The organism is Streptomyces sp. NPDC052012, from assembly GCF_040689265.1.
In the GTDB taxonomy this organism is placed as follows: domain Bacteria; phylum Actinomycetota; class Actinomycetes; order Streptomycetales; family Streptomycetaceae; genus Streptomyces.
Genome location: NZ_JBFAXA010000022.1, coordinates 1 through 114,109 on the forward strand (window position 1 = coordinate 1; position 114,109 = coordinate 114,109).

Annotated in this window: 103 protein-coding genes and 1 riboswitch; of the genes, 26 read left to right on the forward strand and 77 right to left on the reverse strand. The window is 71.8% G+C overall.

All coding sequences use genetic code 11. The annotated features are described in order from the left end of the window. From AB0412_RS27860 to AB0412_RS27870, 3 genes are all read right to left on the reverse strand, one after another. A partial coding sequence (locus AB0412_RS27860) for a carboxyl transferase domain-containing protein (protein ID WP_366405337.1) occupies positions 1-296 on the reverse strand: 296 nt, incomplete at its 3' end. 154 nt (positions 297-450) lie between these two features. Then, the gene (locus AB0412_RS27865) at positions 451-2,724 is read right to left on the reverse strand and encodes a polysaccharide lyase 8 family protein (RefSeq protein WP_366405442.1); all 2,274 of its coding nucleotides are present in this window, start codon (positions 2,722-2,724) and stop codon (positions 451-453) included. Between the two features lie 190 nt (positions 2,725-2,914). Beyond that, a complete protein-coding gene (locus AB0412_RS27870) occupies positions 2,915-3,760 on the reverse strand; it encodes an SDR family NAD(P)-dependent oxidoreductase (protein WP_366405338.1) in 846 nt (281 codons plus the stop codon). A 310-nt stretch (positions 3,761-4,070) separates the two neighbouring features. On the opposite strand from AB0412_RS27870, the gene hpnR reads away from it, so the two are divergent. Together hpnR and AB0412_RS27880 are read left to right on the forward strand one after the other, a co-directional pair. After that, a complete protein-coding gene (hpnR, locus tag AB0412_RS27875; protein ID WP_366405339.1) occupies positions 4,071-5,570 on the forward strand; it encodes a hopanoid C-3 methylase HpnR in 1,500 nt (499 codons plus the stop codon). Positions 5,571-5,595: 25 nt separating this feature from the next. Next, positions 5,596-6,459 (forward strand): DMT family transporter, encoded by an 864-nt coding sequence (locus AB0412_RS27880; protein WP_366405340.1) that lies wholly within the window; start codon positions 5,596-5,598, stop codon positions 6,457-6,459. A gap of 69 nt (positions 6,460-6,528) precedes the next feature. On the opposite strand, the gene AB0412_RS27885 is transcribed toward AB0412_RS27880, so the two are convergent. Then, entirely contained in the window at positions 6,529-7,818 is a 1,290-nt protein-coding gene (locus tag AB0412_RS27885; protein ID WP_366405341.1) for a glycosyltransferase, read from the reverse strand. A 154-nt stretch (positions 7,819-7,972) separates the two neighbouring features. On the opposite strand from AB0412_RS27885, the gene AB0412_RS27890 reads away from it, so the two are divergent. Then, positions 7,973-8,575 carry a YceI family protein gene (locus AB0412_RS27890; protein WP_366405342.1) on the forward strand — a complete coding sequence of 201 codons (603 nt, stop codon included), beginning with the start codon at positions 7,973-7,975 and terminating at the stop codon, positions 8,573-8,575. A 97-nt stretch (positions 8,576-8,672) separates the two neighbouring features. Here AB0412_RS27890 and AB0412_RS27895 read toward each other — a convergent pair whose 3' ends face one another. From AB0412_RS27895 to ureA, 8 genes are all read right to left on the reverse strand, one after another. Beyond that, positions 8,673-9,245, reverse strand: coding sequence for a YdeI/OmpD-associated family protein (locus tag AB0412_RS27895; RefSeq protein ID WP_366405343.1), 573 nt, complete (start codon positions 9,243-9,245; stop codon positions 8,673-8,675). A gap of 93 nt (positions 9,246-9,338) precedes the next feature. Next, positions 9,339-10,688 (reverse strand): hypothetical protein, encoded by a 1,350-nt coding sequence (locus AB0412_RS27900; protein WP_366405344.1) that lies wholly within the window; start codon positions 10,686-10,688, stop codon positions 9,339-9,341. A gap of 94 nt (positions 10,689-10,782) precedes the next feature. Then, the gene (gene cimA, locus AB0412_RS27905) at positions 10,783-12,387 is read right to left on the reverse strand and encodes a citramalate synthase (RefSeq protein WP_366405345.1); all 1,605 of its coding nucleotides are present in this window, start codon (positions 12,385-12,387) and stop codon (positions 10,783-10,785) included. Positions 12,388-12,693: 306 nt separating this feature from the next. Beyond that, complete coding sequence (locus AB0412_RS27910) at positions 12,694-13,968, reverse strand: hypothetical protein (protein WP_366405346.1); 1,275 nt, start codon at positions 13,966-13,968, stop codon at positions 12,694-12,696. Positions 13,969-14,101: 133 nt separating this feature from the next. Next, positions 14,102-14,701, reverse strand: a complete 600-nt coding sequence (locus AB0412_RS27915) for a TetR/AcrR family transcriptional regulator (protein ID WP_366405347.1) — start codon at positions 14,699-14,701, stop codon at positions 14,102-14,104. An 18-nt stretch (positions 14,702-14,719) separates the two neighbouring features. Next, a complete protein-coding gene (locus AB0412_RS27920) occupies positions 14,720-15,757 on the reverse strand; it encodes an agmatine deiminase family protein (protein WP_366405348.1) in 1,038 nt (345 codons plus the stop codon). 10 nt (positions 15,758-15,767) lie between these two features. After that, complete coding sequence (locus AB0412_RS27925; RefSeq protein ID WP_366405349.1) at positions 15,768-17,477, reverse strand: urease subunit alpha; 1,710 nt, start codon at positions 17,475-17,477, stop codon at positions 15,768-15,770. Next, complete coding sequence (ureA, locus tag AB0412_RS27930; RefSeq protein ID WP_366405350.1) at positions 17,474-18,169, reverse strand: urease subunit gamma; 696 nt, start codon at positions 18,167-18,169, stop codon at positions 17,474-17,476. Before ureA ends, AB0412_RS27925 begins: the two co-directional genes overlap by 4 nt. A 146-nt stretch (positions 18,170-18,315) precedes the next feature. Here ureA and AB0412_RS27935 point away from each other — a divergent pair, with 146 nt between their 5' ends. Next, the gene (locus AB0412_RS27935) at positions 18,316-19,758 is read left to right on the forward strand and encodes a cytosine permease (RefSeq protein ID WP_366405351.1); all 1,443 of its coding nucleotides are present in this window, start codon (positions 18,316-18,318) and stop codon (positions 19,756-19,758) included. 63 nt (positions 19,759-19,821) lie between these two features. Here AB0412_RS27935 and AB0412_RS27940 read toward each other — a convergent pair whose 3' ends face one another. From AB0412_RS27940 to AB0412_RS27965, 6 genes are all read right to left on the reverse strand, one after another. Next, positions 19,822-20,910: a branched-chain amino acid aminotransferase gene (locus AB0412_RS27940; protein ID WP_366405352.1), complete on the reverse strand. Its 1,089-nt coding sequence runs from the start codon at positions 20,908-20,910 to the stop codon at positions 19,822-19,824. Positions 20,911-21,157: 247 nt separating this feature from the next. After that, on the reverse strand, positions 21,158-22,201 hold the full coding sequence (locus tag AB0412_RS27945) for a 3-isopropylmalate dehydrogenase (protein ID WP_366405353.1): 1,044 nt from the start codon (positions 22,199-22,201) through the stop codon (positions 21,158-21,160). A 64-nt stretch (positions 22,202-22,265) separates the two neighbouring features. Continuing rightward, positions 22,266-22,397 carry a hypothetical protein gene (locus tag AB0412_RS27950; protein ID WP_366405354.1) on the reverse strand — a complete coding sequence of 44 codons (132 nt, stop codon included), beginning with the start codon at positions 22,395-22,397 and terminating at the stop codon, positions 22,266-22,268. 267 nt (positions 22,398-22,664) lie between these two features. Continuing rightward, on the reverse strand, positions 22,665-23,189 hold the full coding sequence (locus tag AB0412_RS27955) for a GNAT family N-acetyltransferase (RefSeq protein ID WP_366405355.1): 525 nt from the start codon (positions 23,187-23,189) through the stop codon (positions 22,665-22,667). Positions 23,190-23,261: 72 nt separating this feature from the next. Next, positions 23,262-24,893 carry an L-glutamate gamma-semialdehyde dehydrogenase gene (pruA, locus tag AB0412_RS27960; protein ID WP_366405356.1) on the reverse strand — a complete coding sequence of 544 codons (1,632 nt, stop codon included), beginning with the start codon at positions 24,891-24,893 and terminating at the stop codon, positions 23,262-23,264. A gap of 39 nt (positions 24,894-24,932) precedes the next feature. Then, positions 24,933-25,859 carry a proline dehydrogenase family protein gene (locus AB0412_RS27965; protein WP_366405357.1) on the reverse strand — a complete coding sequence of 309 codons (927 nt, stop codon included), beginning with the start codon at positions 25,857-25,859 and terminating at the stop codon, positions 24,933-24,935. Positions 25,860-26,018: 159 nt separating this feature from the next. Here AB0412_RS27965 and AB0412_RS27970 point away from each other — a divergent pair, with 159 nt between their 5' ends. Beyond that, on the forward strand, positions 26,019-27,230 hold the full coding sequence (locus AB0412_RS27970) for a helix-turn-helix domain-containing protein (RefSeq protein ID WP_366405358.1): 1,212 nt from the start codon (positions 26,019-26,021) through the stop codon (positions 27,228-27,230). Here the strand turns inward: AB0412_RS27970 and AB0412_RS27975 are convergent. Then, complete coding sequence (locus tag AB0412_RS27975; protein WP_366405359.1) at positions 27,211-27,798, reverse strand: TetR/AcrR family transcriptional regulator; 588 nt, start codon at positions 27,796-27,798, stop codon at positions 27,211-27,213. The genes AB0412_RS27970 and AB0412_RS27975 overlap by 20 nt on opposite strands. A gap of 83 nt (positions 27,799-27,881) precedes the next feature. Here AB0412_RS27975 and AB0412_RS27980 point away from each other — a divergent pair, with 83 nt between their 5' ends. Beyond that, on the forward strand, positions 27,882-29,429 hold the full coding sequence (locus AB0412_RS27980; RefSeq protein WP_366405360.1) for an MFS transporter: 1,548 nt from the start codon (positions 27,882-27,884) through the stop codon (positions 29,427-29,429). A 98-nt stretch (positions 29,430-29,527) separates the two neighbouring features. Here the strand turns inward: AB0412_RS27980 and serA are convergent, their stop codons facing one another. The 6 genes from serA to AB0412_RS28010 form a co-directional block, all read right to left on the reverse strand. Continuing rightward, entirely contained in the window at positions 29,528-31,117 is a 1,590-nt protein-coding gene (serA, locus tag AB0412_RS27985; RefSeq protein WP_366405361.1) for a phosphoglycerate dehydrogenase, read from the reverse strand. A gap of 252 nt (positions 31,118-31,369) precedes the next feature. Beyond that, on the reverse strand, positions 31,370-32,368 hold the full coding sequence (ilvC, locus tag AB0412_RS27990; RefSeq protein WP_366405362.1) for a ketol-acid reductoisomerase: 999 nt from the start codon (positions 32,366-32,368) through the stop codon (positions 31,370-31,372). 120 nt (positions 32,369-32,488) lie between these two features. Further along, positions 32,489-33,013, reverse strand: a complete 525-nt coding sequence (ilvN, locus tag AB0412_RS27995; protein WP_030614411.1) for an acetolactate synthase small subunit — start codon at positions 33,011-33,013, stop codon at positions 32,489-32,491. Positions 33,014-33,034: 21 nt separating this feature from the next. Next, positions 33,035-34,885: an acetolactate synthase large subunit gene (locus AB0412_RS28000; RefSeq protein WP_366405363.1), complete on the reverse strand. Its 1,851-nt coding sequence runs from the start codon at positions 34,883-34,885 to the stop codon at positions 33,035-33,037. A 230-nt stretch (positions 34,886-35,115) separates the two neighbouring features. Continuing rightward, positions 35,116-38,115, reverse strand: coding sequence for an EAL domain-containing protein (locus AB0412_RS28005; protein ID WP_366405364.1), 3,000 nt, complete (start codon positions 38,113-38,115; stop codon positions 35,116-35,118). Between the two features lie 406 nt (positions 38,116-38,521). Next, the gene (locus AB0412_RS28010) at positions 38,522-39,472 is read right to left on the reverse strand and encodes a 2-hydroxyacid dehydrogenase (RefSeq protein ID WP_366405365.1); all 951 of its coding nucleotides are present in this window, start codon (positions 39,470-39,472) and stop codon (positions 38,522-38,524) included. Between the two features lie 74 nt (positions 39,473-39,546). On the opposite strand from AB0412_RS28010, the gene AB0412_RS28015 reads away from it, so the two are divergent. Beyond that, a complete protein-coding gene (locus tag AB0412_RS28015) occupies positions 39,547-40,545 on the forward strand; it encodes an aldo/keto reductase (protein WP_366405366.1) in 999 nt (332 codons plus the stop codon). A 140-nt stretch (positions 40,546-40,685) separates the two neighbouring features. Further along, positions 40,686-41,849, forward strand: coding sequence for a PQQ-dependent sugar dehydrogenase (locus AB0412_RS28020; protein WP_366405367.1), 1,164 nt, complete (start codon positions 40,686-40,688; stop codon positions 41,847-41,849). Between the two features lie 3 nt (positions 41,850-41,852). On the opposite strand, the gene AB0412_RS28025 is transcribed toward AB0412_RS28020, so the two are convergent. From AB0412_RS28025 to AB0412_RS28055, 7 genes are all read right to left on the reverse strand, one after another. Next, the gene (locus tag AB0412_RS28025) at positions 41,853-42,047 is read right to left on the reverse strand and encodes a DUF6191 domain-containing protein (RefSeq protein WP_366405368.1); all 195 of its coding nucleotides are present in this window, start codon (positions 42,045-42,047) and stop codon (positions 41,853-41,855) included. Between the two features lie 60 nt (positions 42,048-42,107). Beyond that, positions 42,108-45,170, reverse strand: coding sequence for an AAA family ATPase (locus AB0412_RS28030; protein ID WP_366405369.1), 3,063 nt, complete (start codon positions 45,168-45,170; stop codon positions 42,108-42,110). A gap of 209 nt (positions 45,171-45,379) precedes the next feature. Next, the gene (locus AB0412_RS28035; RefSeq protein ID WP_366405370.1) at positions 45,380-45,565 is read right to left on the reverse strand and encodes a hypothetical protein; all 186 of its coding nucleotides are present in this window, start codon (positions 45,563-45,565) and stop codon (positions 45,380-45,382) included. 202 nt (positions 45,566-45,767) lie between these two features. Next, positions 45,768-46,325, reverse strand: a complete 558-nt coding sequence (locus AB0412_RS28040) for a hypothetical protein (RefSeq protein WP_366405371.1) — start codon at positions 46,323-46,325, stop codon at positions 45,768-45,770. A gap of 34 nt (positions 46,326-46,359) precedes the next feature. Next, positions 46,360-46,947: a GNAT family protein gene (locus AB0412_RS28045; RefSeq protein ID WP_366405372.1), complete on the reverse strand. Its 588-nt coding sequence runs from the start codon at positions 46,945-46,947 to the stop codon at positions 46,360-46,362. Continuing rightward, on the reverse strand, positions 46,925-49,171 hold the full coding sequence (locus AB0412_RS28050; protein ID WP_366405373.1) for an MMPL family transporter: 2,247 nt from the start codon (positions 49,169-49,171) through the stop codon (positions 46,925-46,927). The genes AB0412_RS28045 and AB0412_RS28050 overlap by 23 nt, the downstream gene beginning before the upstream one ends. 216 nt (positions 49,172-49,387) lie before the next feature. After that, positions 49,388-49,759 (reverse strand): hypothetical protein, encoded by a 372-nt coding sequence (locus AB0412_RS28055; RefSeq protein WP_366405374.1) that lies wholly within the window; start codon positions 49,757-49,759, stop codon positions 49,388-49,390. Between the two features lie 73 nt (positions 49,760-49,832). Here AB0412_RS28055 and AB0412_RS28060 point away from each other — a divergent pair, with 73 nt between their 5' ends. Continuing rightward, positions 49,833-50,609: a methyltransferase domain-containing protein gene (locus AB0412_RS28060; protein WP_366405375.1), complete on the forward strand. Its 777-nt coding sequence runs from the start codon at positions 49,833-49,835 to the stop codon at positions 50,607-50,609. Between the two features lie 154 nt (positions 50,610-50,763). Here the strand turns inward: AB0412_RS28060 and gatB are convergent, their stop codons facing one another. The 10 genes from gatB to AB0412_RS28110 all read right to left on the reverse strand — a co-directional run bounded on the left by gatB (position 50,764) and on the right by AB0412_RS28110 (position 62,730). Further along, positions 50,764-52,278 carry an Asp-tRNA(Asn)/Glu-tRNA(Gln) amidotransferase subunit GatB gene (gatB, locus tag AB0412_RS28065; protein WP_366405376.1) on the reverse strand — a complete coding sequence of 505 codons (1,515 nt, stop codon included), beginning with the start codon at positions 52,276-52,278 and terminating at the stop codon, positions 50,764-50,766. Positions 52,279-52,293: 15 nt separating this feature from the next. Beyond that, positions 52,294-52,533 carry a hypothetical protein gene (locus tag AB0412_RS28070; protein ID WP_260829575.1) on the reverse strand — a complete coding sequence of 80 codons (240 nt, stop codon included), beginning with the start codon at positions 52,531-52,533 and terminating at the stop codon, positions 52,294-52,296. Continuing rightward, positions 52,530-54,023, reverse strand: coding sequence for an Asp-tRNA(Asn)/Glu-tRNA(Gln) amidotransferase subunit GatA (gene gatA, locus AB0412_RS28075; protein ID WP_366405377.1), 1,494 nt, complete (start codon positions 54,021-54,023; stop codon positions 52,530-52,532). Before gatA ends, AB0412_RS28070 begins: the two co-directional genes overlap by 4 nt. Before the next feature lie 6 nt (positions 54,024-54,029). After that, positions 54,030-54,326, reverse strand: a complete 297-nt coding sequence (gene gatC, locus AB0412_RS28080; protein WP_031117542.1) for an Asp-tRNA(Asn)/Glu-tRNA(Gln) amidotransferase subunit GatC — start codon at positions 54,324-54,326, stop codon at positions 54,030-54,032. Between the two features lie 195 nt (positions 54,327-54,521). Further along, positions 54,522-57,059: an EAL domain-containing protein gene (locus AB0412_RS28085; protein ID WP_366405378.1), complete on the reverse strand. Its 2,538-nt coding sequence runs from the start codon at positions 57,057-57,059 to the stop codon at positions 54,522-54,524. A gap of 260 nt (positions 57,060-57,319) precedes the next feature. Next, positions 57,320-59,515 (reverse strand): NAD-dependent DNA ligase LigA, encoded by a 2,196-nt coding sequence (gene ligA / locus AB0412_RS28090; protein ID WP_366405379.1) that lies wholly within the window; start codon positions 59,513-59,515, stop codon positions 57,320-57,322. Between the two features lie 14 nt (positions 59,516-59,529). Beyond that, a complete protein-coding gene (locus AB0412_RS28095) occupies positions 59,530-60,537 on the reverse strand; it encodes a methionine synthase (protein ID WP_366405380.1) in 1,008 nt (335 codons plus the stop codon). Positions 60,538-60,664: 127 nt separating this feature from the next. Beyond that, positions 60,665-61,363 carry an SDR family oxidoreductase gene (locus AB0412_RS28100; RefSeq protein ID WP_366405381.1) on the reverse strand — a complete coding sequence of 233 codons (699 nt, stop codon included), beginning with the start codon at positions 61,361-61,363 and terminating at the stop codon, positions 60,665-60,667. Between the two features lie 18 nt (positions 61,364-61,381). Then, on the reverse strand, positions 61,382-61,921 hold the full coding sequence (locus tag AB0412_RS28105; protein WP_366405382.1) for a TIGR00730 family Rossman fold protein: 540 nt from the start codon (positions 61,919-61,921) through the stop codon (positions 61,382-61,384). Further along, entirely contained in the window at positions 61,918-62,730 is an 813-nt protein-coding gene (locus AB0412_RS28110) for a class I SAM-dependent methyltransferase (protein WP_366405383.1), read from the reverse strand. Before AB0412_RS28110 ends, AB0412_RS28105 begins: the two co-directional genes overlap by 4 nt. Positions 62,731-62,805: 75 nt before the next feature. Between AB0412_RS28110 and AB0412_RS28115 the strand changes: the two genes are divergently transcribed. Together AB0412_RS28115 and AB0412_RS28120 are read left to right on the forward strand one after the other, a co-directional pair. Next, positions 62,806-63,129, forward strand: a complete 324-nt coding sequence (locus AB0412_RS28115; RefSeq protein WP_366405384.1) for a DUF427 domain-containing protein — start codon at positions 62,806-62,808, stop codon at positions 63,127-63,129. 62 nt (positions 63,130-63,191) lie between these two features. Further along, positions 63,192-63,971 (forward strand): alpha/beta hydrolase, encoded by a 780-nt coding sequence (locus tag AB0412_RS28120; RefSeq protein ID WP_366405385.1) that lies wholly within the window; start codon positions 63,192-63,194, stop codon positions 63,969-63,971. 34 nt (positions 63,972-64,005) lie between these two features. Here the strand turns inward: AB0412_RS28120 and mnmA are convergent, their stop codons facing one another. Continuing rightward, positions 64,006-65,136, reverse strand: coding sequence for a tRNA 2-thiouridine(34) synthase MnmA (gene mnmA / locus AB0412_RS28125; protein WP_366405386.1), 1,131 nt, complete (start codon positions 65,134-65,136; stop codon positions 64,006-64,008). A gap of 60 nt (positions 65,137-65,196) precedes the next feature. Here mnmA and AB0412_RS28130 point away from each other — a divergent pair, with 60 nt between their 5' ends. Continuing rightward, entirely contained in the window at positions 65,197-65,871 is a 675-nt protein-coding gene (locus AB0412_RS28130) for an N-acetylmuramoyl-L-alanine amidase (RefSeq protein WP_366405387.1), read from the forward strand. A 1-nt stretch (position 65,872) separates the two neighbouring features. On the opposite strand, the gene AB0412_RS28135 is transcribed toward AB0412_RS28130, so the two are convergent. The 4 genes from AB0412_RS28135 to AB0412_RS28150 form a co-directional block, all read right to left on the reverse strand. Beyond that, a complete protein-coding gene (locus AB0412_RS28135; protein ID WP_366405388.1) occupies positions 65,873-66,250 on the reverse strand; it encodes a DUF1304 family protein in 378 nt (125 codons plus the stop codon). A gap of 122 nt (positions 66,251-66,372) precedes the next feature. Beyond that, positions 66,373-67,542, reverse strand: a complete 1,170-nt coding sequence (locus AB0412_RS28140; protein ID WP_366405389.1) for a cysteine desulfurase family protein — start codon at positions 67,540-67,542, stop codon at positions 66,373-66,375. A gap of 68 nt (positions 67,543-67,610) precedes the next feature. Next, entirely contained in the window at positions 67,611-67,877 is a 267-nt protein-coding gene (locus AB0412_RS28145; protein WP_366405390.1) for a DUF4190 domain-containing protein, read from the reverse strand. Between the two features lie 54 nt (positions 67,878-67,931). After that, positions 67,932-68,099: a hypothetical protein gene (locus AB0412_RS28150; RefSeq protein ID WP_366405391.1), complete on the reverse strand. Its 168-nt coding sequence runs from the start codon at positions 68,097-68,099 to the stop codon at positions 67,932-67,934. Positions 68,100-68,215: 116 nt separating this feature from the next. Here AB0412_RS28150 and AB0412_RS28155 point away from each other — a divergent pair, with 116 nt between their 5' ends. After that, positions 68,216-68,881, forward strand: coding sequence for a TetR family transcriptional regulator (locus AB0412_RS28155; protein WP_366405392.1), 666 nt, complete (start codon positions 68,216-68,218; stop codon positions 68,879-68,881). A 49-nt stretch (positions 68,882-68,930) separates the two neighbouring features. On the opposite strand, the gene AB0412_RS28160 is transcribed toward AB0412_RS28155, so the two are convergent. Then, positions 68,931-69,791 (reverse strand): thioesterase family protein, encoded by an 861-nt coding sequence (locus AB0412_RS28160; RefSeq protein WP_366405393.1) that lies wholly within the window; start codon positions 69,789-69,791, stop codon positions 68,931-68,933. 114 nt (positions 69,792-69,905) lie between these two features. Between AB0412_RS28160 and AB0412_RS28165 the strand changes: the two genes are divergently transcribed. Next, on the forward strand, positions 69,906-71,144 hold the full coding sequence (locus AB0412_RS28165; protein WP_366405443.1) for an alpha/beta hydrolase-fold protein: 1,239 nt from the start codon (positions 69,906-69,908) through the stop codon (positions 71,142-71,144). Here AB0412_RS28165 and AB0412_RS28170 read toward each other — a convergent pair. From AB0412_RS28170 to AB0412_RS28210, 9 genes are all read right to left on the reverse strand, one after another. Beyond that, a complete protein-coding gene (locus tag AB0412_RS28170; RefSeq protein WP_366405394.1) occupies positions 71,053-71,709 on the reverse strand; it encodes a trimeric intracellular cation channel family protein in 657 nt (218 codons plus the stop codon). The genes AB0412_RS28165 and AB0412_RS28170 overlap by 92 nt on opposite strands. A 63-nt stretch (positions 71,710-71,772) precedes the next feature. Next, a complete protein-coding gene (locus tag AB0412_RS28175) occupies positions 71,773-72,900 on the reverse strand; it encodes a dipeptide ABC transporter ATP-binding protein (protein ID WP_366405395.1) in 1,128 nt (375 codons plus the stop codon). A gap of 14 nt (positions 72,901-72,914) precedes the next feature. Then, entirely contained in the window at positions 72,915-73,997 is a 1,083-nt protein-coding gene (locus AB0412_RS28180; protein WP_366405396.1) for an ABC transporter ATP-binding protein, read from the reverse strand. Beyond that, entirely contained in the window at positions 73,994-75,004 is a 1,011-nt protein-coding gene (locus AB0412_RS28185) for an ABC transporter permease (protein WP_366405397.1), read from the reverse strand. Before AB0412_RS28185 ends, AB0412_RS28180 begins: the two co-directional genes overlap by 4 nt. A gap of 90 nt (positions 75,005-75,094) precedes the next feature. After that, positions 75,095-76,849: an ABC transporter substrate-binding protein gene (locus AB0412_RS28190; protein WP_366405398.1), complete on the reverse strand. Its 1,755-nt coding sequence runs from the start codon at positions 76,847-76,849 to the stop codon at positions 75,095-75,097. A gap of 26 nt (positions 76,850-76,875) precedes the next feature. Continuing rightward, a complete protein-coding gene (locus AB0412_RS28195) occupies positions 76,876-77,874 on the reverse strand; it encodes an ABC transporter permease (RefSeq protein WP_366405399.1) in 999 nt (332 codons plus the stop codon). Between the two features lie 318 nt (positions 77,875-78,192). Beyond that, positions 78,193-79,011 carry an enhanced serine sensitivity protein SseB C-terminal domain-containing protein gene (locus tag AB0412_RS28200; protein WP_366405400.1) on the reverse strand — a complete coding sequence of 273 codons (819 nt, stop codon included), beginning with the start codon at positions 79,009-79,011 and terminating at the stop codon, positions 78,193-78,195. A 160-nt stretch (positions 79,012-79,171) separates the two neighbouring features. Next, on the reverse strand, positions 79,172-79,963 hold the full coding sequence (locus tag AB0412_RS28205) for an enhanced serine sensitivity protein SseB (RefSeq protein ID WP_366405401.1): 792 nt from the start codon (positions 79,961-79,963) through the stop codon (positions 79,172-79,174). 69 nt (positions 79,964-80,032) lie between these two features. Beyond that, a complete protein-coding gene (locus tag AB0412_RS28210) occupies positions 80,033-80,695 on the reverse strand; it encodes an AAA family ATPase (protein WP_366405402.1) in 663 nt (220 codons plus the stop codon). A gap of 222 nt (positions 80,696-80,917) precedes the next feature. Further along, a riboswitch (glycine riboswitch) is annotated at positions 80,918-81,016 on the forward strand. Positions 81,017-81,175: 159 nt separating this feature from the next. Between AB0412_RS28210 and gcvT the strand changes: the two genes are divergently transcribed. From gcvT to AB0412_RS28230, 4 genes are all read left to right on the forward strand, one after another. Further along, positions 81,176-82,309, forward strand: coding sequence for a glycine cleavage system aminomethyltransferase GcvT (gene gcvT / locus AB0412_RS28215; protein ID WP_366405403.1), 1,134 nt, complete (start codon positions 81,176-81,178; stop codon positions 82,307-82,309). A 122-nt stretch (positions 82,310-82,431) separates the two neighbouring features. After that, positions 82,432-82,809 (forward strand): glycine cleavage system protein GcvH, encoded by a 378-nt coding sequence (gene gcvH / locus AB0412_RS28220; RefSeq protein WP_260826394.1) that lies wholly within the window; start codon positions 82,432-82,434, stop codon positions 82,807-82,809. A 14-nt stretch (positions 82,810-82,823) separates the two neighbouring features. After that, positions 82,824-84,101: a serine hydroxymethyltransferase gene (glyA, locus tag AB0412_RS28225; RefSeq protein WP_366405404.1), complete on the forward strand. Its 1,278-nt coding sequence runs from the start codon at positions 82,824-82,826 to the stop codon at positions 84,099-84,101. Between the two features lie 83 nt (positions 84,102-84,184). After that, on the forward strand, positions 84,185-85,552 hold the full coding sequence (locus AB0412_RS28230; RefSeq protein WP_366405405.1) for an L-serine ammonia-lyase: 1,368 nt from the start codon (positions 84,185-84,187) through the stop codon (positions 85,550-85,552). On the opposite strand, the gene AB0412_RS28235 is transcribed toward AB0412_RS28230, so the two are convergent. The 10 genes from AB0412_RS28235 to mftA all read right to left on the reverse strand — a co-directional run bounded on the left by AB0412_RS28235 (position 85,539) and on the right by mftA (position 94,782). Further along, a complete protein-coding gene (locus tag AB0412_RS28235; protein ID WP_366405406.1) occupies positions 85,539-86,105 on the reverse strand; it encodes an adenylate kinase in 567 nt (188 codons plus the stop codon). The genes AB0412_RS28230 and AB0412_RS28235 overlap by 14 nt on opposite strands. A gap of 36 nt (positions 86,106-86,141) precedes the next feature. Continuing rightward, complete coding sequence (locus tag AB0412_RS28240) at positions 86,142-86,666, reverse strand: SDR family oxidoreductase (protein WP_366405407.1); 525 nt, start codon at positions 86,664-86,666, stop codon at positions 86,142-86,144. Between the two features lie 164 nt (positions 86,667-86,830). After that, positions 86,831-88,723: an acetate--CoA ligase gene (acs, locus tag AB0412_RS28245; protein WP_366405408.1), complete on the reverse strand. Its 1,893-nt coding sequence runs from the start codon at positions 88,721-88,723 to the stop codon at positions 86,831-86,833. 65 nt (positions 88,724-88,788) lie between these two features. Beyond that, complete coding sequence (mftF, locus tag AB0412_RS28250) at positions 88,789-90,357, reverse strand: mycofactocin biosynthesis glycosyltransferase MftF (RefSeq protein ID WP_366405409.1); 1,569 nt, start codon at positions 90,355-90,357, stop codon at positions 88,789-88,791. After that, on the reverse strand, positions 90,354-91,139 hold the full coding sequence (locus AB0412_RS28255; protein ID WP_366405410.1) for a mycofactocin-coupled SDR family oxidoreductase: 786 nt from the start codon (positions 91,137-91,139) through the stop codon (positions 90,354-90,356). Before AB0412_RS28255 ends, mftF begins: the two co-directional genes overlap by 4 nt. Then, a complete protein-coding gene (gene mftE / locus AB0412_RS28260; protein WP_366405411.1) occupies positions 91,136-91,909 on the reverse strand; it encodes a mycofactocin biosynthesis peptidyl-dipeptidase MftE in 774 nt (257 codons plus the stop codon). Before mftE ends, AB0412_RS28255 begins: the two co-directional genes overlap by 4 nt. Before the next feature lie 6 nt (positions 91,910-91,915). Next, complete coding sequence (gene mftD / locus AB0412_RS28265) at positions 91,916-93,106, reverse strand: pre-mycofactocin synthase MftD (RefSeq protein ID WP_366405412.1); 1,191 nt, start codon at positions 93,104-93,106, stop codon at positions 91,916-91,918. Continuing rightward, positions 93,103-94,356, reverse strand: coding sequence for a mycofactocin radical SAM maturase (gene mftC, locus AB0412_RS28270; protein WP_366405413.1), 1,254 nt, complete (start codon positions 94,354-94,356; stop codon positions 93,103-93,105). Before mftC ends, mftD begins: the two co-directional genes overlap by 4 nt. Further along, complete coding sequence (mftB, locus tag AB0412_RS28275) at positions 94,353-94,640, reverse strand: mycofactocin biosynthesis chaperone MftB (RefSeq protein WP_366405414.1); 288 nt, start codon at positions 94,638-94,640, stop codon at positions 94,353-94,355. The genes mftC and mftB overlap by 4 nt, the downstream gene beginning before the upstream one ends. Positions 94,641-94,650: 10 nt before the next feature. Beyond that, positions 94,651-94,782, reverse strand: a complete 132-nt coding sequence (gene mftA / locus AB0412_RS28280) for a mycofactocin precursor MftA (protein ID WP_366405415.1) — start codon at positions 94,780-94,782, stop codon at positions 94,651-94,653. A 375-nt stretch (positions 94,783-95,157) separates the two neighbouring features. Here mftA and mdo point away from each other — a divergent pair, with 375 nt between their 5' ends. From mdo to mftM, 4 genes are all read left to right on the forward strand, one after another. Beyond that, entirely contained in the window at positions 95,158-96,450 is a 1,293-nt protein-coding gene (gene mdo, locus AB0412_RS28285; RefSeq protein WP_366405416.1) for an NDMA-dependent methanol dehydrogenase, read from the forward strand. Positions 96,451-96,556: 106 nt separating this feature from the next. Next, complete coding sequence (locus tag AB0412_RS28290) at positions 96,557-97,774, forward strand: MoxR family ATPase (RefSeq protein ID WP_366405417.1); 1,218 nt, start codon at positions 96,557-96,559, stop codon at positions 97,772-97,774. Positions 97,775-97,799: 25 nt separating this feature from the next. Next, on the forward strand, positions 97,800-99,311 hold the full coding sequence (locus AB0412_RS28295; RefSeq protein ID WP_366405418.1) for a VWA domain-containing protein: 1,512 nt from the start codon (positions 97,800-97,802) through the stop codon (positions 99,309-99,311). 34 nt (positions 99,312-99,345) lie between these two features. Next, the gene (gene mftM, locus AB0412_RS28300; RefSeq protein ID WP_366405419.1) at positions 99,346-100,269 is read left to right on the forward strand and encodes a mycofactocin oligosaccharide methyltransferase MftM; all 924 of its coding nucleotides are present in this window, start codon (positions 99,346-99,348) and stop codon (positions 100,267-100,269) included. 11 nt (positions 100,270-100,280) lie between these two features. Here the strand turns inward: mftM and AB0412_RS28305 are convergent, their stop codons facing one another. From AB0412_RS28305 to AB0412_RS28315, 3 genes are read right to left on the reverse strand one after another with little or no spacing between them, the layout of a single operon-like run. Beyond that, positions 100,281-100,943, reverse strand: a complete 663-nt coding sequence (locus AB0412_RS28305; RefSeq protein ID WP_366405420.1) for a response regulator transcription factor — start codon at positions 100,941-100,943, stop codon at positions 100,281-100,283. Further along, positions 100,933-102,306, reverse strand: a complete 1,374-nt coding sequence (locus tag AB0412_RS28310; protein WP_366405421.1) for a histidine kinase — start codon at positions 102,304-102,306, stop codon at positions 100,933-100,935. The genes AB0412_RS28305 and AB0412_RS28310 overlap by 11 nt, the downstream gene beginning before the upstream one ends. Before the next feature lie 28 nt (positions 102,307-102,334). Then, a complete protein-coding gene (locus AB0412_RS28315; protein ID WP_366405422.1) occupies positions 102,335-103,609 on the reverse strand; it encodes an iron-containing alcohol dehydrogenase in 1,275 nt (424 codons plus the stop codon). A gap of 256 nt (positions 103,610-103,865) precedes the next feature. On the opposite strand from AB0412_RS28315, the gene AB0412_RS28320 reads away from it, so the two are divergent. The 4 genes from AB0412_RS28320 to AB0412_RS28335 all read left to right on the forward strand — a co-directional run bounded on the left by AB0412_RS28320 (position 103,866) and on the right by AB0412_RS28335 (position 107,763). Next, positions 103,866-105,095, forward strand: a complete 1,230-nt coding sequence (locus tag AB0412_RS28320; RefSeq protein ID WP_366405423.1) for a GAF domain-containing protein — start codon at positions 103,866-103,868, stop codon at positions 105,093-105,095. Between the two features lie 121 nt (positions 105,096-105,216). Beyond that, complete coding sequence (adh, locus tag AB0412_RS28325; RefSeq protein ID WP_366405424.1) at positions 105,217-106,734, forward strand: aldehyde dehydrogenase; 1,518 nt, start codon at positions 105,217-105,219, stop codon at positions 106,732-106,734. Then, positions 106,734-107,138 carry a DUF779 domain-containing protein gene (locus AB0412_RS28330; RefSeq protein WP_366405425.1) on the forward strand — a complete coding sequence of 135 codons (405 nt, stop codon included), beginning with the start codon at positions 106,734-106,736 and terminating at the stop codon, positions 107,136-107,138. The genes adh and AB0412_RS28330 overlap by 1 nt, the downstream gene beginning before the upstream one ends. A 67-nt stretch (positions 107,139-107,205) precedes the next feature. Then, positions 107,206-107,763 (forward strand): glycoside hydrolase family 25 protein, encoded by a 558-nt coding sequence (locus AB0412_RS28335; RefSeq protein ID WP_366405426.1) that lies wholly within the window; start codon positions 107,206-107,208, stop codon positions 107,761-107,763. Between the two features lie 15 nt (positions 107,764-107,778). On the opposite strand, the gene AB0412_RS28340 is transcribed toward AB0412_RS28335, so the two are convergent. The 7 genes from AB0412_RS28340 to AB0412_RS28370 form a co-directional block, all read right to left on the reverse strand. Beyond that, the gene (locus AB0412_RS28340; protein ID WP_366405427.1) at positions 107,779-108,522 is read right to left on the reverse strand and encodes an NAD(P)-binding domain-containing protein; all 744 of its coding nucleotides are present in this window, start codon (positions 108,520-108,522) and stop codon (positions 107,779-107,781) included. 70 nt (positions 108,523-108,592) lie between these two features. Continuing rightward, a complete protein-coding gene (locus AB0412_RS28345) occupies positions 108,593-108,805 on the reverse strand; it encodes an EF-hand domain-containing protein (protein WP_366405428.1) in 213 nt (70 codons plus the stop codon). Positions 108,806-108,849: 44 nt separating this feature from the next. After that, a complete protein-coding gene (locus AB0412_RS28350; RefSeq protein ID WP_366405429.1) occupies positions 108,850-109,764 on the reverse strand; it encodes a MerR family transcriptional regulator in 915 nt (304 codons plus the stop codon). Between the two features lie 46 nt (positions 109,765-109,810). After that, positions 109,811-110,419: an ATP-binding protein gene (locus AB0412_RS28355; protein ID WP_366405430.1), complete on the reverse strand. Its 609-nt coding sequence runs from the start codon at positions 110,417-110,419 to the stop codon at positions 109,811-109,813. A gap of 180 nt (positions 110,420-110,599) precedes the next feature. After that, complete coding sequence (locus AB0412_RS28360) at positions 110,600-111,367, reverse strand: enoyl-CoA hydratase-related protein (RefSeq protein WP_366405431.1); 768 nt, start codon at positions 111,365-111,367, stop codon at positions 110,600-110,602. A 78-nt stretch (positions 111,368-111,445) separates the two neighbouring features. Further along, entirely contained in the window at positions 111,446-112,705 is a 1,260-nt protein-coding gene (locus AB0412_RS28365) for an Ig-like domain-containing protein (RefSeq protein WP_366405432.1), read from the reverse strand. A gap of 167 nt (positions 112,706-112,872) precedes the next feature. Continuing rightward, the gene (locus tag AB0412_RS28370; protein WP_366405433.1) at positions 112,873-114,093 is read right to left on the reverse strand and encodes an Ig-like domain-containing protein; all 1,221 of its coding nucleotides are present in this window, start codon (positions 114,091-114,093) and stop codon (positions 112,873-112,875) included. Positions 114,094-114,109 lie beyond the last annotated feature (16 nt).

A 114,109-nucleotide genomic window follows, 5' to 3' on the forward strand; every position in this document is an offset into this window, starting at 1 on the left:
CCCCAGCCGGTGATCACACCGTCCGTGTACGGCTTCTTGGCCTCCAGGCCGAAGCCCGTCGCCCGGTGCCGGCGCAGCTGCTCGACCTCACGGAAGGAACCCGCGTCCAGCAGCAGCTCGATCCGCTCCCGCGCCGTCAGCTTGCCCTTGGCGTGCTGCGCCGCCGTCGCCTTCTCGCTCGGGCCGGCCAGTGCCTGCGCGCGAATCTCGTGCAGTTCGGCCACGCGTCCGCGCGCGTCGGCCGGCTCACCCGCCATGTCGGTCGGTTCGCCCGGCGCCTCATCCAAAACGGTCATGTAGTGACCTTACGAAGCCCACCGGGGAATGCGAGCCGTCGACTCCTCACAGTCTCCGACGCGTTTTCCTGGTACCCCTGAACAGAACCACAGCGCCATGCAGGCGTTCCGACTGCTCAGAGGGCTTCGCGCTTGTAGGGGTCACACAAAGCCGTCAGCTGAGAGTCACCTCACATCCATGGGTGGTACATACCTCCCCCGGAGTGATGCGCAGCCTCAGACGGCGGCCGGTGGCGAGGACTTCCACCGTGTCGTCGGCCCGCACCGGCCCGCGCACCGGGTGATCCCAGATGATCTCCAGCCGTTCGCCCGTTCGGGTCGGTTCGCTCACGCAGAGGGTAGCGGTACGGCCCCGGCGGCGGAGCAGCACGCTCGCCGGAGCGGTGGAGGTGAGCCGGCCCGCGGTGCCCGGCTGCCAGAAGTTGGCGGCGGTGAGGCCGAGGGAGGGCACGGTGACGGCCTGTCGGGTGCGGTCGTTGGCGAGGATCCGCAGCCAGGGGCGGTCGGCGGCACGGCGGGTGACCCGGTGGCGGTCGGCGCCGGGCATCAGGACGTAGGCGTACGTGGCGTCGGTGGGGTCGGTGCCGTGGTCGAGCCACAGGGTCTGCCAGCGGCGGGTACGGCGTTCGGTGGTGCTGGTGGTGTTGATGTCGGACCAGGCTCCGGTGCGGTCCTCGCGCAGGGTCCGCAGGTCGCCGTCGAGGATCAGCCAGCCGCCGTGGCCGTCGAGGTGCGCCCAGTTCGAGCCGCGGGCCAGGGCGTTGGTGCCGCCCTGGCCCAGATTGCGGTTGTCGACGATCGTCTCGACCGGGACGCCGTCGGTGCAGGTGATGCCGGCGCCGAGGCAGATCACCGCGTCCGCCGCGCAGAACCAGGACTTGCGGGCGTCGAGGGTGGAGCCGAGGCCCTCGAGGTGCTGGCCGATCGCCGCGTACTCCCCGTCGGTGGTGCCGCCGACCCACCGCACGTCCGGTCTCGGCGCGCCCCACTCGCCGCCCGCGCGGTCGGGCAGGCGCCGGGTGGAGACGGTGGTGCCGGGCAGGCGGTACCAGTCGACGGTGGGCCAGAACCAGTCCGTGTACTGGTCGCCGAGGCCGGGCGCCCACCAGGTGAGCATTCCGGCGCCGGTGTGCCAGCCGCGGGGGTTCTCGCCGTTGCCGCACTCGTAGTGGGCGATGCGGTCGCTGGCCATGGCGATGTTCGCGGTGAAGCCGGGGCGGCGGTGCACGGCGCGGTCCATGGCCGCGAAGAGGCGGTGGCCGGTGGGTTCGGGCGCGGCGGGGAGCGGGGAGGCGGCGATGGCGTGCAGGCGGGCGAGGTCGGCGACGCCGTACTGGCGGGCGGTCAGGATCGGGGACACGGTGTCGCGTTCGATCCAGCCCTTCACGCGTGCGTGCCAGCGGTCGCGCTCGGCGGGACTCGCGGCCCCGGCGAGGACGGCGACGGCCGCGATGAGCTGCTGGCCGTGGAAGTGGTCGGAGCGCATGACGTGCCGGTCGTCGCTCTTGAGGTAACCGCGGCTGATGGCGCGGCCGTTGACGCTGTCCATGACCAGGCCGTCGTGGATGAGCGGCGCGTAGGCGTGCTCGACGCTGTCCAGGATGATCTGACGGTTCGGGTCGGTGACGGCCCAGTCGGAACCGGCGAGCAGCGTGAAGAGGCGGCCGAGGCCGTCGAGCATGACCTGTCCGTAGGTGCCGGAGTACGCGACCCAGGTGTGCTGCACGAACGATCCGTCGGCGTGGAGGCCGTCGCCCCGGGTGACGTACGGGAAGACCGGCGAGAGCGCGTCCCGGGCGAGAGCGATCCTGTCGGGGGCGCGGCCGAGGATGCCGCGCAGGGCGACCGAGCGGCACAGGTCGACGCGGTTGGCGCCGGTGGAGGTGCCGGAGTAGTCGGTGAGCGCGGAGTCGGGGATGAAGTGGTCGATGGCGGCGCAGGTGGCGTCGATCCGGTCGGGGCCCAGCTCGTCGTACAGGGCGGCGGTGATGTCGGTGAGGAGGCGGGGGCTGCCGATCTGCCATTCCCACCAGTTGCCGTAGCGGGTGGTGGCGGGGTGGTAGACGGTGGCGGAGAGGTGGTCGAGGCCGCGCAGGACGGCGGCGAGGAGGGCGGGGTCGCCGGTCGATCCGGTGCCCTGCTGGACGTACGCCTGGGTCATGGTCCACAGGCGGCTGTAGCTGAGGGTGATCCCTGCGGGCGGGTCGAAGGGGTGACCGGGCCAGAGGGAGTCGGGGGCCGGGGCCATGCCGGCCATGAGGCCACGGGCCTGCGTGCCGGTCTCGGCGAGCCGGGAGGCGTACGGCTCGGCTGCCGGGTCGTACCCGTCGCCGAGCGCGAGGGTGAGCCAGCGCAGGCGGAGGGCCTCGTAGGGATCCGCCGTCCGGGCTCCGGGCGCGGGCGGCGAGGGCGCGGCGCCGCCGGTCATCGCGAGTGCGGCCACCGCGCCCAGCAGCGCCCGCCGAGTCGTCCGCGGCACCGTCCACCGCCCGGCCCGCCCGAGTCCGGCGCCGCGCTCCTCGTAGCTGCCCATGACTGCCCCCGGTCGGACGGACGGAACGGACCGTCCAGGACCCTACCCACGCCCCCGGTGCCACAGGCGCAGGCGCGGGCGTCCCTCAGCCGAAGCGGTTCAGCAGCCTGCGGTACAAGCGGGGGGTGAGGGCCCGGACGCGGTTGGGGAGGGTGAGCCAGGTGGGGATGTAGGCCTCGTCGCGGGACTCGGTGACGGCCTGCCAGATGGTGGCCGCCACGTGGGCCGGGGGCGTGGGGCGGGGGTGGGAGCGGTGGTAGGGACGGCCTCGGCGGGCGAAGAAGCTCGTGTCGACCGGGCCGGGGACGACGAGCGTCACGCCCACGCCCGTGCCGAGCAGTTCCTGGCGCAGTGCCTCGGCGAAGACGGCCAGGCCGGCCTTGGCCGCCGAGTACACCGCTTCCTCCCGTACGCCGACCGCTCCCGCGACCGAGCCGATGAGCACCACCCGGCCGTGACCGGCCGCCACCATGGACGGAAGCACCTCGCGGACCAGGTGCAGGGTCGCGTTGAGGTCGAGGGCCAGCACGCGGTCGATGTCGGTGTGCGGCATGGTCAGGAACGGCCCGGCCCACCCGATTCCGGCGCCGGCGACCAGCAGGTCGATCCGGCCGGTCTCCCGCAGCGCGGCCTGCGCCAGCAGCCGCGGTCCGTCCGGAGCGGCGAGGTCGGCGGGCAGGACGACCGCCGACGTGCCGGTGGCCGTCTCCTCCAGCCGGCGCCGGTCGCGCCCGCTGAGCAGCAGATGCCACCCGTCGGCGGCGAAGCGCCGCGCCGTGGCCGCGCCGATGCCGGACGAGGCGCCGGTGACGAGGGCGACACTGCGGTCCGTGCGCGGTCGGGGGCCGTGGCCGCGCACCGGGGCGGCGGTGACGCGGCGTGCGGGGTCGGCCGGGGGGTCGTAGGTGGAGCCGGAGCCGGTGGTGGTCACGAGGCGGTCTCCCTGCGCTGTTCGGTCCGCTCTTGTCTCGTCGTCGCGGCGGGTCCTCGTCTTCCAGGACACCCCGACTCCGGCACCCTCCGCCAGTGCTGGAGGTCCGTCCGCCGGGCCCCGGCCCACCGGTCCGGCGCCCTGCGCCGCGCCCTCCCCCGGCCCCGCGGCCCGTACGGCAGGACCACCCCTGCGGGCCGTGGGGTGCCGCCAGGCGGGCGTATGCGGAGTACGGGCGCTGGTTTGCCGGGATACGAAGGGGACACCCTTCCGTCTCCGGCTGAGTCCGGCTCCCCGTGGCGAGGTCATCGTGCGTCTGCTGCTCGTCCACCCCAGTGCCCTGATGTACTCCGAGATCTTCCTCCGGCTCGAACCCCTGGGTCTGGAGCGGGTGGCGGGCGCCGCCCGCGAGGCCGGGCACGAGGTGCGGGTCGTCGACCTCCAGGTGCTGGGCGTCGGGCGGCTGCGCGCGGAGGTGCGGTCCTTCCGGCCGGAGGCCCTCGGGATCTCGCTGAACTACCTGGCGAACATCCCGGAGGCGATCGCCCTGGCCAAACGGGTGAAGCAGGAGGTGCCGGGCTGTTTCGTGTTCCTCGGCGGGCACAGCGTGTCCTTCGTCGCGGAGGAGGTGCTCCAGCAGGCGGAGGGCGCGGTGGACGCGGTGGTGCGCGGCGAGGGCGAACCGGCGGTGGGTCCGCTGCTGGAGGCGGTGCGCGACGGTGGCGTGGACGGTGTGCCGGGGATCGTCACCGCCGCCGGGCGCGGGCCCGCGCCGCTGATGCTGCACGGCATCGACGCCCCGCTGCCGGCGCGGGACCTGATGCGGGCCCGGCGGCGCTACTTCATCGGTGAGCTGGACCCCTGTGCCTCGATCGAGTTCACCCGCGGCTGCCCCTGGGACTGCTCGTTCTGCTCCGCGTGGACGTTCTACGGCCGCAGCTACCGCAAGGCGTCACCCGAGGCGGCGGCGGAGGACCTGGCGCGGATCCGTGAGCCGAACGTGTTCATCGTGGACGACGTGGCCTTCATCCGGCCCGAGCACGGGGACGCGATCGCCGCCGAGGTGGAGCGGCGCGGCATCCGCAAGCGGTACTACCTGGAGACGCGGGCCGACGTCCTGCTGCGGCACCCGGAGGTGTTCGAGCGGTGGGCGCGGCTCGGCCTGCGCTACATGTTCCTCGGCATGGAGGCGATCGACGCCGAGGGGCTCGACCTGTACCGCAAGCGGGTCAGCCCGGACGAGAACTTCGAGGCGCTTCAGACGGCGCGGCGCCTCGGCATCAAGGTCGCCATCAATCTGATCGTGGATCCGGCGTGGGACGAGGAGCGGTTCCGGGTGGTGCGGGAGTTCGCGCTGGCCGTGCCGGAGATCGTGCACTTCACGGTGATGACGCCGTATCCGGGCACCGAGATCTGGCACACCGAGGCGCGCCGGCTCACCACGCGCGACTACCGCCTGTTCGACATCCAGCACGCGGTGGTGCCGACCACGCTGCCGCTGGACCGCTTCTACGAGGAGCTGGTGCGCACGCAGGCCGTCATCAACCGCAAGCACCTGGGGGTGCGCACGGCGTTCGGCGCGGCGCGCGTGCTGGGCCGGAACCTGCTGCACGGGCAGACGAACTTCGCGCGCATGCTGTGGAAGTTCAACCAGGTCTACAACCCGCGCCGGCAGTTCGCCGACCACGCCCGTCCGGTGCGCTACGAACTGCCGCTGCCGCAGCGCATCGACGTGGGCGACCGGCGCAAGCTGTACGTCCACACGCGGGGCGCGACGCAGGGCGCGCCGAGCCGCAGGAGCCCGGACTAGCCCGCGTCCGGGTGCTGTCTCCGTCATGGCGATCGCCGTTCTCGCCTCCCTCGCCGCCGGGGTCTGCTTCGCGGTGGCGGGCGTGCTGCAGCAGTGGGCGGCGTCGGCGCGGCCGGACTCGGAGGCGCTGACGGTACGGCTGCTGGGGCATCTGGTGCGCGATCCCCTGTGGTTGTGCGGGATCGGGCTCGCGGTGGTGGCGTACGGGTTCCAGTCGCTGGCGCTGGCGTTCGGGCCGTTGAGTCTGGTGCAGCCCCTGATCGTCGCCGAGCTGGTCTTCGCGGTGCCGCTGTCGGCGCGGCTGCACCGGATGCGGCTGGGGCGGCGCGAGTGGTGGGGAACGGGGGCGGTGGCGGTCGGGCTGGCGCTGGCGCTGGCGTCGGCCCGCCCGCACGGGGGTGATCCGGAGGCGGCCGGGGCGGTGTCGTGGGCGCTGGTCGTCGGGGCGGTCACGGCGGGGGCCTGCGGGGCGTTGGTGATCGCGAGGAGGCTGGACGGCCCCTGGAAGGCGTCGGCCACGGCGCTGGCCGCCGGGGCGGTGATGGGCACGCAGTCGGTGCTGCTGGCGGCGACGGTGGACAAGCTGCGGCACGGGCTGGTCGCGGCACTGGGGGCGTGGCAGACGTACGCGCTGGTGGTGGCGAGTGTGTGCGGGCTGCTGCTGATCCAGACCGCGTTTCAGCAGGGGCCGCTGGCGGCGAGCATGACCGTGCTGGACGCGACGGAGCCGGTGGTGGCGGTGACCGTGGGGACGGTGCTGTTCGGGGAGTCGGTCCATGTGGGGTGGCCGGTGTCGGGGGTGACGCTGGCGGGGCTGGCGCTGGTGGGGTGGGGGATCGTACGGCTGGACACGTCACCGGTGATCGCGGCGCTGCACGGGCGCCGGTGAGGGGCCCGGCCGGGGGGAGGTGCCGCTCGCTCGCGCCGGCGGTCGGCATGCGACGGACGGCAGCTGGAGCTACCCAGGGGCGCGGGGAACTGCGCGACCAGCCCCCACCGGGCCGCGGTCGGCGGCGGCCGCCCAGATCGGCAGGAGGTCTTCCTCCAGCACTCGGTCCCACGTCGGGTGAGCCCTTCTGGCTGTGGCGGCTGCTGCTCCTCGGAGGGCTTCCCGGCGCTCGGGGTCGTCGGCCAGCGCGCACAGAGCGTCCGCCCAGGCCCCGGGCTCGTCGGCCGGCACCACCACCCCGTCCCGGCCCGGTGCCGTCAGCCAGCTCGTCGTCCGGGCGCCCTCCGGGAGGACCACCGCCAGACCGCTCGCCATCGCCTCCGCGACGACGTTGCCGCTGGTCTCCGTGCGGGAGGGGAAGGCGAAGATGTCGCACGCCGCGTACACCCGCGCGAGGCGGTCCTGCGGGACGGGGCCGAGGAGGGTGGCGTCGGGGCCGAGGGTCCGCCGGATCGCCGGCTCCTCCGCGCCGGAGCCCGCGGCGACGAGGTGCACGGCCCTGCCCCTGTCACGCAGCAGCCGCAGGCTCTCCGTCAGCAGCGGCACGCCCTTGGTGGCGTCCAGGCGGCCGGCGAACAGCACCAGCGGGCGGTCGACCGGGACGCCGTACGTGCGGGCGAGCCAGGTGCGGGCACCGTCGTCGGGACGGAACCGGGCGTGGTCGGTGCCACGGCGCAGCAGGGCGACCCGGTGCGGCCCGAGGACGGCGGCGAGTTCCGCGCGGGCTTCCGGGGTGGGGACGAGCACCTTCTCGCAGGCGTGCAGGAGCCGGTCCCGGCGCCGGCGCAGGGCGCGTTCCGCGCGGTCGGCGAGGAGGTCGCCCACGGCCGGGTGCGAGCCCGGCAGCCACCGGTCGGCCAGGTAGCGGGCGTAGACGGAGGCCAGCAGGGGGACGTCGGTGTGCACGGAGGCGAGGAGCCGGGGCGGCCGGGCGGGTTGGCGGCGGGCGAGCCGTACGGCGGTGGCGGCGAAGGCGAAGCTGTGGGTGAGGTGCCAGACGTCGTGCCGGGGCAGCAGCGCGGCGAGCCGGGGATGGTGGGGCGCGAGGTCACAGACGTCCTCGGCGCTGTCCGCCGATCGCGTGGGCGCCGAGCTGAGCACGGGCCGGAGCATGACGAGCCGGACGTGCGGGGCGAGGTGCTCGACGTGTTCGCGCTCGCCGAGGAAGTAGACCGTGAGGTCCAGATCGCCGGCGGCGGGCAGGCGGGCGGCACTGTGCGCGAAGTGCTCCCAGCACTTCACCTGGCCGCCCGACATCTCGCGGCGCAGCAGCTCCACCAGAACCGCGACGGAGGACACGCCCGCCGTGTACCACCCCTTCGGGTGATCCAATCCCGACACGCCGCCAAAGATGTTGAATATTGAAGGGAATAGGTCTACGGTAGGCCTCGTTGAAGTAGTTGAACATTCAACGTGATCTCGCCGATCGCGTCCCGTCCCCAGGAGGAACACCATGGGCATCTTCAGCCGCAGCAACGACACCACCGCCACCGCGACCACCGCCGTGAGCCCGGACCTCGCCGCCCTGACCGGCGACTACACGATCGACCCCGCGCACACCACCATCGGTTTCGTCGCCCGGCACGCCATGGTGACCAACGTCAAGGGCGGCTTCCAGGAGTTCAGCGGCACCCTGCACCTGGACGGCACCGACCCGTCCAACTCCACCGCCTCGCTCGACGTCGTGATGGACAGCATCGACACCGGCAACGCCGACCGTGACGGCCACCTGAAGAGCGCCGACTTCTTCAGGACGGACGAGTTCCCGACGATGACCTTCCGCTCGACCAAGGCGGAAGCCCTCGGCGGCGACGACTACCGCATCACCGGTGACCTGACGATCCTCGGCACCACCCGGCCGATCACCATCGACCTCGAGTTCAACGGCGCCGCGAAGGACCCGTTCGGCAACGAGCGCGTCGGGTTCGAGGGCAAGGCCGAGATCCTGCGCTCGGAGTGGGGCCTGACCTGGAACGCGGCGCTGGAGACGGGCGGCGTCCTGGTCTCCGACAAGATCAAGCTGAACTTCGACATCTCCGCGATCCGCAACGCCTGACCCCGCCACCGGCACCCCGGAGCGCGCCCGCCCCCCACTCCCCCGTACGGGAGGGCGGGCGCTCGGCGTGTCCGGCCTCGTGGCGCCCGCCCGACGCTCAGTCGCTCCCGGCCGCCAGCCGCTCGATGGCCGCGCGGATCCGGTCCTCCCTGCTCTGCGGGGTCCGTGCGCGCAGGACCTCCAGCATGGCGAGATACCGCCCGGTCCTGCCCAGCGCGTCGAACCCCGCCTTCGCCCGCGGGTTCCGCTCCAGCTCCGCCGCGAGATCCTCCGGCACGGCGGCCTCCTTCTGCGAGACGTACGCCGCCTCCCACCGTCCGTCCGCCTTGGCGGCGTCGATCTCCGCGAAACCGCCCGGCCGCATCCGTCCCTGCTCGATCAGCTCCTCCACCCGGCGCACATTGACCATGGACCACAGACTGCCCGGCCGGCGCGGGGTGATCCGCTGGAGGAAGTAGACGTCGTCGAGGCCCTTGCGCTGCCCGGTGATCCACCCGTGGCACAGGGCGACGTCGTTGACGTCACCGGCGCTGAGGGAAGCGACGCCCGTTCCCTTCTTCGCGACCTTGACCCACAGGCCGGGGTGCGGTGCGGGGTGGTCGCTCAGCCAGGCGTCGAGGCCGTCGGCGGTCTCGAAGGCGAGGGGCTGTGTGCCGTCCGAAGGGGTCATGAGCCGACCCTAGGCGGTATCGAGGTCAGTTTCTGTCCTCGATACCGCCCGCTCCAGCCGACGGCGGTGGCGGCGTCGTGGTGGCACCGAGTCTCAGAATCCGCCGCCGAAATCGCCGCCGCCGCCGAAGTCACCGCCACCGAAGCCACCGCCGAAATCGCCGCCGAAGTCGCCGCTGCCGAAGTCCGCACCGGAGACGTCACCGCCCTCGTAGCCGCCGAAGTCCCCGTAGCCGGAGCCGTAATCGGCCGAGTAGGCGGGGGTGGCCATCATGCTGCCGAGCATGGTGCCGATGAGGAGGCCGGGCAGGATGCCGCCGCCGAAGTAGCCGCCCGCCCAGGGGCCGTAGGCGGGACCCGCCTCCCAGTAGGGGCGGCGGCCGTAGTCGGTGTCCACCTCGCGGACCGCCGGGTCCCGGCCCTCGGCCAGGCGCGTGCGGTCCGCCTCGCAGACCGGGACCTCGCGCTCGGCCCCGCCGGGGGGCGTCCAGGTGGCGTCCGCGACCGAGGGGCCGTGGCGCGGGTCGAAGAAGCAGGGCGGGCGGCGCTGCGGCAGCGGGCGCCCCTCGCGGCGGGCGGCGAGCGAGGCCAGCGCGAAGCGGCCGTCCTCCACGGCCTGGGTGACCGCCCGGACGTCCTCGGGCTTGCGGGCGGCCTCCATGAGCCGCTTGGACTGCTCGTAGGCGTCCAGCGCGTGTTCGTAGTCCCTGCGCATCGCGTCGTCGGCGCCGGGCTCGCCCGGGTGGAAGTCGAGGCGGTCGAGTTCCTCGCCGAAGGCGGTGATGTCCTCGTCGACCACCACGCGCAGCTTCTCCAGCGCGGCCCGCTGCTCCTCCTCGTGGCGCCGCCGGTTGCGGCGGACCACGGCGTACGCGCCCGCACCGCCGGCCGCGAGCAGCGCGCCGACGGTGATCAGACCGCCGACCGGCACGTCCGAGCCGCCCTCGCTCCACGAACTCGGCCCGGTACCGCCGATGTTGCGCAGCGCGTCGTCGACGAAGTCGTTCAGCTGGGCCTTCGCGTCCCCGGCGCCCTGGGCGGTGGAGACCAGGTTGCGCACGCCCTGGTTGCTCAGCACGCTGCTGTCGGCGCGGGCGTCGAAGTCGTCGCCGAGCCGCACGCCGTACAGGCCGGTGATGCCGGTCTCGGTGCGCAGGTTCCGCCAGAACTGGTCGCCGGTCGGATAGTCCGCCGGGAGGACGGCGACGAAGACCGGCTTGTCGGCGTCCTCGATCTTGTCGGCGAGGGCCTCCGCGTCCGACTCGGCCAGGATGTCCCGGGCCTCGGGGTCGACGTAGACCGGACTCTCGCGCAGCGCTTCGGCGACGGTGTTCAGGTCGGTGGCCGCGTGCGCACCCGGCGCACCGGCCAGCAGCGCCGCCAGTGCGGCGGCGATCGGCACGATCAGCAGGCGTACGACGGTACGCGTCAGCGCGGCCCTCATATGTTCGAAGCTACCCGAACGGGGACGAAAACGGGCATCCGGTCCCGGCGGAAATTGCGCCGCGCGTCCGCCGGGACCGGCCACCGGGCGACTGCTACGCGGCCGGTTCGACGCCCGCCCGCAGCAGCCCGTAGGTGTAGGCGTCCTCCAGGGCCTGCCAGGACGCGGCGATGACGTTGTCCGCGACGCCGACCGTGGACCACTCCCCCGCCCCGTCGGACGTGGAGATCAGGACCCGGGTGGTGGACTGGGTGCCGTGCTTGCCCTCGAGGATGCGGACCTTGTAGTCGACCAGCTCCAGCTTGGCGAGCTGCGGGTAGATCTTCTCCAGGGCGACCCGCAGGGCGCGGTCGAGGGCGTTGACCGGGCCGTTGCCCTCGGCGGTGGCGACGATGCGCTCGCTCTTCGCCCACAGCTTCACCGTGGCCTCGTTCGCGTGGCTGCCGTCGGGACGGTCCTCGACGATCGCGCGCCAGGACTCGACCTCGAAGTACTTCAGCGGCCTGCCCTCGGCCTCCGCGCGCAGCAGCAGCTCGAAGGAGGCGTCGGCGGCCTCGTAGGTGTAGCCCTTGAGCTCGCGCTCCTTGACCCGCTCGACGACCCGGGCGACCAGCTCGCGGTCGTCGCCGAGGTCGATGCCGAGTTCCTTGCCCTTGAGCTCGATGGAGGCGCGGCCCGCCATGTCGGAGACCAGCATCCGCATGGTGTTGCCGACCTGCTCGGGGTCGATGTGCTGGTACAGGTCCGGGTCGACCTTGATGGCGGAGGCGTGCAGTCCGGCCTTGTGCGCGAAGGCGGAGACGCCGACGTACGGCTGGTGGGTGGAGGGGGTGAGGTTGACGACCTCGGCGATGGCGTGCGAGATACGGGTCATCTCGCGCAGCCGGCCCTCGGGCAGCACCTTCTTGCCGTACTTCAGCTCCAGCGCGGCGACGACCGGGAAGAGGTTGGCGTTGCCGACCCGCTCGCCGTAGCCGTTGGCCGTGCACTGCACGTGCGTGGCGCCCGCGTCGACGGCGGCGAGGGTGTTGGCGACCGCGCAGCCGGTGTCGTCCTGGGCGTGGATGCCGAGGCGGGCGCCGGTGTCGGCGAGCACGGTGGCGACGACGGCCTGGACCTGCGCGGGGAGCATGCCGCCGTTGGTGTCGCACAGGATCACGACGTCGGCGCCGGCCTCGGAGGCGGTGCGGACGACGGCCTTGGCGTACTCGGGGTTGGCGCGGTAGCCGTCGAAGAAGTGCTCGCAGTCGACGAAGACCCGGCGGCCCTGCCCCCGCAGGAAGGCGACCGTGTCGCGGACCATCTCCAGGTTCTCGTCGAGGGTGGTGCGCAGGGCGAGTTCGACATGCCGGTCGTGGGACTTGGCGACGAGCGTGATCACCGGGGCGCCGGAGTCCAGCAGGGCCCTGACCTGGGGGTCCTTCTCAGCGGTGGTGCCCGCGCGGCGGGTGGAGCCGAAGGCGACCAGCTGGGCGTGCTGGAACTCGATCTCCTGCCGCGCACGGGCGAAGAACTCGGTGTCCCGCGGGTTGGCGCCGGGCCAGCCGCCCTCGATGAAGCCCACGCCGAACTCGTCCAGGTGCCGTGCGATGGCCAGCTTGTCGGCGACCGTGAGGTTGATGCCCTCGCGCTGGGCGCCGTCGCGCAGAGTGGTGTCGAAGACGTGGAACGAGTCGTCGAGCTCGCTGGTTGCGGTCATGGTCTGAAGGCTCCTGATGTTGGATCTCGGTCTACCGGAATGACCGGCTCCACCGTCCCCCCATGGTCCCTCGCGCTCGTCTCCCGGCGGCGGGTGGGGCCGGGAAACAGAAAAACCCCTCGCGGGTGCGAGAGGTCTGCGCGCGGGTCGAGGACGACGGTGTCCGCCCGTACGGTGTCGTACGTGGCGGTCACTGCGGACCGGCGCGCCTGCTGCCAATAATCGTGGCGAACGAGAGCACGGGGGCAGTCTGGCACAATCCGCCCCCGCGCTCACCGTCCGTCTCAGGATGCGGGCGGTGGGTGGTCAGCGCATGCGGCGTACGAACCCGTCGGCCCTGCCGTTGGTGTCGCCCGTGACCAGGCTCGCCGAGTCCGAACTGAAGCCGACCGCGCCTCCGCCCCGGGTCACGGAGTACACGGTGACGTACTCGTCGGTGACCGGGCCGCCCGTGAGGGACTCGCTGACCAGCCGGGTGGCGCCGGTGCGCAGGTCCCGCAGATAGACGTTGGACGGGCCGAGGTAGCCGTCGTCGCCGCGGACGGCCGCCTCGTAGGCCACGTACCGGCCGTCGGGGCTGAGGGCCGGGTTGTACACGCCGCTCGCCTCCCCGGAGTCGTGGGTGACGCGGGTCGTGGTGTCGCCGCGCAGGTCCCGGACGAAGACATCGGTCTGCTCATTGGTGTCCCCCGGGACCAGGTCCGCGGCGGAGCTCTCGAAGGCGACCCTGCGGCCGTCGGCGGAGAACGAGGCGTTGAGGGGCGCCGTCGAGGACGGTGTGCCGCCGGCGGTGACGTTGGCCTGCTCCTCGGTGCCGGTGCGCCGGTCGTACACCCACAGGGCGCCGCGCGGGCCCCTGTACTCGATCTGGGAGTACGCCACCTTGCGTCCGTCGGCGCTCACGCCCACCACCTGGGCGGGCCAGCCCGGGTGCTCGCGGTTGGCGACGCGGCGGACGTCGCCGGTCCTGCGGTCGAGGAGGTAGACGGCCCGGAAGATGTTCGGGTCGTCGGCCTCCATGCGGTTGGGCCGGGCGCTGAAGGCGACGTAGCGCGCGTCGGCGGACATGGCCCCGCCGAAGGCGTAGGCGGAACCGCCGTCGAGGCCGGCGCTGACCCGCTCGGTGCGGCCGGTGCGGCGGTCGTGCAGATAGACGTCCTCGGCGAAGTCGTCGGCGGGCGGCGTCTCCCAGGCGGCCAGGTTGCGGGCCCGGGACAGGAACAGCACGTACCGGCCGTCGCTGCTGATGTCCAGCGCGCTGGACATCCCGTCGGCCTGCGTGCCGTCGGAGGCGACGTTGACCCGCTCGACGGTGCCCTTGCGCAGATCGCGCACGAAGACGTCGTGGAGCTTGTTGCTGTCGCCCGGCACCAGGTTCTCGGCGGCGGCCGTGAAGACCGCGAACCTGCCGTCGGCGCTGAGGTGCGGACCGTAGGCGTGGTCGTCGCCCTGCTCGCCCGTCGCCGACACCGTGATCCGCTCGGTGCCCGGTCCGGGTGCCGCGGCTGCCGGTACGGTCGACACCAGCGCCAGCGCACCCGTGATCAGCGCGGCCGAGGCCGCGCGCATGACTGTGGACATGAACTCCCCCTGAAGTCCCCGTAGTTCCCCGTTGTTCCCCGTTTCGCTCCCGCACTGCGCGAGCGCCCCCGAGCCAACCGCATCACCAACCACCCGGTCAATCCGCCGTATTGAGTACAACCCGGGCGGCGCCTCAGGCGTCCGCGAGCAGCGTCTCGTCGAGGAACTCTCGTGCGTGGGCGAGGACTTGCGGCCGGTCCGTGCCGCGCAGCCCGATCGCCACATGGATGGACAGGCCGTCCAGCAGGGCCCGCAGCCGGGCGGCGTAGCGGTCGGCGTCGACGCGGCGGAACTCGCCCCGGGACATGCCCTCGGCGAGCAGCGCGACCAGGTCGCGGTGCCAGGCGCCCTCGATGGCGGCCTGGCGTTCGCGGGCGTCGTCGTCGGCGTTCTGCGAGCGGTTCCACACCTCCAGCCACAGCGTCCAGTGCGGATCGCGGTGGCCGTCGGGGACATAGAGGTCGACGTAGGCGTCGAGGCGTTCCCGCGCGGGGGCGGGGCGGGTGAGCAGCCGGGAGCGGGCGGCACCGAGGCGGCCCTCGCTCCACTCCAGGGTCTGCAGCAGCAGCTCGTCCTTGCTGTGGAAGTAGTAGACGAGATGGCCGCTGCTCATGCCGACCTCGCGCCCGAGCGCGGCCATGGTCAGCTGCTCCAGGCCGCGCTCGGCGATCATCTCCATGGCGGCGGCGAGCACCTCCTCACGCGGCGGAGCCTGTCTGCGCCCACCGGCCATGTCCTGCTCCCGGATCTGCTAGATCTTCGGCTGCTGCTGGGTGATGCAGTGGATGCCACCGCCACCCGCGAAGATCGTACGCGCGTCCACCAGGGTCACCGTCCGGTCGGGGTACAGCCGGCGGAAGATCCCGGCGGCGAGCTCGTCGCGCGGGTCGTCGAAGGCGCAGAGCACCACGCCGCCGTTGCAGACGTAGTGGTTGATGTAGGAGTAGTCGGCCCAGTGGCCGTCGGCCTCCAGGACGGTCGGCGCGGGTACGTCGACGACCTGCAGGCGGCGGCCCCGGGCGTCGGTGGCGGACCGCAGGATGCCGATGGCCTCCTCGGTCACCTCGTGGTCGGGGTGCGCCGGGTCGGGCTGGCGGTGCACCACGACGACTCCCGGTCCGGCGAAGGCGGCCACGATGTCGACATGGCCGAGGGTGCCGTAGCCGTGGGGCGGGTAGTCGGCGGTGAGGCCGCGCGGGAGCCAGATGGCCTTGCGGGTGCCGAGGTGGGCGTGGATCTCCGCCTCGACCTGCTCGCGGGTCCAGCCGGGGTTGCGCTCGGGGCCGAGCTGCACGGTGTCCGTCAGCAGGACGGTGCCCTCGCCGTCGACATGGATACCGCCGCCCTCGTTGACGAGCCGCGAGGCGTACGTCCGTGCTCCCGCGAGGTCGGAGACATACGCGGCGATCTTCGCGTCGTGCTCCCAGCGGGCCCACTCCTGGGCGCCCCAGCCGTTGAACGTCCAGTCGACGGCGGCGAGTCGTGACCCGTTCGTCAGGAAGGTGGGCCCGATGTCACGCATCCACGCGTCGTCCAGTTCGCGTTCGACGGTCTCGACGTCCTCGCCGAGGAGCGCACGCGCCTCGGTCGCCTGACCGGGACCGCACACCACCGTCACCGGCTCGAAGCGGCGGACCGCGCGGGCCACCGACGCCCAGGCGGTACGGGCGGCGGTCAGCTCCTGGGGGTCGGAGAAGGTGTGGTTGGGACCGGGCCAGGCCATCCAGGTGCGCTCGTGCGGGGCCCATTCTGCGGGCATGCGGAAGCCGTCGGACGCGGGCGTGTTCATTCGTGGGTCCTCAGAGGAAGTAGAGGCGGTTGAGGGAGACGGATTCGGCGGGCTCGGAGCGGAGCGGCTCGCCGTCGAGGGTGACGAGCCCGGTGCGCTGGTCGACGTCGACCTGCCCGGTACGGGAGTTCAGACGCAGGTCGGCGGGTCCGATGCCGCGCGTGCCGCGCACCGCGACCCTGCGGCGCCGGGTCGGCATGGTGTCGTGGCCCTGGTCCAGGGCGGCCTGGGCGACGAAGGCGACCGAGATGTCGGCGGGGGTGGCGCCGTGCGCGCCGAACTGCGGTCCCAGCACCAGGGGTTCACAGGTGTCGGTGGCCGCGTTCGGGTCGCCCACCACGCCGTACGCGGGGAAGCCGGCCTTCAGCACGAGCTGCGGTTTGGCGCCGAAGTACTCCGGCCGCCAGAGCACGATGTCGGCGAGCTTGCCCACCTCGATCGAGCCGACCTCGTGCGCCAGACCGTGCGCGATGGCCGGGTTGATGGTCAGCTTGGCCATGTAGCGCAGCACGCGCTCGTTGTCGTGCTCGTCCGGGGCGCCGAACTCGGCCTTCATCTTCCCGGCCATGGCGAAGGTGCGGCGGACGGTCTCGCCGGCCCGGCCCATGCCCTGCGCGTCCGACGAGGTGATGCCGATGGCGCCCAGGTCGTGCAGGACGTCCTCGGCGCCCATGGTCCCGGCGCGGATGCGGTCGCGGGCCATGGCGGCGTCGCCGGGCAGGTCGGTCTTCAGGTCGTGGACGGAGACGATCATGCCGTAGTGCTCGGCGACCGCGTCCCGGCCGAAGGGCAGGGTCGGGTTGGTGGACGACCCGATGACATGGGGGACGCCGGCCATCTTGAGCACGTTGGGGACGTGCCCACCGCCGCAGCCCTCGATGTGGAAGGCGTGGATCGTACGGCCCTCCAGCACCCGCAGGGTGTCCTCGACCGACAGGCACTCGTTCAACCCGTCGCTGTGCAGGGCCACTTGGACGTCGTGCTCCTCGGCGACCCGCAACGCCGTGTCCAGGGCCCGGGTGTGGGCGCCCATGTCCTCGTGCACCTTGAACCCGGACGCCCCGCCCTCGGCGAGCGCCTCGATCAGCGGCGCCTCGTGGGACGAAGAACCCCGGCCGAGGAAGCCGATGTTGACGGGCCAGGCGTCGAAGGCGCTGAACGCGTGCCTCAGCGCCCAGGGCGAGTTGACGCCCACGCCCCACACCGGCCCGAACTCCTGCCCGATGATCGTGGTCACCCCGGAGGCGAGCGAGGCCTCCATGACACGCGGCGACAGCAGGTGCACATGCGTGTCGACGGCGCCTGCGGTGGCGATGAGCCCCTCGCCGGACACGATGGAGGTGCCGGTGCCGACCACGACGTCCACCCCGTCGAGGGTGTCGGGGTTCCCGGCCCGTCCGATCGCGCAGATCCGCCCCTCGCGGATGCCGACGGACACCTTGCGGATGCCCTGCACGGCGTCGATCACCACGACGTTGCTGATCACGACGTCGCAGGTCTCCCGCACGGCGGCGGCCTTGAGGTGGAGTCCGTCGCGGGCGGTCTTGCCGAACCCGGCGAGGAACTCCTCGCCGTACCGCTGGGAGTCGGACTCGACCTGGACGGTCAGCCCGGAGTCGCCGAGCCGGACACGGTCACCGGCGCGCGGTCCGTGGGTGGCGGCGTACTCGTACGGGGTGAGACGGCGGGCTTCGGCGGGGTGCCCTCCGGGGCGGCTCATCGGTCGACCTCCTCACTGGGAACTCCCAGATATCCGCAGGCGGCGGCCCGGCGCAGGGCCTCGTCCTTGGCTCCCGGTGCGTCGAGGGGCCCGTCGACGAGCCCGGCGAACCCGATCGCGATCCGCTCGCCCCCGATGGGCACCAGCCCCACCTCCGCGCTCTCACCGGGCCCGAAGCGCACGGAGGATCCGGCGGGGACGGCGAGGCGCATGCCGTAGGCCCGCTCGCGGTCGAAGTCGAGCCGGGGGTTGGCCTCGAAGAAGTGGAAGTGCGAGGTCACCGAGACCGGCACGCCGGCGGTGTTGGTGACGGTGATCCGCAGGGCGGCCTCCGGCTCGGCGTGCTCGGGACCGGGCAGCAGCGCACCGGGCGCGTCCTGCCCCAGCCCGCCGCCGATGGGGTCGGAGACCACCGCGAGCCGGGAACCGTCGTCGAAGACGGCCTCCACGTGCACCTCGGTCACCACGTCGGCGACCCCGGGCAGCACGTCGTCCGGCCCGAGCACAGAGCGGGCGCGCTCGATCGCCTCGGCGAGACGGGCACCGTCGCGGGCGGCCTCGCACACCGTGTCGGCGATCAGTGCGGTCGCCTCCGGCACATTGAGCCGCAGCCCGCGGGCCCTGCGGGCCCGGGCCAGCTCGGCGGCCGAGAACAGCAGCAGCCGGTCACGCTCGGTGGGCGTCAGTCGCACGGTGGGCCACCTCCTTACCTTTCCACAACTTTGAGCATCACTCTAAGCGCGAAATTGAAGCTTTCCAACCGTTGACGGGAGAGCAAGGCAGGAGTCACATTGAGCGTCGCTCAAACAATTCTGGCGGCCGTCGAAGGAGACCAGCCATGCCGATGGAACAGCGCGGGGTCGACACCATCCCCGAGGAGGAACGGACCAGCGGGCCACGCGACCTCGTGTCGATCCTGCTGGGCTCCAACCTCTGCCTGGGCGTGATCGTCTTCGGCTGGCTCCCGCCGTCCTTCGGCCTCGGCTGGTGGGCGTCGGTCACCTCCGTGCTGGCGGGCACCGTGGCCGGCACCCTGCTCACGGCACCGCTGGCCCTGATCTCCCTGCGCACCGCGACCAACCTGTCCACGTCCTCCGGCGCCCAGTTCGGCGTGCGCGGCCGTCTGGTCGGCTCGGTGGTGGGCCTGCTCCTGGCCCTCGGCTACACCGCGCTGACGGTGTGGATCGGCGGCGACGTGATGGTGGGCGTGCTGGGCCGGCTGTTCGGGATGCCCGCGGGCGACACGTCGTACGCCCTGATCTACGGCCTGCTCGCCGCGGCGACCGTGGCCGGCGCGGTGTACGGCTACCGGGTGCTGCTCGCCATGTCCCGGGTCCTGGCGATCGGCATGACGGCCCTGCTGATCCTGGGCGTGATCGCCTACGCCCCCGACTTCACCACCGCCGCGCTCCCGGAGGCGGGCGGCTACCTCCTGGGCGGCTTCTGGCCCACCTGGCTGCTGGCCGCCGTGGCCGCCGGACTCTCCGGCCCGATCGCCTTCATCACCCTGCTCGGCGACTACACCCGCTACATCTCCCCGGCCCGCCACTCCTCACGCCGGGTCCTGCACGCGACCTGGCTGGGACTGATGCTGGGTCTGCTGGTCCCCCAGCTCTTCGGCACCTTCACGGCGTACGCGGCCCGTGCGGCCCTGGACTACGCGGGACCGCTGGTGGACGCCGCCCCCGGCTGGTACCTGCTGCCGCTCCTCCTCGCCGCCTCGGCGGGCTCGGTGGGCAACGCGGGTCTGATGCTGTACTCGATGGGCCTCGACCTGGACGCGATCGTGCCGCGCGCCTCCCGTGCGACGGCCACCTACGTCGTCGCGGTGGTGGCCACGGCCTGCGTCTTCCTCGGCCACTACGCCTCGACGGCGCAGGACGCGATGACGTCCTTCGTCCTGCTGCTCACCGCCGTCGGCACCCCGTGGGCCGTCATCACCCTGATCGGCTTCGTCCGCTGCGGCGGCGTCTACGACGCGGACGCCCTCCAGGTCTTCAACCGCCGGGCCCGGGGCGGCATCTACTGGTACCGGGGCGGCTGGAACATCCCGGCGACGGCCTCCTGGGCGCTCGGCGCGGCGGTGGGCGTCCTGTCGGTGTCCCTCCCGACGTACGAGGGCCCGCTGCTGCCCCTGACGGGCGGCGTGGACTGCAGCTTCCTGCTGTCGGGCGTGGTCGGTGGCCTGGCCTACGTGCTGTCGGCCCCGGGCGCGAGATCGACGCAGCCCGAGGCTTCTCAGCCGACCGAGTCGGTGGTGGGGGGCCCACCCCTCAACTGACCGGGTCGGCTGGTGGGTGGGCACAGGACCGGGGTCTGGGGGCGGAGCCCCCAGGTGGCCCGCTCAGCCCAGCGGGTGCATCCACCCGTGCTTGTCCGCCACCGTCCCCCGCTGAATGTCCAGCAGCGCCTGCCGCAGCCGCAGGGTCACCTCCCCCGGCTCCCCACCCGACTGCTTCCACTCGGCCCCGTCCCGCTTCACCGTCCCGACCGGCGTGATCACCGCCGCCGTACCGCAGGCGAACACCTCGGTCAGGCTCCCGTTCTCCGAGTCCCGCTGCCACTGCTCGACGGACACCCGCTCCTCGACGGCCTCGTAACCGAGGTCCCGGGCGACACTCAGCAGCGAGTCACGCGTCACGCCCTCGAGGATCGACCCGGTCAGGGTCGGCGTGACGATCTTGTCCCCGTACACGAAGTACAGGTTCATCCCGCCGAGCTCCTCGACCCACGTGTGCTCCACCGCGTCGAGGTAGCACACCTGGTCGCACCCCTTCGCCGCCGCCTCCGCCTGCGCGAGCAGCGACGCCGCGTAGTTGCCGCCGGTCTTCGCGTCGCCCATGCCTCCCGGCACGGCCCGCACGCGGTCCTCGGACACCCAGATCGAGACCGGCTTCACACCACCCGGGAAGTACGCCCCGGCAGGCGAGGCGATCACCAGGAAGAGGTACTCGTTGGCCGGCTTCACTCCCAGCCCCACCTCGGTGGCGATCATGAACGGCCGCAGGTACAGCGACTCCTCGCCCCCGTGCGCCGGCACCCACGCCTTGTCCTGCTTCACCAGCGCGTCGCACGCCTCGATGAACGTCTCGACCGGCAGCTCCGGCATGGCGAGCCGCCGCGCGGACCGCTGGAAGCGCAGCGCGTTCTGGTCGGGGCGGAAGGTGGCGACGGAGCCGTCGGCCTGGCGGTAGGCCTTCAGGCCCTCGAAGATCTCCTGCGCGTAGTGCAGGACGGTGGTCGCCGGGTCGAGGGAGATCGGCGCGTACGGGACGAGCTGGCCGTCGTGCCAGCCGCGGCCCTCGGTCCACTTGATCGTCACCATGTGGTCGGTGAAGTGGCGGCCGAATCCGGGGTTGGCCAGGATCGCCTCCCGCTCCGCGTCCGAGAGCGGATGGGCGGAGGGCTTGAGCTCGATCGTGGGCGTCGTCATGAGTGGTTGTCCTTCACCGAGTTGTAGTGACGGGCCGCGCACACGTCCGTACGGCTGGTGGCCAGTCCTAGGACGTCCGAGCATTCCCTCATTCCGCGGCTCCGCGTTCGATTATCGCCCGGGGGCGGCGGCGGACGGAACGGGGTGAATGCGGCCCGGTGGTCGATGGTGGCACCCGGCGGGGGCATACGAAAGCCGCCGGGCGTCCGACCCGGCGGCTTCGCGTGTGTGGTCGAGTGCGCGCCGGTCAGCCCGCTACGCGTACGACGAGCGCGTCGCCGATCTCGGAGGTGCTGCGGGCGGGCAGGTCGCCGCGCTCCGCGAGGTCGGCGGAGACGGCGTCCTCGATGCGGTTCGCCTCGGCCTCGTAGCCGAGGTGGCGCAGCAGGAGGGCGACGGACAGGACCGTGGCGGTGGGGTCGGCCTTGCCCTGGCCGGCGATGTCCGGGGCCGAGCCGTGCACGGGCTCGAACATGGACGGGAATGCGCGGCTCGGGTTGATGTTGCCGGAGGCCGCGACGCCGATGCCGCCGGAGACGGCCGCGGCGAGGTCGGTGATGATGTCGCCGAAGAGGTTGTCGGTGACGATCACGTCGAAGCGGCCGGGGTCGGTGACGAGGTAGATCGTCGCGGCGTCGACGTGGATGTAGTCGGTGGTGACCTCCGGGTACTCCTCGGCCACCTTGTTGAAGATGTTCGTCCACAGGTGGCCGGCGAAGGTCAGCACGTTGTTCTTGTGGACCAGCGTGAGCTTCTTGCGCGGGCGGGCCTGAGCGCGGGCGAAGGCGTCGCGGACCACGCGCTCGACACCGAAGGCGGTGTTGACGGACACCTCGGTGGCGACCTCGTGCTCGGTGCCCTTGCGGATGGTGCCGCCGTTGCCCGTGTAGGGGCCCTCGGTGCCCTCGCGCACGACGACGAAGTCGATCTCCGGCTGTCCGGCGAGCGGAGTGGCCACACCCGGAAGGAGCTTCGACGGGCGCAGGTTGACGTGGTGGTCGAAGGCGAAGCGGAGCTTGAGCAGGAAGCCGCGCTCGAGGACGCCGGAGGGGACGCTCGGGTCGCCGATGGCGCCGAGCAGGATGGCGTCGTGCTGCCTGAGCTGCTCCAGGTCGGCGTCGGTGAGGGTGTCGCCGGTGGCGTGGTAGCGGCGGGCGCCGAAGTCGTACTCCTTGGTCTCCAGCTTCACATCCTGCGGGAGGACGGCGGAGAGGACCTTCAGGCCTTCGGCCACGACCTCCTGGCCGATGCCGTCACCGGGGATCACTGCGAGATCGATGCTGCGAGACATGACGGCACCCTACCGCTCGTCCCACGGGATGACACGGCGTGTCCGCCATGCGGACATGCACGTGTCAGTGTCCCGTCGAACCACCGTTGTCGCGGCGATCGAGGGCGCGCTGGAGCGCGGCGGCGGCGTTCCTGCGGTCGGACTCGCTGGTGGGGGTGCTGTGACGGACGCGGCGGCGGACGGTCGTCTCGGCCATGGGAATCGACTCCTTCGAAACACAGGCGGGAGTACGGAGAAAGGGATGCGAGACGCCGGAAGGGGCGGGGAGCCTCACAGGCCGCAGGGGTTGCCTGCACGGGGCCCGGCTCACGACCGCCATTCGCTTGATCGAGCGAGACGTTCGGCTCCTACAAAACTAGAGGAGCGGCCCGCATCTGTCTCCACAATTACTCGGACTTCCTACTATCTGAGACGGTGGAGTGGGCCACACCTCGCCGACCTGCGCTTTTCCCCTCTCCGCGGCTCAGAGGACGTCGCCGTCCCGCCAGTCGAAGACGAGCTCGCTCCCGAGGTCGGCCGGCACGGGCCACACATAGGTGGACCCCTCCTCGTCGGGCAGCCGGATCACACCGTCCGGACCGAGCGCGCAGATCCTCCCGTCCCAGGCCCGCCAGCCGCGTGCCGTGTAGAGCAGCGCCCCGTCGTCGCTCGCGGACAGCGCGCCGAGGTCGTAGGCCCGGGTGATGACGCCCTCCAGGGCGGCCATGACCGCGCTGCCGAACCCCTGCCGCCGGGCGTCGTGCCGTACGGCGACCCCCTCGACGTAACCGACCCGCAGCCAGCGCATCCGGTACCGCACCCTCCGCATCACCACCGCGCCGTGCGCGGCGAGCCCCCGCTCGTCGTGGACCAGGGCGTGCATGCCGCCCAGCGTGTGCTCCCAGTCCTCGTCGGCGAAGTCGCCGTCGAAGGCGTCGCGCAACAGGGAGCGGGCGGCGGCCAGTTCGGCGGGCGTGAGGTCGGCGGTGTGCGCGGTGCGGAGGGTCATGGCGGCATTGTGACGGAGACGGGCCGGACCCCGTACGGGATCCGGCCCGGCGTTGCCTTGCCCGGTGAGGGCTCAGCCCATGTGCGGGTACGTGTAGTCGGTCGGCGGGACCAGCGTCTCCTTGATGGCGCGGGTCAGCGTCCAGCGCATCAGGTTCTGCGGGGCGCCCGCCTTGTCGTTGGTGCCGGAGGCACGGCCGCCGCCGAAGGGCTGCTGGCCGACGACGGCGCCGGTCGACTTGTCGTTGATGTAGAAGTTGCCGGCCGCGTAGCGCAGCTTGTCCATCGTGTACGCCGCCGCGGCGCGGTCGTTGGCGATGACCGAGCCGGTGAGCGCGTAGTCGGAGACCGACTCCATCTGGGTCAGCATCTCGTCGTACTTGTCGTCCTCGTAGACGTGCACGGCGAGGATCGGGCCGAAGTACTCGGTGCGGAACACCTCGTTCTCCGGGTCGGTGCACTCGATGACGGTCGGGCGGACGAAGTAGCCGACCGAGTCGTCGTAGGAGCCGCCCGCGACGATGGTGCAGGCCGGGTCCTCCTCGGCGCGGTCGATGGCGGCCTTGTTCTTGGCGAAGGACCGCTCGTCGATGACGGCGCCGATGAAGTTGGACAGGTCGGTGACGTCACCCATGGCGATGCCGTCGACCTCGGCCGCGAACTCCTCCTTGAAGCCGGAGTTCCAGATGGAGGCCGGGATGTACGCCCGGGAGGTCGCCGAGCACTTCTGGCCCTGGTACTCGAAGGCGCCGCGGGTCAGGGCGGTCTTGAGGATCGCGGGGTCGGCGCTCGGGTGGGCGACGACGAAGTCCTTGCCGCCGGTCTCGCCGACCAGACGCGGGTAGGAGCGGTACTTCTCGATGTTGTTGCCGACCGTCTTCCACAGGTACTGGAAGGTCTTGGTCGAGCCGGTGAAGTGGATGCCGGCGAGGTCGCGGTGCTCCAGGGCGACCTTGGAGACCTCGATGCCGTCACCGGTGACGAGGTTGATGACGCCCTTGGGCAGCCCGGCCTCCTCCAGCAGTTCCATGAGCAGCACGGCGGCCAGGGTCTGCGTCGGGGACGGCTTCCACACCACGACGTTGCCCATCAGCGCGGGCGCGGTGGGCAGGTTGCCCGCGATGGCGCTGAAGTTGAACGGCGTGATCGCGTAGACGAAGCCCTCGAGCGGGCGGTGGTCGAGGCGGTTCCACACACCCGGGGAGTTCGCCGGGGGCTGCTCGGCGAGGATCTGCCGGGCGTAGTGGACGTTGAAGCGCCAGAAGTCGACCAGTTCGCAGGGGGTGTCGATCTCGGCCTGCTGGGCGGTCTTGGACTGGCCGAGCATCGTCGCGGCGGCGATGGTCTCGCGCCACGGGCCGGCCAGCAGCTCGGCGGCGCGCAGGATGATCGCGGCGCGGTCGTCGAAGGACAGGGCGCGCCAGGCCGGCGCGGCGGCCAGCGCGGCATCGATGGCGTCCTGGGCGTCGGCCTGCGTGGCGTGGCGGAAGGTGCCGAGGACGGCCTTGTGGTTGTGCGGCTGCACGACCTCGAAGGGCTCGCCGCCGCCGAGGCGCTTCTCACCGCCGATGGTGCAGGGCAGGTCCCTGGGGTTCTCGGCGAGCTCCTTGAGCTTGGCCTCCAGCCGGGCACGCTCGGGCGAGCCGGGGGCGTAGCCGTGCACCGGCTCGTTGACGGGGGTGGGGACCTGGGTCACAGCGTCCATGGGTTCCGTAACTCCTTGACTTGAGCGGGTGTTGCGGGCTCAGCCCTTGCTGACCATCGACCGTGCGAAGAAGCGCAGGTTCGCCGGCTTCTCCGCGAGCCTTCTCATGAAGTAGCCGTACCAGTCGGTGCCGTAGGCCGTGTAGACGCGCATGCGATGGCCCTCGGCGGCCAGTCGCAGGTGCTCGTCGCCACGGATGCCGTACAGCATCTGGAACTCGTACTCGTCGAGCTTTCGCCCGGCGCGGTGGGCGAGCTCCTGCGCGATGGTGATCAGGCGCGGGTCGTGGGACCCGATCATCGGGTAGCCCTCGCCCTCCATCAGCGTCCTCAGGATGCGTACGTACGCCTTGTCGATCTCGTGCTTCTGCTGGTAAGCGACTTCGGCGGGCTCCTTGTAGGCGCCCTTCACCAACCGTACGCGAGAGCCGTTCGCGGCGAGCCGGCGCGCGTCCTCCTCGGTGCGGAAGAGGTAGGACTGGATGACGCAGCCGGTCTGCGGGAAGTCCTTCCGCAGCTCCTCGTGGATGGCGAACATCGAGTCGAGGGTGGTGTGGTCCTCGGCGTCGAGGGTGACCGTGGTGCCGATCCCGGCGGCGGCCTCCACGACCGGGCGGACGTTGGCGAGCGCCAGCTCGTGGCCGCCGGGCAGCGCCTGCCCGAACATCGACAGCTTCACCGACATCTCCGCGCGGGTGCCGAGCCCGAGCGGCTTCAGCCGGTCGATCAGCTCCAGGTACGCGTCCCGGGCGGCGGCGGCCTGCTCGGGCGTCGTGATGTCCTCGCCGACGACGTCCATCGTCAGCTCCAGACCCTTGCCGGTGAGCTCCTGGATGATCGGCAGGACGTCGTCGACGGTCTCTCCGGGGATGAAACGGTCGACGACCTGCTTGGTCACCGGGGCCGCCGAGATCAGGCGTCGCATCCGGTCGCTGCGCGACGCGGCGAGAATCACGGGACCCAGCACGGGGCACCTCCACACACTGTCGATGGCCGCCACCAGACGTTTCGGGGACGGCACGGAGAACCACCGTGAAACCTAAGGATGACTCCGATCGTGGGCCATCGACAGCTGTCACGCATCCGTGCCGCAGATCTCAGACAGATGTATGAGACCCCAGCGTTCTTGCGGGAGAATGCCCGAGTGACGTCCGAATACAGGGGTGACTACCAGGAGCTGGTGGACGAGATCTCCGAGCTGCTCGGCGCTCCGGCGACGCTGGAGAACCGCGACTTCGAGCTGATCGCCTTCGGCGCGTACGACAGTGAGGGCGACCTCGATCCGTCGGCGCTCGACCCGGTGCGCGCCCGCTCGATCCTCACCCGCCGCTCGACGGCCGCCGTCCGCGCCTGGTTCGAGTCCTTCGGCATCACCCGCGCGACCGGCCCGGTCCGCATCCCGCGCACCCCGGAGGCGGGCGTGCACCGGGGGCGGATCTGCCTTCCGGTACGCCACCGGGGTGTCGTCCGCGGCTATGTCTGGCTGCTGGACTACGACCCCGGCCCCACCGAGCGGCAGCTGGCGGCGGCGATGGAGGTCACCTCTCGCATTGGCGCGCTCCTCGCGGACGAGGCGCAGCACGGCGCCGATCTGACGCGTGAACTGCGGGCGGTCCTCACTGCGGAGCGCGACTGGCAGCGCGACATGGCCGTCGCCGAGCTCCGCACGGCCCTCGGCAGCCGCGCGGACGGCCTGCACACGGTGGTGTGCGTGGCCCCCTGGCCGTCGGCGGACCCTGATGACGCCCCCTCGGTCCGTACGATTCCGGGTGCGACGGCGCTGTGCACCCTGCCGTGGGGCCCGGCCCCGCTGTCCCTGGCCCTGCTGCTCCGGCTCCGCTCGGCGGACGTCCTCACCCCGGCGACGACGGCGGCCTCCCGGCTGCTGGAGCGGGCGCGGACGAGCGGGAGCCGCGGCTCGGGGGGCGCGGTGGCCGCGGGTGTCGCCGTACCCCGGGTGGGGCTCGCCGATCTGGGCGCCGCCTGGGCGGAGGCCTCGGCTTCGGCGCGGGCGGCGCTGGCCGAACCCCGGCTGGGCCCGGTCGCCGAGTGGACCTCGATCGGCCCCTTCCGCCTCCTGACGGCCCTTCCTCCCACGGCGGCCCACGACCCGGTGGTCACCCCGCTCCTGTCCCCGACGCACCACGAACTGGCCCGCACCGCCGAGGTCTACCTCGACCGAGCGGGCCAGGCCGGCCGCACGGCCGCCGAGCTGGGCATCCACCGCCAGACCCTGTACTACCGCCTGTCCCGCATCGAGCAGCTCACGGGCCTGGACCTCGACGACGGCGAGGACCGGCTGCTGCTGCACATGGCCCTCAAGGCCCACCGCCTGTAGCGACGGCCGCCTCGACCACCCTGCGCAGACCAGCGGCCAGCTGATCCGCCTCCGGCGCCGTGTCCGGATCGAAGCTCCACTGGGCGATCAGACCCGTCATCAGGGTGACGTAGAACAGGCCGACGGTGTCCGCGGTCTCGTCGGAGACGCCCTCCTCCGTGCCGCCCATCAGCAGCGGGACGAGGGAGCGGCCGGCCTCGCGCTGGGCCTGGGACAGGCGTTCGCGCACCTCGGGCATCCGGTCGCCCAGAGCCAGGGCCTCCATGCTGAGCCGCCACACGGAACCGGGCTGCTTCATGGTGCCGATGATGTTCGACCACACCAGCTCGAAGCGTTCGAGGGAGCCGGGCTCGGTGTCCTCCACGTTTCCCTCGAAGGCGTCGCCCGTGTCCCCCACCAGGGAGATGTAGGCCTGCACGAGCAGCGCGTCCTTCGAGCCGTAGTGGTAGCCGATGGACGCCAGATTGGTCCCCGACTCCTTGACGATGTCCCGCGCCGTCGTGCGCATGAACCCCTTCTCGAGCAGGCAGCGCTTGGCGCCCTCGAGCAGATCCTCACGGTGTCCCATGGCGTCACCCTACCCCCCGTCCATACACCCGTCCTATACAGTCGTCATAGACATGCGTTTAATACGCGTGTACATTCGCCGGCATGACGAACACGACGAGCCCCACACCCCCGGCTCCCGCCCGCGCCGGCCGCCGCGAATGGACCGCGCTCTGCGTGCTGATGCTCCCGCTGCTGCTGGTCTCCATGGACGTCTCCGTGCTGTACTTCGCGATCCCGGAGATCAGCGCGGACCTGGAGCCGACCGGCACCCAGCAGCTCTGGATCTTCGACATCTACGGCTTCGTCCTGGCCGGCCTGCTGATGACGATGGGCTCGCTCGGCGACCGCATCGGCCGCCGCAGGCTCCTGCTGATCGGCGCGGGCGCCTTCGGCGCCGCCTCACTGCTCGCGGCCTACGCCGACAGCGCCGAGACCCTGATCGCGGCCCGCGCGGTCCTCGGCATCGGCGGCGCGACCCTGATGCCGTCGACGATGGCGCTGGTGCGCACGATGTTCACCGACCCCGCCCAGCGGGCGAAGGCGATCGGCCTGTGGTCCGGGGTGATGACGGCCGGGATCGCTCTGGGCTCCGTGATGAGCGGCGTCCTCGTCGAGTACTTCTGGTGGGGCTCGGTCTTCCTGGTCAACCTGCCCGCGATGGCCCTGCTGCTGATCCTCGGCCCGCTGCTGCTCCCCGAGTCCCGCAACCCCGCCCCCGGCCGCTTCGACCGGCTGAGCATCCCGCTGTCCATGGCGGCCGTCCTGCCCGTGGTCTACGGCCTGAAGGAACTGCCGTCCGAGGGCTGGAACGTCCGCTACGTCGTCTCGATCACCGTCGGCCTGCTGTTCGCGGCGCTGTTCGTGCACCGCCAGCGCACCGCGGCCTCGCCGATGATCTCCCCGGCCCTGTTCCGCGGGCACGGCTTCACCCCGGCGCTCGTCCTGAACACGGTGTCGGCCTTCGGGATGATGGGCTCGGCGTACTTCACCACGCAGTACCTGCAGTCGGTCCTCGGCAAGAGCGCGCTGGAGGCGGCGCTGTGGAGCCTGCTGCCGTCGGTGCTCATCGGCGCCGCCGCCCCGGTCGCCGCACAGCTCGTCCAGCGGGGCGCCGAACGCGCCTACGTCGTGACCGGCGGGTTCGTGATCGCGGCGGCCGGCTACGGACTGCTGGCGCTCGCCGGCACGGACTCCCTGTGGCTGGTGCTGGCCGCGTGCGGGGTGCTGGCCGCGGGCATCGTCATCGTGATGTCCCAGGTCACCGACCTGGCCCTGAGCTCGGCGCCGGTGGAGAAGGCGGGGTCGGCCTCCTCGCTCCTGGAGACCGGCACGGAGTTCGGCGGCGCCCTGGGCATGGCCGCGCTCGGCTCGATCGGCACGGCCGTCTACCGCCACGAGATGCCGGCCGACGCACCTGACCTGGCCCAGGAGACGCTGGGCGGCGCACTGGCCATCGCCGCCGAACTGCCGGGGCGCGCGGGAGACGCCCTGGCGACGGCGGCGCGGGAGGCGTTCACGAGCGGCATGCAGGGCGCGGCCGTCGCGGGCGCGCTGATCCTGACGGCCGCGGCGGCGCTGGCCGCGCGGGGCCTGCGGGGGATCCAGGTGCGGAAGCAGGAGGAGACGGAAGGGGTGGAGATCGCGGCCTGAGCAAAAGAGAAAGCCGGGTGGGCTGAGCAGAAACCTCAGCCCACCCGGCGCCCTCTCAACCCGGCGAGACGGGTGGGAGGGTCGGAAACCAACGGTCGTTAAACGAGGTTCACCGACCGAGCAGACGCAGCCCCGATCTCGGACGCAACCTCGGCGACCACACCGGCCGGCACCGCGTCGTCCACGGTCAGCACCGCCAGCGCCTCGCCCCCCACCGCCGCGCGAGCGACCTGCATCCCGGCGATGTTCAGCCCCGCCTCACCCAGAATGCGGCCCACCGTGCCGACGACACCCGGCCGGTCCTCGTACCGCAGCACCAGCATGTGGTCGGCGAACGCGAGATCGACGTCGTACTCACCGACCGCGACCAGCTTCTGGACGTGCTTGGGCCCGGCCAGCGTCCCGGACACCGAGATCTCCTCACCGTCGGCCAGCGTGCCACGCACGGTCACGACGTTGCGGTGATCGGCCGACTCGGAGCTGGTGGTCAGCCGCACCTCGACACCGCGCTCCTGAGCGAACAGCGGGGCGTTGACGTAGGAGACCGTCTCGTCGACGACGTCCTCGAAGACACCCTTGAGCGCGGACAGCTCCAGCACCTTCACATCGTGCTGGGTGATCTCGCCGTACACCTCGACGTCCAGCCGTACGGCCACCTCACCGGCGAGCGCGGTGAAGATGCGGCCGAGGCGCTCGGCGAGCGGCAGACCCGGCTTGACGTCCTCGGCGATGACACCGCCCTGGACGTTCACCGCGTCCGGGACCAGCTCACCCGCGAGGGCGAGCCGCACGGAGCGGGCGACGGCGATACCGGCCTTCTCCTGCGCCTCGTCCGTCGAAGCACCCAGGTGCGGGGTGCACACCACCTGGTCGAACTCGAACAGCGGGGAGTCCGTGCACGGCTCCTTCGCGTACACGTCGAGGCCCGCGCCCGCGACACGGCCCTCCTTGAGCGCCGAGTACAGCGCCTGCTCGTCGACGATGCCGCCGCGTGCGGCGTTGATGACGCGCACGCTCGGCTTGACCTTGCGCAGCGCCTCCTCGCCGATGAGGCCGAGGGTCTCGGGGGTCTTCGGCAGGTGGACGGTGATGAAGTCGGAGACCTGGAGCAGCTCGTCCAGGGTCAGCACCTTGACGCCCATCTGGGCGGCCCGCGCGGGCTGCACGTAGGGGTCGTAGGCGACGACCTTCATGCCGAAGGCGGACATCCGCTGTGCGACGAGGGCGCCGATCCGCCCCAGACCCACGACACCGAGGGTCTTCTCGGCGAGCTCGACGCCCGTGTACTTGCTCCGCTTCCACTCGCCGTTCTTCAGAGCGGCGTTGGCCTGCGGGATGTTGCGCGCGGTGGCGATGATCAGACCGCAGGCGAGTTCGGCGGCGGTCACGATGTTGGAGGTGGGGGCGTTGACGACCATCACGCCGGCCTTGGTGGCGGCGGAGACGTCGACGTTGTCCAGGCCGACACCCGCGCGGGCGACGACCTTGAGCTTGTTCGCCGCGGCGATGGCCTCCGCGTCGACCTTGGTCGCCGAGCGGATGAGGATCGCGTCCACGTCGGCGATGGCGGGGAGCAGTTCGGCTCGGTCCGCTCCGTTGCAGTGGCGGATCTCGAAGTCCGGGCCAAGCGCGTCCACGGTCGCGGGCGACAGCTCTTCAGCAATGAGTACGACTGGTTTCGAGCTCACGTGAGTCCTCACAAGTCCAATGCGGACGGCCGTCCCGACGGCCGCAGGCGGTGGAGGGATGCTTGCCGCGTGGAAGACGCACGACGCTGTGGGCCTGACGCGTATGTAATGCAGCAGTGTAGTGGCGCCGAGGGCGTCGTCTTACGCCGCTTCGGAAGGATCACCCGGACGAGGAACTCCATTGTGTACGGGTCCGGGCGCAGCCCCGTGGCGGCGCCCCCGGCTGAGGGCGCCGCCACGGGACACGCAGGATCAGGCGTCCTCGTTCACCCAGCTCATCAGCTTCCGCAGCTCCTTGCCAGTGGTCTCCAGCAGGTGCTCGGAGTCCTGCTGCTTGTACTCGTTGTACTTCTTCAGGCCGCCGTGGTACTCGTCCATCCAGTTGCGGGCGAAGGAGCCGTCCTGGATCTCGGCGAGGACCTTCTTCATCTCGGCCTTGGTGGCGTCGGTGATGATGCGCGGACCGGTGACGTAGTCGCCCCACTCGGCGGTCTCGGAGATCGACCAGCGCATCTTCTCCAGGCCGCCCTCGTACATGAGGTCCACGATCAGCTTCAGCTCGTGCAGGCACTCGAAGTAGGCGATCTCCGGCTGGTAGCCGGCCTCGGTCAGCGTCTCGAAGCCCGCCTTGACCAGCGCGGCCGTGCCACCGCAGAGGACGGCCTGCTCACCGAACAGGTCGGTCTCGGTCTCCTCGGTGAAGGTGGTCTTGATGACGCCGGCGCGGGTGCCGCCGATGCCCTTGGCGTACGACAGGGCCAGCGCGAAGGCATTGCCCGTGGCGTCCTGCTCGACGGCCGCGATGCAGGGAACGCCGCGGCCCTCCTCGTACTGACGGCGCACCAGGTGACCGGGACCCTTCGGGGCGACCATGCAGACGTCGACGCCGGCCGGGGGCTTGATGAAGCCGAAGCGGATGTTGAAGCCGTGCCCGAAGAACAGGGCGTCGCCGTCGTTCAGGTTCGGGGCGATGTGCTCCTCGTAGACCTGGGCCTGGATCGGGTCCGGGACGAGGATCATGATGACGTCGGCCTCGGCGGCGGCCTCCGACGGGGTCACCACGCGCAGGCCCTGCTCCTCGGCCCTGGCCTTGGACTTGGAGCCCTCGTGCAGACCGACGCGCACGTCGACGCCGGAGTCGCGCAGCGACAGGGCGTGGGCGTGGCCCTGGCTGCCGTAACCGATGACCGCGACCTTGCGGCCCTGGATGATGGACAGGTCGGCGTCGGCGTCGTAGAACAGCTCGGCCACTTTGGGTTCTCTCCTTGAGTGCAGGTGTTGCGTCCCACCGTATGACGGCGGGCGGAAGGGAAGTCTCGGGGTCTCGCCATACGGGCGGCCGGATCTGACGCCGGCCGCCCGTCAAAGGTCTTACGCGGACCGGTCCAGTGCGCGCAGCGACCGGTCGGTGATCGAACGGGCACCGCGTCCGATCGCGATCGTGCCGGACTGGACGAGCTCCTTGATGCCGTACGGTTCCAGCATCTTGAGCATCGCGGACAGCTTGTCGCTGCTGCCGGTGGCCTCGATGGTGACCGCCTCCGGGGAGACGTCGACCGTCTTGGCGCGGAACAGCTGGACGATCTCGACGATCTGGGAGCGCGTCTCGTTGTCCGCGCGCACCTTCACCAGAACGAGTTCGCGCTGAACGGCCTGCCCGGGCTCGAGCTCGACGATCTTCAGCACGTTGACGAGCTTGTTGAGCTGCTTGGTGACCTGCTCCAGCGGCAGGTCCTCGACGTTCACCACGATGGTGATGCGGGAGATGTCGGGGTGCTCGGTGACACCGACGGCGAGCGAGTCGATGTTGAAGCCGCGACGGGAGAACAGGGCGGCGATCCGGGCGAGGATGCCGGGGGTGTTCTCCACCAGGACGGAGAGCGTGTGCTTGGACATGATCTCTTCGGTCTCTCTCGCTCAGTCGTCTTCGTTGTCGCCGAAGTCGGGGCGGACGTCCCGGGCGGCCATGATCTCGTCGTTGGAGGTGCCGGCGGCGACCATCGGCCACACCATGGCGTCCTCGTGCACGATGAAGTCGATGACGACCGGGCGGTCGTTGATGGAGTTGGCCTCCTCGATGGCCTTGTCCAGGTCCTCCGGGCGCTCGCAGCGGATGGCGTAGCAGCCCATCGCCTCCGACAGCTTCACGAAGTCGGGCACCCGCGTGCCCCGCGCCTCCGGGTTGACGTCGTCCGGGCCGGAGTGCAGCACCGTGTTGGAGTAGCGCTGGTTGTAGAACAGCGTCTGCCACTGGCGGACCATTCCGAGGGCGCCGTTGTTGATGACGGCGACCTTGATCGGGATGTTGTTCAGGGCGCAGGTGGTGAGCTCCTGATTGGTCATCTGGAAGCAGCCGTCGCCGTCGATCGCCCAGACGGTGCGCTCGGGGGCGCCCGCCTTGGCTCCCATGGCGGCGGGGACCGCGTAGCCCATGGTTCCGGCGCCGCCGGAGTTCAGCCAGCTGGCGGGCTTGTCGTACTGGATGAAGTGCGCGGCCCACATCTGGTGCTGCCCGACGCCCGCGGCGAAGATCGTGCCCTCGGGCGCGAGCTGCCCGATACGCTCGATGACCTGCTGGGGCGACAGCGAGCCGTCGTCCGGCTGGTCGTAGCCGAGCGGGTAGGTCTCGCGCCAGCGGTTGAGGTCGTTCCACCAGGCGGTGTAGTCGCCCTGGTGGCCCTCGTCGTGCTCCTTCTGCACGGCCTGGATCAGGTCCGCGATGACCTCGCGGGCGTCTCCGACGATCGGCACGTCGGCGGCGCGGTTCTTGCCGATCTCCGCCGGGTCGATGTCGGCGTGGACGATCTTGGCGTACGGGGCGAAGCTGTCCAGCTTGCCGGTGACGCGGTCGTCGAAGCGGGCTCCGAGGGCGACGATCAGGTCGGCCTTCTGCAGCGCGGTGACGGCGGTGACCGCACCGTGCATGCCCGGCATTCCCACGTGCAGCGGGTGGCTGTCGGGGAATGCGCCGAGCGCCATCAGGGTGGTGGTGACGGGCGCTCCGGTGAGTTCGGCGAGGACCTTCAGCTCGGCGGTGGCGCCGGCCTTGAGCACGCCGCCGCCGACGTAGAGGACGGGCCGCCTGGCGGAGGTGATCAGCTTGGCCGCCTCGCGGATCTGCTTGGCGTGCGGCTTGGTGACGGGCCGGTAGCCGGGCAGGTCCATGGTGGGCGGCCAGGAGAAGGTGGTGCGCGCCTGCAGGGCGTCCTTGGCGATGTCGACCAGCACCGGGCCGGGGCGGCCGGTGGAGGCGATGTGGAACGCCTGCGCGATGACGCGCGGGATGTCCTCGGCCTTGGTGACGAGGAAGTTGTGCTTGGTGATCGGCATGGTGATGCCGACGATGTCCGCCTCCTGGAAGGCGTCCGTGCCGATCGCGCGGGAGGCGACCTGGCCGGTGATCGCGACCAGCGGCACGGAGTCCATGTGCGCGTCGGCGATCGGGGTGACCAGGTTGGTGGCGCCGGGGCCGGAAGTCGCCATGCAGACGCCCACCTTGCCGGTGGCCTGCGCGTAGCCGGTGGCCGCGTGACCGGCGCCCTGCTCGTGGCGGACCAGGACGTGCCGCACCCGGGTGGAGTCCATCAGCGGGTCGTACGCCGGAAGGATCGCACCGCCGGGAATGCCGAATACCGTGTCGGCGCCGACCTCCTCGAGAGAGCGGATGAGGGACTGCGCGCCCGTGACGTGCTCGACGGGGGCGGACTGCTGTCCTCCGGATCGGGGCCGCGGCTGCGGGTGATGGGCCCCGGTGGCCTGCTCGGTCATCGGCATTCTCTTCTCGATGCTGAGGGTTTTTGCGAGGTTTGCGTGGTGTTCGCGGGCTGTGCGACAGGTGCTGGTGCAACAAAAAACCCCTCGTGCCATAAGGCAAGCGAGGGGAGCGCGCCGGGTGTGGGTCGCTGAGCGATCGGGGCTCAGCTTCAGCCGACGCGCTGTCCAAGTACGAGAATTCGGGTGCGCATGGCACTGACCCTCCCCCCGGCACGCACCCGGTGTCAAGTGGGTGGGACGGGAGTCTCATTATGTGAGCGTAGGGTCGTACCCGTTCTGAGCACGGCGGTCACCCCGGCGGAGTACACCCCGGAGCCCGCGTGAGCACCGCCGCTGAACGCGGGTTCGGCCGGCTGGTGCGGCACCGCGTAGTGGCCGGTGCCGAGCGCCCGGCGCAGCCGGTACTCGTCCAGCGGCCCGGAGAACGCCATGCCCTGCCCGTGGGTGCAGCCCAGCGCGCGCAGGGCGGCGACCTGCTCGGGCAGATCCACCCCGTCCGCCACGGACTGCAGCCCGAGATCCCCGGCGATGCGCAGCAGGCCACCGGTGATCTTGTGCAGTCGGGCCGACTCCACCACGCCGTCGACCAGGCTGCGGTCGAGCTTGAGCACGTCGACGGGGAGCCGTCTGAGCGCCGTGATCGCCGCGTAGCCGCTGCCGAAGCCGTCCAGGGCGATGCGTACGCCGACGCGCTTGAGGGCGTTCAGACGGCGCTCCAGCTCGTCGAGGCAGACTCTCGGGTCGGTGTCGGCCAGCTCGATGATCAGCGAGCCGGAGGGCAGCCCGTGCCGGGTGAGGAGCGCCTCGATCGAGCCGAGGGGCAGCGACCGGTCCAGCAGCCGGCGCGCGCCGATCCGGACCGCCACGGGCACGGACACACCGGTCGCGTGCCGCTCGGCGGCCTGCTCGACGGCCTCCTCCAGCACCCAGCGCCCCAGCTCGGCGGTCTTCTCGCTGTCCTCGGCGACGCGCAGGAACTCCGCCGGGGTGAACAGCACGCCCTGCGAGGAGCGCCAGCGCGCCTGGGCGCACACCGAGGTGATCCGGCCGTCCTCCAGGCACACCACCGGCTGGTGCAGCAGGGCGAACTCGCCGTCGTGCAGCGCGGAGCGCAGCCGGGTGGCCAGCTCCGCCCTGCGGACGACGTCCTGCTGCATCTGCGGCTTGTACAGCTCCACCCGGCCCTTTCCGGCCGCCTTGGCCCGGTACATCGCCAGGTCGGCGTTGCGCAGCAGCTCACCCGCGCCCAGGCCCGGTTCGGCGAAGGCGACGCCGATGGAGGCGTTGACCCGGACATCGTTGCCGTCGATGAGGTAGGGCTGGGAGAGGGTCGCTCTGAGGCGGTCGGCGAGCTCCAGGATGTGGCGCTCGCGTGCCTCCCGGTCGCGGGCGCCGTCGCCGACGATCAGCGCCGCGAACTCGTCGCCGCCCAGCCGGGAGGCGGTGTCGCCCTTGCGGACGGCGTCCTTGAGTCTGCGGGCGGCCTGGACGAGCAGTTCGTCCCCGGCCTGGTGCCCGATCGTGTCGTTGACGGCCTTGAAGCCGTCGAGGTCGATGAACAGCACGGCCGTGCCCCTCAGGGCGGCACCCCGGTCCGAGGCTCGGCGGCCGGAGAGCGCCTGCTGCACGCGCTTGGTGAACAGCGCGCGATTGGGCAGGTCGGTGAGCGGGTCGTGCTCGGCGTTGTGCTGGAGCTGCGCCTGGAGGCGCACTCTCTCGGTGACGTCGCGGCTGTTGAAGATGAGGCCGCCGTGGTGCCGGTTGACGGTCGACTCCACGTTCAGCCAGCCGCCGTCACCGGAGCGGAACCGGCATTCGATGCGCGTAGTGGGTTCGTCGGCCGGGCTGGCGGCGAGAAAACGCCGCACCTCGTGCACGACGCAGCCCAGGTCCTCGGGGTGGATCAGATGGGCCAGTTCACTGCCCACCAGCTCCTCCGCGGGGCGGCCGTAGACCCCCGCGGCGGCCGGCGAGACGTAGCGGAGGATGCCGTTCGGGGCGGCGATCATGATGACGTCGCTGGAGCCCTGCACCAGGGAGCGGAAGTGGTTCTCCTTCTGCGCCAGTTCCTGGGTGAGGGTGATGTTGTCGAGCAGCATGATGCCCTGGCGTACGACGAGCGCCAGCACCACGGTGCCGCCGGTGAGCAGGACCACGCGGTCGACGCTGCGGCCGTTGAGGACGTTGTAGAGGATCCCCAGGGTGCACACGGCCGCCGCCAGGTACGGCGTGAGGGCGGCGAGGGAGCCGGCGATGGGACGGGCGGCGGAGTAGCGGCCGAGTTCTCCGGCGGGCGGGGGCGGCTGGTGAGGGAGCCCGCTGCGCTGCCCGGGCAGATGCTCGCGCACCACGCGCGTGTGCTGCTCCTCCTCCGGCCGCCCGCTCCGGGGGGCGGTCCACGGCGCGTACGCCAGGAGCAGCGACCCGGCGAACCAGCCGGCGTCGAGGAGTTGTCCCGAGCGGTAGTCGTCGTGGAGCAGCGGCGAGGTGAACAGCGCGTCGCACAGGACGGTGAGCGCGAGGGCGCCGATCGCGGTGTTGACCGCGGAGCGGTTCACCGCCGAACGCCGGAAGTGCAGCGCGAGCACCATGCTGATCAGGGCGATGTCGAGCAGCGGGTACGCCAGCGACAGCGCCGTGTGCGCCACGTCCGGCCCTCCCTCCTGCGCGGCCTGGGCGAGCGCGAGGCTCCACGCCAGGGTGAGCAGGGAGCCGCCGATCAGCCAGGCGTCCAGGGCGAGACAGACCCAGCCGGCCTTGGTCACGGGCCGTTTGGCGAGCACCAGCAGGCCCACGATGGCGGGCGGTGCGAAGCACAGGAAGAACAGGTCCGCGTAGCTGGGGCTCGGCACCGGCAGCCCGAGGACGACCTCGTACCATCCCCAGACCAGGTTGCCCAGGGACGCCATGGCCGAGGAGAGGCCGAACAGCAGCCAGGCGGGGCGAAACCGGGTGCGCGGGCCGCGCGCGTAGACGACACACGACACCGCGGCGGCGGCAGCCGCGGCGCTCAGCCCGAAGTCCCCCATGATCAGAGCGAGTTGTTCCGAGCCCCAGCCGCATGCGGCACCGACGGCGTAGGCCGCGCAGACGAGGGCGAGGACGAGCTGCGGGACGAGGGGGCGCCGGGGGTCGTCGCCCGCAGAGCGCGGCAGGAGCGCACCCGGCGCGGACTGCGGCCTGAGCGCCCCGTCGAGCGTGGGGGTGGGGGTCGGCGCGCTCACCGGTCGCTCCCGGTCCGCGCTCCCGGGTCCCTCGGGCCCCGGGGCACCGGGGCGTGCCTCCTGCGGCTGCCCTGCCTGCGCAGATGCGGGCCGTGGCTGCGGCGGCCGGTCGGCCGGGTGGGGGGACCGGTGAGCCGGCCGCGACTGCGCGCGGCCGTGCGCCAGGGCCGCCGTCGGCGGCTCCGCCGCGTCGGATCGCTCGTCCATAGGCCGTGCATCGCCCGTCGCCCCCCTCACAGTCTGCAAAGTCCGTCCCCGGCGCCGATCGGTCAGCGGCGCAACCCCTGTCCGGACGATACACCAGTCTCGTCACTCAGGGACATAGGTTCTCTACTCTGCGTGACGATCAACTGATGTATGAGTACTCACCGCGCCCGGAGGCTCGCGGACGGTACTCGAAGCGGAGCTACGGAGTGTCCGGGCCCGTCACCAGGATCACGTTCCGCGGCTCCTCGTGGTTCACGAAACGGTGCAACTGGTCCACCAGCAACCGCTTGGCGCGCGGCAGGAAGGCGGACGTGGGGCCGCCGACGTGGGGGCTGATGAGGACGCCCGGCGCCCGCCACAAGGGGTGATCGGCGGGCAGCGGCTCGGGATCCGTGACGTCCAGGGCCGCCGTGATGCGGCCGGTCTCCAGCTCCGTGAGCAGGGCCTTGGTGTCGACGACGCCTCCGCGGGCCACGTTCACCAGCAGGGCGCCGTCCTTCATCCGGGCCAGGAAGCCGGCGTCCACGAGGTGCCGGGTGGTCTCGGTCAGCGGCGTGGAGAGGACCACGACGTCCGCGTCCGGCAGCAGGGAGGGCAGTTCGGTGAGCGGGTGCACCGGGCCGCGCGCCGTGGTGCGCTCGGAGCGCGCGACGCGCGCCACCCGCGCGAGCTCGAACGGAACGAGCCGGTCCTCGATGGCCGCGCCGATCGATCCGTAGCCCACGATGAGCACGTTCTTGTCGGCGAGCGCGGGCCGGAATCCGCCGAGCCACTCCCCCCGGTCCTGCGCCCGCACGAAATCGGGAATGCCGCGCAGCGAGGCCAGGATCAGCGCGAGGGTCAGCTCGGCGGTGCTGGCCTCGTGCACCCCGCGTGCGTTGCACAGCCGCACACCCGGCGGCAGGTGCTTCAGACCCGGCTCCACATGGTCGATGCCGGCGGACAGCGTCTGGACGACCCGCACCGAGCTCATCGACGGCAGCGGACGGGTGCCGATCCCGCTGGGCTTCATGTACGGCACGACGTAGAAGACGCAGTCGGCCGGGTCGGCGGGGAACTCCGCACCGCCGTCCCAGAATCGGTAGCGCGGCCCCTCGGGAAGGCCCTCGATCTCGTCCGGCGGGATGGGAAGCCATACGTCAGCAGTCATGGCTGGAGGCTATGTCAGGCGTGTGCGACGGCAGAGGTTAGGTTGGGGACCCGGAGAGGGAGGGTCACGAGCAGGTGGAGCGCAGGACGATCGGCGCGGCGGCGCTCTCGGTGGGGGCCGTCGGACTCGGGTGCATGCCGATGAGCTGGGCCTACAGCACCTCACGGCAGCGCGGCGAGGAGTCGCTCAGGGCGGTGCACCGGGCGCTCGACCTGGGTTCGACGCTGCTGGACACGGCGGACATGTACGGTCCGTTCACCAACGAGCTGTTGCTGGGGCGGGTGTTGAAGGAGCGTCGCTCCGAGGCCTTCGTGTCGACGAAGGTCGGGCTGCTGGTGGGTGACCAGCACATCGTGGCCAACGGCCGCCCCGGATATGTGAAGCGGGCCTGCGACGCGTCGCTGCGCAGGCTGCAGACCGACGTCATCGACCTCTATCAACTGCACCGCGCGGACCCCGAGGTGCCCGTGGAGGAGACCTGGGGCGCGATGGCGGAGCTCGTACAGGCGGGGAAGGTACGGGCGTTGGGGCTGTGCGCGGTGGGCGCGCGGTCGGCGCGGCGCCCGGGGTCGGCGCTGCACGACGCGACGATCCGCCAACTGGAGCGGGTGCAGCAGGTGTTCCCGGTGAGCGCGGTCGAGGCCGAGCTGTCGGTCTGGTCGCCGGAGGCGCTGCGGACCCTGCTGCCGTGGTGCGAGGCCCGCGGGGTGGGTCTCCTGGCCGCGATGCCGCTCGGCAACGGGTTCCTGACCGGCACGCTGACGCCGGGCGAGGGCTTCGAACCGGACGACCTGCGTGCCCGGCACCCCCGTTTCACCGCGGAGATGATGGCCGCCAACCAGCCCATCGTGGCGGGCCTGCGGCGCATCGCCCGACGGCACGGCGAGACGGTCACCGCGGCTCAGGTCGCCCTGGCGTGGGTGCTGGCGCAGGGCAGGCAGGTGATCCCGGTGGCGGGCACCAAGCGGGAGCGGTGGGTCGAGGAGAACGCGGGGGCGGCGGCGCTGCGGCTGACGGAGGAGGACCTCGCGGAGATCGCGGGGCTGCCCGCGGCGCAGGGGTCCTGGGACTGACCTGGGGTTTCGACTCAGGCGTGACCCCGCGATCACGTGACCGTCCGTGCGGGCCGCGGTTCAGGATTCCGTGATCGGGAACCTGGGAGGCGCGAGCGGTGTATGACAGGTGGAACCTGCCGCGTCGAAGGGACAAGATCGTGCAACGTCGAGCCGTGACGGCCGTGCTGGCCGCCGCCGCGCTCCTGCTGACGGCCGGCTGCTCCTCCGATGACGGAGGATCGCCGGGCTCGGACGGCAGCGCCACCCCCAGCCGTACGACGGGGCAGGCGTCGCCCTCGGAGCGCACCTCGGAGGAGACGCCTCCCGCGAAGGGCTCGGTCAAGGTGCTGCGCACCGTCACCACGGGCCTGAGCACGCCGTGGGGCCTCGCCCCGCTGCCGGACGGCGACCTGCTGGTCTCCTCCCGTGACGAGGCGACGATCACGCGGGTGGACGGGAAGACGGGCAGGAAGACCGAGCTGGGCGAGGTGCCGGGGGTGTCCCCGTCCGGCGAGGGCGGCCTGCTGGGCATCGCGCTCTCCCCCGAGTACGCCTCGGACCACATGATCTACGCCTACTTCACCTCCGCCTCGGACAACCGCGTCGTCCGCATGATCTACGACGAGAAGAAGCCGTCCGGCGAGCAACTGGGCGCCCCGGACACGGTCCTGCGCGGCATCCCCAAGGGGGTCGTCCACAACGGCGGCCGGATCGCCTTCGGCCCGGACAAGATGCTGTACGCGGGCACGGGCGAGAGCGGTGACACCGGCCTGTCGCAGGACAGGGGCTCCCTCGGCGGCAAGATCCTGCGGCTGACCCCGGAGGGCGAGCCCGCCCCCGGCAACCCGTTCCCCGACTCGCCGGTGTACACGTACGGCCACCGCAATGTGCAGGGCCTCGCCTGGGACGGGAAACAGCGCCTGTTCGCCGCGGAGTTCGGCCAGAACACCTGGGACGAGCTCAACGCGATCAAGCCGGGCGACAACTACGGCTGGCCGGAGGCGGAGGGCCGGTCCGACGACGGCGGCTTCCACAACCCGGTCGACCAGTGGACCACGGACGAGGCGTCCCCCAGCGGCATCGCCTACGCCGAGGGCTCGATATGGATGGCCGGCCTGCGCGGCGAGCGACTGTGGCGGATCCCCCTGAAGGGCACGGAGGCCTCGGCGGACCCTCAGGCCTTCCTCACGGAGGAGCACGGCCGGCTGCGCACGGTGGTACCGGCCGGTGAGAACAGGCTGTGGCTGGTCACCAGCAACACCGACGGCCGCGGCAACCCGGAGGACGGCGACGACCGGATCCTGGAGCTGGAGGTCAGCTAGCGGTCACTCGGCCGTCCCGGGCTCCGCACCGTCGTCCTGCGACGGCGGGCGCATGACGACCTTTCCCGAGGAGAGGTCTATCGGGCCGCGGCCCGGGTCGGCGTCGCCGATGTCCACCCGGGTCAGTGCCAGCCGCTTCTCCTCGTCACGGGTGTGTTTGCGGCCTGGGGCGAACAGTTCCTCGAAGACGTTGAACATCGCTCCCCTTTCCAGGGCCGCGTGGGTGAGACGTGCGGGGGCGGGTGAGGCGGACGTCCATTATCCCGCCACCGCCCGGTTTCCGGTCTCCGTCGGGAAAAGACCCAGGCGGTGGGCCACCGCCGCCGCCTCGCCGCGGCCGGAGACGCCCAGCTTGGCGAGGATGTTGGAGACGTGGACGCTGGCCGTCTTCGGGGAGATGAACAAGGCCTCGGCGATCCGGCGGTTGGTGTGGCCGGCGGCCACCAGGCGCAGGACGTCGCGTTCCCGGCTGGTGAGGCCGAGGGCGTCGGCCGGGTCGGCGGGGGTGTCCGGGGCCTGCTCGCGGGCGGTGGCGGGGCCGAGGGCGAGGCGTGCGCGCTGGGCCAGCAGGGTCGCGGACCGGGCCAGGGGGCGGGCGCCCAGGTGGTCGGCGACGGCCTGGGACAGCCGGAGCAGTTCCCTGGCGCGGGCCCGCTCGTCCTCGCCCGCTCCGGCGGCGAGCAGGGCCTCGGCGAGCCGGTAGCGGACGCGCGCGAGGTCGTAGGGCCGGCCGAGCGTCTCCAGGGCGGTGACGGCGGTGCTCCACTCGTCCGGCGCGGCGGTGCCCTCGGCCCGTCGCAGTTCGGCGCGCAGCCAGATGTCGTACGCCTGCCACACGGGCACACCGGTCGCCAGGGTCTTGGCCGCGGTGCGCAGGCGGTCGAGGATCTGCGGGCGGCCGGGTTCGGTGGTCGGGTCGCCGAAGGCGTCGGCCTCGGCGGTCGCGGCGGTCAGGAGCAGGGGCCAGCCGTAGCGCTGGGTGCCGGGCGGGAGTTCGGCGTCGAGGGCGGTGAGGAGTTCGGCGCGGGCGTCGGAGAGGCGGCCCTCGGCGGCTGCGATACCGACGGAGACCAGAGTCATCGGCAGGGAGTACTGCGGCATGGCGTCGTGGGTGCCGAAGTGGGCGCGGGCGGCGGCGAGTTGGCGGGCCGCCAGGGCCAGATCCCCGCGGTCGTAGGCGAGATGGGCCAGGCGCATGACGGCGCCGGCGCGTGGCTTGGCGCTCGGTTCCCGGCGCTGGGCGGTGGCGGCGGCCTCGGCCGCCTCGTCCCAGCGGCCCACCGAGTGGAGGGATTCGGCGAGGTTGCCCCACACCCAGGCCTCGGAGTCCAGCAGTCCCAGGCGGCGGGTGACGCCGGTGCCCTCCTCCAGCAGGCGCAGCGCCTCCTCGGAGCGGCCGACGCCTTCGAGCACCGAGGGCAGGTTCACATAGCTGCGGCACAGCACCATGTCGACACCCAGTTCGGCCGCCCGGTCCTTGACGTCGTACATCACGGCGAGGCCGGTCTCGATGTCGCCTGAGTCGACCATGAGGCCGCCGAGGGTGAGACGGGCGTTGAGCTCGATGTCGTGGGCGCCGACCATGCGGGCGTACTCGACGGCGCGTTCGGCGGCGGCCATGGCCTCCGGGCCGGGTTCGTGGAGCATGGACCAGCTGGCGGCGGAGGCGAGGACCTCGGCGTGCACCTCGGACGGGGGCAGGCCGCGCACCAGGTCCTGGGCGGTGCCGAGTTCGGTCCAGCCGTCGCCGCGGGCGAGGGACTGGGTGAGCCGGGAGCGCTGGACCCAGAACCAGGCGGCGCGCAGCGGGTCGGGTTCCTCGTCCAGCAGGCGCAGGGCCCGCTTGGTGATCTTCAGGGAGCGTTCGCGTTCCCCGCAGAGCCGTCCGGCGACGGCGGCCTCGGCCATCAGGTCGAGGTAGCGCAGGGTGGCCGTCTCGGGGTCGCAGCCGCAGTAGACCTCGGTGTAGTCGGAGGGCCGCAGGCCGGCGCGTATCTCCTGGGGGACGGAGTCCCACAGTTCCATGGCCCGCTCCAGCAGCCGCAGTTGCTCGGAGTAGGCGTGGCGCCGGCGGGCCTCGACGGAGGCGTCCAGCACGGCGGGCAGGGCCTTGGCGGCGTCGTGGGCGTGGTACCAGTAGCTTGCCAGGCGGGTCACGCGCTCGTCGGCGGGCACCAGGGTGGGGTCGGCCTCGAGGGCTTCGGCGTAGCCGCGGTTGAGGCGGGAGCGTTCGCCGGGCAGCAGGTCGTCGCTGACGGCCTCGCGGACCAGGGAGTGGCGGAAGCGGTAGCCGTCGCGGTCGGGTGCCGGGGTGAGGATGCTGGCGTTGACGGCGGCGCGCAGCGCTTCGATGAGGTCGTCCTCGGCGAGCCGGGCGACGGCGGCCAGCAGCCGGTACTCGACGGTGGAGCCGCCCTCGGCGACGATCCGGGCGACGCGCTGGGCGCTCTCCGGGAGGCCCTCGACACGGACCAGGAGCAGATCGCGCAGCGAGTCGGTCAGGCCAGCGCGGCAGCCCTCGTGGGCGGCGACGGAGAGTTCCTCGACGAAGAAGGCGTTGCCGTCGGAGCGTTCGAAGATCTCGTCGACGTGGTCGGGGTCGGGCTCGCGGGCCAGGATGCCGGCGATCTGGCGGCCGACCTCTTCGCGGTTGAAGCGGCCGAGTTCGACGCGGCGCACGGTGCGGAGCCGGTCGAGTTCGGCGAGGAGGGGGCGCAGGGGGTGGCGGCGGTGGATGTCGTCGGAGCGGTAGGTGGCGAGGACGACGAGGCGGCCGGTGCGCAGCGTGCGGAAGAGGTAGGCGAGCAGGTGGCGGGTGGAGGCGTCGGCCCAGTGCAGGTCCTCCAGGGCGAGGACGACGGTGTGCTCGGCGGCGACGCGTTCCAGCAGGCGGGCGGTGAGTTCGAAGAGGCGGGCCATGCCCTGCTCGTCGCGGCGGGCCTCGCGGGCGGCGGCGGTGCCGAGTTCGGGCAGCAGGCGGGCGAGTTCCTCCTCCTGTCCGGCCGCGGCGGCGGCGAGCTGGTCGGGCAGCTCGCGGCGCAGCTGGCGCAGGGCGGTGGAGAAGGGGGCGAACGGCAGGCCGTCGGCGCCGATCTCGACACAGCCGCCGAGGGCGACGACCGCGCCGCGGCGGCGCGCGGCCGCCGCGAACTCCTCGACGAGCCGGGTCTTGCCGACCCCGGCCTCACCCCCGAGCACCAGTGCCTGCGGCTCGCCCGCGCCGGTGCTCGCGCGGGCGAGTGCGGTGTTCAACGTGTCGAGTTCACCGGCGCGACCGACGAACACGGGACTGACGGACCTGGTCTCCACGGTCCCGAGCATCGCACGAGGCTGTGACAACACGTCACCTGTTTTCGCGCGGTGGGACGCCGCGGGGCGCCCGCCGGCGCCGCTGCGAGCGGCCACGGTGAGCGCGTGCGGCCCGGCGGTGGCCGGGCCTCGGCGGCCGGGGCGGCGGCCGAACCCCGTGCGGTCGCCGCCCCGGCCGCCGCCCTCGCGGCCCCCGTGGCCTCCGTGGCCCCCTTCCGGGCTCATGCCGCTCGGGCGAAGCGGGGGCGGCGGAAGCGGCGCGTATGGCTCTCGGCCTCGGTGCCTCGTGTGCCGGCATCCCGGCGGGCCGCGCGGCGCCGACGTGCGGCCTCACGTGCCTGGCGCTCGGTCGCGGCCCGGCGGACGAGGTCGGCGTGGCGGTACTGCTGCATCTCGTACTCGAACATGGTGTGGTCCCTCGGAGGAGTCGGTTTCGGACGTCGCTCTCTGCGATGACTCCACTTTCGTCTCCAAGGCGGGCCGGCCACATCGGGAGAGTTCCGCATCTTGGGCGGGCCGCGGGACCTTAGACATGCGAAGGGGGCCCTCGGGAGGTACGTAAGGTGCCTACGTACCGCCTGAGGGCCCCTGGAGGGAATGTGCCGGGACTCAGCCCGTGGAGGGCAGCCCCAGCAGGACGTCGGTGTACTTGAGGACCGCCAGCAGCAGTCCGAGGACGCCGAGCGAGACACCCGCCCACGCCACAGACTTGATCCACGGGGCCTGGGTCCGGCCGGGCGTCCCGAAGGCGGGCCGGGCCAGCACCACGACGCCGACGATCAGCGCGGTCAGCGCGAACAGACCACCCCACAGGGCGCTGGTCTGCCAGGCGTCGCCGTAGACCTCCTTGACCTGGGTGGCGACTCCCGCGTCCGCGGCGGTCTCCAGCTGGCCGACGAGGGTCTCGCGTGCGGCGGCCACCGTGCCGAGCCAGCTGCCGGTGAGCGAGACGAGGCCGAGCGCGGCCGAGACGACCGCCGCGGCGCCCCCTCCGACGCCGGTGGAACGGTCCTCCTTCGCGTCGGTCCCGGCCTCCGGCTCCGTCTCCGTGGCGTCCACCGCCTCCTCGCCCTGCCGGCCCTCGGCGGCCGCGGTGGTCTCGGCGGCCTCGGCTGCGGCCTCGTCCGTCGTCTCGGCTCCGGTCTCGTCCACTTGCTTGGTAACCATGCCCGCACCGTACGGACGCCGTCTGAGAGTCGCCTTAATGATCGTCGCGTCGGTGATCGTCCCGGGCGGCCGTGCGCGCCGCCCGCCACTCGGGCGCCAGCACCGACCACACCTCCAGGTCGTGCCGTACGCCGTGATGCAGGTGGGCCGCGCGCCGCACCCCGTCCCGGATCATGCCGAGCCGCCGGGCGACGGCGAGGCTCGCCGTGTTGCCCGCGGCGGCGACCCATTCGACCCGGTGGATGCCGCGCTGCTCGACCACCCAGTCGATCAGCACCCGCATCGCGCGGGTGACCAGCCCGCGCCCGGTGCCGGCGGGCTCCAGCCAGCAGCCGACCTCGCAGGTGCCGTTCTCGGCGTCGAAGTTGAGGGTGAGCACCCCGCCGACGAGCGTGCCGTCCAGCCACAGCCCGTGCAGCGAGCCGGTGTCGGCGGCGCGGCGGTCGGCGTAGCGCTGCAGCACCTCGCGGGCGCCCGCGACGTCGGTCGCAGTCGAGCCGAAGGGGACGTACTGGTTGATGAACTCCCGGCCCCGCTCCAGGTGTGCGAGGAACTCCTCGGCGTGCCAGGGCTCCAGGGGGCGCAGTTCGGCTCCGTCGTCACCCAGTCGTATCGCGTACATCCCGCTGCCGCTCCTCCTTGGCCAGCACGTCCGCCACCTCGGCGTCCGTGGCGGCGGCCAGCCTCTCATGAGCGGCCCGGCACTCCGGCGGCTCGACGCTGATCCGCGGCAGGATCCGGTCCAGCGAGCGCGGCAGCCACCAGTTGGCGCCGCCGAGCAGATGCATCAGGGCGGGCACGAGCAGGGTGCGCAGGACGAAGGCGTCCAGGGCGACCGCGGCGGCGAGCGCGATGCCGAACATGGCGATCACGCGGTCCCCGCTGAGCACGAAGGCGAGGAAGACGGAGATCATGATGACCGCCGCGGAGTTGATCACCCGGCTGGTCTCGGCGAGGCCGATGCGGACCGCGCGCCGGTTGTCGCCGGTCTCCAGCCACTCCTCGTACATCCGGCTGACCAGGAAGACCTGGTAGTCCATGGAGAGCCCGAAGAGGACCGACACCATGATCACGGGCAGGAAGGGCTCGATGGGCCCCGCCCGGCCGAGGCCGAGCAGTTCGCTGCCCCAGCCCCACTGGAAGATCGCCACGACCACGCCGAAGGCCGCGGCGACGGCGGCGACGTTCATCGCGGCGGCCTTGAGCGGGATGCCGACGGACCGGAAGGCGAGCAGCAGCAGGAGACAGCCCAGGCCGATCACCACACCGACGAACACGGGCAGCTTGCCGATGATGACGTCGGCGAAGTCGTCGTAGCCGGCCGTCACCCCGCCGACGTGGACGTCGAGCGCGGTGCCGGCCTCGGCCCGCGGCAGCACGTCCTCGCGCAGCCGGTCGACCAGCTCGCTGGTCTCCTTCGACTGCGGCGACGACTCCGGTACGACGGTGAGGTACGCGGTGTCACCGCCCTGGCCGTAGGTCACCGGCGACACCGAGGCGACGCCCTCCGTCTGGCGCAGGGTGGCGTCCAGGTTGCCCAGGGCGAGCCGGTCCTCGGCGCCCTCGACCTCGGTGACGAGGGTGAGCGGGCCGTTCACGCCGGGGCCGAAGCCGTCGGCGAGGAGGTCGTAGGCCTGGCGGGTGGTGGAGGTCTTCGGGTCGTTGCCCTGGTCGGAGGTGCCCAGGTGCAGGGACAGGGTGGGCAGCGCGAGGACCGCCATCACCACCAGCGCGATCGCGCCGAGCAGCTTGGGGTGGCGCTCCACGAAGGCCGACCAGCGGGCGGCGAACCCGGTCGGCAGTTCCGGCTCGGGCCCGTGCTCGGCCAGTCTGCGCCGCTCGCGCCCGCTGAGCGCGCGCATGCCGATGAAGGACAGCAGGGCGGGCAGCAGGGTGACGGAGGCGGCGACGGTCAGCACCACGGTGAGCGAGGCCGCTATGGCGACGCCGTTGAGGAAGTTCAGCCGCAGCATCAGCATCCCGAGCAGGGCGATGCAAACGGTGGCACCCGCGAACACGACCGCGCGTCCGGTGGTGGCGACGGCGTTGGTGGCGGCCTCGGTGACGGACAGCCCGCGCTTCAGTCCGCGCCGGTGCCGGGTCACGATGAACAGGGCGTAGTCGATGCCGACGCCGAGTCCGATGAGCATGCCGAGCATGGGCGCGAAGTCGGCGACGGTCATGGCGTGCCCGAGGAGCACGATCCCGGCGTAGGCGGTGCCGACGCCGACCAGCGCGGTGGCGATGGGCAGCAGCGAGGCGGCGAGCGAGCCGAAGGCGAGGAACAGCACGACGGCGGCGACGGCCACGCCGACGATCTCGGCGACATGCCCGCCGGAGGACTCGGTGAGCCCGATCGCGCTGCCGCTCAGCTCGACGCGCAGCCCGTCGGTCTCGGCGCCCTGCGCCGTCCTCACCACGGCGGCGGCCTCGCCGGGGTCGATGTCCTCGGCCTGGTCATCGAAGGTGACGGTGGCGTAGGCGGTGCGGCCGTCCTCGCTGATCCGGCCGGCGCCCCGTTCGTCGTACGGACCGGTCACCGAGGCGACGCCGGGCAGATCCTCGATCCGGTCGAGGGTGCGGGTCATGGTCTGCTCGACGTCGGCGTCCCGGACCGTGCCGGAGGAGGTGTGCCAGACGACGGTGTCGCTGTCGCCGCCGAGCGTCGGGAAGCCCTCCTCCAGCAGCTGGGCGGCCCGCCCGGACTCGGTCCCGGGGACCTTGTAGTCGTTCGAGTAGGCGCTGCCGGCGAGGACGGCGCCCGCTCCGGCCACGCCGAGGGCGAGGAGCCAGAGCAGCACCGCGATCAGACGGCGCTGTACACACCAGCGTGCAAGAGCTGCCACGGACGTGCTCCCAGAGTGACTGTCTGTGGATCTTTGACCGGGAACAGACGTTCATGAGATGAACCGCCCGCAAAGAACGCATGAGCAATGCAGTGCCACTCTGGCAGGCAAGAGTGATCATTTGCCGGGTTCGTGGGCTTGTTCACAACGATGGGAGGCAGGTCACAGGACAATCACAGCGCATCAGTCAACCGATCGGCCGAACCGGTCACCGGTTCAGTCGAACTGGTCACCCAGCGCCATCACCATCAGCCCCGCGATCAGCAGCCACAGTGCCCTGCGGGTACGGCCCCGCGAGCCCAGCAGCCCGGCCAGGGCACACACGGCGGCTCCGCAGGCGTACGCGGCCGGGACGAGGGGCGGGGCGTCGCCGGTGAGGCGCAGCAGGGCGGCGGCGAGGCCGGCGACGGCCAGTACGGCGCCGGTGCCGGTGGAGATCCAGCGGGCGCGGCGGGCGGCCTGCACGGCTTCGTCGTGGTCGTCGTTGTCGTGGCCGTCGTTGTCGTGGCCGTCGTTGTCGTCGTGCTCCGTGTCCCCGGCGGACTCGGTCTGCTCCGGGTGGGTGTCGGAATCAGCTCGTCCACTCATGGCGCGGGAGCGTAGCGCCTCCGGCGCGGAAACCTGGATGCGGGGCCCCTGCCGCGGCTGCTAAGCAGGTGCGATGGACGATCTCACCAGCCGACTGACGCTCCCCCACTACCCGCGCAGCAGCGCCTACGACGCCCGCTGGGCGGTCGAGAACCAGATGGGCCCGCACGCGCTGTGGCTCCTGGAGTGGCTGGCCCCGGCGCTCGGGCCCGACACCCTGCGTCCCGGTGCCCGTGTGCTCGACCTCGGCTGCGGACGCGCCATGACGTCGATCTTCCTCGCGAAGGAGTACGACGTGCAGGTCACCGCCGCGGATCTGTGGATCAAGCCGGACGAGAACGCGCAGCGGATCGCCGAGGCGGGCGTCGCCGACCGGGTGCTGCCGGTGCTCGCCGAGGCGCACGATCTGCCGTTCGGGGAGGGCAGCTTCGACGCGATCGTCTCGATCGACGCGTATCAGTACTTCGGTACCGACGATCTGTATCTGCCGACGCTGACGAAGCTGCTGAAGCCGGGCGGGCGGATCGGGGTCGTCGTGCCGACGGTGCGGGAGGAGATCGAGGGGACCGAGCCGCCGGAGTGGCTGACGCCGTTCTGGGAGCCCGCGTTCTGGTGTTTCCACTCGGCTCAGTGGTGGCGTCGGCACTGGACGCGCAGCGGGGCGGTGGAGGTGGAGGTGGCCGAGTGGCAGGAGGAGGGCTGGCGGGACTGGTTGTTGTGGAGCGAGGTGTGTGCGGAGCGGAGTTCCAGCGAGTTCATGGCCCGGATGGCCCGGCAGTCGGCGGACATGCTGCGGGTGGATCGGGGGCGGGTGCTGGGATTCGCCCGGGTCGTCGGGCGCCGGTTGTGAGGTGCCGCCCAGCCGCCCAGCAGCTCGGGTGGCGCGGTTTCGGGGGCGGCTGCGGCGCTGTTGTGGCTGGTCGCGCAGTTCCCCGCGCCCCTCATGGGCCAGGCGAAGCCGAAGGGGTGCACCGGTGTCGGTGCACCCCTTCAGTGGACCCGGGTCAGCCTTCGCTGACGCCCAGCTTCTCCAGGATCAGTTCCTTCACGCGGGCCGCGTCCGCCTGTCCGCGCGTGGCCTTCATGACCGCGCCCACCAGGGCGCCGGCCGCGGCCACCTTGCCGCCGCGGATCTTGTCCGCGATGGCCGGGTTGCCGGCGATGGCCTCGTCGACGGCGGCGGTCAGCGCGCCCTCGTCGGAGACGACCTTCAGACCGCGCTTGTCGACGACCTCGTCCGGCGTGCCCTCGCCGGCGAGGACGCCCTCGATGACCTGGCGGGCCAGCTTGTCGTTGAGGTCGCCCTTGGCCACCAGCTCGGTCACCCGGGCGACCTGGGCCGGCGTGATCGCCAGCTCGTCCAGCGCCTTGCCGGACTCGTTGGCGCTGCGGGCCAGCTCGCCCATCCACCACTTGCGGGCGGAGGCCGCGTCGGCACCGGCGTCGATCGTCGCGACGATCAGGTCCAGCGCACCGGCGTTGAGGATCGCCTGCATGTCGGTGGCCGAGACGCCCCACTCCTCACGGAGCCGGTTGCGGCGCACCAGCGGCAGCTCGGGCAGCGCGGCCCGCAGCTCCTCGACCCACTCACGGGACGGGGCGACCGGCACCAGGTCGGGCTCCGGGAAGTACCGGTAGTCCTCGGCCTCCTCCTTCACGCGGCCCGAGGTGGTGGACCCCGTGTCCTCGTGGAAGTGCCGGGTCTCCTGGACGATCGTGCCGCCGGAGGAGAGCACCGCCGCGTGGCGCTGGATCTCGTAGCGGGCGGCGCGCTCCACGGAACGCAGCGAGTTCACGTTCTTGGTCTCGGAGCGGGTGCCGAACTTGTCGGCACCCTTCGGCATCAGCGACAGGTTCACGTCGCAGCGCATCTGGCCCATCTCCATGCGGGCCTCGGACACACCGAGCGCGCGGATGAGCTCGCGCAGCTCACGGACGTACGCCTTCGCCACCTCGGGAGCGCGGTCGCCGGCGCCGGTGATCGGCTTGGTGACGATCTCGATGAGGGGGATGCCGGCGCGGTTGTAGTCGAGCAGGGAGTGGGACGCGCCGTGGATACGGCCGGTGGCGCCGCCGACGTGGGTCGACTTGCCGGTGTCCTCCTCCATGTGGGCGCGCTCGATCTCCACGCGGAAGGTCTCACCGTCCTCCAGCTGCACGTCGAGGTAGCCGTTGAAGGCGATCGGCTCGTCGTACTGGGAGGTCTGGAAGTTCTTCGGCATGTCCGGATAGAAGTAGTTCTTCCGGGCGAAGCGGCACCACTCGGCGATCTCGCAGTTCAGCGCGAGGCCGATCTTGATGGCGGACTCGACGCCGGTCGCGTTCATGACCGGGAGCGCGCCGGGCAGGCCGAGGCAGACGGGGCAGGTCTGGGTGTTCGGCTCGGCGCCCAGCGCGGTCGAACAGCCGCAGAACATCTTGGTCTTGGTGCCGAGTTCGACATGGACCTCGAGGCCCATGACGGGGTCGTACGACGCGAGTGCGTCCTCGTACGACACCAGGTCGGTCGTGGTGGTCACGGTGAAACTTCCCTCTCAGCCCAGCAGGACGTCGTCGTCGCCCAGCCGCTTCAGCTCGCGGTAGAGGATGGCGAGGCCGGTGACGATCGCGGCGGCGGACACGGTGGCGTCGATCAGGACCAGGGTGTCCTTCTCGGCGCGGGCCTTCTTCAGCCGCTTGGCGACACCGATCGCGCCGAACGCGGTGGCGGCCATGGACAGGTACGTACCGGACCGGGACTTCTTGAAGCCCTTGGCCTTGGTCAGTGCACTCACAGCGACGGAGCCTCCTCGAGCAGCGGGTGGCCCCACTTTTCCACGAAGGCGGCCTCGACCGCTGCGCCCACCTTGTAGAGGCGGTCGTCCTTCATGACCGGGGCGATGATCTGCAGTCCGACCGGCAGATTGTCCTCGGGCGCGAGCCCACAGGGCAGCGACATGGCCGCGTTGCCGGCCAGGTTGGTCGGGATGGTGCACAGGTCGGCCAGGTACATCGCCATCGGGTCGTCGGCGCGCTCGCCGATCGGGAAGGCGGTGGTGGGCGTCGTCGGGGAGACGATCACATCGACCTGCTCGAACGCCTTGTCGAAGTCCTGCTTGATCAGCGTGCGGACCTTCTGGGCGCTGCCGTAGTACGCGTCGTAGTAGCCGCTCGACAGCGCGTACGTGCCGAGCATGATGCGGCGCTTGACCTCGGGGCCGAAGCCGGCCTCGCGGGTCAGGGAGGTGACCTCCTCGGCGGAGTGCGTGCCGTCGTCGCCGGTCCTGAGGCCGTAGCGCAGGCCGTCGAAGCGGGCGAGGTTGGAGGAGCACTCGGACGGGGCGATCAGGTAGTACGCCGACAGCGCCAGGTCGAAGGACGGGCAGTCCAGCTCGACGATCTCGGCTCCCAGCTCCTTGAGCAGGGCGACGGACTCGTCGAAGCGCTGGATGACGCCGGCCTGGTAGCCCTCGCCGCGGAACTGCTTGACCACGCCGACGCGCATGCCCTCGACCGAGCCGTTGCGGGCGGCCTCGACGACCGGCGGGACCGGCTCGTCGATGGAGGTGGAGTCCATCGGGTCGTGCCCGGCGATCACCTCGTGCAGCAGGGCCGCGTCCAGGACCGTGCGGGCGCAGGGGCCGCCCTGGTCGAGGGAGGAGGAGAAGGCGACCATGCCGTAGCGGGAGACCGCCCCGTACGTCGGCTTCACACCGACCGTGCCGGTGACGGCGGCCGGCTGGCGGATGGAGCCGCCGGTGTCGGTGCCGATGGCGAGGGGGGCCATGTGCGCGGCCAGCGCGGCCGAGGAGCCGCCGCCGGAACCGCCGGGGATCTTGGTCAGGTCCCAGGGGTTGCCGGTCGGCCCGAAGGCGCTGTTCTCGGTGGAGGACCCCATGGCGAACTCGTCCATGTTGGTCTTGCCGAGGATGACGACGTCGGCGGCCTTGAGCCGCTTGGTGAGCGTCGCGTCGTACGGCGGGATCCAGCCCTCGAGGATCTTGGAGCCGACCGTGGTCGGGATGCCCTCGGTGGTGAAGATGTCCTTGAGCGCGAGGGGGACACCGGCGAGGGGACCGAGCTTCTCGCCGCGCTCCCGCTTCTCGTCGACGGCACGGGCCTGGGCGAGGGCGCCCTCGCGGTCGACGTGCAGGAAGGCGTGCACCTTCTCGTCGACGGCCTCGATCCGGGCCAGGTGCGCCTCGGTGACCTCGACGGCCGTGAGCTCGCCGGAGGCGATCTTCGCGGCGGTCTCGGCGGCCGTGAGCTTGATGATGTCGGTCATGACTGCTTAGTCCTCCCCCAGGATCTGCGGCACCTTGAAACGCTGCTGCTCCTGGGCCGGGGCGCCGGAGAGCGCCTGCTCGGGGGTGAGCGAGGGACGGACCTCGTCCGGGCGCATGACGTTCGTCAGCGGGAGCGGGTGCGAGGTCGGCGGTACGTCTTGGTCGGCGACCTCGCTGACGCGGGCCACCGCGCCGATGATGTCGTCCAGCTGGCCTGCGAAGTGGTCGAGCTCTTCGGGCTTCAGCTCCAGACGCGCCAGCCGGGCGAGGTGGGCGACCTCCTCGCGCGTGATGCCAGGCATGCAGCGATCCTCTGGGGTGAGTGTGTGTGGTTTGGCCCAATCCTATGGGGCCAGGGCCTGTGCTCGTGAAACGGTTTCGCTCGGCCTTCGAGGGAGCAGCGCAGCAGCACACCCAGGGGCGCGGGGAACTGCGCGACAAGCCACGACGCACCCGCGCCCGCCCGGCAACCGAACCCGGCACCCCGACAGGCGCCCTTACTCCTCCGTCGCCGCAGGCAACGCCGCCGGCAACGCCGCCGCCGGGCGCTGCCACCCGCGGGAGCCCCGCGCCAGCAACCACGCCGTCGTCTCGTCCGCCGGCATCGCCGCGGCGACCAGCCAGCCCTGCACCGCGTCGCAGCCCAGATCGCGCAGCCGCTCCCACGTCTCGTCGTCCTCGACCCCCTCCGCGACGACGAGCAGCCCCAGCGAGTGGGCGAGGTCGACGGTGCAGCGCACGATCTCCGCGTCCTCCGCGTCGACGGCGAGCCGCGCCACGAACGAGCGGTCGATCTTCAGCTCGCTCACCGGGAGCTTGCGCAGATGCACCAGCGAGGAGTACCCCGTGCCGAAGTCGTCCAGGGACATCTTCACCCCGTGCCCGGTGAGCGCGTTCAGCGTGTCGGCGGCGCGCTGCGGGTCCTCCAGCAGAACGTGCTCGGTGATCTCCAGCTGCAACGCGCCCGCCGGGACCCCGTGCCGGGCGAGCCGCGCGGCGACGGAACCGGCGAAGCCGGGCGTGTGGACGTCACGCGGGGAGACGTTGACCGCGACCGGCACGAACAGGCCCTGCGCGCGCCAGCGGGCCACCTGCCCGAGCGCGGTCTCCAGGACGTACTCCGTCAGATGGGGCATCAGCCCGGAGGACTCGGCGATCGCGATGAACTCGTCCGGCGGCACCCTGCCCCGCTCCGGGTGCACCCACCTGACCAGCGCCTCCAGACCCGCGACGTGCCCGTCGAAGCGGACCTTGGGCTGGTAGTGCAGCTCGACCTCGTGCGCGTCCAGCGCCCGGCGCAGGTCGCCCAGCAGGCCGAGCCGGTCGGGGGTGTTGGAGTCGCGCTTGGACTCGTAGACCTCGACGCCGGTGCGGTCCCGCTTCGCTTGGTACATCGCGACGTCGGCCCGGCGCAGCAGCCCCTCGGCGTCGAGCGCGTGGTCGGGGAAGACGGCGACGCCCGCGCTGGCCTCCAGCACGAGGGTGAGGCCGTCGAGGTCGAGCGGGGAGCTGAGGGCCGCGACCAGACTGCGGGCGACCCGGGTCGCGGAGGTCGTGGAGTCCGCGACGGGCAGTAAGACGGCGAACTCGTCACCGCCGAGCCGCGCGGCCTCCGCCCCGCGCGGGAGGGCCATCCTCAGCCGGTCGGCGATCTGCAGCAGCAGCCGGTCACCGGCGAGATGACCGAGAGTGTCATTGACCGAACGGAAACGGTCGAGGTCGATCAGCATCAGGGCGGCACGGGCGTCGATGCGCTCGGCGTCGTCGAGTGCGGTCCAGATGCGTTCCTGGAGCCACTGGCGGTTGGGCAGTCCGGTGAGCGGGTCACGCAACTGCTCCTCCGCGCGGGCCCTGGCTATCCACAGGGTGGAGTCGAGGGCGATCAGCGGGATCGCGAACAGCGGCAGCAGCACGGGCCGGGCGTCCGCGACCACACAGATCAGCGGAGCTATGCCGAGCAGGGCGATGGCGACCAGGCCCTGTCTGACCAGGGCGGTGCGGGCGACGGTGGGCAGGCCGGCGCGCGGTACGTGCAGATACCAGAGCAGGGTGCGGGTGACCGCGAGGTAGGCGGCGGCGACCAGCACGACCTCGGGGGCGGTGTAGAGGGTCCAGGTGTCCGGGGTCGAGGGGGACTCGACGGACGGTACGGAGCCGAAGCCGGCGAGCACCAGGGCGCCGGCGCCGATGCCGAGCAGATCCACGGCGCCGTGCAGCACGCCCTGCCGCCAGCGGCCCCGGCGGGCTATGCCGACCAGTACGACGACGGTGAGGCTGACCATGCCGGCCGGCACCCAGCCGTACAGCAGCAGTACGGCGAGGGTGAGGGCGGCGCCGGAGCCGGTGCCGCCCCACCAGCGGGAGCGGCCCAGCATCACGAGATGGCCGACGACGATCCCGGTCAGCACGGCCAGGGACCAGCCGACGGCACCGGACGGGAACAGCGCGTGTCCGCCGGTGAACGCCCGCAGGAACCCGGCGCCGAGCACGAACCCGGCCGCCGCGACGACGGCCGCGGGCAACGCGGGCCAGGAGAAGTGCCGTTCGGCATCCGCCTCGGACGCGTCGGACAATCCGGCGCCGAGTGCGGCGACGGCCCGCCGCGCGTCCGCACCGCGCGCATCCGCCGGCTGCGTGTGCCCCCGCAGGCCGCTGCCGAGTCGTGCGTGCACGCTCGGCCCGCCGGTGGGACCTCCGCCCGCGCCGCGGCCGTTGACGGGGCGTGCGGGCGTGCCCCGGTCGTCCGCGGGGGGCGCGTCCGGGCCGTGGCCGGATGCGCGGGGGGTGTTGGGGGCCGGTACGTCCGCGGGGTGCGCATCGCTCGCGAGGCGAGGCGTGCCGTGGCCGTCCGCGGCGCGTGCGTCCGCCTGCGCGCCGTGCGCGACCGCGGGGCCCGCCTCCCGCGTCTGCTGTGCGCCGGACCGGCCCACGAGCCCCCTGCCCAGCCGGCCGTCCTCGCGCCGGCGCCGCCATACGGCCGCCCTACCGCGCAGGCGCAGCCGTGAGCCCGGGGCGGCGCTCTCGGTCGGTTCCATTCCCGTCCCTCTCACAGCCGGCGGTGCCCACGCCACGCGGCTCCCGCCTCGACCACCCTCAGCGGCTCCGCGGTGGAAAGCCCTTCCCCGAAGCCCCTCGCGAACACGGGGATGCCCCGACCGCAGCTGGGCACGGCAGGTGCACATCTCAACAGTAGGCCGCAGAAGGCTTCTACGGGCACCGGTCGCCGACGGTTGCCCGAATGCGCCCCGGCCACCCGTATGCATCTGGTATGCGCCGATCGGGTGGCCTTCAACCGCTACTCCTCGGCCGAAAGAGCGACGTCGGCGGCAGCCTCCGGCCCTTGTTCCAGAAGGACGTTGAACCCGTCCTCGTTCAGAACCGGCACCTTCAACTGCATCGCTTTGTCATACTTCGACCCGGGATTGTCACCCACGACAACGAACGACGTCTTCTTCGACACAGATCCGGTCACCTTCGCTCCACGGCTCTGCAGCGACTCCTTCGCGCCATCCCGGGTGAAGTGCTCCAGCGTCCCGGTCACCACGACAGTGAGCCCTTCCAGCGGGCGCGGTCCCTCGTCCTCGCCGGAGCTCTCCTCCTCCATGCGGACACCGGCCGCCTTCCACTTGCGGATGATCTCCCGGTGCCAGTCCTCGGCGAACCACTGCTTGAGGGAGGCGGCGATGGTCGGACCGACGCCCTCCGTGCCCGCCAGCTCCTCCTCGCTCGCCTGCTCGATGCGGTCGATGGAGCGGAACTCACGGGCCAGCGCCTCCGCCGCGACCGGTCCGACGTGCCGGATGGACAGGCTGGTGAGGATCCGGGCGAGCGGGCGCTCCTTCGCCGCGGCGATGTTCCCCAGCATGGCGAGCGCGTTCTTCTTCGGCTTGCCCTCCTGGTTGGCGAAGACGGTCGCGACCTTCTCCTCGCCCGTCTTCGGATCCCGCTTGGGCAGACCGCTGTCCTGGTCGAGGACGTACGCCTTGATGGGCAGCAACTGCTCGACGGTGAGGTCGAACAGGTCGCCCTCGTCCTTCAGCGGCGGCTCCGCAGGCTCGAGCGGCTTGGTCAGCGCGGCCGCGGCGACATAGCCGAAGTGCTCGATGTCGAGCGCCTTGCGGCCCGCGAGATAGAACAGCCGCTCCCGCAACTGGGCGGGACAGGCGCGGGAGTTGGGGCAGCGCAGATCGACGTCGCCCTCCTTCATCGGCCTGAGCGGCGTCCCGCACTCCGGGCACTCGCCCGGCATCACGAACTCCCGCTCGCTGCCGTCCCGCAGATCGGCGACCGGACCGAGGATCTCCGGGATCACGTCACCGGCCTTGCGGATCACCACGGTGTCGCCGATCAGCACGCCTTTGGCCTTGACCACGTCCTGGTTGTGCAGCGTGGCGAACTCGACCTCGGAACCGGCCACCGTGACCGGCTCGACCTGCGCGTACGGCGTGACCCTGCCCGTACGGCCCACACCCACGCGGATGTCGACCAGCTTGGTGTTGACCTCCTCGGGCGCGTACTTGTACGCGATGGCCCAGCGCGGGGCGCGCGTGGTGGAGCCCAGGCGGCCCTGGAGGCGGATCTCGTCGAGCTTGACGACCACACCGTCGATCTCGTGCTCCACGGAGTGGCGGTTCTCGCCGTAGTACGCGATGAACTCCCGTACGCCGTCGAGGTCGTCGACCACCCTGTTGTGCCGGGAGGTGGGCAGGCCCCACTCCTTGAGCAGGTCGTACGCCTCGGAGAGCCGGGTCAGCCCGTCGAAGCCCTCCAGGGCTCCGATGCCGTGGACGACCATGTGCAGCGGGCGGGTCGCGGTGACGCGCGGGTCCTTCTGGCGCAGGGAACCCGCCGCGGCGTTGCGCGGGTTGGCGAAGGGCTTGTCCCCCGCGGCGTTCAACCGGGCGTTGAGCTCCTGGAACTTCTCCATCGGGAAGTAGACCTCGCCGCGGATCTCCACCAGGTCCGGCACCTTGTCGCCCCGCAGCCGGTCCGGGATCTCGGCGATGGTGCGGACGTTGGGCGTGATGTCCTCGCCCGTGCGGCCGTCGCCGCGGGTCGCCGCGCGGGTCAGCCGGCCGCGCTCGTAGGTGAGGTTGACGGCGAGGCCGTCGACCTTCAGCTCGCACAGGAAGTGGTAGTCCTGGTCGCCCAGTTCACGGTGGATGCGCTCGGCCCAGGCGGCGAGGTCGTCGTCGTTGAAGGTGTTGTCCAGGGACAGCATGCGTGAGCGGTGCTCGACGGAGGTGAACTCCGTCTCGTAGGACCCGGCGACCTTCTGGGTCGGCGAGTCCGGGGTGCGCAGCTCCGGGTACCGCTCCTCCAGCGCCTCCAGGTCGCGCAGCAGCCGGTCGAACTCGGCGTCGCTGATGACGGGGGCGTCGTTCACGTAGTACCGGAAGCGGTGCTCCTCGATCTGCTCAGCGAGCTGTGCGTGCTTCTCCCGTGCCTCCGCGGGCACGCTCGTCGTCTCCGCCTGCTGGTCGCCGGCCACCGTGTGTCCTCCCGTTACTCAGGGTTGTCCGCGAGGGATCTCGCCGCCCGGACGCAGTGGGCGTACGCCGCGCGCGCGTACTCGGGGGAAGCCCCCGCGAGTCCGCACGCCGGGGTGACCGTGACCGCCTCCGGGAGAAGCCCCGGTCGCAGCCCCAGCCTGCGCCACAGCGTCCTGACACCCATGACGCTACCGGCAGGGTCTGACAATCGGCCGTCCGTGCCCGGGACGACACCGGCGAACAGCCGGGTGCCGTCCTCCACCGCCTCGCCGATCGCCTCGTCGTCACGCTCGGTGAGGAGGGAGAAGTCGAAGGAGATCGCCGCCACGCCCGCCCGGCGCAGCAGGGCGAACGGGACGTCCGGTGCGCACGAGTGGACCACGACGGGGCCCCCGCCGTGAACCCCGACGACGTCGCGCAGCGTGGCCTCGGCGATCTGCCGGTCCACGGCGCGATGGGTGCGGTAGCCGCTGGCCGTCCTCACCCGGCCGCGCAGCACGGCGGTGAGCGACGGCTCGTCGAGCTGGAGGACGAGCTGCGCGCCGGGCACCCGGCGGCCCACCTCGGCGAGGTGCAGGCGCAGGCCCTCGGCGAGGGACGCGGCGAGGTCGCGGCAGGCGCCGGGGTCGGACAGCGCGGCCTCGCCGTTCCTCAGCTCCAGGTTGGCGGCGAGTGTCCAGGGGCCGACGGCCTGCACCTTCAGCGGGCCCACGTACTCCTGCGTGAACTCCTCCAGCGCGTCGAGGTCCTCGCCCAGCCAGGAGCGGGCGCGCCTGGTGTCCCGGCCGGGGCGGTCGCCGAGGCGCCAGCCGCTGGGCTCCACGCGTGCGTACAGCTCGACGAGCATCCCGGCGGTCCGCCCGATCATGTCCGCGCCGGGGCCGCGGGCGGGGAGCTCGGGGAGGTGCGGGAAGTCCTCGAAGCTGCCGGTGACGGTCTTGGCGGCTTCCCGGGCGTCGCCGCCCGGGAGGGAGCCGACGCCGGTGGCGGGGCCGAAGCTGAACTGGCTGTTTTCGCTCACGTCAGAAGGTTACGCAGTCGGCTGCCGGGAGATTTCGCCCCCGCCGCCCCTTCCCGGTCCCGACCCCGGGGGCTGCCGCCCCCGGACCCCCGCTTCGGCCCTGGACGGGCCTCGTCCCGAGCCGGGACTACCGCCCCGGCCGCACCGTCAGGTCGTTGACCTCCGCGTCCCTGGGCAGGTCCAGCGCCATGAGGATCGTCGTGGCGACCGACTCGGGGTCGATCCAGCGGGCCGGGTCGTACTCCTTGCCCTCCTGCTGGTGGACCTTGGCCTGCATGGGGCTGGCGGTGCGGCCGGGGTAGACGGAGGTCACGCGGACGCCGCCCGCGTGCTCCTCGTGGCGCAGCGAGTCGGCGAGGGCCTTCAGGCCGTGCTTGGAGGCGGCGTAGGCGGACCAGTCGGCGTGTGCGTTCAGCCCGGCTCCGGAGTTCACGAAGATCACGTGGCCGCGGCTCGCGCGGAGCTGGGGCAGGAAGTGGCGGGTCAGCTCGGCGGGGGCGATCAGGTTGACGTTGAGCTGGTGCCGCCAGGTCTTCGGGGTCAGCTCGGCGACCGGGCCGAGGTCGACCACACCGGCGATGTGCAGCAGGGAGTCCACCCGGTCCGGCAGCGACTGGTGGGAGAAGGCCCAGCTGAGCTTGTCGGGGTCGGCGAGGTCGCCGACGAGCGTCCGCGCGCCGGGGAACTCGGCCGCCAGTTCCTTCGCGCGGCCCGCGTCACGCGCGTGCAGCACGAGCTGGTCCCCGCGGGCGTGCAGACGGCGGGCGACGGCCGCGCCGATGCCGGAGCCCGCTCCGGTGATCACATGTGTAGCCATACCCGCCATGCTCGCATCACGCCGGGCTCACTCCACGCCTCGGCTCTCCTCCAGGTAGGCCAGCGCCCCCACCGGCTCCTCCGCGAAGAACACCAGATCGGTCAGGGGGCGGGGCAGGAAGCCCTCGTCCTCCATGCGGCGGAACTGCTCCTTGAGGCCGTCGTAGAAGCCCGCGGTGTTGAGCAGCACCACCGGCTTGTCGGTGTGGCCGTGCTTCTTCAGCTCCAGGATCTCGGTGGCCTCGTCGAGGGTGCCGGTGCCGCCGACCATGACGACGACCGCGTCGGCCTTCTCGAGGAGCAGCCTCTTGCGCTCGGCGAGGTCACGCGCGACCACCATCTCGTCGACGCCGTCGCGCGCCTTGGCGGACAGGAACTCCACCGAGACGCCCACCAGCCGGCCGCCCGCCTCCTGCACCCCGTCGGCGACGACCTTCATCAGCCCGACGTCCGAGCCGCCCCACACCAGCGTGTGCCCGCCCTTGCCGAGCAGTCGCGCGAACTCCCGCGCGGGGCGTGTGTAGCGGTCGTCGAGGTCGGCGGCGGAGAGGAAGACGCAGATGTTCATGGCCCCACGGTACGGGCGCGCTCCGACGCCACTGACACCACGGTCAGCCGCATCTTCGACTGCCGGTGGGGCAGCTCCTCCCAGTCGTCCATGAACCGCGCCGACAGCCCGTGGCGGGCGGCCAGGTCCACCAGCGTCTGCGTCCGGTAGTAGAAGTCCTCGCGCAGCACGTGGTGCTCCTCGCCCTCCGTGCGGTCGAAGGTGAAGTCGAAGAACCCGCCGGGCGCGAGGATCCGGCCGACGTGCGCGAAGCACTCCTCGATGACGTGCCGCGGCGAGTGCGAGAAGACGCTGTGCGCGTGCACGACGTCGAAGTGCCCGTCGGGCAGGAACGCGAAGGTCAGGTCGTTCGCCAGGCTCAGGTAGGGCATCTTCGCCTGGAGCCCCTCGCGGACGAGGGTGTCCTGGGCGGCGATCAGGATGTGCGGGGAGATGTCGATGCCGTAGTAGTGGCCGGGCTCGAGGTGGCCGATGAACAGGCGCCCGGCGCGGAGGTTGCCGCAGCCGATGTCCAGCATCCGGTGGTGCGGTTCGAGGCCGTGCTTGATCAGGTAGTCGAACTGCATCTGCCCGATGCGCGCCCAGCTCTCGCGCGAGGGGTTGTGCCCGACCGCGGCCTCGGCGCTGCGGGCGGCGTCGGAGGCCATCACGGCCCGGTAGTAGGCGATGTGGTCGCGGTGCCGCAGCCGCAGCCAGGCGTCGCGCGCCGCCCGGCGCGCGTGTGCGGGAACGCGCCCCGGGTGGCGCATCGCGTAGCGGACCTGGTGGGCGAGGCTGCTGCGGTTCCTGCGGGTGTCCTCGGCTGCCATGGACCCTCCTGGGGAAGAACTCCGCTTCAGCGTGCGCTGTAGCCGGGGAGTCTGCTACCCCGAGGAGGGTCCGTCGTGACCGCAGGGCATCGCATTACCGTCGAGCGGAGCAACCGGCACGTGCGCGTGCTGCACGGCGGGCGGGTACTGGCCGAGAGCGACCGCTCGCTGCTCCTGAGGGAGACGGGCTGTCCGGATCGCTACTACATCCCGCCCGAGGACGTACGGCTCGATCTGCTGACGCCGTCCGGGACGCACACGTACTGCCCCTTCAAGGGCACGGCCTCCTACTGGTCGCTGCCGGACGCGCCGGACCTCGTGTGGGCGTATCCGGACCCCAAGCCGGATGTCGCCGAGATCAAGGACCACCTCTGCTTCTACGAGGCCGAGGTGGGCTGACCGCGTGGACGCGCGGCCCGCCTCACCGACGAATCCGGCGCCGTGCGGCAGTCTGCACAGGCATGGACAAGAACATCCTTTCGCGCGACGGCACCTCCCTCGCCTATGAGAGTGCGGGGCGGGGTGCCGTGGTCGTCCTCGTCAGCGGGGCCATGTCGACGGGGGCGACGGTGGCTCCGCTGGCGGCGCCGCTGTCGGAGCGGTTCCGGGTGGTGGTGTACGACCGCCGGGGCCGGGGCGCCAGCGGGGACACCGCGCCGTACGCGGTGGAGCGTGAGGTCGAGGACCTGGCGGCGGTGATCGAGGCGGTGGGCGGGGAGGCGTCGCTGTACGGCACCTCCTCGGGCGGGGCGCTGGCGCTGCGCGCGGCGGCGAGCGGACTCCCGGTGCGCCATGTGGCCGTGTACGAGACACCGTACGCGATGTCGGAGGACGCGCTGAGGGAGCGCGCGGAGTACACCGAGCGGCTCAACGAGGCGCTGGCCGAGGGGCGGCGCGGCGACGCGGTGGAGCTGTTCCTGCGGCTGACCGGCCTCGGCGAGGCGGTGATCCGGAACGCCCGGCAGTCCCCGCTGTGGGCCGGGATGGAGTCGATGGCGACGAGCCTCGCCTACGACGACGCGGTGATGGGCGACGGGAGCGTGCCCCGGGAGCTGCTGGCGTCGGTCCCGGTGCCGGTGCTGTCGATCGCCGGTGACGCGAGCCCCGCGTGGATGCGGGACGCGGCCCGCGCGATCGCTCAGGCGGTCCCCCGGGGCACGTACCGCACCCTGGAGGGCCAGACGCACATGGTGGAGCCGGACGTGCTGGCGCCGGTGCTGACGGAGTTCTTCGCGAAGTAGCGGCCGCAGTGCGCGGGAGAGGCCGGCGGGCGCGTCAGGCCACGCCGGCCGTGGCCCGCACCGTGGAGGCGATGGTCGCGGAGCCCACCACGCGCGTGCCGTCGTACAGGACGATCGCCTGGCCGGGGGCGACGCCGCGGACCGGCTCGGTGAAGCGCACGCGCAGCTCGCCGTCGACGAGCTCCGCCGTCACCTCGGTCTCTCCGCCGTGGGCGCGCAGCTGGGCGGTGTAGGTGCCGGGGCCGGTCGGGGCGGTGCCGCACCAGCGGGGCTTGACGGCGGTGAGGGCGCTGACGTCGAGGGAGGCCGCGGGGCCGACGGTGACGGTGTTGGTCACCGGGGAGATGTCGAGGACGTAGCGCGGCTTGCCGTCGGGGGCGGGGGTGCCGATGCGCAGGCCCTTGCGCTGGCCGATGGTGAAGCCGTACGCGCCCTCGTGGGTGCCGAGCTTGGTGCCGGACTCGTCGACGATGTCGCCCTCGGCGCGGCCGAGGCGGCCGGCGAGGAAGCCCTGGGTGTCGCCGTCGGCGATGAAGCAGATGTCGTGCGAGTCGGGCTTCTTGGCGACGGCGAGGCCGCGGCGCTCGGCCTCGGCGCGGATCTCCTCCTTGGTGGTGACCGTGTCGCCGAGCGGGAACATCGCGTGGGCGAGCTGCCGGTCGTCGAGCACGCCGAGGACGTACGACTGGTCCTTGGCCATGTCGGAGGCGCGGTGCAGCTCGCGGGTGCCGTCCTCGCGGACGATCACCTTGGCGTAGTGGCCGGTGCAGACCGCGTCGAAGCCGAGGGCGAGGGCCTTGTCCAGCAGCGCGGCGAACTTGATCTTCTCGTTGCAGCGCAGGCAGGGGTTGGGGGTGCGGCCGGCCTCGTACTCGGCGACGAAGTCCTCGACGACGTCCTCGCGGAAGCGGTCGGCGAGGTCCCACACGTAGAACGGGATGCCGATGACGTCGGCGGCGCGGCGGGCGTCGCGGGAGTCCTCGATGGTGCAACAGCCCCGTGCGCCGGTACGGAACGACTGCGGATTCGCGGAGAGGGCGAGGTGGACGCCGGTCACGTCGTGCCCCGCCTCGGCCGCGCGGGCGGCGGCGACGGCGGAGTCGACTCCGCCGGACATGGCGGCCAGGACGCGGAGGGGGCGGGAGGGCTGCGGGGTGTCAGTCATAGCCCTTCCAGGGTACGGGGGTGCGGGAACCAGGGCCGCCGAGTATCCGTTGAGGATCGCGTGGGGGCGAGAAGAGCATCCAAGGGATCCGCGGACGGGGACCGGCGCATCGGGCGGCGGGCCCTGATCGTGGGCGGTGTGGCCGCCGCGGCGGGCACGGCGGCGCTGGCGCGCGACGAGCTGGCGCGGCTGTGGTGGCGCGCTCCGGGCGTGGAGAAGCCGCGTGAGCCGGGCGCGGTCGACTACACGGGTGCGCGCTGGCTGGCGGCCTCCGACGCGAACTGGCGCCGGGCGGACCGCCCCGACGACTACGGCATCGACATGGTGGTCGTCCATGTCACGCAGGGCAGTCTCGACAGCGCGGTGAGGGCCTTCCAGGACCCGGGCCACAAGGCGGCGACGCACTACATCGTCGGCCAGGACGGCAAGGTCACCCAGATGATCCGCGAACTGGACGTGGCGTACCACGCGGGCAACCGCGACTACAACGAACGCAGCGTCGGCATCGAGCACGAGGGCTTCGTGGACCGTCCCCAGGACTTCACGGACGCGATGTACGAGGCCTCGGCCCGCCTGACGGCCCGGATATGCGCCCGCTACGACATCCCGGTCGACCGCGAGCACATCATCGGCCACGTGGAGGTCCCGGGCACGGACCACACGGACCCGGGACCGCACTGGGACTGGGACCGCTATATGAAGCTGGTGCGGCGGGCGCTTACCGCCGCGGCGTGAGTCAGCCGACGGCGGCGGCGAGGAGGGCGGCGGCGGGTGCCAGGCCCTGTCCCAGGGCGCCCCGCCACAGACGCGGGAAGGACAGGGCGAAGATCACGGCGGACACCACGAGGAACACGCACAGGAAGACGACGAGCGTGCGTCCGACCGTGGTGTCCCCGGTGTGCAGGGCGACGACTCCGGCGACCAGGCCGAGACCGAGCAGGACGTTGTAGACGGCGACGCCGGAGCGCCAGAGGGTGACCTCGGGGGCGTCGGCCGTGGACGTGGTGAGGAAGCGACGGACCTCGGGGCGGTCGTAGCAGAAGCGCTCCAGGACCCCGACCGCGAGGTGGATCAGGGCGGCGAGCAGCGCGAAGACCTGCGCGACGGCGTTCACGCTCGCAGTGTCCGTCGCTGCCCGCGTCCCGGCAAGGGCGCGCGCCCACGGCCGCGCCCCCCTCCTCGGGGGCCCGTGGTGCCTACGTCACGCGGGGTGCCTACGTCGCGCGGGTGCCTGCGTCATGTCAGGCCGGCCGCACGGGCCCGTTCCACCGCCGGGCCGATGGCCTTGGCGAGGGCTTCCACGTCGGCCTCCGTCGAGGTGTGGCCGAGGGAGAAACGCAGGGTGCCGCGGGCCAGGTCGGGGTCGGTTCCGGTGGCCAGGAGGACGTGGCTGGGCTGGGCGACTCCGGCGGTGCAGGCGGAGCCGGTGGAGCATTCGATGCCCTGGGCGTCGAGCAGGAGGAGCAGGGAGTCGCCCTCGCAGCCGGGGAAGGTGAAGTGGGCGTTGGCGGGGAGTCGGCCCTCGGGTGAGGGGTCGCCGCCGAGGATCGCGTCGGGGACGGCCGCGCGGACCGCGGTGATCAGGTCGTCGCGCAGGGCGCCGATCTCGCGGGCGAACCACTCCTGCTGCTCGGCGGCCAGCCGCCCGGCGACCGCGAAGGAGGCGACCGCGGGGACGTCGAGCGTGCCGGAGCGGACGTGCCGCTCCTGGCCGCCGCCGTGCAGCACGGGCACGGGGGTGTGCTCACGGCCCAGGACCAGCGCGCCGATGCCGTACGGCCCGCCGATCTTGTGGCCGGACACGGTCATCGCGGCGAGTCCGGAGGCGGCGAAGTCGACGGGCACCTGGCCGAAGGCCTGGACGGTGTCGGAGTGCAGCGGGACGCCGAACTCGGCGGCCACCTCGGCGAGTTCACGGACCGGCAGGATGGTGCCGATCTCGTTGTTCGCCCACATCACCGTGGCCAGGGCCACGTCGTCGGGGTTGCGGGCGAGGGCCTCGCGCAGGGCGTCCGGGTGGACCCGGCCGAAGGAGTCGACCGGCAGGTACTCCACGGTGGCGCCCTCGTGCTCGCCGAGCCAGTGCACGGCGTCGAGGACGGCGTGGTGCTCGACGGGGCTGGCGAGGACCCGGGTACGGGCCGGGTCGGCGTCGCGCCGCGCCCAGTACAGGCCCTTCACGGCGAGGTTGTCGGCCTCGGTGCCGCCGGAGGTGAGGACCACCTCGCTGGGCCTGGCGCCGAGCGCCTCGGCGAGGGTCTCGCGGGCCTCCTCGACGGTGCGGCGGGCCCGGCGGCCGGCGGCGTGGAGGGAGGAGGCGTTGCCGGTGACGCCGAGTTGCGCGGTGAGTGCCTCGACTGCCTCGGGAAGCATCGGGGTGGTCGCGGCGTGGTCGAGGTAAGCCATGGTGAGCCCGATTCTACGGGGCCTCGCTCACCGCTCTCAGGGCCCGGTCGGCCGGATGGGACACCGGCTCAGATGCTCCAGGAGATCGTGTTGTCCGCCTGCATGAAGGCCGCGAGGACCAGCAGGTCGGCGACGCCCAGGCCGAGGCCCAGGTAGGCCCGGCCGGGACGCTTCGTGCCGCGCCACAGGGCCAGCGTGGCCAGCACGATCGCGAGGGGGCCGAGGAAGACGTTGAGGACGAGCAGGCCCAGCAGGCCCAGGACGAAGGACGCGACGGCCATGCCGTCGGTGTCACGGAATCCGGTGCGGCGGTTGGCCGGTGCGGTGAGCTGCATGGTGATCGGCTCCCTGAGTCGGGGCGGTCGGAGGCGGGACGGACTGACCCGGGGTCAGTGCGCCTGGGTGTCGCGGCGGCGGCCGTGCCGCTCGCGCAGGGCGAAGATGCCGAGCCACGCGGCGATGACGACGCCCGCGGCGACGGAGAAGGACAGCGGCGCGTGGGCCACGGTGCCCAGGACGACGCCCAGCAACAGCAGCGCGGCGACGATGAACAGCATGAGTCGGATCCCCCAACGATTCGGTGAACGGTTGTAGTTACACTTGTTCACTGACTTCCCAGTCTAGCGCCCGCCATGTCTTTTCAATTCCGGAGAACAGTTGTTAACTGCATGGCATGAGTCACACTCTCGGCATCCGGCAGGCCCAGAAGCAGAAGACCCGGCAGGCGCTCCTCGACGCGGCGCTCGAGCTGCTGGAGGGGCAGAGCCTGAGCAGCCTGGGGCTGCGTGAGGTCACCCGGGCGGTGGGCGTGGCCCCGACCGCGTTCTACCGGCACTTCCGTTCCACGGCGGATCTGGGCGTGGCCCTGGTCGAGGAGGCGCTGGGCAGCCTGCACCCGACGATCCGGACGACGGTGTCGACGACCGGCGACGGCGAGGAACGCATCGCGCGTGCGGTCGAGTTGATCGCCGGTCATGTGGAACGGCACCCCGCGCACGTCCGGTTCGTCGCCCGTGAGCGGCACGGCGGTGTCCGGCCGGTCCGGGAGGCGATCGCCGGGCAACTGGCCCGGTTCGCCGGGGAGGTGGCGCAGGCACTGGCCAAGGACCCGGTGTCCGTGGGCTGGAGCGAGGACGACCTGCTGATGCTGGCCCAGCTCTACGTGGACCAGATGATCATGACGGCCTGCCTGTTCCTCGAGGCGCAGGAGGCGGGACCGGAGGAGCGCGAGCGCATCGCGCAGCTGGCGATCCGTCAGCTCCGGCTGATCAGCGTCGGCCGGCAGCACTGGCTCGAGGACCGGGACGAGGACCGGGACGACAACCTCCCGACGGCATGACGACGGCCGCCCCGCGACGCGGGACGGCCGTCACCTCACCAGAGCGCGCTCAGCCCAGCCGCACCCGCGCCAGCTGCCGGGACTGGGCCACCAGCCGGTCCGCGCTGTCCCAGACCTCGGCGTCCTCCTCCAGGAAGCCGCCGGCGAGATTGCGGGTGGTGATCGACACGCGCAGCGGGCCGGGCGCCGGGCGCGAGCGAACGTGGACCGTCAGTTCCACCGTCGGGACCCAGCCGGACAGGCCGATCTCGAACGCCGTCGGCGGCAGGGCGTCCACCGCGAGCAGCAGCGAGAGCGGGTCGTGGTCCCGGCCGTCGGCGAGCCCGAACCAGGCCCGCATCTCGCCCTTGCCGGAGGGCTGCCCGAGCGCCCAGCCCAGGGTCGAGGGGTCGAGCTTGAGCATCAGCCGGTCGGCGATGGCGGAGCTGCCGTCGACGGGAGCGGGCCCGTCCTCGGGTCCGAAGCACTGCTCCATGGGCGGGATCGCGGGCGGCCGGGCCGTCGTCCGGACGTCGTCGGGCAGGGAGTCCAGGTCGCCGTAGGAGGCGAGGACGCGGATGCGTTCGACCTCGCGGCCCTGTTCGTCGTACTGGAGGAGGGACGCCTGGCCGGTCGACAGGGTGCGCCCGGTGCGCACGGTCTCGGTGCGGACGACCGCGGGGCCCGGCTGGGAGGCGGTCAGGTAGTGCGCCGAGATGGTGAACGGGTCGGGGTGCGGCAGGGAGTCCGCGAGGGCGCGGCCCAGGACCGCCAGCAGATAGCCGCCGTTGACGGCGTTGATGATCGTCCAGCCGGCGGAGAGGTCGATGTCGTAGACGCCGGGCGCGCGGCGGGTGACCGCGGTGTCGCGGTCGAACTCGCTGTCGCCGATCGTGGCCCGGGTGGCCGGGGCGGAGGCTGCTTCTGGCATGGATGAACAGTACAAGAACCAACTACTAAGCGGTAGCTTTTGGGCGTCGGCCGCCACCGCCCGGCTCGGCTCGCGGCGATGAACCGAATGCCCGTTCTTCCCCTCTATCCGGACATGAGCCTCACCGGTACGCCGTTCCTGTGCACACTGGCCGTGCTGTCCGTCCTCGCCCTCGGCCTGCCGCTCGTGCTGTGGACACGGGTGCGCGGCCCCCGGGCCGTGCGGGCCGTCACCCGGGTGCTCATGCTGCTGTTCGCCCAGCTCACCGCGGTCGCCCTGGTCTTCACGCTGGTCAACAACGCCAACCAGCTCTACGACAACTGGTCCGACCTGCTCGGCACCGCCGACCACGTGGAGCACGCCGCAGACCTCGGCGCCGACGGCACCGGCGGGGTGTCCCTGGAGCGACTGCCCCGGGTGCGCCACTCCTTCGAGCCGGCGGGCGGGCCCGGCATGCGTGCGGCCGGCGGGGTCCGGGTCACCAGGCTCGAAGGCCGCGTCTCGGGCGTGCGCGGCGAGGTCTACGTCTGGCTGCCGCCGCAGTACGACGACCCCGCCTGGCGCGAGCACCGGTTCCCCGTGGTGGAGCTGCTGCCGGGCTACCCCGGATCGGCGAAGGCCTGGTTCGGCACGCTGGACGCGCACGAGCAGCTGCTGCCGCTGATGCGCAGCGGGCGCGTCGCCCCGTTCATCCTGGTGGCGCCGCGCACCTCCCTCCTGCCCGGCGCCGACACCGGCTGCGCCAACCTCCCCGGCAAGGTGAACGCGGAGAGCTGGCTCAGCGTCGACGTGCCGCGGATGGTCATGGACAACTTCCGCGCCCAGAGCGCACCGCGGGGCTGGGCCGTCGCCGGATACTCGGCCGGGGGCCACTGCGCCACCAAGCTCGCCGTCGCCCACCCCGACCGCTACCGGGCGGCGGTCAGCCTGTCCGGCTACAACGACCCCGCCGCCGAACAGACCTCCCTCACCGGCCGCGACCCGGCCCTGCGCACCGCGCACAACCCGCTGACGCTGCTGCGCGAGGCGGTCACCCCGCCCAGGATCTCGCTGTACCTCTCCGGCCAGAAGGACGACGGCTACGAGGACGCCATGGACCTCGGCCGGGCGGCGAAGGAGCCGACGAGCGTGCAGGTGGTGAAGCTGCCGAGGAGCGCCGGCGGGCACACCATGGCGCTGTGGCGGCCGCAGGTGGTCCCGGCGTTCCGCTGGCTGACCGAGGAGCTGGCCGGGCACCAGGCGGCGCCCCGCCGGGCGGGGGTCACTCCTCCCGGACCGTCGACCGGCGGTGCCACGCGCGAGGCGCCCGCCAGTGGTAGCGCATCGCCAGCAGACGCAGCACGAACGCCGTGACCACCGCGATGCCACTGGTGAGCGGGGTCAGCGCGTCGTAGCGGATGCACAGCGCGACCAGGGCGGCGCCGACCATCGCGGGGACGGCGTACAGGTCCCGGTCCCAGCGCAGCAGCGAGGGCACCTCGTTGGCGAGCACGTCCCGCAGCACACCGCCGCCCACGGCCGTGGCCAGGCCCAGGCAGGCGGAGGCGGTGAGCCCGAGCCCGTACTCGTACGCCTTGATCGTCCCGGCGACGCAGAACAGGCCGAGGCCGGCCGCGTCGAAGACGTTGACGGCGGTCTGGATCCGCTCCACGTGCGGGTGCAGGAAGAACACCAGCGTGGCGGCGAGCAGCGGGGTGACGAAGTACCCCAGATCCGTGAACGCGGCGGGCGGTACGGCCCCGATGACCAGGTCACGGAAGAGCCCGCCGCCGAGCGCGGTGACCTCGGCGAGGACGGCGATGCCGAAGACGTCGAAGTTCTTGCGGACGGCCAGCAGGGCGCCGGAGATCGCGAAGACGAAGATGCCGATCAGGTCGAGCGTGTGCTGGACGGACGGGCTGAACAGTTGCTGGAGCACCCTTACATTCTCACCCAGCACGAAGCCCCCGCCTTGCAAAAGAAGGCGAGGGCTCGCGGGTGCTTACTTCTCCGTGGACTTCTCGGGTGCCTTGCCCAGCTCGGCGGCGGCCTCCTTCGCGGCCGACAGCAGCTCCGTGTCCTGCGGCGCCTGGTCCGCGAAGTTCTCCGGGTGGTGGCAGGCGACCCGCTGCCCCGGCTTCAGCTCCAGCAACGGCGGCTCGGTCGTCTTGCAGACCTGCGTGGCCTTCCAGCACCGCGTGTGGAACCGGCAGCCGCTCGGCGGCGCGATCGGCGAGGGCACGTCGCCCTTGAGCAGGATGCGCTCGCTCTTCGCCGCCCGCCGCTTCGGGTCCGGGATCGGCACCGCCGACAGCAGGGCCTTGGTGTACGGGTGCATCGGCGCCTTGTAGAGCGAGTTGCGGTCCGCCAGCTCCACGATCTTGCCGAGGTACATCACCGCGATCCGGTCCGAGACGTGCCGGACCACCGACAGGTCGTGCGCGATGATCACGTACGTGAGGCCGAGCTCCTCCTGGAGGTCGTCCAGCAGGTTCACCACCTGCGCCTGGATCGACACGTCCAGCGCCGAGACCGGCTCGTCCGCGACCACCAGCTTGGGGTTGAGCGCGAGGGCGCGGGCGATGCCGATGCGCTGGCGCTGGCCGCCGGAGAACTCGTGCGGGTAGCGGTTGTAGTGCTCGGGGTTGAGGCCGACCACCGACAGCAGCCGCTGGACCTCCTTCTTCACCCCGCCCTCGGGGGCGACGCCCTGGAGGCGGAACGGCGCACTGACGATGGTGCCGATGGTGTGCCGCGGGTTCAGCGAGGAGTACGGGTCCTGGAAGATCATCTGCACGTCGCGGCGCATCGGACGCAGCGCGCCCGCGCTCAGGTGCGTGATGTCCCGGCCCTCGAACTCCACCGTGCCGGCGGTGGGTTCGAGCAGCCGGGTGATCAGCCGGCCCATGGTGGACTTGCCGCAGCCCGACTCGCCCACGACACCCAGGGTCTCGCCCTTGCGGACCTCGAAGTCGATGCCGTCGACGGCGCGCACCGCACCGGTCTGCCGCTGGAGCAGGCCCTTGCGGATCGGGAAGTGCTTCTGCAGACCGGTCACCTTCAGCAGGATGTCGCCGTCGGCGGCGGCGTCCTCCGTCCTGGTGCCACCGCTCTGCTGCGGGATGCTCACCGCTTTTTCGTCGCTCACAGCTTCGGCGCAATCTCTTCGGTCCAGATACGCTCCCGCTGCTCCTGGCTCATGTGGCAGGCGGCCCAGTGCCGGCTGCCGACCTCGGTCAGCTCGGGGCGGACCGTGCGGGTCACGTCGTCCTTCGGGATGTCCGCGTACGGGCAGCGCGGGTTGAAGGCGCAGCCGGACGGGAGGTTGATCAGGGAGGGCGGCGAGCCCTTGACCGGGATGAGGCGGTCGGTCTCGTCACGGTCGAGACGCGGCATCGAACCCAGCAGGCCCCAGGTGTAGGGGTGGCGCGGCTCGGAGAACACGGCCTCGGCCGGGCCGCGTTCCACGCACCGGCCGCCGTACATCACGAGCAGGTCGTCGGCCATCTCGGCGACCACGCCCAGGTCGTGGGTGATCATGATGACCGCGGAGCCGAACTCCTTCTGCAGGTCCCGGATCAGGTCGAGGATCTGCGCCTGCACGGTGACGTCCAGGGCGGTGGTCGGCTCGTCCGCGATCAGCAGCTCGGGGTTGTTCACCAGTGCCATGGCGATCATCGCGCGCTGCCGCATACCGCCGGAGAACTCGTGCGGGTAGCTGTCCACGCGCTTGGCCGGCTCGGGGATGCCCACCCGGTCCAGCATCTCGATCGCCCGCTGCTTGGCGGCCTTCTTGTTCACCTTGTGGTGGACACGGTACGCCTCGATGATCTGGTGCCCGACCGTGTAGTACGGGTGCATCGCCGACAGCGGGTCCTGGAAGATCATCGCCATCTTGCGGCCGCGCAACCGGCGCACCTCGTCCGGGTCGGCGCCGATCAGCTCCTGGCCGTCCAGCCAGACCTCACCGGTGACCTTGGCGCGCGCCGAGCGGTGCAGGCCCATCACGCCGAGCGAGGTGACGGACTTGCCGGAGCCGGACTCGCCGACGATGCCGAGGGTCCGCCCGCGCTGCACGTCGAAGCTGACGCCGTCCACCGACTTGACCAGACCGTCGTCCGTGTCGAAGTGGATGCGCAGATCGCGCACGGACAGGAAGGTGTCGTCCGCGTCGGACTGTGCGAGCGGCGCCGGTTCGCCGAGCGCCGCCTTTTCGAGCTTGCTCACGAGTACCTCACGCGGGGGTCGATGGCGGCGTACACCAGGTCGACGACGAGATTGCAGAAGACGATGAAGAAGGCCGCGACCAGTGTCACGCCCATGACGATGGGCAGGTCGTTGTCCTTGATGGACTGCACGGCGTAGGCGCCGATGCCCTGCAGGGAGAAGACGGTCTCGGTGAGCACCGCGGTGCCGACCAGGAGGCCGAAGTCCATGCCGAAGATGGTGACGATCGGGGTGAGCGCGGAGCGCAGGCCGTGCTTGGTGACGACCGTGCTCTCCTTCAGGCCCTTGGCTCTGGCCGTGCGGATGTAGTCCTCGCTCATCGTCTCGAGCATGCCCGCCCGGGTGAGCCGGGCGTAGAGCGCGGAGAAGAGGAAGGCGAGGCTGATCCAGGGCAGCATCAGATGCCATGCCCAGTCGGCCGGGTTCTCCGTGAACGGGATGTACTCCACGCTGTCCCAGATGGGGACCTCGTAGACGAACAGGGCGTTGAGGATCTGCCCGGTGAAGAAGATCGGGAGCGAGACGCCGGCGAGCGCGATGAACATCGCGATGCGGTCGACCGGCTTGCCCTTGCGCAGGGCGGAGATGACGCCGGTCGTGACACCGCTGATCACCCAGATCACGGCGGCGCCGACGGCCAGCGAGAAGGAGACCGGGATCCGTTCGGTCAGCTGCGGCCAGACCTCGACGTGGCTCTTGAAGGAGTAGCCGAAGCAGGGGGCGTCGCAGTGGGTGGCGTCGGGGCCGAACTTGTAGTCGGCGCCCACCACGATCGCCTTGATGAAGTCCCAGTACTGCACGTAGAGGGGCTGGTCCAGGCCCAGGTTCTTCTTGATCGCGGCGACGGACTCGGGGTTGGCGTCCTTACCGACGTACTGGGTGGCGAGTTGATCGGCCGTCTGGCCGCCGAGACGTGGGACCAGGAAGAAGATCGCGAAGGTGACTGCGCTGACCACCAGCAGCAACAGCACCGCGCCGAAGACGCGTCGGATGATGTACGCAGCCACAGCTGTCCGGCTCCGGACGGCCGGGACGGATCGTGTCCGCCCGGCCGTCCGGGGCCTTCACCTGCCTTTCAGAAGAATCCGGCCCTGCTGTTACTTGGAGGAGCTCATCAGCAAGTAGTCGTACATGCCGAGGTACGCCTGGGTGACCGTGACGTTGGCCGCGGACTCCGGGCGGAAGAGCAGGTTCTTGCGGTAGACCAGCGGCACGACGGTGGCGGTGTCCATCACCATCTTGTCGATGTCGCCCCAGGCCTTGGTGCGGGCGGCGTCGTCGGTGTTGGCGATGCCGTCCTTGAGCGCCTGGTTGATCTTCGGGTCGTCCAGCTCCATCAGGTTGTTGCCGCCGGAGGGCTTGATGGCCGCACCGTTGACGATCTGGTCGAGGAAGCCGTAGCCGGTCGGCCAGTCGGCGCCCCACGCCATCGACATCATGCCGAGGTTGTGCTTGTGCACGTAGCTCGGGACACCGGCGAAGTTGGAGAAGTACTTGCCCGAGGGGAACTGCTTGATCTCGGCGTTGATGCCCACCTTCTTCAGGGAGTTCTGAATGGCGGTGGCGGAGGCCACCTCGGCGGGCCGGTCGGAGCGGGCCGTCAGGTTGGTGCTGAAGCCGTTCGGCTTGCCGCACGCCTTCAGCTCTTCCTTGGCCTTGGCGGCGTCACCCTTGTTGCCCGGCGTGGCGTAGGTGTCGAACTTGGTGTAGCCGTTCACCGTCGGCGGCAGCAGCGTGCTGGCCACGTCGCCCTTGGGCGCACCGCCCATGGCGTCGACCACGGACTGCTTGTCGATGGCGTACTGGACGGCCTTGCGGCAGTGGATGTTGTCGAACGGCTTCACGTTGACGTTCAGCGCCAGGTACTGGGTGGCGCCGGCGTACGAGATGTCCGTCTGCTGGGCCAGCTTGCCCGCGAGCACCTTCGGCTGGGTCTGCGGCTGCACACCCGTGCCGGCGGCGTCGGCGGTGACCTTATCGGACAGCAGGTTGTTGTCGACCGTGACCGGGTTGACCTTGAACGTGATCTCGATCTTGTCCGGCAGTGCCTTGCGGATCGGGTCCGTCTTCTGGTCCCACTCCGGGTTGCGCACCAGGGTGGCGCTGCGGCCTTCCTGGTAGGACTGGAACTTGTAGGGACCGGACGACACGATGTGCTGCACGTACTTGGCGCCGTCGTCCTTCGCCTGCGGCACCGGGGCCGTCTGCGAGAAGGTCGCCAGGTAGTCGAAGTCCGCGAACGGCTGGTTGAGATGGAAGACGATCGTCTGGTCGTCAGGCGTCTCGATGGACTTCAGACCCTCGGGGGACTTGTCCTTGTAGGGGCCCTTGTACTTGTCGCCGCCCTCGAGGAACGCCTTGAAGTACGTCGGGCCGTTGGACAGCGCCTCCGGCGCGAAGTTGGAGCGCTGGATGGCGTACTTGACGTCCTTGGACGTCACCGGGGTGCCGTCCTCGAACTTCACGCCCTTGCGCAGCTTGTACGTCCACGTCTTGGCATCGTTGCTGGGCTTGCCCAGGGACTCGGCCAGGTCGGGGACGACCTCCAGACCCTCCTTGCCCGCGGCCGGCTTGAACGTGGTGAGCGTCCGGCCGTAGAGGCGGGAGAAGTTCTGCACCCAGCCGTAGTACGTGTTGCCCGGGTCCAGGGAGTCCGGCACGTCCGAGTGCTGGTACGTGACGGTTCCCCCCTTCTTGTCCGACGCGTTGACGATGGAGGTAAGCGCCGCGTCCTTCTTGGCGTTGCCTCCGTTGCCGTCGTCGTCCTTGCCACCGCCGCCGCCACATGCGGCAGCACCCAGCGACAACGCCAGGACCGACGCCACGCCGGCGGTCACCCTTCTCGTCTTCACCTGAGGAAGCCCCCTCAATCGATGGATCACTTGCTGCGAGGGTCGAGGGCGTCACGCAGCCCGTCACCCAGCAGGTTGAAGGCCAGGACGGTGATGAAGATCGCCAGTCCGGGCACGAACATGTACTGCGGATCTGCCGTGTAGAGATCCACAGCGTTGCTGAGCATGCCGCCCCAGGAGGCCTGCGGCGGAGCGATACCGACGCCGAGGAAGCTCAGCGATGCCTCGAAGAGGATGTTCGTCGGGATGATCAGCGTCGAGTAGACGATGATCGGCGCGACGAGGTTGGGCAGCAGCTCCCGGAACACGACATAGGGGCCGCGGGCGCCCATGCTGCGGGCCGCCTCGATGAACTCGCGCTCCCTGAGGCTCATGGTCTGCGCGCGCACGATACGGCCGATGTACGGCCAGCTGAAGAACCCGATCACGAAGATCAGGACGCAGATGCGCAGGGGCAGGCCGTCGAGACCGAAGAAGCCGTCCTGCACCGAGGCGGAGATGGAGATGGCGAACAGCAGCAGGGGGAACGCCAGGAAGGTGTCCATCATCCGGCTGATGATGCTGTCGACCCAGCCGCCGTAGTACCCGGCGAGCAGGCCCATCACGGTGCCGATCAGCACCGAGAGGAGGGTGGCGCCGCCGGCGACCAGGAGGGAGACCCAGGAGCCGTCGATGATGCGGGCCAGCATGTCCCGGCCGTACTGCGGGTCGACACCGAGCGGGTGGTCCCAGCTCATGCCTCCCCAGCCGCCCTTGGGGGCCAGCAGGGCCGGATCGATCAGGTCCTGGTTGAACTTGTTGGGGTCGAGGTCGAACACCCACTGGATGGGCTTGGAGAGCACCGCCATCAGGACGAGCAGGATGACCACGACGCCGCCCGCCATGGCCACCTTGTCGCGCTTGAAGCGCATCCAGGCGATCTGGGTGAGCGAACGCCCTTGGATCTGGCTCTGCTTGACCCCGGCGAGCACGGCCTCGGGCTGTGCTCCGGCTTCCGCCCCGGTGGTCTCGATCGGTGCGGTCACGGTGCGATTGACCCCTCTCGGGTCGGCGATCCGCCGACCCCCCCTGGCTGCCGCTGTAGCGGTCGCTTGTCTCGTACACAGGACCGACAGGTCCGTGTCTTCGGGGAGTCTTCAACGCTTCGGCGATCAGTTACCAGACTTGACGATGAATGGATGCGCAACCGTGATGCTGTCCTGGGGGTTCCGTTATCCGGACAGCGGGTAACGGGGGTCGGACGTAGGCGAGTTGGGGCAAATCGCTGGACATGGGGGTCATACGACCTGGTCTACGCGCGGTGAACCGTCCGCCGGGACGGCATGAGACGTCGTCCGCTGCCGTCAGTACGCGCCGTGCGCCGGAGGCTGCGCCGGCGGGTATCCGTAGCCCGCCGCCGGGGCGGGGGCGGCGGAAGGAGCCGGGGCGTGGGCCTCGCGGTCGTAGAACGGGCGGGCGTTGGCACGCAGCCACATGGCGACCGGGTCGTGCTCGTCGGACATCGCGACGGTCGACACCGGCAGGCCGTCGGGGACGGCGGACAGGGACTGCTGCATCATCGCGCGCACCGCGTCCACGGCCGGCGGGGAGGTGTCGTACACGTCGAGGCCGATGGCCAGGTACGGGGCGCCCAGCGCGGGCTGGACCCAGGCGCGGCGCAGGGAGCGCACCGGCGGCGTGCGGTGGGCGTTCTGCGCGAGCAGGGCGTAGAACTGGGGGATCTCGATGGCCGGTTCGGACAGCCGGAGCGGGCCCGCGGGCTGGCGGTCGAGGCCGGTGGCGATGCGGCGCAGGTCCAGCCAGGGGATGCCGACGCCGCCGCCCGGGGCGTGCGGGTTGAGCCAGAGGCCGTAGCGGTCGGGGTAGAGCGCGCGAGCCACGTCGAGGCCCTCGACGACCTCGTACGAACGGTTCCAGCCGCTCGCCGAGAGTTCCTGGGCGGAGGTGACGCAGGGGGCGTAGGCGCAGCCGTCGACCTCCATGTTCCCGTACTGGGCGTCCGGGGAGCCGGCCTGGCCGTGCCACAGCAGCATCCAGACCTGGCCGGTGGAGGGGGCGGCGAGGGCGCGCAGCAGGGCCTCGTAGGCGTCGTAACGCCCCGGCGTCACCTGGCGCAGCATGTGCTCGACCTGGCCGGTCGCGGCGGTGCCGCTCGCGCTCACTGTTACCGCCCCTCTGTTTCAACGCCCTCGGGTGGACCTAGCTTAAGGGTCGCCTAAGAACTCGGGACCTGGTGTCGTCCTGCGGGTGCGGCGCGTTGTGGTTGATCGCGCCCACGCGGCGGAGCCGCATATCGGACACAGCCCCGCGCCCCTGGGCAGCTCATCCACCCTGTGTGTAGAAGGGCCGCACGGTCGCTCGCATCCACGTGGCCACCGGGTCCTGGGTCACGTCCATGAGGATGAGGTTGACCGGCCACTTCGGGGCAGCCTTGGTCAGAGCCCTGCCCAGGGCCTCCAACGGGAGGGCTCTCAGGTCGCCCTCCCACTGGGAGAGTTCCACGCCCACGAACATCACCGGGTCGGCCGTCTCGATCGCCGCCAGGCAGCGGCGGGCCGTCGTGACGACTCCGATGGTGTCGAACTCCGCCGACGCCGCCGTCAGGAAGTCCACCGGGTCGTCCTGCCAGTCGGGCTCGAACAGACGGACGCGGGCGCCGGAGGCCGGGCCGTCCAGGGGGGTGCGGCCGGCGCGGCACAGTTCCGCCACCGCGGGCGGGGGCAGGGGGATGCCGACGACGCCGCCGGGGTTGACCGCGATGCCGGCCTGCGGGGGCAGCCCGCGGGCGAACTCGACGGCGGGGGCGATGGTGTACGCCATGTGGGAGCCGACGATCTGGCGGAACTGTTCCTCGGAGCTGAAGACGGGCACGTAGGCCTGGCCGTCCAGTTCCATGGTGGGCAGGTCGAGGGGGCCGCTGTGCGGGCCGCCGCCGTTCGGCAGGGGTATCCACACGAAGCTGCGGCCCAGCACCTCGATGATCCGGCCGCCGGCCGAGGGCACGCCGAGGGAGGCGGAGAGCACCTCCTCCAGCTCGTTGCCGGGCCATCCGCCGTGCGGATGGGGGTGCGCCTGCGCCGGGAAGTCCGCGGAGAAATCCGCCGGGATGTCCATCTGCCTACCGCCTGCCTGGAACCACTGCTGTGGCTCAGAAGGCTAACGCGACGAGCGGACCCGGCCCGCTCAGCCCGTGAAGCCGATACGGCGCAGGGCGTTCGCCGCGTCGCGGTCGAGGAGGACCGCCGAGCCGCAGCCCGTGGGCAGGTCGCCCTTCTCCACGGCGCGCAGCAGGCGGTGGCTCGCGGTGCGGTGGCGGCGGAAGGCGTAGCGGGAGACTCCGCGGCCGCGCTCGCGCTGGCCCTTGAGGGCGGTGTCCGCGGTGACGTCGAGCAGGAGCAGGTGCAGGGCGCCGCCGCGGCGGCGGGCCTCGCGGGCGAGCCAGCGGCGGACCCAGGTCTGCGTGCCGCAGTCGTGGACGACGAGGGGCTCGCCGGTGCGCAGGGCGCGGTGCAGGCCGGCGTAGTGGGCGAGGCGGACCAGGGGCCGGTAGAGCGCGTAGGGCAGGAAGCGCGGCATGCGGCTCGCCCAGCGGTCGCGGGTGTCCTGGGAGTCGATGCGGGTCCCCCGCACCGTGCGCCGCATCAGGGTGGACTTGCCGCTGCCGGGCAGGCCGGTGACCGCGACCAGGTCGCGCGGGCCGAAGAGAAGCCCCCTAGGGCCGGCCCGGTCCCGCAGGTCGCGGACGACGGGGGCGGGCAGCGGGGCGCACGCCTCCTGGGCCGGTGCGGCGGGCTGTCCGGGCAGCCCGAGGCCCGAGGTCGTGGCGTACGCCGTGATCCTGTTCACCGTGTTCGTCCTCCCCTGGGGCCGGGTCCGGTGGACCCCTCCCCGCCGAGTGTAAAGAGAAGGTAATGCCGGGTGTCTCTCATTTCGGTCCGTTTTCCGGAACAGGCCTGTCACAGCCCGCCGTGATCGTCCGTGCACCCTGCGCGTCCCCTGAGAAGGGTCCCCCTGCCACGCGCCGGGGATGCGTGCAATGATGTGCGCGCCAACTGCATACCGGCCGTTTGAATCCGCGCGGGAGAGTCCCCGGCACCTTGCCGCCGGGGCGCCGAAGGAGCAAGTCCCTCCCTTGAATCTCTCAGGCCCCGTTACCGCGCGGGCGAGGCACATCTGAAAAGCGGGCCGCTGCAGCAGTGCTCCGGTGGCCCCACCCAAGGTGCAAGTCCTGATCGCCGTATCAGCGGTGGTCATGGCGAACCTCTCAGGTTCCGATGACAGATGGGGAGGAAATGTCCTCGCCTGTCATGCTTGGGAGACCGACCGATGAGCAGTACCGAACTCCGCCGTACCGCGCTCGATGCCGTGCATCGCGCGCTCGGCGCGACGATGACCGACTTCGCCGGCTGGGACATGCCCCTGCGCTACGGCTCCGAACGCGACGAGCACAACGCCGTGCGCACCAAGGCCGGCCTGTTCGACCTCTCGCACATGGGCGAGATCACCGTCACCGGCCCGGGGGCCGCCGCCCTCCTCGACTACGCCCTGGTGGGCAACATCGGGAGTGTGAAGCAGGGCCGCGCCCGCTACACCATGATCTGCCGCGAGGACGGCGGCATCCTGGACGACCTGATCGTCTACCGGCTCGATGAGACGGAGGCCGGGTCTTCTCACTACATGGTCGTCGCCAACGCCTCCAACGCCCAGGTGGTGCTGGACGCGCTGACCGAGCGCGCGGCCGGCTTCGACGCCGAGGTGCGCGACGACCGCGACGCCTACGCGCTGCTCGCCGTGCAGGGCCCCGAGTCCCCCGGCATCCTGGCGAGCCTCACCGACGCCGACCTGGACGGCCTGAAGTACTACGCCGGCCTGCCCGGCACGGTCGCCGGGGTGCCCGCGCTGATCGCCCGCACCGGCTACACCGGCGAGGACGGCTTCGAGCTGTTCGTGAAGCCGGAGCACGCCGTCGAGCTGTGGCAGGCGCTGACCAAGGCGGGCGAGAGTGTCGGCCTGGTCCCCTGCGGGCTGTCCTGCCGGGACACCCTGCGCCTGGAGGCGGGCATGCCGCTGTACGGGCACGAGCTGACCACCGAACTCACACCTTTCGACGCCGGTCTGGGCCGGGTGGTGAAGTTCGAGAAGGAGGGCGACTTCGTGGGCCGGGCCGCGCTCACCGAGGCCGCCGAGCGGGCGGCGCAGAACCCGCCCCGCGTCCTGGTCGGCCTGATCGCCCAGGGCCGCCGGGTGCCCCGCGCCGGGTACGCGGTCGTCGCCGGCGGCGAGGTGATCGGCGAGGTCACCTCCGGAGCCCCGTCACCGACGCTGGGCCGGCCGATCGCCATGGCGTACGTCGACCCCGCCCACGCGGCGCCCGGCACCGAGGGCGTCGGCGTGGACATCCGCGGCAGCCACGAGCCGTACGAGGTCGTTGCGCTGCCGTTCTACAAGCGCCAGAAGTGACACCGTCGTAGGGCGGGCCTTCACGCGTGCGGTGCGCTGCCGTACGTCCTGCCTGCTCACGCGCGCTTCACACACGTCCCCTGCGTCACCAGCCATCACCCCCGTACAGGAGAATTCAGGCCATGAGCAACCCCCAGCAGCTGCGTTACAGCAAGGAGCACGAGTGGCTGTCGGCCGCCGAGGACGGCGTCTCGACGGTCGGCATCACCGAGCACGCGGCGAACGCGCTCGGCGACGTCGTGTTCGTCCAGCTCCCCGAGGTCGGGGACACCGTGACCGCGGGCGAGACCTGCGGCGAGCTGGAGTCGACCAAGTCGGTCAGCGATCTGTACTCCCCCGTCTCCGGTGAGATCACCGAGGTCAACGAGGACGTGGTGAACGACCCGTCGCTGGTGAACTCGGCCCCCTTCGAGGGCGGCTGGCTGTTCAAGGTGCGCGTCACCGACGAGCCGGCCGACCTGCTCTCGGCCGCCGAGTACGACGCCCACATCGCCGGCTGAGGAGTCGTATCCGCATGTCGCTTCTGAACACGCCCCTGCACGAGCTCGACCCGGCCGTGGCCGCCGCGGTCGACGCCGAGCTGCACCGGCAGCAGTCCACCCTCGAGATGATCGCCTCGGAGAACTTCGCCCCGGTCGCGGTCATGGAGGCCCAGGGCTCGGTCCTCACCAACAAGTACGCCGAGGGCTACCCGGGCCGCCGCTACTACGGCGGCTGCGAGCACGTCGACGTGGTCGAGCAGATCGCCATCGACCGCGTGAAGGAACTCTTCGGCGCCGAGCACGCCAACGTGCAGCCGCACTCGGGCGCCCAGGCCAACGCCGCCGCGATGTTCGCGCTGCTCAAGCCCGGCGACACGATCATGGGTCTGAACCTCGCCCACGGCGGGCACCTGACCCACGGCATGAAGATCAACTTCTCGGGCAAGCTCTACAACGTGGTCGCCTACCACGTCGGCGAGGACGGCCAGGTCGACATGGCCGAGGTCGAGCGGCTCGCCAAGGAGAGCAAGCCGAAGCTGATCGTGGCGGGCTGGTCGGCGTACCCGCGGCAGCTGGACTTCGCCGCGTTCCGCCGGATCGCCGACGAGGTCGGCGCGTACCTCATGGTCGACATGGCGCACTTCGCCGGTCTGGTCGCGGCGGGCCTGCACCCCAACCCGGTGCCGCACGCGCACGTCGTGACCACCACCACCCACAAGACGCTCGGCGGCCCGCGCGGCGGTGTGATCCTGTCCACGGCCGAGCTCGCCAAGAAGATCAACTCGGCGGTCTTCCCCGGTCAGCAGGGTGGCCCGCTGGAGCACGTGATCGCGGCCAAGGCGGTCGCCTTCAAGGTCGCCGCGAGCGAGGACTTCAAGGAGCGCCAGCGTCGTACGCTGGAGGGCGCCCGCATCCTCGCCGAGCGCCTGGTGAAGGACGACGCGAAGGCGGCGGGCGTGTCCGTCCTGACCGGCGGCACGGACGTCCACCTGGTCCTGGTCGACCTGCGCGACTCCGAGCTGGACGGTCAGCAGGCCGAGGACCGCCTCCACGAGGTCGGCATCACGGTCAACCGCAACGCCGTCCCGAACGACCCGCGCCCGCCGATGGTGACCTCCGGTCTGCGCATCGGTACGCCGGCCCTGGCGACCCGCGGCTTCACCGCCGAGGACTTCGCCGAGGTCGCGGACGTGATCGCCGAGGCGCTCAAGGCGCCGTCCCCCTTCGGGGAGGCCGACGCCCGGGCACTGAAGGCCCGGGTCGCGGCACTGGCGGACAAGCACCCCCTGTACCCGGGGCTGAACAAGTAGACACCGCTCGGGGTGCCGTGCCCGCCACAAGCGGGCACGGCCGCCCCACCCCTGCGCACCACCCCCGCTCTCGAGGAGTCCCCGTGGCCATCTCCGTCTTCGACCTGTTCTCGGTCGGCATCGGCCCGTCCAGTTCGCACACGGTCGGCCCGATGCGCGCGGCCCGCATGTTCGCCCGGCGGCTGCGCAACGAGGAGCTGCTCGGCTCCGTCGCCTCGGTCCGCGCGGAGCTGTACGGCTCCCTCGGCGCGACCGGCCACGGCCACGGCACGCCGAAGGCCGTCCTGCTCGGCCTGGAGGGCGACTCGCCCCGCACGGTGGACGTGGAGACGGCCGACGAGCGGGTGGAGGCGATCAAGGAGGGCGGCCGGCTGAAGCTGCTCGGCGAGCACGAGATCGCCTTCTCCTTCGACGACGACATGGTGCTGCACCGCCGCAAGGCGCTGCCGTACCACGCGAACGGCATGACGCTGTGGGCGTACGACTCCTCGGGCGCCGAGCTGCTGTCGAAGACGTACTACTCGGTGGGCGGCGGGTTCGTCGTCGACGAGGACGCGGTGGGCGCGGACCGCATCAAGCTGGACGACACGGTGCTGAAGTACCCCTTCCGCACGGGCGACGAGCTGCTGCGCCTGACCAAGGAGACCGGTCTGTCGATCTCCGCGCTGATGCTGGAGAACGAGCGGGCCTGGCGCAGCGAGGACGAGATCCGCGCGGGCCTGCTGGAGATCTGGCGGGTGATGCGGGAGTGCGTGCAGCGCGGGATGACCCGCGAGGGCATCCTGCCGGGCGGGCTGCGCGTGAAGCGCCGGGCCGCGAACACCGCGCGCAAGCTGCGCTCCGAGGGCGACGCGCAGGCCCTCGCCATGGAGTGGATCACCCTCTACGCGATGGCCGTGAACGAGGAGAACGCGGCCGGCGGCCGGGTCGTCACCGCCCCCACGAACGGCGCGGCGGGCATCATCCCGGCGGTCCTGCACTACTACATCAACTTCGTGCCGGGCGCCGACGAGGACGGGGTGGTCCGCTTCCTGCTGGCCGCGGGCGCGATCGGCATGCTGTTCAAGGAGAACGCCTCCATCTCCGGCGCCGAGGTCGGCTGCCAGGGCGAGGTCGGCTCGGCCTGCTCGATGGCGGCGGGCGCGCTCGCCGAGGTGCTGGGCGGCAGCCCGGAGCAGGTGGAGAACGCGGCCGAGATCGGCATGGAGCACAACCTCGGACTGACCTGCGACCCGGTGGGCGGACTGGTCCAGATCCCGTGCATCGAGCGCAACGGCATGGCCGCGGTGAAGGCGGTCACCGCAGCCCGGATGGCGATGCGCGGCGACGGCTCGCACAAGGTGTCCCTGGACAAGGTCATCAAGACGATGAAGGACACCGGCGCGGACATGTCGGTCAAGTACAAGGAGACGGCGCGGGGCGGGCTGGCGGTCAACATCATCGAGTGCTGACGGACTCCGGCAGGCCGAGGGCGGTGAGGATCCGGGCGGTGATGTCCTCGACCGTCCCCACGGCCTCCACGGTGCGGACCAGGCCGGCGTAGTGGCCGAGGACGGGCACGGTCCGGCGGTGGTGGATCCGCCGGCGGTGCCGGACGAGGTCCTCCGTGTCGTCGGGGCGGCCGCGCGCGAGCAGGCGGTCCACGAGGACGTCCTCGGGTGCGGTGAGTTCCAGGACGGCGTCCAGGGTGGTTCCCCCGGCGGCCAGGACCGACGACAGTGCCTGCGCCTGCGGGACCGTGCGGGGGTAGCCGTCCAGCAGGAAGCCCCGCTCGGCGTCCGGTTCACCGAGACGGTGGCGGACCATGTCCGTGGTGACGCGATCGGGTACGAGTTCGCCCGCGTCCAGGAAGCGCGCCGCCTCCCGGCCCAGCGGCGTCCGCCGGCCGACTTGGTCCCGGAACAGGTCGCCGGTGGAGATGTGGGGGACGCCGAGGATCCGGCTGAGGATCTCGGCCTGGGTGCCCTTGCCCGCTCCGGGCGGGCCGATGAGGAGAAGTCGCATCGGGGGTGGTGTGCCTTCCGTGGTGATGAGGGTTCGTCAGGCGGCGTGTGAAGGGCGCTCGGGTGGTGCCGTGAGCACCAGGACCGGCCCGTGGACGCGGTGGGCGGCCTCGCCGCCGGGGCGGGCCAGGAGACGGGGCACGGCATCGGTGAGGGCCGTCCGGTACGCGGCGGCGCTCGTCGACGGGCTGGGCACGACGGTGCGGACCGCGACCCGGGGCTCCAGTTCGGCCGAGAGCCACTCGGTCAGCTCGGTGAGCGCCGCTGTCGCGGCGGCCTGGGAGGCGTCCCGTACGGCGTCGGTCACCACGTTGACCACCGATCCTCCGTGCTCGGCCAGCCGGCGTCGGCAGGCCGACCGGGTCCACGCCAGCGGCATGACGAGGTGCCGGTCGAGGGCGCCGCGCAGCGCCAGGGGGTCGAGTTCCGTCAGCCGCCCCGGCCGGGGCGGGGCCGCGATCAGGTTCACCAGGTGGTCCAGACGGCCGAGGCGGTCGACGACCGCGTCGATCACGCCGTCCGGTCCGGCCGGGTCGTGCGTGTCGCAGGGCAGGGCCGGCACCGGGGAGTCCGGACCGGCGAGGGGACGCGGGGCCTCCCGCCCGCCACGGCCACGCGGGCGCCGCGCACAACGAGGCTCCGGGTCAGCTCCGCGGCGGAGCCGTGCGCTCCGGTGAGCAGGACCACCCGGCCGTGCAGCGGGCCGCTGGGCGCCATGACTGCTCCTCACCGTCCGTCCGTGCGCGCGGAGGCCTCCGCCGGGCCCGCGCTGATCAGCTCCATCACGGAGGCATTCGCGAGGGTGCTGACGTCGCCCACCTCACGGTTGTCGGCGACGTCGCGCAGCAGCCGGCGCATGATCTTCCCGGAGCGGGTCTTGGGCAGCTCGGGCACGACCATGATCTGCCGGGGCTTGGCGATGGGGCCGATCTCCCGCGCCACGTGCTCGCGCAGCGCGGCGACCACCCCGGCGGTCTCCTCATCGGCGGCGGTGCCGCGCAGGATGACGAAGGCGACGATGGCCTGACCGGTCGTCGGGTCCGAGGCGCCGACCACGGCGGCCTCGGCGACCGTGGGGTGGGAGACGAGCGCGGACTCGACCTCGGCGGTGGAGATCCGGTGCCCGGACACGTTCATCACGTCGTCGACCCGGCCCAGCAGCCAGATGTCGCCGTCGTCGTCGTAGCGGGCACCGTCACCGGCGAAGTAGTAGCCGTGCGCGGCGAAACGGGACCAGTACGTCTCCCGGTACCGCTCGTCGTCGCCCCAGACACCCCGCAGCATGGACGGCCAGGGCTGGTCGAGCACGAGGTAGCCGCTCTCCCCCTTGCCGACCTCGCGGCCCTGGTCGTCGACGACCTTGGCGGAGATCCCCGGCAGCGGCGTCTGCGCCGAACCGGGCTTCGCGGGTCGCCCGCCGGGCAGCGGCGCGATCATGACCGCGCCGGTCTCGGTCTGCCACCAGGTGTCCACGACGGGCGCCCGGCCGGCGCCGAGGTGCGTGCGGTACCAGCGCCACGCCTCGGGGTTGATCGGCTCGCCGACGCTGCCGAGCACCCGGATCGAGGACAGGTCGTAGCGTGCGGGGACGTCCTCGCCCCACTTCATGAAGGTGCGGATGACGGTGGGGGCGGTGTAGTACACGGACACCCCGTACCGCTCGATGATCTCGAAGTGCCGCCCCTGGTGCGGGGTGTCGGGCGTGCCCTCGTACATCACCGACGTGGTGCGGTTGGCGAGCGGCCCGTAGACGATGTACGTGTGCCCGGTGATCCAGCCGATGTCGGCCGTGCACCAGTAGACGTCCGTGTCGGGTTCGAGGCCGAAGACCGTGCGGTGGGTGTACGCGGCCTGGGTGAGGTAGCCGCCGGAGGTGTGCAGGATGCCCTTGGGCCTGCCCGTCGTGCCCGAGGTGTAGAGGATGAACAGCGGGTGCTCGGCGTCGAAGAACTCGGGGGTGTGCTCGGCGCTCTGCCGGTGCACCAGCTCGTGCCACCACAGGTCGCGGCCCTCGGTCCACGGCACGTCGGTGCCGGTGCGGCGGACCACCAGTACGTGCTCGACACCCGGGGTGCGCGCGGTCGCCTCGTCGGTGTGCGCCTTCATCGGCTCGGCCCTGCCGCGCCGGTACTGTCCGTCCGAGGTGATCAGCAGCCTGGCCCCCGCGTCCTCGATGCGGGACCGGAGCGCGGCCGGCGAGAACCCGCCGAAGACCACGCTGTGCGGCAGACCGAGCCGGGCGCAGGCCAGCATGGCGAACACGGCCTCGGGGATCATCGGCAGCTGGATGGCGACCCGGTCGCCGGCCCTCAGCCCCAGTGAGAGCAGGGCGTTGGCCGTCCGGCACACCTCGCGCCGGAGCTCGGCGTAGGTGACGGTGCGGGTGTCGCCGGGCTCGCCCTCCCAGTGGAAGGCGACCTGGTCGCCGTGACCGGCCTCGACGTGCCGGTCGACGCAGTTGTGGGCGACGTTCAGCCGCCCGCCGGTGAACCAGCGGACGAAGGGCGCGTCGGAGCGGTCCAGGACCTCGGACCACTCGGTCTCCCAGTGCAGTTGCCCGGCCTGTCGCGCCCAGAACTCCAGGTCGGGCGCGGGACGACGATCGGGGCGCGGGGACATGCGGCTTCCTCCAGGGGGTGCGGGTGGGCGGTGACGGGCGCGGCTCTCCAGGGGCAGCGCGCCCGTCACCAGGTCTCCACGGTGGCCGGTTCCGGTTGGTGCGAGGTTGGCGCCACCGGGCGGGGCTCCCAGGGGCGCCGGGCGCGGCGGCCGCGCAGCGGCAGGGCGAGGCGGGGCCGCAGGGGCTCGGTGGTGCGGCGGCGCAGGGCGCCCTGCCACACACCCCAGCCGTAGGCGAGGTCGTCCAGTCGGCGGATCGCGGTATGGGTGAGAGGCCCCAGCGACGTGCCCGAGCGGTGGTGGTCGGCCAGTCCCTCGGCGAGTGCGGCGACGGCCAGGAACCAGCGGGCCCGGCGGCTGACGGCCGCGGCTCCCAGCGCGAGGGGCCAGTGGTGGCGGGTGGCGCAGCGCAGCAGCTGTTCGCCGGTGCCGCGCAGGGCGGCGAGCGCCAGCAGGGTGCCCGCGCGAGCGGGACGGTCGGCGTCGGGCATGCGGCGGGTCACGCGGACGGCCGTGACCGCGGTCAGCGCCAGGGCACCGGCGGCCGGCAGCGGCCTGCCGCGCAGGAGCAGGGCGCAGGCCGCCAGGGACCAGGGTGCCGCGTACAGCGGGGGTACCCGGCCGGGGTGACGCAGCGCCAGGTCGGCGGCGCCGGTGCCGTATCCGGCGCGCTGGGCGAGCCAGGCGCGCAGGTCGGTGCGGTGGCGGTGGCCGACGCGCACATGGGGGACGTACCGCAGCCGCCAGCCGGCCGCGTGCAGCCGCATGCACAGGTCGACGTCCTCGCCGACGCGCATGCCCTCGTCGAACCCGGCGCCCACGGCGGAGCGGCGCACGACGAGGGTGGCGCTCGGGACGTAGGAGAGCATCGACACGGGCACGATCGGCCCCTCCCGCTCCCCCATGTCGAGCGGCGAGCGGACCTGCTCGTAGCGGTCGAGGAGCCCGGGGCCCAGTACGGGCAGGGCGACGATCCGGGGGGCGGCGAGGGCCACGGCCGGGTCGGCGAAGTGGGCGAGGAGCGGGGCCAGCCATCCCGGTCCGGGCAGCACGTCGGAGTCGCAGAACGCCACGAAGGCCGTACGGGCGTGACGCAGCGCGGTGTTTCGGGCGGCGGCCGGACCGAGGTTGCGCGGATGGGTGAGCAGCCGGGCCCCGTGACGGCGGGCCACTCGGGCCAGGACGTCGGGCGCCCGGGATCCGTCGTCCACCACCAGCAGGGGCAGGTCCGAGGTGGCGGGGTCGGCGCGCAGGGCGGTCAGCAGACCGTCGAGCTGGTCCGCCCGGTCACGGACGGGGACGGCGAGGGTGGTGTCGCGGACCGGGGCGGGCGCGGGACGGGGGTGGGCCACCCCCGCGTCCAGGAGACGGCGGGCGAGCGTGGCGCTTCCCGCGTCCCGCACCACGAATCGGCCGTCGGCCAGCAGCCGTACCGCGGCAGGACCGAGGCGCAGCAGCCGTGGCGGTGAGCCGCCCAGCATGAGGTGACCGTCGTGCGAGCGGTGGGTGTCGGCGGCTAGTTCGACCGCGAAGCCGTCGGGGAGCCGGCAGTCCTCCGGCGGCGGGGCCGGCGCCCCGGCCCTCGCGGGGCCGGACCGGGAGACGCGTGCGGCGTTCCGTGTGAGCCGTGTCATGCCGTGAACCCTCCGTCCGCGTGGACCACGGAACCGGTGACCGCGCCGGACTCCGCGGAGCATGCCCAGGCGACCACGGCGGCCGTCTCCTCGGGCTCCAGTGGACGGCCCGTCAGCTGCCGTTCGGCGAGCCGCTCGACGTCGGGCAGTCCGTACAGGCCGGCCGTGGCGCGCAGCATGTCGGTGCGCGTGGCACCCGGGGAGACGGCGACCGCGGTGACGCCGGTGTCGCGCAGGTCGCAGGCGAGGGCACGGACGAGGCCGACCACCGCGTGCTTGGCCGCGCAGTAGGCGCCGAGCCCCCACAGGCCGTGGTGTGCGGCGGCTGAGGCGAGGGCGACGAAGCGGCCGTGCCGGGGCCGCGGACGGCGCAGCAGGGCGGGCACGGCCGCCCGCGCGAGGTGGGCGACGCCCAGGACGTCCACGTCCAGCAGCGTCCGCCACTGCGTGTCGCTCTGCTCCCACACCGGGCCGCCGCCGAGGATCACCGCCGCCGCGCCCACCGCGGCGTCCAGGCCGCCGAACTCGGACTCGGCGAGCTCCACCGCACCGCGCAGCGCCCCGGCGTCGCGCACGTCGGCGCGGACCGTGCGGACTCGCGGGAACTCCTCGGCCAGCAGGTCGAGTTGGCGCGGCTCGGCGAGCGAGTACGGCACGTCCGGGTCGTCGGCGCACCGGTCGACGGCGATCACGGCCCAGCCGTCGCGGGCCAGGCGGCGCACGGTCTCCGCGCCGATGCCGCGGGCGGCGCCGGTGACCACGGCGACCCGGTGCCGCGTCATGAGCCTTCCCCGGAGCGTGCGGTGACCGGTCGGCGCACGGAGCGGCCGGTCGGCCAGGCGCCCAGCCGCCCCTGTTCGGACACCGTCCAGGCGCCGATGTCGGCCGCCAGTCGGTCCGCCATGTGCTCCAGGAGCCGTTCGCCCTCGCTGCCGCCGGCTCCCGCCGGGTCGCCGAGGACACCGGACGGGCTGACACCCCGGACGGACTCGGCGACCAGCCGGTCCATCAGCAGGTGGAGGGGCTCGGTGGGTCCGGCGACCGCCCGGTCGGGGCGTACCGCCGGGGCACGCAGGCGGAGCATCATCGACGTCTCCGTGCGGCCGGCGTGGGCGTCGGTGCCCGGGGGCACGCACGGCCACCAGGCCGCGTCCCGGCTCTCGCCGCGCAGGCCGGTCACCGCGTCGGCGAGGCCGAGCAGGTTGCCTCCGTGGCCGTTCACCACGAGCAGGCGTCCGGCCCAGCGCAGCAGCGAGCGGCCGATCTCGGTGATCAGCAGCCGCAGCGCGTCGTGGCCGATCGACACGGTGCCGGGGAAGCCCTCGTGCTCGCCGCTGGCACCGTACGTCAGGGGCGGTGCGACCACCAGGTCCGGGCCGTCGTCGTCGAGCCGGGTCGCGGCCCGTTCGGTCACCGCGCAAGCCACCGCGGTGTCGGTGTCCAGCGGCAGGTGGGGGCCGTGCTGTTCGCAGGAGCCGAGGGGCAACAGCACGAGGGGGCGGCGGCGTTCGAGGTCCGGCCAGGTCAGGTCGGCGAGGCGGGTCGTGGCCATGGCCGGTCAGACCGTGCCCGGCGTGCGGGTGGTGCCCAGCGCGCGGGTGAAGCCCGGCGGGACGAGCACGTCGTCGCGGGTGAGTTCGTGCACGGAGGAGCGGCCGAGGCCGAGCAGGGCGGAGTCGATGCCGCGGCTGAGGATGTCAAGGACGTTCTCGACTCCGGGCTGTCCGGCTGCCGCGAGGCCCCACAGGTAGGCGCGGCCGATCATCACGGCGCGGGCGCCGAGCGCCAGCGCCTTGACGACGTCGCTGCCGCGCCGGATGCCGCCGTCCAGCAGCAGTTCGACCTGGCCGCCCACCGCGTCGGCGATGGCGGGCAGGACACGGATGGGGGCCGGGGTGGCGTCCAGGTTGTTACCGCCGTGGTTGGACACGGAGATCGCGGTGACCCCGGCGTCCACGGCGCGCAGGGCGTCGTCGACCCGGCAGACGCCCTTGAGCAGGAACGGCCCGTCCCACTGCTCGCGCAGCCAGCGCACGTCGTCCCAGGAGGGAGGCGGCGTCTGCATCCACTCGCCGTAGGCGCCGAAGAAGGTGGGCGCGTCCTGGCCGGGCTCGGCGAGGTTGGGGGTGGTCAGGTCCGGCAGGCTGCGGGACCTGGCGAAGTCCCACAGCCAGCGGGGGCGGGTCACCGCCTCGGGGGCGAATCGCACCATCTCCTTCGGCGTCAGCCGCTCGGGTATCCGGGGGCTGCCCCAGTCACGGCCGTAGGAGAAGGACCAGTCGAGGGTGACGATCAGGGCCTTGGCGCCGGCCTCGCGGGCATACGCGATACGCCGGGTCATCGCGTCCTTGGAGCCCATCCAGTACATCTGGAAGAACGTGCTCGGGTTGGCGGCGACGACCTCGGTGAGCGGCTTGCTGGCGAAGGAGCTGAGCCCGATGGCGGTGCCGCGGGCGGCGGCGGCGCGGGCGACGGCGACCTCGCCGTCGGGGTGCACGGCCTGCACGCCCGTCGGGGAGATGATCACCGGCAGGGCGATGTCCTGCCCGAGGACGGTCGTGGCCTGGTCCCGCTTGGGCGACAGGCCCGCCACCCGTGGGGCGAAGCCCAGTTCGGCGAAGGCGGCGGTGTTGTCGTCGTAGGACACGCCCCTCTCGGAGCCGGCGAGCAGGGCGCTGTAGACGGACTTCGGCAGCCGCCTGCGCGCTCGCCGCTGGGCCTCGGCGACCGTCTCGATCCACGCACTCATGTCGTTACCCCGTCCTCTTCGTTCTGTTCGTCCCGTTCGTGGTGTGCGGTGGTGTCCAGACCGGCCAGCGGGCTCTCGTCGCAGAAGCGGTCGGGCCGGCTGGTGCGGACCGTCGGCATGCCCAGCGGCACGGTGCGGTGCGAGTGGTCGTTGCCCTGGCGCGGCAGCGCGCCCGGCTCGACCGCCGAGAGCGCGGCCGCTCCGTGACCCTTGACGCACTCGGGGTCCGGGCCGTCCAGCGGCAGGCCCGTGAAGAACTTGGCGGCCATGCAGCCGCCCTGGCAGGTGTCGTACGCCGGGCAGCCCGAGCACGCCCCACCGGTGGTGGGCCTGCGCAGGTCGGCGAAGAGGGCCGAGTCCCGCCACACCCGTTCGAAGCCGCCGGGGGTGCGGACGTTGCCCGCCTTGAAGGCGTCGTGGATGGCGAACGGGCAGGCATAGACGTCCCCGACGGGGTCGATGAGGCACACGACGCGTCCCGCGCCGCACAGGTTGAGGCCCGGGATGGGCTCGGAGCCCAGGGCGTTGAGGTGGAAGAACGAGTCCCCGGTGAGCACCTGCTCGCCGTGGCCGACGAGCCAGTGGTAGATCCGCAGCTGCTGCTCGGCGGTCGGATGCAGGTCGTCCCACACGTCGGCGCCGCGTCCGGAGGGCCGCAGTCGGGTGATCCGCAGCTGGGCGCCGTAGCGGTCGGCAAGTGCGGCGAAATCGTCCAGCTGGGACACGTTCTGACGGGTCATCACCACGGAGATCTTGAAGTCGCGGAAGCCGGCGTCCGCGAGGTTCTCCATGGCACGCACGGCCATGTCGTACGAACCTCGGCCGCGCACCGCGTCGTTGACCTCGCGGGTGGCGCCGTCCAGGGAGATCTGGATGTCGACGTAGTCGGTGGCGGCCAGCCGCCGGGCCCGCTCCGGGGTGATCCGCAGGCCGTTGGTGGAGAACTTCACCCCGACCTGGTGGGCGACGGCGTAGTCCAGCAGCTCCCAGAAGTCGGGGCGGACGGTGGGCTCACCGCCGCCGACGTTGACGTAGAAGACCTGCATGCGCTGCAGCTCGTCGATCACGGACTTGATCTCGTCCGTGGACAGCTCCAGCGGGTCGCGCCGCCCGGAGGAGGACAGGCAGTGCGCGCAGGAGAGGTTGCAGGCGTACGTCCATTCCCAGGTCAGGCAGATCGGGGCGTGCAGGCCGCCCTTGAACTGCTCGACCAGGGCGGGCACGGGCGGTGCTTCGGGGGTGACGGTCACGGCTGCGGCTCCGCTTCGATGGGGATGATCATGTCGGCGGCGGCCAGGGAGGCCAGCGCCCGGCGGAAGGCGTCCCGGCGCCGCTCCGGCACCTCGGCCAGCGCGTCCCGCACGCTCGCACGGCCGTCCAGGTTCCGCACCAGCTCGACCAGTTCGGGCGCCTTGAGGAAAGACAGCCGGCGGTTGCCGAAGTGGTAGGCGAGCGCCCCGAAGGGTTCGGGGCGCAACGCGACACTCGGGCTGAGCCGGTACGGGCGGGCCGGGTCGAAGGCCGAGGAGGTCATGGCGGCCGGCCTAGTAGACGCCGCACATGCCGTCGATGGAGACCTCCTCGACGAGGACCTCCTCGGTCACGTCACCGTCCACGGCGACCCGGTCGGCGGCGTCCTGCTCGGCGACGCGGTTCTCGTCCTGCACTGCGGGCATGGCGGTCCTCCTGATGGGAGTCGGAAGGGGTGGTCCGGCCCGCGGTGCGCGGCACCGGACGTGATTCGACGCTAGGGCGCGGGAAAGTCGCCGCTCACCCTGCTTTCGGCCGCCCCCGCCCTGTCCGGTCGGACGGGGCGGCCCGTGCGAGGCCGGTCCTCACGGGCTGTCCCCTCCGTTCGGAGGGGAACGGGACTGTCCGTCCGTGCCGACCTGCCGCCCGAGCGGCCGGTATCGCCCGGAACGCCGTTCCCGGAGTGTGAAGCACGCCGCACCCTTCCGGCACGTCCGTGCTCCACCGGACCCTGCGCCGCCGGCGACGGAGCAGTCGACGCAGCACGCGCGGATCACCGCGCGGAAAGGACAGTCGCGATCATGCAGGTCGAAGAACTTCTCAAGCCCTTCCCCATCAAGGAGTTCCACCCCTTCCCCCGGGCGTTGATGGGCCCGGGTGCCCATGAACTGATCGGTCCGGAGGCGAAGAAGCTCGGGTTCCGGCGGACGCTGGTGATGACCACGGGGCTGCGCGGCAGCGACACCGTGCACAGGATCGTCGAGTCGCTGAAGTACCACGGCTTGGAGGTCGTGCTGTACGACAAGGTCGAGTCGAACCCCAAGGACTACAACGTCATGGACGCCGTGGCGCTGTACCAGGAGAACACCTGCGACTCGTTCGTCTCCATCGGCGGCGGCTCCGCGCACGACGCCTGCAAGGGCGCCCGGATCTCCGTGGCCCACGACGGCCGCAACGTCAACGACTTCGAGGGCTTCAACAAGTCCGAGAACCCCAAGAACCCGCCCCACATCGCGGTCTCCACCACAGCCGGCACCGGTTCGGAGACCTCATGGGCGTACGTCATCACCGACACCACCACCGACCCCGACAACCCGCACAAGTACGTCGCCTTCGACGACGCCTCCGTGGCCTCGCTCGCCATCGACGACCCGACGCTGTACTACGACTGCCCGCTGGACTACACCTCCCAGTGCGGCTTCGACGTCCTCGCCCACGCCTCCGAGCCGTATGTCTCCCGGCTGGACTTCCAGCCGTCGCTGGGCAACGCGCTGCACGCCATCAAGCTGACCGCCCGGCATCTGCGGCAGGCGGTGTGGAACGGGCAGGACCTGGCCGGCCGCGAGGGCATGATGTACGCCCAGTACATCGCGGCGCAGGCGTTCAACTCGGGCGGCCTGGGCATCATCCACTCCATCTCGCACGCCGTGAGCGCCTTCTACGACACCCACCACGGCCTCAACAACGCCATCGCGCTGCCCAGGGTGTGGGCGTTCAACATGCCCGCGCACTACGAGCGGTTCGCGGACATCGCCGAGGCGATGGGCGTGGACACGCACGGCATGACCAAGGTGCAGGCGGCGGAGGCGGCGCTCGCCGCGGGCATCCGGCTGCTGCGGGACGTCGGCATCCCGGAGAAGTTCGTCGACGTGCGCCAGGACACCTACTCCAAGAACCGGCTCGGGCAGGGCCCCACCAAGTTCTACGAGCAGGCCAAGGTGATCGCGGGCGACGCCGCCGACGTCGACCGCATCACGCACCACGTCCTCGGCGACGCCTGCACCCCGGGCAACGCCAAGGAGTGCACCTTCGACACCGTCCGCCCGGTCGTCGAGCACTGCATGACCGGCGACCTGGACGACCTGCTCGGCTGAGCGATCCCCGGCGACGCCCGGCAGGTACCGGGGCGGGGAGGCGGCCCGAGGTCTCCGTCTCCCCGCCCCTCGCCTCCCCGGCGTTCCCCCAACGGACGGAGGACACGTGCACACCACCACCACCGAGGACACCGAGACCACCGCCGATGCCCCCGTGTTCGCCTCGGTCGACGACGTGGCCGAACGCCTCGCCGCCCACGGCTACATCGCCGGCCGGCGGCTCGCCACCACCGTGTTCCTGCTGACCCGGCTGGACAAGCCGGTGCTGCTGGAGGGCCCGGCCGGCGTCGGCAAGACCGAGCTCGCCAAGACCCTGGCCGCGGTCACCGGACGCCGGCTGCTGCGGCTGCAGTGCTACGAGGGCCAGGACGAGAGCCGGGCGCTGTACGAGTGGGACTACGGCAAGCAGCTGCTCTACACCCAGATGCTGCGCGACAAGATCGGCGACCTCACCGCCGACGCCCCCGACCTGGCCTCGGCCGTCCACCGGATCGAGGAGCAGGACAGCGTGTTCTTCTCCGACCGGTTCCTCGCGCCGCGTCCCCTGCTGGACGCGGTGCGCGGCGAGCAGCCCGCCGTCCTGCTGATCGACGAGGTCGACCGGGCCGACGAGGCCCTGGAGGCCGTGCTCCTGGAGTGCCTCGCCGAGTACCAGGTGTCGGTGCCGGAGGTCGGCACGTACACGGCGAAGGTCCCGCCGTTCGTCGTCCTGACCTCGAACAACACCCGTGATCTGTCCGCCGCGCTCAAGCGCCGCTGTCTGCACCTCTTCCTCGACTACCCGGACGCGGAACGCGAGCTGGAGATCGTACGGTCCAAGCGGACCGGGCTGCCGGAAGCCGCGGCCCGGCACCTGGTCGATGTGGTGCGGGGGCTGCGCGAGCTGCCGTTGCGCAAGAGCCCGAGCATCTCGGAGACCATCGACTGGGCCCGCACCCTCGCCGTGCTCGGCGTCGAGGAGCTCGACCCGGCGATCCTCGCCGAGACCGCGGGCGTCGTCCTGAAGTACGAGCGCGACCTGGGCCGCGCCCACGAGGTGCTGCCCCGCCTCGTCGACCCCAACCGCGAACTGCCCGAGCCGGGGCACCATCACGAGGGGCACCACCACGAGGGACACCACCACCAGCACAACGGGCACCACCACGACCCCGGTGCCGGGCCCGACGGGCGTGAGGTCCGCATCGCCAAGGATCTGCCGGGCCGCCACGACGACGGCTATTACGGCTCACCCGGACCGGGCCCCACCCGCCGCACCGAGCCCGGTTCCGGACAGGGTGCCCGCGCGTTCGCCGCCGTGTCGCGCCGCCGCGGCGGCAACGGCTGACGCGGGGGCGGGCATGGAAGCCGGGGTGCACCGATTCGTCCGCGTGCTGCGGTTGTCCGGGATGCGGGTCTCCGTGTCGGAGGCCATGGACGCCATGCGCGGGGCCGCCCAGCCCGGCGTGCTCGGCGACCGGGGGACCCTGCGGGAGGCGCTGCGGATGACGCTGGTCAAGGACCAGCGTGACGACGAGCTGTTCGACGAGCTGTTCACCGCGTTCTTCTCGCTGCGCCCGGTGTCCGGCGACGGTGACGGGCACGGTCACGGCCACGAGCACGACGACCTGACGGACACCGGGGAGCTGGAGTCGTACACCGTGTCGGAGGAGCCGGCCGAGACCCCGCGGCAGGGCCACAGTCACGGCAAGCCGTCCGACATCCGCGACTACTTCGACCAGCGGGACCTGGCCGAGCAGTACAACCTGCACCAGGAGGCCAACAAGATCGACCTGGCCTCGATGACCGACGAGATCGTGCTGTCGAAGGACGGCGGCACCGATGCCGCCGGCGCCCCGTCGGTCCAGCTGGAGACGGAGCGGCTGCACGGTGCCGGGGTGCCCGGGCGGCTCGCGCCCGGCACCGGTCACCGGCTCGGCACCGATCTGACCGTCGCCCGGCAGGACGCGCTCCTCGGCCTGCGGGCCGCGTCCGGCGACGACCCCGAACTCACCGACGCGGGCCGCCGGTTGACGGGTGTCATCGACGGCCTGCCCGAGCTGCTTGAACGCCACCTCGCCCGGCTCGCCGAACTCGAAGCGGTGGCCGTGGAGTCCGCCCGGATCGCCGGACGCGCCCGTGCCGAGAGCATCGACGAAACCGAGCGCGAGCAGCTGGAGGAGGCGCTGCGGCGAGTGGGCCGCACGCTGAGCGGGGCCCTCACCAGCCGCAGACGCGCCACTCCGCGGGGCCGAGTCGACCCGGGCCGCACGATGCGCCGCAACATGCGCTACGACGGTGTGCCGTTCCGGCCAGTCACGGTGACCCGGGCGGAGGACCGGCCGCGGCTCGTGGTCCTCGCGGACGTGTCGCTGTCGGTGCGGGCCACCGCCCGCTTCACCCTGCATCTGGTGCACGGGCTGCAGTCCCTGTTCGGGCAGGTCCGCTCGTTCGCCTTCGTCGACGAACCCATCGAGATCACCGAGCTGTTCGCCGAGCACCCGCTGGAGAAGGCGCTCGGCCTGGTCTTCGACGGCCTGCCGGCGGGCGGCCTGCTCGATGTGGACGCCACCTCCGACTACGGCCGGACCCTGGAACTGCTGCTGTCCGAGCACGCCCCCGCTCTCGGCCGGCGCACCACCCTGCTGGTGCTGGGCGACGGCCGGGGCAACGGCAACCCACCGGGACTCGCCGCCTTCGAGGAGATCACCCGCAGGGTGCGGCAGACGGTCTGGCTCACTCCGGAGCCGCGCTACTCCTGGACGCTGGGCGCCTGTGACCTGCCCCGGTACGCGGAGCGCTGCGACCGCGTCCAGGTCGTCTCCGACCTCACCGGGCTGGAACGCGTGGCGCACCGGATGGCGGCGGAGGCGACCGGCCGATGACCACCCTCACGCGCCGCCGCCCGGAGTCGCCGTCATGAACGCTCTCGGCCTCCGCATTGCCGTCGCCGCGCGCCGTATCGACCCGCTGGCGCCCGGCCGTCCCGGCCGGTACGCCGACGCCGTGGTCCACGTGGTCCGCGAGACCCCGGGCCGTGCCGCGGTCCCCGGCACCGTCGTCCGCACCGAGCACTTCAGCCTGCGCCGGCGCGGCCGGCGGATCGAACTGGGGCACTGGCTGCGACCCGACCAGTTGGACAACGACCTCGCGGGGCTGCTCGCCGAGGAACTGTTCGCGCCGGGCTGGCTTTCCGGCAACGACGTCTTCGAGCGGGTCTTCACCGGCGTGGTGCGCTCCTGCGTCGACGGCCCGCTGGCCGCCTGGACCACGTTCTACGACAACACCCTCACGCGGATCCGGCAGTGCCCCGACGAGCCGGCCGACGCCGCGCACTCGTCGATCGCCGGGTTCGCCCCCGTGTACGGGCGGGCCCTCGAACTGGTGGGCGCTGGCTCGGTGCTGGACCTGGGCTCCTGCTTCGGGTTCCTGCCGCTGCTGCTCGCCGAGCGGCGGCGGGGCACGGTCACCGCGTCGGACCTCTCCCGGGGCACCATGCGGCTGCTCGCCGCGGTCGCCGGAGCGCGGGGCACCGCGGTGGACACGCTGGTCTGCGACGCGGCCAGGGTGCCGCTGCCCGACCGCTCGGTGGACACGGTCACGGTCGTCCACGTGCTGGAGCACCTGGAACCCGGGCACGGCGACACCGTCGTCGAGGAGGCTCTGCGGCTCGCGCGCCGCCGGGTCGTGGTGGCCGTGCCCTACGAGGACGAGCCGACCGCCGCGTACGGGCATGTCCGCTGCTTCACCCCGGACCGCCTCACCGCACTGGGCCGCCGCACCGGGGTGCCGTTCACGGTCACCTCGCACCACGGCGGCTGGCTCGTGCTGGACCCGGGGTGAAAGGGAGCCGCTCAGATCACGCCCAGCTTGCTGGCCTCGTAGACGACTTCGGCGCGGCTGCTCGCGTCCATCTTGCGCATGATGTTGCGCACGTGGAACTTCACCGTGGTCTCGGAGATGTACAGCTCCGCGCCGATGTCGCGGTTGCTCAGGCCCCGGGCGAGCAGCGGCAGGACCTTCAGCTCGCGCTCGGTGAACCGGGGCTGCTCGGGCTGGACGCGCATCGAGCGGACCATCGCGGCGGCGGCGTGGGAGTCGAAGGCGCTCTCGTCACGGGCCACGGCGCGGATGGAGCGCAGCAGTTCGGTGGTGTCGACGTCCTTGACGACGTAGCCGCGCGCCCCGTGGTGGATCGCCTCGACCACCAGGGTGTCGTCGAGGAACGTGGTGAGCACCAGGACGGCGAGGCCGGGATGACGGCGGGTGAGGCTCGCGCACAGCTCCAGGCCCTCGGTGTCGGCGCCCGTGGACAGCTTCAGGTCCAGCAGCACGAGCGCGGGCCGTACCCGGTCGACGACGGCCTCGGCCTCGGCGGCCGTGCTCGCCTCGCCCACCACCTCCAGGTCGCTCTCGCGCTCCAGGATCGACCTGAGGCCGTGCCGGACGATCGCGTGGTCGTCCACCAGCACGATCCGCAGGGTGTCGGTGGTGCCCCGGTCGGTGTCAGCGGTCATCGGCCGTCTCCTCGTCGACGCGTACCGGCAGCGGGATGTCGACCCGCAGCAGGACGCCGCCCAGCCCCGAGCGGCGGATGGACAGGGTGCCGCCGAGTTCCTCGGCCCTGGCGACCATGTTGGCCAGCCCCCGGTGCCGGCCCGACAGATCGGTGGCCCGGGATACCTCCAGCACCCGCCGCAGATGGGCGGGGTCGCCGGTGCCGTCGTCGGACACGCTGAGGACCAGGGCGTCCGGCAGATACCGCAGTCGTACGAGGGCGCGGCCGGCCTTGCCGTGGGTGGCGGAGTTGAACAGGGCCTCCCCGGTCAGCCGGAGCACGGACTGCTCGGCGCGCGGCGGCAGCGCCACCGGGCTTCCGTGGACGTCCACACGGACGTCCAGCGCGGTCGGCAGGTGCACCGTGGACAGCCGCTCCAGCATCACCGGCAGCGGCCCGGGCGGCTCCTGGGTGTGGTGCAGGGCGTAGATGGAGGCGCGCAGCCGCTCCACCGCCTGCCGATTGAGGTCCTTGGCCTGGGCGAGGCGCCCGGCGATCTCGGCGGCCGGTCCGCCCAGCGCCTCCAGTTCGGCCCGGCACACCTCGACGGTCATGCCCGCGCTGAGCACGTACTGCGTGACGCTGTCGTGCAGTTCGCGGGCGATGCGGTGCCGTTCGTCGTCCAGCGCCTGCCGGCGCATCGCGTCGAACAGGCGGGCCTGCGTCTCGGCGAGTTCCGCGCTGCGCGCGGCGAGGTCCCGGGCCTGCCGTTCGGCGGCCTCGGACAGCTCCTCGGTGCGGCCGCGCAGGGCGGTCGCCGCGTGGAAGAGGTACGTGTTGTGCAGGGCGACGGCGGCCTGGTTGGCGAGGACCCGCAGCACCGCGAGGTCGGTGTCCGCGACCTCCACGCCGGGGCCCGGCTGTGCGGCGATGCCGCCGACCGGTTCGTCGTCCAGGGTCATCGGCGCCCGCACCCAACTGGCGTCCTCCGCGGACGCCTCGGCCTCCCAGGGCCGGGTGCGCAGCACGGCCAGATGCTCGCGCGCCTCGGCGGGCACCCGGGTCTCGTCGTCGATCAGCACGTCGTCGGCGTAGAGCAGGAACCGCGGCCGGGCGGCGCGCAGCGCTCCGTCCGCCACCGCGAGCAGCAGCCAGCGGGCCTGCAGATGGTCCGCCGCCGCCCGGATCACGGCCTCGACGAGGGCGCGCGGCCCCTCGGCGGTGCGCACCAGCGCGCGCGAGATGCCGTCGAGGGCCTCCACGGTCCGCTCCAGCCGCTCCATGGACCGCACATAGGCGGGGTAGTACGACCGCTTGCCCGACCGCAGTCCGGTGAGGACGCCCAGGTCGTCGGTCCACGGAGAGGGCTCGGGAACGCTCATCCGGCTCGCCTCGCCCGGCGGCCGCGCTTCACAGCGCCTCGCGGAACAGCGTCTCGGCGGCGTGCCGGTCGATGTCACGCGGGTTGGTGGCCATGCACGCGTCCTTCAGGGTCGTGCGGGCCAGTACGGACACATCGGACTCCGCGACCCCGAGGCTCGCCAGCCCCTTGGGCACGCCCAGGTCGTCGGCGAGCGCCCGCACCAGCTCGGCGAGCCGGACCGCCACCTCGTAAGGGGGCACGCCCTCGGTGGGGATCCCGGCGGCCGCGCCCAGCGCGACGAAGCGCTCCGGCCACGCCTGGGCGTTGAACCGGATGACGTGCGGCAGCAGCACACCGTTGACCACGCCGTGCGGCGCGTCCAGCAGACCGCCGACCTGGTGGCTCATGGCGTGGGTGGCGCCGAGGATCGCGTTGGTGAAGGCCATCCCGGCCTCCAGCGCCGCCTGCGCCATGGCGAGCCGGGCGCCGAAGTCCTCGGGCCTGACCTGGGTGCGCACCAGGTTCCGGGTGATCAGTTCGACCGCGTGCAGGGCGTGGATGTCGGTCAGGGGATTGTGCGCGCGGGACACGAACGCCTCGATGGCGTGGGTCAGCGCGTCCAGGCCGGTCGCCGCGTTCAGCCAGTCCGGCATGGTGGTCAGCAGACGTGGGTCGATGACGGAGATCTCCGGGACCAGCGTCCGGCTGACAATGGTGATCTTGATGTGCTGCGTGGTGTCCGTGATGACCGCGAACTGTGACACATCGGCGCCGGTGCCCGACGTCGACGGCACCATCACGGTGGGCGGGATGGGCTGCACCACCCGGTCCACACCCTCGTAGCCGAGGATCTGCCCGCCGTTGGACGCCAGGATCGCCACGCCCTTGGCCGCGTCGATCACGGAGCCGCCGCCGACTCCCACGATCACGTCGCAGCCGCTCTCCACATACCGTCCGAACCCGGCCTCGATCTCGTGATCCTTGGGATTGGGCGTCACGTCGTGCCACACCACGGGACGCAGTCCCACCCGCCGCAGATGAGCGACCGCCTCGTCCACCCAGCCGGCCTCCATCAGCCCCGGGTCGGTGACCAGGAACGGCCGGCGGCCGCCGAGCCGCACCGCGCAATGCCCGAGCTCGGCCAGCGAACCGGGGCCGAACACGACCTCGGGTACGTGGAACTTGGCCAGCCGCGCGGACCGCTGGACGGCCTCGGTGCCGGTCCTCTGCGGTCCCACCAGCTCGCACCGGCGCTCGTCCCCGCTCCAGTCGGCGCTCGGATCACCACCGTCGGTGACCATGGGCCCTGGAATCAGCGGCACGCGACCTCCCCGGATCGTCCCTGAAGTCGAGGTCGGCAACATGAAGGCAACCTTGATTTTACCGCTTCCCTGTCGGATAACTCTTGTGTCGGACCGACTGACCCCCCACCTCGGACCGAGGTCCACGGTAGGCACGCGCATCCACGGGCGGCACCTGTCCGATCGGGGCGCGCATACCCGTCCGAAAGGACAGGTGCGGCTCGGTCCGCCGTGACGGACAATGGCCGACTGTCCCCGTTCGACGACAGGGAAGCACATGTCACAGCGCAGTGACCTCCGGCGGCGCAGGATGACGCTGGAGAACGAGTGGTCCCACTGGGTGGCCGGCCGGAAGGCCGCCGAGGCGGTGGCGCCGGTCCGCGGGGCGCTGCGGCCCGAGGTGACCGAGTCGTGGGGGCGCTCCCTGGTGAGCGTGGACCCGCGGGTGGACAGCGCGCCCGTGTCCGACGGGGGTTCGGTGGCGCGCCGCTGGGCCGGTTCGCCGCTGCGCCGGCCGGTCGACGACCTCGCCGACGAGCTGCGCAGCATCGCCGAGGACGCGGGTTTCGTCAGCGCCGTGACCGACGAGTCCGGCACCATCCTGTGGACCTGCGGCGGACGGACCATGCGGCGCCGCGCCGAGCAGGTCAACTTCGCGCCCGGCGGGCGCTGGGACGAGCCCGCCATGGGCACCAACGCGCTGTCCCTCGCCCTGCGCACCGGCCGCCCCAGCACCGTCTTCTCCGCCGAGCACCTGGTGAGCGCCCTGCACGGCTGGGTCTGCTACTGCGCGCCGATCCACGCCCCCGACGGCCGCATCCTCGGCGTACTGGACCTGTCCACGACCTGGGACCGCTCGCACCCCCTGGCCATGTCCACCGTGCGCTCCCTGGTGACCGCCGTCGAGACCCGGCTCCGCACCGAGCTGCCCACTGTGCCGGCCACGCCCGTACGCCTGACCTGTCTCGGCGCCGAACGGGCCGAACGCGCGGGCACCGCGCTGCCGCTGCGCCCGCGCCAGCTGGAGATCCTCACCCTGCTCGCGCTGGAACCCGACGGCTTCACCGCCGAGCGGCTGCGCGAGGCGCTGTACGGCGACCGCCCGGTCACCGCGTCCACGTTCAAGGCGGAGATCTCCCATCTGCGCCGCGCCCTCGGCGGCGGCATCGCCCCCCGCCGCTACGCCCTGACCGGCCCCGTCTCCTGCGACGCCGTCGACGTGCTGCGCGCCCTGAAGAACGGCGACCTCACGACCGCGCTGCGCCACTACGGCGGACCCCTGCTCCCCCGCTCCGAAGCCCCCGGCATCATCGAGTGGCGGGCCCAACTGGAGGTCGCCGTGCGCGAGGCGGTCCTCGCCAGCGCCGACCCGGAACACACCCTGCGCTACGGCGAACGCGCGCCCTACGACGCGGAGGTGCACGAGCGGGCGCTGCGCCTGCTGAGCCCCGCCGACACCCGCCGCCCGATCGTGCTGGGCCGGCTCAGCACCGCCCTGCGCGACTGAGACGGACCAGGGCGGGCGCCAACCTCCCGCCAACCTCGGGGCGTCACAGTGAGCCGCACCACGACGGCGTGGCCGCCGTCGTACCACGCACCTCACCATCGATCCCCCGAGGAGAGCCGCCATGGTGTACGCGCAGCCCGGCACGGACGGCAGCATCGTCACCTTCGCCCGCCGCTACGACAACTTCATCGGCGGAGACTGGGTCGCCCCCGTCGAGGGCCGCTACTTCGAGAACCCGACCCCCGTCACCGGCAAGGTCATCTGCGAGGTGGCCCGCTCCTCCGCCGCCGACATCGACCTCGCGCTGGACGCCGCGCACGCCGCCGCGCCGACGTGGAGCCGCACCTCCACCACCGAGCGGGCGAACATCCTCAACAAGATCGCCGACCGGATCGAGCAGAACCTCGAGAAGATCGCGGTCGCGGAGACCTGGGAGAACGGCAAGCCGGTGCGCGAGTCGCTGGCCGCCGACATCCCGCTCGCCATCGACCACTTCCGCTACTTCGCCGGGGTGGTGCGTGCCCAGGAGGGCAGCATCGCGGAGATCGACGCGGACACGGTGGCGTACCACTTCCACGAACCGCTGGGCGTGGTCGGCCAGATCATCCCGTGGAACTTCCCCATCCTGATGGCCGCCTGGAAGCTGGCGCCCGCGCTGGCCGCCGGCAACTGCGTGGTCCTCAAGCCCGCCGAGCAGACCCCGGTCAGCCTGCTCTACGTCGTCGAGCTGATCGCCGACCTGCTCCCGCCGGGCGTGCTCAACATCGTCAACGGCTTCGGCGTCGAGGCGGGCAAGCCGCTGGCTTCCAACCCGCGCATCGCCAAGGTGGCCTTCACCGGCGAGACCACGACCGGCCGCCTGATCATGCAGTACGCGAGCGAGAACATCATCCCGGTCACGCTGGAGCTGGGCGGCAAGTCGCCCAACATCTTCCTGCCGGACGTGACGGCCGCCGATGACGACTTCCTGGACAAGGCCGTCGAGGGCTTCGTGATGTTCGCGCTCAACCAGGGCGAGGTGTGCACCTGCCCGTCCCGCGCGCTGATCCACTCCTCGATCTACGACGACTTCATGGCCCGCTGCGTCGAGCGCACCAAGGCCATCGTCAGCGGCAACCCCCTGGACCCGGCGACCATGATCGGCGCGCAGGCCAGCAACGACCAGTACGAGAAGATCCTCTCCTACATCGACATCGGCAAGAAGGAGGGCGCCGAGCTGCTCACCGGCGGCGGTCCGCGCGCCGTGGACGGCCTGGACGGCGGCTACTACATCGAGCCGACGATCTTCCGGGGCACCAACGACATGCGGATCTTCCAGGAGGAGATCTTCGGCCCGGTGGTCTCGGTGACGACGTTCGACTCGGTCGACGAGGCCCTGAAGATCGCCAACGACACGCTGTACGGCCTGGGCGCGGGCGTGTGGACCCGGGACGGCAACACCGCCTACCGGATGGGCCGCGAGATCAAGGCCGGCCGGGTGTGGACCAACTGCTACCACGCCTACCCGGCGCACGCGGCCTTCGGCGGCTACAAGAAGTCCGGGATCGGCCGCGAGAACCACAAGATGATGCTCGACCACTACCAGCAGACGAAGAACCTGCTGGTCAGCTACTCGGCGCAGAAGCTCGGCTTCTTCTGATGGGAGAGCGGGTGACCCGAGTCGAACTGACGGACGCGGCCGAGGACTTGGTGCGACGGCTCACGGAGGCCCACGGCCCCCTGATGTTCCACCAGTCCGGCGGCTGCTGCGACGGCAGCGCGCCCATGTGTTACCCGCGCGGCGAGTTCCGCGTCGGCGCCTCGGACGTCCTGCTCGGGCAGGTCGCCGGTGGCACACCGTTCTGGATGAGCGCCGATCAGTACGCGTACTGGCGCCACACCCACCTCACTGTCGACGTGGTCCCCGGCCGGGGCAGCGGCTTCTCCCTGGAGGCACCCGAGGGCGTCCGCTTCCTGCTCCGCTCCCGGGTCCTGACCGACGGGGAGTTCGCACGCGCCGAGGCGGAGCCGCCGCTTCCCACAGGGGCCGACGTCACGGAATGACACGGTTGCCGCGGAGTGCCGGGGGGAATTGTTCATTCCAGTACTTCCCCGGCACTTCGGGAGCATCATGCTGCGCGGCATCGACGTGAGCTCGTACCAGCCCTCGTCCTACGACACGGACGGCCTCTCCTTCGTCTTCATCAAGGCGACGGAGGGCCGTTCGTACGTCAACCCCCGGCTCTCCGCCCAGACGAAGACGGCCCGCGACGCCGGTCTGGTCGTCGGCTTCTACCACTTCCTCTGGCCGGGCAACCTCACCGCCCAGGCCGAGTACTTCGTCTCCAAGGCCCCGGAACGCCGCGGTGACATCCTCGCCGTCGACTGGGAGACCACGGGCGAGGGCACCCACGCGAGCAACGCGGAGAAGGACCGCTTCATCCGCAAGGTGAAGGAGCTCCGCCCGGACAACCGGGTCATCCTCTACTGCAATCGCGACTTCTGGCTCAACGTCGACACGACCTCCTACGCGGGCGACGCCCTCTGGATCGCCGACTACGTCACCGCGGGCAAGCCCCGCATCAAGGCCAAGTGGCGCTTCCACCAGTACACCGACGACCCGATCGACAAGAACGTCGCGGACTTCTCCAGCAGGACGGCACTGAAGGAGTGGGCCGGCGGCGCGTGAGGGCGGCCCGGCCGGTCAGCCCCGGAAGGCGTCCGTACGCCCGGGTGACGCCTCCGCCAGCGCCTTGGTGACGGCGTCGACGCCGCCCCGCAGCCCGTAGACCGGGGTGCCGGGCTGCTGCCGCCAGGAGTCGTCGATGCCGCCCGAGTCGACCGTGTCGAAGCCGAGCTCGTCGATCAGTTCCCGGACCTTTCGCTTGGCCGCCTCGTCGTCACCGGCCACGGGAAGGGCCATGCGGTCGGGGTCGCCGGCCGGGCGCGCACGATCGAGGATGTCCTGGGCGTAGGTGCCGTTGAACGCCTTGACGACCGCGTGCCCGATCTGCCGTTCCGTCCAGCGGCTCTCGGTGAGGCCCTCGTCCTCGATGCCGGCGATCCGACCGTCCCGCTCCCGCGGGTAGTAGTTCCCGGTGTCGATGACGGCGACGCCGTCCGCGGCCTCGTCGAACAGCCCGGACGGCAGGTCCGCCACGGCCTTGAGCGGCACGGTGACCACCACGACCTCGGCGCCCCGGGCCGCCTCCTCCACCCGTACCGGTGTCGCCCCGGTCTCCTCGGCGAGTTGCGTGAGCGTGTGCGGTCCACGGGAGTTGGCCACGGAGACGTCGTGTCCGAGTGCGGTGAGCCGCCGGGTGAGATTCCCGCCGATGTTGCCCGCGCCGATGATGCCGATCTTCATTCTGACTCGCCTCGCCCTTCTGGGGATCGATGTCTGTTCCGGCGTCTCCGGGAGCCGCCGGTGATCACCACCAACCTTCATGGCGGACGGTCTATTCCGGGCCAGGGCACGCGAAAGGCCCGGTGCTGGGACCGGGCCCTTGCTGTGCGGCTCACTTGTTCAGGTGGGCCCAGAACTCGTCGAAGGACAGGAGCTTGTCGCCGTTCAGATCGCGGCTGGCGATGATGGCCTCGGCGACCGCCTCGGTGACGTTCCAGTCGCCGGCCTGGGCCAGGGCGGTCTTGAACTCGGCGGCGGTGATGAAGCCGTCCCCGTCCGTGTCGATCCGCTCGAACTGCTTGCGCGCTTCTTCGATGTCCGCCACCGATTCGCCCCTCGTCGTGTGCTGTGGTGCTGTCGCAGGTCAGATTAACTGGCCGCCCGTGCCTCCAGTGCGGCGACCACCCACGCGAACTCCGCCTCGTAGGAGGAGGGGGGCTCCACACCGTTCACGATCGCGGAGAGTTCGCGGTAACGGGCGAGGCGGACGTTCGTCCCCGCGACGAGGCGTTCCCGTACGGCGGCGGGGTCGGCGTCCCCGATCAGGCCGCGCAGGGTCTCGGCGGCCCGGGGCGATTCCGGGGCGACGCCCTCCTTCAGGGCGTCGCCCGCGAGCCGGACGAGGCGGCTCATGAACCACAGGGACGTGCCCGCGGGGACGTCCGGGCCCCGGTCGGCCGCGTTGAACTCGATCATCCTGCGCATCGTGGCCCGGAACTCCGGGTCCTGGATCAGCTCGGCCAGCTCCACCCAGGCGTCCACCTGCTCGGGGGTGGGGTCGTCCGGCAGGTCTGCCGCGGCGAAGCGCAGACGCCTGCGGATGTCGGGGTCGGCCGTGTCGATCCCGTCGAAGATCTCCGTCATGAAGTCGTCGATGATGCGGCGGCGTTCGGCTGTGGACAGGCGGGCCAGTCGGTTCATGAGTGTCGTCTCCTCGGCGGTCGAGCCACGTCGTGCCACGGTCGACAGCACCGCGCGGGTCACCTTCAGCGCGCGGATCTGGGCGTCCAGTGCCGCCACGTGGGCCGCTGCGACCTGCGCGACCGTGGTCTCACCGGCCAGGATCCTGCGTACGTCGGTCAGTCCGAGGCCCAGTTCGCGCAGGGTGCGGATCAGCTCCAGACGGGCGACGGATGCGGTGTCGTAGAGCCGGTAGCCGCCGCTGGAGCGGGTCACCGGGGGCAGGGCGCCCTCGTCGGACCAGTAGCGGATGGTGCGCACGGACAGGCCGGTGGCGCGGGCGAGCTCGCCGATGGTGAACAGTCCGGTGCCGTCGTCGTTCATGGCGAGGAGTCTGGGGTCTCCGGCGGGTGGAGACTCAAGGACGCGCTCAGCGTTCCGTCACGCGCATCTCGAACCATGTCGTCTTGCCGCGGGGCAGCAGGTCGACGCCCCAGCGGTCGGCGAGCTTGTCGACGAGGAACAGGCCGCGTCCGCTGATGTCCATGTCCTGGACGGGCATCAGGCAGGGCAGGCCGCGGGAGGGGTCGCGGACCTCGACGCGGATCCAGCCGCGGCGGTGGCGCAGGCGGAGGCCGAAGACGCGGGCGCCGGTGTGGCGTACGGCGTTGCCGACGAGTTCGGAGACCAGCAGGACGGCGTCCTCGGTGGTCCTGGCCGGGAGGCCCCACTGGCGCAGGATCACCACCTGGGCCAGTCGGCGGGCGGTGGCGGCGGACTCCGGACGGGACGGCAGCACGACCTCCGACTCCGTCGGGTTGCCGAACAACTCCAGTGCCTTCAGGGCGCGTTCGTCCTCGACCGTCGGCGACCAGCGCGACGCCGTCGCACGTCCGTCTCCCCGCGGCTGTTCCATACCCTCCAGCCCCGCCATGCCCCCATCATGGCCGTCGGGGGCGTCCTCAGGGGCCGTTCCGGGGGAATACGCCCCCCGTGCGCCCCCGTTCCGCATCGGTCCGCCGTCATATGCCGACGGCATTTCGCGACCGTCGGCAGCCCGCTCGACCTGCGGAAACGGCTCGCTCGGCGGCAATCGACGGGCTCCCTCGACAAGACGGGCTTAAGGCCGCCTTAAGGCTGCCATAAACCGCCCCATCGAGGGACCCGGATCAGACATCGCGTCAATTGCAAGCCCTGCGGCCGGTTTTCACCCGGACCGTCAGAGGAACTTGGCCTTGCCGGGCCCCTCCTCCACGAAGCTGCGCATCCCGCGCTCGCGGTCCTCGGTCGCGAACAGACCCGCGAACCAGTTCCGTTCGACGGCGAGGCCGGTGTCGATGTCCGTCTCCAGACCGGTGTCGACGGACTCCTTGGCCGCGCGCAGCGCGATCGCGGGCCCCTGCGCGAGCTTCGCCGCCCAGGCGTGCGCGGCGGCGTACACCTCGTCGGCGGGCACCACTCGGTCCACCAGGCCGAGTGTCAGCGCCTCGTCGGCCTTGACCTGGCGGCCGGTGAAGATGAGGTCCTTCGCCTTGGACGGGCCGATGAGCCGCGCCAGGCGCTGGGTGCCGCCCGCGCCCGGGATGAGGCCGAGCAGGATCTCCGGCTGGCCGAGCTTGGCGTTCTCGCCGGCGATGCGGTAGTCGGCGCAGAGCGCGAGCTCGCAGCCGCCGCCGAGCGCGTAGCCGGTGACCGCGGCCACCACCGGCTTGGGGATACGGGCCACGGCGGTGAAGGAGTCCTGCAGGGCGCGGGCGCGCTTGACCATCGCGGTGTGGTCCATGGCCTGCATCTCCTTGATGTCCGCGCCGGCCGCGAACACCTTCTCCCCGCCGTAGATCACCACGGCGCGCACGTCGTCGCGGCGCGCGGCCTCCTCGGCGAGCTCCTTCAGCCGGTCCTGCGTGGCGACGTCCAGCGCGTTCATGGGCGGGCGGTCGAGACGCAGCGTGCCGACACCTTCGGCGACTTCGAGATTCACGGTCATGGCAGCAGGTTAACCACGATTAACGTCTGCGGCCCCGGTGCCGTACCTCACACCGGGGCCGTCGTCACGCGGGAAGGGCTACGCCTTCCACTTCTCCCACGACATGTTCCAGCCGTTGAGGCCGTTGTCCGGGGCGATCGTCGCGTCGTTGGAGTTCTTCACGACCACCACGTCGCCGATCATCGAGTTGTTGAAGAACCAGGCCGCCGGTGCCTTCTTGTCCCAGCCGCCGCGCACGTCGCGCAGGCCGACGCAGCCGTGGCTGGCGTTGCGGTTGCCGAAGGCGTCGCCGCCCCAGTAGTTGCCGTGGATGAAGGTGCCGGAGGTGCTCAGCCGCATGGCGTGCGGGACGTCCTTGATGTCGTACTCGCCGCCGTAGCCGACCGTCTCGCCGTTCATCCGGGTGACCGTCAGCTTCTCGCTGATGACCATCTGGCCGTTCCACGTCTCGTAGCCGGGCGCGCCGGTGGTGACCGGGATGGTCTTCACGACCTTGCCCTCGCGCATGACCTTCATCGTGAGCTTCTTGGCGTCGACGACGGAGACCTGGTTGCGGCCGATGGTGAAGGAGATCTTCTTGTCCTGCTCGCCGTAGACGCCGGGGCGGCCCTCGACGCCGTCGAGGTTGAGGTCGACGGTGACCTTGGTGCCGGCCTTCCAGTACTTCTCGGGCCGGAAGTCGAGGCGGTCGTTGCCGAACCAGTGGCCCTCGACCTCGACGGCCGGCTCGGTGGTGACGCGGATGGCCTTCTCGACGTCCTCGGGGTTGGTGATGCCCCGGGTGAAGCGGACGGAGAACGGCATTCCCACGCCGACCTTCGAGCCGTCCTCGGGGGTGAAGCTGCCGATGAAGGTGTTCTGCGGCGTCAGCGTGGTGAAGTCGGCGTCCTCGGCGGCGGTGCGGCCCTCGGAGTCCTTGGCGACCGCGTGCACGGTGTACTTGGTGGAGGCGGCCAGGTGGGTGGACGGCGTCCAGGTGGCGCCGTCGCCGGATATCTCGCCGTCGATCCTCTCGCCGTCCGGGTCCTTGACGACGACCTCGGTCAGCTTGCCCTTGGCGGCGCTCACCTTCAGGGCGCCGCTGGTCTCGACGGACTTCGCGCCGTCCTCGGGCGCGATGGTGATGACCGCCTCGGACTGCTTGCTCTGGGCCGCGGTGGAGTCCTTGCCCTTGCCGTCACCCGAGCCGGAGCCGGAGTCCGTCCCCCCGCCGCCGCAGGCGGTGACCGCCAGCATCACGCCCAGTGCCAGCGCCGCCAGCCTCCTGCCGCCTCGCCGTCCCGCGCCTGCCCTGCCCCGCGCACCGATCGACGCCCCCGATATCGGCCCCACGTTCACGTTGTTCTCCCCTCGGCGGGCCTGGCCGGACCCGCGCCCCCGCGCGCCTCTTCGCGCGCACCGGCGCATCTTAACCGCAGGCCAGGAGCGTTGGGCGGGACGCCAATGTCACCGTTCCGTCCCAACTTCACCTGCGCGCCCGGCCACGGACACCGGCCCTTCGAGGGCTATTTCACCGCGCTGCCCGCCTTCCACTCCTTCCAGCTCATGTTCCAGCCACCGAGCCCGTTGTCCGGGGCGACCGTCCTGTCCTTGCTGTTGACCACCTCGACGACGTCGCCGACGAGACTGCGGTCGAAGAACCAGCCGGCCGGTGCCTCCGCGTTGCCGCCCTTGTCGTCGCGCAACCCGATGCAGCCGTGGCTGACGTTGCGCTCGCCGAACACATCGGTGTCGGCCCAGTAGTTGCCGTGCAGGAAGGTGCCGGAGCTGGTCAGCCGGATGGCGTGCGGCACGTCGGGGATGTCGTACTCGCCGCCGAAGCCGACCGTGCGGCTGTTCATGCGGGTGACCTCGAGCATCTCGGTGATCACCATCTTGCCGTTGTAGGTGGGGGTCTTCTTCGCGCCGGCCGTGATCGGCACGGTGGCGAGCAGTTCGCCGTCCCTGCGGACCTTCATGGTGTGCCGGGAGGCGTCGACGACGGAGACCTGGCTGCGGCCGACGGTGAAGGTGAAGGTGCGGTGCTGCAGGCCGTAGACGCCGGGGGCGCCCTCGACGTCCCTGAGGCGCAGGTCGACGGTGACCTTGGTGCCGGGCTTCCAGTAGTGCTCGGGCCGGAAGTCGAGCCGGGACCTGCCGAACCAGTGCGGGCGGATGTCGACGGCCGGGGTGGAGCGGACCCGGACGGCGCGTTCGACCGCCGCACGGCGCTCGATGTCGCGGTTGAACTCCAGGGAGACGATCATCCCGGTGCCCACGGTGGAACGGTCCTCGGGAGCGACATAGCCGATGAAGCGTTCCTCGGGGACATGGGTGGTGAACGTGGTGTGGCGGGCCGAGCGGCGTCCGGCGCCGTCCACGGCCACCACGTCGACGGTGTACTTCGCGGCCAGTGCCAGCCGCTTCTCGTCGGGCGTCCAGGTCAGCCCGTCGGCGGAGACCCGGCCGGGCACCGGCGACTCCCGCGCGTCCTGCGACTTGACCACCTTCACCGACTCCAGCCGCCCGTCGGGCACCCACACCCGCAGCCGGGTGCCGGGGCGTACGTCCGTGCCGCCGTCCTCGGGAGCCACCCGGATGACGTCCTCGGGCGCCGGTGGCCCGAACGCCCCGCCGATTCCGCCGTCCGAGCTACAGCCGACGGCCCCGGCCAGCAGTCCTGCCCATGTCACTACGGCGGCCAGCGCGGCCCTCGCGCGCCGTGCGCGCCCTTGTACGTGCCTCACACGGTGCTCAACGACG

Bases quoted from the DNA above. Each gene is read 5' to 3' on its own strand.
- gatA (WP_366405377.1), bottom strand. From the start codon at position 54,023: ATGACCGACATCATCAAGCTCACGGCCGCCGAGACCGCCGCGAAGATC.
- AB0412_RS28150 (WP_366405391.1), bottom strand. From the start codon at position 68,099: ATGCTGTTCATCGTCGCCGCGCTGCTGTTGCTGGGCGTCGTCCTGGGC.
- AB0412_RS27975 (WP_366405359.1), bottom strand. From the start codon at position 27,798: ATGGGACACCGTGAGGATCTGCTCGAGGGCGCCAAGCGCTGCCTGCTC.
- AB0412_RS27895 (WP_366405343.1), bottom strand. From the start codon at position 9,245: ATGACCCCTTCGGACGGCACACAGCCCCTCGCCTTCGAGACCGCCGAC.
- AB0412_RS28060 (WP_366405375.1), top strand. From the start codon at position 49,833: ATGGACGATCTCACCAGCCGACTGACGCTCCCCCACTACCCGCGCAGC.
- mftB (WP_366405414.1), bottom strand. From the start codon at position 94,640: ATGACCTCCTCGGCCTTCGACCCGGCCCGCCCGTACCGGCTCAGCCCG.
- AB0412_RS28330 (WP_366405425.1), top strand. From the start codon at position 106,734: ATGGGAGAGCGGGTGACCCGAGTCGAACTGACGGACGCGGCCGAGGAC.
- mftA (WP_366405415.1), bottom strand. From the start codon at position 94,782: ATGCCCGCAGTGCAGGACGAGAACCGCGTCGCCGAGCAGGACGCCGCC.
- AB0412_RS28355 (WP_366405430.1), bottom strand. From the start codon at position 110,419: ATGCCGTCGGCATATGACGGCGGACCGATGCGGAACGGGGGCGCACGG.
- AB0412_RS27915 (WP_366405347.1), bottom strand. From the start codon at position 14,701: ATGGCCGGTGGGCGCAGACAGGCTCCGCCGCGTGAGGAGGTGCTCGCC.
- AB0412_RS27940 (WP_366405352.1), bottom strand. From the start codon at position 20,910: ATGACGACGCCCACGATCGAGCTCAAGCCCTCCGCCCATCCGCTCTCG.
- AB0412_RS27925 (WP_366405349.1), bottom strand. From the start codon at position 17,477: ATGAGCCGCCCCGGAGGGCACCCCGCCGAAGCCCGCCGTCTCACCCCG.
- ilvN (WP_030614411.1), bottom strand. From the start codon at position 33,013: ATGTCCAAGCACACGCTCTCCGTCCTGGTGGAGAACACCCCCGGCATC.
- AB0412_RS28030 (WP_366405369.1), bottom strand. From the start codon at position 45,170: ATGCTCGGGACCGTGGAGACCAGGTCCGTCAGTCCCGTGTTCGTCGGT.
- AB0412_RS28155 (WP_366405392.1), top strand. From the start codon at position 68,216: ATGAGTCACACTCTCGGCATCCGGCAGGCCCAGAAGCAGAAGACCCGG.
- AB0412_RS28340 (WP_366405427.1), bottom strand. From the start codon at position 108,522: ATGAAGGTTGGTGGTGATCACCGGCGGCTCCCGGAGACGCCGGAACAG.
- cimA (WP_366405345.1), bottom strand. From the start codon at position 12,387: ATGACCGCAACCAGCGAGCTCGACGACTCGTTCCACGTCTTCGACACC.
- AB0412_RS28360 (WP_366405431.1), bottom strand. From the start codon at position 111,367: ATGACCGTGAATCTCGAAGTCGCCGAAGGTGTCGGCACGCTGCGTCTC.
- gcvH (WP_260826394.1), top strand. From the start codon at position 82,432: ATGAGCAACCCCCAGCAGCTGCGTTACAGCAAGGAGCACGAGTGGCTG.
- AB0412_RS27890 (WP_366405342.1), top strand. From the start codon at position 7,973: ATGGGCATCTTCAGCCGCAGCAACGACACCACCGCCACCGCGACCACC.
- AB0412_RS28160 (WP_366405393.1), bottom strand. From the start codon at position 69,791: ATGCCAGAAGCAGCCTCCGCCCCGGCCACCCGGGCCACGATCGGCGAC.
- AB0412_RS28235 (WP_366405406.1), bottom strand. From the start codon at position 86,105: ATGCGACTTCTCCTCATCGGCCCGCCCGGAGCGGGCAAGGGCACCCAG.
- AB0412_RS27950 (WP_366405354.1), bottom strand. From the start codon at position 22,397: ATGGCCGAGACGACCGTCCGCCGCCGCGTCCGTCACAGCACCCCCACC.
- AB0412_RS28045 (WP_366405372.1), bottom strand. From the start codon at position 46,947: ATGTACGCGATACGACTGGGTGACGACGGAGCCGAACTGCGCCCCCTG.
- AB0412_RS28010 (WP_366405365.1), bottom strand. From the start codon at position 39,472: ATGACTGCTGACGTATGGCTTCCCATCCCGCCGGACGAGATCGAGGGC.
- AB0412_RS27935 (WP_366405351.1), top strand. From the start codon at position 18,316: ATGCCGATGGAACAGCGCGGGGTCGACACCATCCCCGAGGAGGAACGG.
- mftM (WP_366405419.1), top strand. From the start codon at position 99,346: ATGAACGCTCTCGGCCTCCGCATTGCCGTCGCCGCGCGCCGTATCGAC.
- AB0412_RS27920 (WP_366405348.1), bottom strand. From the start codon at position 15,757: ATGAACACGCCCGCGTCCGACGGCTTCCGCATGCCCGCAGAATGGGCC.
- AB0412_RS27945 (WP_366405353.1), bottom strand. From the start codon at position 22,201: ATGTCTCGCAGCATCGATCTCGCAGTGATCCCCGGTGACGGCATCGGC.
- acs (WP_366405408.1), bottom strand. From the start codon at position 88,723: ATGTCCCCGCGCCCCGATCGTCGTCCCGCGCCCGACCTGGAGTTCTGG.
- AB0412_RS28085 (WP_366405378.1), bottom strand. From the start codon at position 57,059: ATGGAACCGACCGAGAGCGCCGCCCCGGGCTCACGGCTGCGCCTGCGC.
- AB0412_RS28110 (WP_366405383.1), bottom strand. From the start codon at position 62,730: ATGGCAGCCGAGGACACCCGCAGGAACCGCAGCAGCCTCGCCCACCAG.
- mftD (WP_366405412.1), bottom strand. From the start codon at position 93,106: ATGAGTGCGTGGATCGAGACGGTCGCCGAGGCCCAGCGGCGAGCGCGC.
- AB0412_RS28105 (WP_366405382.1), bottom strand. From the start codon at position 61,921: ATGAACATCTGCGTCTTCCTCTCCGCCGCCGACCTCGACGACCGCTAC.
- AB0412_RS27865 (WP_366405442.1), bottom strand. From the start codon at position 2,724: ATGACCGGCGGCGCCGCGCCCTCGCCGCCCGCGCCCGGAGCCCGGACG.
- AB0412_RS28335 (WP_366405426.1), top strand. From the start codon at position 107,206: ATGCTGCGCGGCATCGACGTGAGCTCGTACCAGCCCTCGTCCTACGAC.
- AB0412_RS28140 (WP_366405389.1), bottom strand. From the start codon at position 67,542: ATGGCTTACCTCGACCACGCCGCGACCACCCCGATGCTTCCCGAGGCA.
- AB0412_RS28055 (WP_366405374.1), bottom strand. From the start codon at position 49,759: ATGAGTGGACGAGCTGATTCCGACACCCACCCGGAGCAGACCGAGTCC.
- AB0412_RS28035 (WP_366405370.1), bottom strand. From the start codon at position 45,565: ATGTTCGAGTACGAGATGCAGCAGTACCGCCACGCCGACCTCGTCCGC.
- AB0412_RS28320 (WP_366405423.1), top strand. From the start codon at position 103,866: ATGTCACAGCGCAGTGACCTCCGGCGGCGCAGGATGACGCTGGAGAAC.
- gcvT (WP_366405403.1), top strand. From the start codon at position 81,176: ATGAGCAGTACCGAACTCCGCCGTACCGCGCTCGATGCCGTGCATCGC.
- AB0412_RS28100 (WP_366405381.1), bottom strand. From the start codon at position 61,363: ATGGCGGGTATGGCTACACATGTGATCACCGGAGCGGGCTCCGGCATC.
- mdo (WP_366405416.1), top strand. From the start codon at position 95,158: ATGCAGGTCGAAGAACTTCTCAAGCCCTTCCCCATCAAGGAGTTCCAC.
- gatC (WP_031117542.1), bottom strand. From the start codon at position 54,326: ATGCCTGGCATCACGCGCGAGGAGGTCGCCCACCTCGCCCGGCTGGCG.
- AB0412_RS28025 (WP_366405368.1), bottom strand. From the start codon at position 42,047: ATGTTCAACGTCTTCGAGGAACTGTTCGCCCCAGGCCGCAAACACACC.
- AB0412_RS28120 (WP_366405385.1), top strand. From the start codon at position 63,192: ATGGACAAGAACATCCTTTCGCGCGACGGCACCTCCCTCGCCTATGAG.
- AB0412_RS28165 (WP_366405443.1), top strand. From the start codon at position 69,906: ATGAGCCTCACCGGTACGCCGTTCCTGTGCACACTGGCCGTGCTGTCC.
- mftE (WP_366405411.1), bottom strand. From the start codon at position 91,909: ATGGCCACGACCCGCCTCGCCGACCTGACCTGGCCGGACCTCGAACGC.
- AB0412_RS28350 (WP_366405429.1), bottom strand. From the start codon at position 109,764: ATGAACGACGACGGCACCGGACTGTTCACCATCGGCGAGCTCGCCCGC.
- AB0412_RS27955 (WP_366405355.1), bottom strand. From the start codon at position 23,189: ATGACCCTCCGCACCGCGCACACCGCCGACCTCACGCCCGCCGAACTG.
- AB0412_RS27980 (WP_366405360.1), top strand. From the start codon at position 27,882: ATGACGAACACGACGAGCCCCACACCCCCGGCTCCCGCCCGCGCCGGC.
- AB0412_RS28205 (WP_366405401.1), bottom strand. From the start codon at position 79,963: ATGGACATCCCGGCGGATTTCTCCGCGGACTTCCCGGCGCAGGCGCAC.
- AB0412_RS28255 (WP_366405410.1), bottom strand. From the start codon at position 91,139: ATGACGCGGCACCGGGTCGCCGTGGTCACCGGCGCCGCCCGCGGCATC.
- AB0412_RS28305 (WP_366405420.1), bottom strand. From the start codon at position 100,943: ATGACCGCTGACACCGACCGGGGCACCACCGACACCCTGCGGATCGTG.
- AB0412_RS28145 (WP_366405390.1), bottom strand. From the start codon at position 67,877: ATGCAGCTCACCGCACCGGCCAACCGCCGCACCGGATTCCGTGACACC.
- AB0412_RS27900 (WP_366405344.1), bottom strand. From the start codon at position 10,688: ATGAGGGCCGCGCTGACGCGTACCGTCGTACGCCTGCTGATCGTGCCG.
- pruA (WP_366405356.1), bottom strand. From the start codon at position 24,893: ATGGACGCTGTGACCCAGGTCCCCACCCCCGTCAACGAGCCGGTGCAC.
- mnmA (WP_366405386.1), bottom strand. From the start codon at position 65,136: ATGACTGACACCCCGCAGCCCTCCCGCCCCCTCCGCGTCCTGGCCGCC.
- AB0412_RS27880 (WP_366405340.1), top strand. From the start codon at position 5,596: ATGGCGATCGCCGTTCTCGCCTCCCTCGCCGCCGGGGTCTGCTTCGCG.
- AB0412_RS28000 (WP_366405363.1), bottom strand. From the start codon at position 34,885: ATGACCGAGCAGGCCACCGGGGCCCATCACCCGCAGCCGCGGCCCCGA.
- AB0412_RS27910 (WP_366405346.1), bottom strand. From the start codon at position 13,968: ATGTCCACAGTCATGCGCGCGGCCTCGGCCGCGCTGATCACGGGTGCG.
- AB0412_RS28040 (WP_366405371.1), bottom strand. From the start codon at position 46,325: ATGGTTACCAAGCAAGTGGACGAGACCGGAGCCGAGACGACGGACGAG.
- mftF (WP_366405409.1), bottom strand. From the start codon at position 90,357: ATGACACGGCTCACACGGAACGCCGCACGCGTCTCCCGGTCCGGCCCC.
- glyA (WP_366405404.1), top strand. From the start codon at position 82,824: ATGTCGCTTCTGAACACGCCCCTGCACGAGCTCGACCCGGCCGTGGCC.
- AB0412_RS28310 (WP_366405421.1), bottom strand. From the start codon at position 102,306: ATGAGCGTTCCCGAGCCCTCTCCGTGGACCGACGACCTGGGCGTCCTC.
- adh (WP_366405424.1), top strand. From the start codon at position 105,217: ATGGTGTACGCGCAGCCCGGCACGGACGGCAGCATCGTCACCTTCGCC.